At 29.3% G+C, this 115,343-nt stretch carries 97 protein-coding genes, 1 pseudogene and 1 other annotated feature (2 of these 99 cut by a window edge); of the genes and pseudogenes, 20 read left to right on the forward strand and 78 right to left on the reverse strand.

Annotated features, from left to right (window positions below):
- Window positions 1-1,137: the 5' portion of a serine hydrolase gene (locus ACQ3F0_RS10710; RefSeq protein WP_428865236.1), read on the reverse strand. The gene continues 108 nt to the left of window position 1, outside the view; only the first 1,137 of its 1,245 coding nucleotides appear in the window; it begins with the start codon at window positions 1,135-1,137; its stop codon lies off the left edge, out of view.
- Window positions 1,138-1,199: 62 nt separating this feature from the next.
- Window positions 1,200-1,802, reverse strand: coding sequence for an NUDIX hydrolase (locus ACQ3F0_RS10715; RefSeq protein ID WP_428865237.1), 603 nt, complete (start codon window positions 1,800-1,802; stop codon window positions 1,200-1,202).
- A 121-nt stretch (window positions 1,803-1,923) separates the two neighbouring features.
- On the opposite strand from ACQ3F0_RS10715, the gene ACQ3F0_RS10720 reads away from it, so the two are divergent.
- From ACQ3F0_RS10720 to ACQ3F0_RS10735, 4 genes are all read left to right on the forward strand, one after another.
- Entirely contained in the window at window positions 1,924-3,267 is a 1,344-nt protein-coding gene (locus tag ACQ3F0_RS10720) for a D-alanyl-D-alanine carboxypeptidase family protein (RefSeq protein WP_428865238.1), read from the forward strand.
- 438 nt (window positions 3,268-3,705) lie between these two features.
- Window positions 3,706-3,987, forward strand: coding sequence for an ArsR/SmtB family transcription factor (locus ACQ3F0_RS10725; protein ID WP_428865239.1), 282 nt, complete (start codon window positions 3,706-3,708; stop codon window positions 3,985-3,987).
- A 19-nt stretch (window positions 3,988-4,006) separates the two neighbouring features.
- Entirely contained in the window at window positions 4,007-6,454 is a 2,448-nt protein-coding gene (locus tag ACQ3F0_RS10730; protein WP_428865240.1) for a DsrE/DsrF/DrsH-like family protein, read from the forward strand.
- A gap of 229 nt (window positions 6,455-6,683) precedes the next feature.
- Window positions 6,684-8,327, forward strand: coding sequence for an FAD-dependent oxidoreductase (locus ACQ3F0_RS10735; RefSeq protein ID WP_428865241.1), 1,644 nt, complete (start codon window positions 6,684-6,686; stop codon window positions 8,325-8,327).
- A gap of 27 nt (window positions 8,328-8,354) precedes the next feature.
- Here ACQ3F0_RS10735 and ACQ3F0_RS10740 read toward each other — a convergent pair whose 3' ends face one another.
- From ACQ3F0_RS10740 to ACQ3F0_RS10755, 4 genes are read right to left on the reverse strand one after another with little or no spacing between them, the layout of a single operon-like run.
- Window positions 8,355-9,176 (reverse strand): CPBP family intramembrane glutamic endopeptidase, encoded by an 822-nt coding sequence (locus tag ACQ3F0_RS10740; protein WP_428865242.1) that lies wholly within the window; start codon window positions 9,174-9,176, stop codon window positions 8,355-8,357.
- A 25-nt stretch (window positions 9,177-9,201) separates the two neighbouring features.
- Window positions 9,202-10,317: an aminopeptidase gene (locus ACQ3F0_RS10745; RefSeq protein ID WP_428865243.1), complete on the reverse strand. Its 1,116-nt coding sequence runs from the start codon at window positions 10,315-10,317 to the stop codon at window positions 9,202-9,204.
- 46 nt (window positions 10,318-10,363) lie between these two features.
- A complete protein-coding gene (locus ACQ3F0_RS10750; RefSeq protein ID WP_428865244.1) occupies window positions 10,364-13,183 on the reverse strand; it encodes an ATP-binding protein in 2,820 nt (939 codons plus the stop codon).
- Window positions 13,170-14,480, reverse strand: coding sequence for a metallophosphoesterase family protein (locus ACQ3F0_RS10755; RefSeq protein WP_428865245.1), 1,311 nt, complete (start codon window positions 14,478-14,480; stop codon window positions 13,170-13,172). Before ACQ3F0_RS10755 ends, ACQ3F0_RS10750 begins: the two co-directional genes overlap by 14 nt.
- Window positions 14,481-14,807: 327 nt before the next feature.
- Between ACQ3F0_RS10755 and ACQ3F0_RS10760 the strand changes: the two genes are divergently transcribed.
- The gene (locus ACQ3F0_RS10760; protein ID WP_428865246.1) at window positions 14,808-15,440 is read left to right on the forward strand and encodes a DUF4397 domain-containing protein; all 633 of its coding nucleotides are present in this window, start codon (window positions 14,808-14,810) and stop codon (window positions 15,438-15,440) included.
- A 201-nt stretch (window positions 15,441-15,641) separates the two neighbouring features.
- Here the strand turns inward: ACQ3F0_RS10760 and ACQ3F0_RS10765 are convergent, their stop codons facing one another.
- Window positions 15,642-17,885, reverse strand: coding sequence for a hypothetical protein (locus tag ACQ3F0_RS10765; protein ID WP_428865247.1), 2,244 nt, complete (start codon window positions 17,883-17,885; stop codon window positions 15,642-15,644).
- 283 nt (window positions 17,886-18,168) lie between these two features.
- Here ACQ3F0_RS10765 and gltX point away from each other — a divergent pair, with 283 nt between their 5' ends.
- On the forward strand, window positions 18,169-19,641 hold the full coding sequence (gltX, locus tag ACQ3F0_RS10770) for a glutamate--tRNA ligase (protein ID WP_428865248.1): 1,473 nt from the start codon (window positions 18,169-18,171) through the stop codon (window positions 19,639-19,641).
- Between the two features lie 44 nt (window positions 19,642-19,685).
- Here gltX and larA read toward each other — a convergent pair whose 3' ends face one another.
- From larA to ACQ3F0_RS10860, 18 genes are all read right to left on the reverse strand, one after another.
- A complete protein-coding gene (larA, locus tag ACQ3F0_RS10775) occupies window positions 19,686-20,957 on the reverse strand; it encodes a nickel-dependent lactate racemase (protein WP_428865249.1) in 1,272 nt (423 codons plus the stop codon).
- A 65-nt stretch (window positions 20,958-21,022) separates the two neighbouring features.
- Window positions 21,023-22,423, reverse strand: coding sequence for an FAD-binding oxidoreductase (locus ACQ3F0_RS10780; protein WP_428865250.1), 1,401 nt, complete (start codon window positions 22,421-22,423; stop codon window positions 21,023-21,025).
- 18 nt (window positions 22,424-22,441) lie between these two features.
- The gene (locus ACQ3F0_RS10785) at window positions 22,442-23,653 is read right to left on the reverse strand and encodes an FAD-binding protein (protein WP_428865251.1); all 1,212 of its coding nucleotides are present in this window, start codon (window positions 23,651-23,653) and stop codon (window positions 22,442-22,444) included.
- Between the two features lie 34 nt (window positions 23,654-23,687).
- On the reverse strand, window positions 23,688-24,476 hold the full coding sequence (locus ACQ3F0_RS10790) for an electron transfer flavoprotein subunit beta/FixA family protein (protein ID WP_428865252.1): 789 nt from the start codon (window positions 24,474-24,476) through the stop codon (window positions 23,688-23,690).
- A gap of 192 nt (window positions 24,477-24,668) precedes the next feature.
- Window positions 24,669-26,324, reverse strand: a complete 1,656-nt coding sequence (locus tag ACQ3F0_RS10795) for an L-lactate permease (RefSeq protein ID WP_428865253.1) — start codon at window positions 26,322-26,324, stop codon at window positions 24,669-24,671.
- 501 nt (window positions 26,325-26,825) lie between these two features.
- Complete coding sequence (locus ACQ3F0_RS10800; protein ID WP_428865254.1) at window positions 26,826-27,527, reverse strand: FadR/GntR family transcriptional regulator; 702 nt, start codon at window positions 27,525-27,527, stop codon at window positions 26,826-26,828.
- A 47-nt stretch (window positions 27,528-27,574) separates the two neighbouring features.
- Entirely contained in the window at window positions 27,575-28,327 is a 753-nt protein-coding gene (locus ACQ3F0_RS10805; RefSeq protein ID WP_428865256.1) for a prepilin peptidase, read from the reverse strand.
- A 185-nt stretch (window positions 28,328-28,512) separates the two neighbouring features.
- A complete protein-coding gene (locus ACQ3F0_RS10810) occupies window positions 28,513-29,892 on the reverse strand; it encodes a polymer-forming cytoskeletal protein (RefSeq protein WP_428865257.1) in 1,380 nt (459 codons plus the stop codon).
- Window positions 29,893-29,904: 12 nt separating this feature from the next.
- Window positions 29,905-30,372, reverse strand: a complete 468-nt coding sequence (locus ACQ3F0_RS10815; RefSeq protein ID WP_428865258.1) for a hypothetical protein — start codon at window positions 30,370-30,372, stop codon at window positions 29,905-29,907.
- 11 nt (window positions 30,373-30,383) lie between these two features.
- Window positions 30,384-31,175 carry a type IV pilus modification PilV family protein gene (locus ACQ3F0_RS10820; RefSeq protein WP_428865259.1) on the reverse strand — a complete coding sequence of 264 codons (792 nt, stop codon included), beginning with the start codon at window positions 31,173-31,175 and terminating at the stop codon, window positions 30,384-30,386.
- A gap of 76 nt (window positions 31,176-31,251) precedes the next feature.
- Entirely contained in the window at window positions 31,252-32,064 is an 813-nt protein-coding gene (locus ACQ3F0_RS10825) for a hypothetical protein (protein WP_428865260.1), read from the reverse strand.
- Window positions 32,039-32,611 carry a PilN domain-containing protein gene (locus ACQ3F0_RS10830; protein ID WP_428865261.1) on the reverse strand — a complete coding sequence of 191 codons (573 nt, stop codon included), beginning with the start codon at window positions 32,609-32,611 and terminating at the stop codon, window positions 32,039-32,041. The genes ACQ3F0_RS10825 and ACQ3F0_RS10830 overlap by 26 nt, the downstream gene beginning before the upstream one ends.
- A gap of 13 nt (window positions 32,612-32,624) precedes the next feature.
- The gene (gene pilM, locus ACQ3F0_RS10835) at window positions 32,625-33,692 is read right to left on the reverse strand and encodes a type IV pilus assembly protein PilM (protein WP_428865262.1); all 1,068 of its coding nucleotides are present in this window, start codon (window positions 33,690-33,692) and stop codon (window positions 32,625-32,627) included.
- 73 nt (window positions 33,693-33,765) lie between these two features.
- The gene (locus ACQ3F0_RS10840) at window positions 33,766-34,179 is read right to left on the reverse strand and encodes a prepilin-type N-terminal cleavage/methylation domain-containing protein (RefSeq protein WP_428865263.1); all 414 of its coding nucleotides are present in this window, start codon (window positions 34,177-34,179) and stop codon (window positions 33,766-33,768) included.
- A 175-nt stretch (window positions 34,180-34,354) separates the two neighbouring features.
- Window positions 34,355-35,560: a type II secretion system F family protein gene (locus ACQ3F0_RS10845; protein WP_428865264.1), complete on the reverse strand. Its 1,206-nt coding sequence runs from the start codon at window positions 35,558-35,560 to the stop codon at window positions 34,355-34,357.
- A gap of 112 nt (window positions 35,561-35,672) precedes the next feature.
- Entirely contained in the window at window positions 35,673-37,352 is a 1,680-nt protein-coding gene (locus ACQ3F0_RS10850) for a GspE/PulE family protein (protein ID WP_428865265.1), read from the reverse strand.
- Window positions 37,353-37,809: 457 nt separating this feature from the next.
- Window positions 37,810-39,501 (reverse strand): arginine--tRNA ligase, encoded by a 1,692-nt coding sequence (gene argS, locus ACQ3F0_RS10855; protein WP_428865266.1) that lies wholly within the window; start codon window positions 39,499-39,501, stop codon window positions 37,810-37,812.
- A gap of 84 nt (window positions 39,502-39,585) precedes the next feature.
- Window positions 39,586-39,836 (reverse strand) — a binding site (T-box leader).
- Window positions 39,837-39,872: 36 nt separating this feature from the next.
- Window positions 39,873-41,918: a thioredoxin domain-containing protein gene (locus tag ACQ3F0_RS10860; protein ID WP_428865267.1), complete on the reverse strand. Its 2,046-nt coding sequence runs from the start codon at window positions 41,916-41,918 to the stop codon at window positions 39,873-39,875.
- Between the two features lie 244 nt (window positions 41,919-42,162).
- Here ACQ3F0_RS10860 and ACQ3F0_RS10865 point away from each other — a divergent pair, with 244 nt between their 5' ends.
- A complete protein-coding gene (locus ACQ3F0_RS10865; RefSeq protein WP_428865268.1) occupies window positions 42,163-42,573 on the forward strand; it encodes a 3-hydroxyacyl-ACP dehydratase FabZ family protein in 411 nt (136 codons plus the stop codon).
- Between the two features lie 296 nt (window positions 42,574-42,869).
- A complete protein-coding gene (gene hcp, locus ACQ3F0_RS10870; protein WP_428865269.1) occupies window positions 42,870-44,522 on the forward strand; it encodes a hydroxylamine reductase in 1,653 nt (550 codons plus the stop codon).
- An 85-nt stretch (window positions 44,523-44,607) separates the two neighbouring features.
- Here the strand turns inward: hcp and ACQ3F0_RS10875 are convergent, their stop codons facing one another.
- The 6 genes and pseudogenes from ACQ3F0_RS10875 to ACQ3F0_RS10900 form a co-directional block, all read right to left on the reverse strand.
- Window positions 44,608-44,973 carry an HsmA family protein gene (locus ACQ3F0_RS10875; RefSeq protein WP_428865419.1) on the reverse strand — a complete coding sequence of 122 codons (366 nt, stop codon included), beginning with the start codon at window positions 44,971-44,973 and terminating at the stop codon, window positions 44,608-44,610.
- A gap of 49 nt (window positions 44,974-45,022) precedes the next feature.
- A complete protein-coding gene (locus ACQ3F0_RS10880) occupies window positions 45,023-45,331 on the reverse strand; it encodes a nitrous oxide-stimulated promoter family protein (protein ID WP_428865270.1) in 309 nt (102 codons plus the stop codon).
- Window positions 45,332-45,340: 9 nt separating this feature from the next.
- Window positions 45,341-45,526 carry a hypothetical protein gene (locus ACQ3F0_RS10885; RefSeq protein ID WP_428865271.1) on the reverse strand — a complete coding sequence of 62 codons (186 nt, stop codon included), beginning with the start codon at window positions 45,524-45,526 and terminating at the stop codon, window positions 45,341-45,343.
- Between the two features lie 5 nt (window positions 45,527-45,531).
- The gene (locus ACQ3F0_RS10890) at window positions 45,532-45,837 is read right to left on the reverse strand and encodes an MFS transporter (protein ID WP_428865272.1); all 306 of its coding nucleotides are present in this window, start codon (window positions 45,835-45,837) and stop codon (window positions 45,532-45,534) included.
- Window positions 45,838-46,458 (reverse strand): annotated as a pseudogene (locus ACQ3F0_RS10895) (MFS transporter).
- 78 nt (window positions 46,459-46,536) lie between these two features.
- Window positions 46,537-46,971 carry a MarR family winged helix-turn-helix transcriptional regulator gene (locus ACQ3F0_RS10900; RefSeq protein ID WP_428865273.1) on the reverse strand — a complete coding sequence of 145 codons (435 nt, stop codon included), beginning with the start codon at window positions 46,969-46,971 and terminating at the stop codon, window positions 46,537-46,539.
- 186 nt (window positions 46,972-47,157) lie between these two features.
- Between ACQ3F0_RS10900 and ACQ3F0_RS10905 the strand changes: the two genes are divergently transcribed.
- Window positions 47,158-47,316, forward strand: coding sequence for a DUF1540 domain-containing protein (locus ACQ3F0_RS10905; RefSeq protein WP_428865274.1), 159 nt, complete (start codon window positions 47,158-47,160; stop codon window positions 47,314-47,316).
- 341 nt (window positions 47,317-47,657) lie between these two features.
- On the forward strand, window positions 47,658-47,945 hold the full coding sequence (locus ACQ3F0_RS10910) for a hypothetical protein (RefSeq protein ID WP_428865275.1): 288 nt from the start codon (window positions 47,658-47,660) through the stop codon (window positions 47,943-47,945).
- A gap of 90 nt (window positions 47,946-48,035) precedes the next feature.
- Here ACQ3F0_RS10910 and ACQ3F0_RS10915 read toward each other — a convergent pair whose 3' ends face one another.
- Together ACQ3F0_RS10915 and ACQ3F0_RS10920 are read right to left on the reverse strand one after the other, a co-directional pair.
- Window positions 48,036-48,557 carry a TolC family protein gene (locus tag ACQ3F0_RS10915; protein WP_428865276.1) on the reverse strand — a complete coding sequence of 174 codons (522 nt, stop codon included), beginning with the start codon at window positions 48,555-48,557 and terminating at the stop codon, window positions 48,036-48,038.
- A gap of 148 nt (window positions 48,558-48,705) precedes the next feature.
- Complete coding sequence (locus ACQ3F0_RS10920) at window positions 48,706-48,927, reverse strand: hypothetical protein (protein WP_428865277.1); 222 nt, start codon at window positions 48,925-48,927, stop codon at window positions 48,706-48,708.
- 1,169 nt (window positions 48,928-50,096) lie between these two features.
- On the opposite strand from ACQ3F0_RS10920, the gene ACQ3F0_RS10925 reads away from it, so the two are divergent.
- A complete protein-coding gene (locus ACQ3F0_RS10925; RefSeq protein WP_428865278.1) occupies window positions 50,097-51,398 on the forward strand; it encodes an ATP-binding protein in 1,302 nt (433 codons plus the stop codon).
- 84 nt (window positions 51,399-51,482) lie between these two features.
- On the opposite strand, the gene ACQ3F0_RS10930 is transcribed toward ACQ3F0_RS10925, so the two are convergent.
- The 11 genes from ACQ3F0_RS10930 to ACQ3F0_RS10980 form a co-directional block, all read right to left on the reverse strand.
- Entirely contained in the window at window positions 51,483-52,349 is an 867-nt protein-coding gene (locus ACQ3F0_RS10930; protein WP_428865279.1) for an RnfABCDGE type electron transport complex subunit B, read from the reverse strand.
- A gap of 12 nt (window positions 52,350-52,361) precedes the next feature.
- A complete protein-coding gene (rsxA, locus tag ACQ3F0_RS10935) occupies window positions 52,362-52,949 on the reverse strand; it encodes an electron transport complex subunit RsxA (protein WP_428865280.1) in 588 nt (195 codons plus the stop codon).
- Complete coding sequence (gene rsxE / locus ACQ3F0_RS10940; protein WP_428865281.1) at window positions 52,950-53,561, reverse strand: electron transport complex subunit RsxE; 612 nt, start codon at window positions 53,559-53,561, stop codon at window positions 52,950-52,952. It abuts the gene before it with no gap.
- Between the two features lie 2 nt (window positions 53,562-53,563).
- On the reverse strand, window positions 53,564-54,142 hold the full coding sequence (locus ACQ3F0_RS10945) for an RnfABCDGE type electron transport complex subunit G (protein WP_428865282.1): 579 nt from the start codon (window positions 54,140-54,142) through the stop codon (window positions 53,564-53,566).
- Window positions 54,143-55,075, reverse strand: coding sequence for an RnfABCDGE type electron transport complex subunit D (locus tag ACQ3F0_RS10950; RefSeq protein ID WP_428865283.1), 933 nt, complete (start codon window positions 55,073-55,075; stop codon window positions 54,143-54,145). It lies immediately after the preceding gene.
- A gap of 15 nt (window positions 55,076-55,090) precedes the next feature.
- Window positions 55,091-56,413: an electron transport complex subunit RsxC gene (gene rsxC, locus ACQ3F0_RS10955; RefSeq protein ID WP_428865284.1), complete on the reverse strand. Its 1,323-nt coding sequence runs from the start codon at window positions 56,411-56,413 to the stop codon at window positions 55,091-55,093.
- A 492-nt stretch (window positions 56,414-56,905) separates the two neighbouring features.
- Complete coding sequence (locus tag ACQ3F0_RS10960; protein ID WP_428865285.1) at window positions 56,906-58,813, reverse strand: hypothetical protein; 1,908 nt, start codon at window positions 58,811-58,813, stop codon at window positions 56,906-56,908.
- 44 nt (window positions 58,814-58,857) lie between these two features.
- Window positions 58,858-60,282 carry a sensor histidine kinase gene (locus ACQ3F0_RS10965; protein WP_428865286.1) on the reverse strand — a complete coding sequence of 475 codons (1,425 nt, stop codon included), beginning with the start codon at window positions 60,280-60,282 and terminating at the stop codon, window positions 58,858-58,860.
- 14 nt (window positions 60,283-60,296) lie between these two features.
- On the reverse strand, window positions 60,297-60,947 hold the full coding sequence (locus ACQ3F0_RS10970) for a response regulator transcription factor (protein ID WP_428865287.1): 651 nt from the start codon (window positions 60,945-60,947) through the stop codon (window positions 60,297-60,299).
- An 18-nt stretch (window positions 60,948-60,965) separates the two neighbouring features.
- On the reverse strand, window positions 60,966-61,724 hold the full coding sequence (locus tag ACQ3F0_RS10975; RefSeq protein ID WP_428865288.1) for a YdcF family protein: 759 nt from the start codon (window positions 61,722-61,724) through the stop codon (window positions 60,966-60,968).
- Between the two features lie 260 nt (window positions 61,725-61,984).
- The gene (locus ACQ3F0_RS10980; protein WP_428865289.1) at window positions 61,985-63,700 is read right to left on the reverse strand and encodes a tetratricopeptide repeat protein; all 1,716 of its coding nucleotides are present in this window, start codon (window positions 63,698-63,700) and stop codon (window positions 61,985-61,987) included.
- A gap of 363 nt (window positions 63,701-64,063) precedes the next feature.
- Here ACQ3F0_RS10980 and ACQ3F0_RS10985 point away from each other — a divergent pair, with 363 nt between their 5' ends.
- Entirely contained in the window at window positions 64,064-65,422 is a 1,359-nt protein-coding gene (locus ACQ3F0_RS10985) for a DUF1727 domain-containing protein (RefSeq protein ID WP_428865290.1), read from the forward strand.
- Between the two features lie 52 nt (window positions 65,423-65,474).
- Entirely contained in the window at window positions 65,475-66,200 is a 726-nt protein-coding gene (locus ACQ3F0_RS10990) for a type 1 glutamine amidotransferase (protein ID WP_428865291.1), read from the forward strand.
- 132 nt (window positions 66,201-66,332) lie between these two features.
- Here ACQ3F0_RS10990 and ACQ3F0_RS10995 read toward each other — a convergent pair whose 3' ends face one another.
- Complete coding sequence (locus ACQ3F0_RS10995; RefSeq protein ID WP_428865292.1) at window positions 66,333-67,160, reverse strand: polysaccharide deacetylase family protein; 828 nt, start codon at window positions 67,158-67,160, stop codon at window positions 66,333-66,335.
- 198 nt (window positions 67,161-67,358) lie between these two features.
- The gene (locus ACQ3F0_RS11000) at window positions 67,359-67,661 is read right to left on the reverse strand and encodes a hypothetical protein (protein ID WP_428865293.1); all 303 of its coding nucleotides are present in this window, start codon (window positions 67,659-67,661) and stop codon (window positions 67,359-67,361) included.
- Window positions 67,662-67,871: 210 nt separating this feature from the next.
- On the opposite strand from ACQ3F0_RS11000, the gene ACQ3F0_RS11005 reads away from it, so the two are divergent.
- On the forward strand, window positions 67,872-68,603 hold the full coding sequence (locus ACQ3F0_RS11005; protein ID WP_428865294.1) for an HAD-IB family hydrolase: 732 nt from the start codon (window positions 67,872-67,874) through the stop codon (window positions 68,601-68,603).
- A gap of 58 nt (window positions 68,604-68,661) precedes the next feature.
- Window positions 68,662-69,573, forward strand: coding sequence for a UTP--glucose-1-phosphate uridylyltransferase GalU (gene galU, locus ACQ3F0_RS11010; RefSeq protein ID WP_428865295.1), 912 nt, complete (start codon window positions 68,662-68,664; stop codon window positions 69,571-69,573).
- A gap of 28 nt (window positions 69,574-69,601) precedes the next feature.
- On the opposite strand, the gene ACQ3F0_RS11015 is transcribed toward galU, so the two are convergent.
- The 3 genes from ACQ3F0_RS11015 to ACQ3F0_RS11025 all read right to left on the reverse strand — a co-directional run bounded on the left by ACQ3F0_RS11015 (window position 69,602) and on the right by ACQ3F0_RS11025 (window position 72,365).
- Window positions 69,602-69,799 carry an ATP-binding protein gene (locus ACQ3F0_RS11015; RefSeq protein WP_428865296.1) on the reverse strand — a complete coding sequence of 66 codons (198 nt, stop codon included), beginning with the start codon at window positions 69,797-69,799 and terminating at the stop codon, window positions 69,602-69,604.
- Between the two features lie 178 nt (window positions 69,800-69,977).
- The gene (locus ACQ3F0_RS11020; RefSeq protein WP_428865297.1) at window positions 69,978-71,003 is read right to left on the reverse strand and encodes a L,D-transpeptidase; all 1,026 of its coding nucleotides are present in this window, start codon (window positions 71,001-71,003) and stop codon (window positions 69,978-69,980) included.
- Between the two features lie 348 nt (window positions 71,004-71,351).
- A complete protein-coding gene (locus ACQ3F0_RS11025) occupies window positions 71,352-72,365 on the reverse strand; it encodes an LCP family protein (RefSeq protein WP_428865298.1) in 1,014 nt (337 codons plus the stop codon).
- A 207-nt stretch (window positions 72,366-72,572) separates the two neighbouring features.
- On the opposite strand from ACQ3F0_RS11025, the gene ACQ3F0_RS11030 reads away from it, so the two are divergent.
- Genes ACQ3F0_RS11030 through ACQ3F0_RS11040 form a run of 3 tightly spaced genes read left to right on the forward strand, consistent with a single transcriptional unit; the run spans window position 72,573 to window position 76,758 of the window.
- The gene (locus tag ACQ3F0_RS11030) at window positions 72,573-74,429 is read left to right on the forward strand and encodes a winged helix-turn-helix transcriptional regulator (protein WP_428865299.1); all 1,857 of its coding nucleotides are present in this window, start codon (window positions 72,573-72,575) and stop codon (window positions 74,427-74,429) included.
- 24 nt (window positions 74,430-74,453) lie between these two features.
- The gene (locus tag ACQ3F0_RS11035; protein WP_428865300.1) at window positions 74,454-75,140 is read left to right on the forward strand and encodes a sugar phosphate nucleotidyltransferase; all 687 of its coding nucleotides are present in this window, start codon (window positions 74,454-74,456) and stop codon (window positions 75,138-75,140) included.
- Between the two features lie 4 nt (window positions 75,141-75,144).
- Window positions 75,145-76,758 carry a BCCT family transporter gene (locus tag ACQ3F0_RS11040; protein ID WP_428865301.1) on the forward strand — a complete coding sequence of 538 codons (1,614 nt, stop codon included), beginning with the start codon at window positions 75,145-75,147 and terminating at the stop codon, window positions 76,756-76,758.
- Window positions 76,759-76,866: 108 nt separating this feature from the next.
- On the opposite strand, the gene ACQ3F0_RS11045 is transcribed toward ACQ3F0_RS11040, so the two are convergent.
- The 23 genes from ACQ3F0_RS11045 to ACQ3F0_RS11155 all read right to left on the reverse strand — a co-directional run bounded on the left by ACQ3F0_RS11045 (window position 76,867) and on the right by ACQ3F0_RS11155 (window position 109,013).
- On the reverse strand, window positions 76,867-77,625 hold the full coding sequence (locus tag ACQ3F0_RS11045) for a PspC-like choline-binding domain-containing protein (protein WP_428865302.1): 759 nt from the start codon (window positions 77,623-77,625) through the stop codon (window positions 76,867-76,869).
- An 82-nt stretch (window positions 77,626-77,707) separates the two neighbouring features.
- Window positions 77,708-79,354 carry a C1 family peptidase gene (locus ACQ3F0_RS11050; RefSeq protein WP_428865303.1) on the reverse strand — a complete coding sequence of 549 codons (1,647 nt, stop codon included), beginning with the start codon at window positions 79,352-79,354 and terminating at the stop codon, window positions 77,708-77,710.
- A gap of 142 nt (window positions 79,355-79,496) precedes the next feature.
- Window positions 79,497-80,558 carry a leucine-rich repeat domain-containing protein gene (locus ACQ3F0_RS11055; RefSeq protein WP_428865304.1) on the reverse strand — a complete coding sequence of 354 codons (1,062 nt, stop codon included), beginning with the start codon at window positions 80,556-80,558 and terminating at the stop codon, window positions 79,497-79,499.
- A gap of 157 nt (window positions 80,559-80,715) precedes the next feature.
- A complete protein-coding gene (locus ACQ3F0_RS11060; RefSeq protein WP_428865305.1) occupies window positions 80,716-81,438 on the reverse strand; it encodes a CDP-alcohol phosphatidyltransferase family protein in 723 nt (240 codons plus the stop codon).
- A gap of 21 nt (window positions 81,439-81,459) precedes the next feature.
- On the reverse strand, window positions 81,460-82,950 hold the full coding sequence (locus tag ACQ3F0_RS11065) for a flippase (RefSeq protein WP_428865306.1): 1,491 nt from the start codon (window positions 82,948-82,950) through the stop codon (window positions 81,460-81,462).
- Window positions 82,951-82,976: 26 nt separating this feature from the next.
- Window positions 82,977-83,978: a glycosyltransferase family 2 protein gene (locus ACQ3F0_RS11070; protein ID WP_428865307.1), complete on the reverse strand. Its 1,002-nt coding sequence runs from the start codon at window positions 83,976-83,978 to the stop codon at window positions 82,977-82,979.
- 42 nt (window positions 83,979-84,020) lie between these two features.
- Window positions 84,021-84,563, reverse strand: a complete 543-nt coding sequence (rfbC, locus tag ACQ3F0_RS11075; protein ID WP_428865308.1) for a dTDP-4-dehydrorhamnose 3,5-epimerase — start codon at window positions 84,561-84,563, stop codon at window positions 84,021-84,023.
- 24 nt (window positions 84,564-84,587) lie between these two features.
- Window positions 84,588-85,643 carry a dTDP-glucose 4,6-dehydratase gene (gene rfbB / locus ACQ3F0_RS11080; protein WP_428865309.1) on the reverse strand — a complete coding sequence of 352 codons (1,056 nt, stop codon included), beginning with the start codon at window positions 85,641-85,643 and terminating at the stop codon, window positions 84,588-84,590.
- A gap of 10 nt (window positions 85,644-85,653) precedes the next feature.
- Window positions 85,654-86,535 carry a dTDP-4-dehydrorhamnose reductase gene (gene rfbD, locus ACQ3F0_RS11085; protein WP_428865310.1) on the reverse strand — a complete coding sequence of 294 codons (882 nt, stop codon included), beginning with the start codon at window positions 86,533-86,535 and terminating at the stop codon, window positions 85,654-85,656.
- Window positions 86,536-86,547: 12 nt separating this feature from the next.
- The gene (gene rfbA / locus ACQ3F0_RS11090; RefSeq protein WP_428865311.1) at window positions 86,548-87,444 is read right to left on the reverse strand and encodes a glucose-1-phosphate thymidylyltransferase RfbA; all 897 of its coding nucleotides are present in this window, start codon (window positions 87,442-87,444) and stop codon (window positions 86,548-86,550) included.
- Window positions 87,445-87,802: 358 nt separating this feature from the next.
- Window positions 87,803-89,473, reverse strand: coding sequence for a S41 family peptidase (locus ACQ3F0_RS11095; RefSeq protein ID WP_428865312.1), 1,671 nt, complete (start codon window positions 89,471-89,473; stop codon window positions 87,803-87,805).
- Between the two features lie 142 nt (window positions 89,474-89,615).
- Entirely contained in the window at window positions 89,616-92,036 is a 2,421-nt protein-coding gene (locus tag ACQ3F0_RS11100) for an Ig-like domain-containing protein (RefSeq protein WP_428865313.1), read from the reverse strand.
- Between the two features lie 365 nt (window positions 92,037-92,401).
- Window positions 92,402-94,558 carry an Ig-like domain-containing protein gene (locus ACQ3F0_RS11105; RefSeq protein WP_428865314.1) on the reverse strand — a complete coding sequence of 719 codons (2,157 nt, stop codon included), beginning with the start codon at window positions 94,556-94,558 and terminating at the stop codon, window positions 92,402-92,404.
- 218 nt (window positions 94,559-94,776) lie between these two features.
- Window positions 94,777-95,862, reverse strand: a complete 1,086-nt coding sequence (locus ACQ3F0_RS11110; protein ID WP_428865315.1) for a TolC family protein — start codon at window positions 95,860-95,862, stop codon at window positions 94,777-94,779.
- Window positions 95,855-97,318, reverse strand: a complete 1,464-nt coding sequence (locus ACQ3F0_RS11115) for a TolC family protein (RefSeq protein ID WP_428865316.1) — start codon at window positions 97,316-97,318, stop codon at window positions 95,855-95,857. Before ACQ3F0_RS11115 ends, ACQ3F0_RS11110 begins: the two co-directional genes overlap by 8 nt.
- Window positions 97,319-97,411: 93 nt before the next feature.
- Window positions 97,412-100,516, reverse strand: a complete 3,105-nt coding sequence (locus tag ACQ3F0_RS11120; RefSeq protein ID WP_428865317.1) for an efflux RND transporter permease subunit — start codon at window positions 100,514-100,516, stop codon at window positions 97,412-97,414.
- Window positions 100,516-101,787, reverse strand: coding sequence for an efflux RND transporter periplasmic adaptor subunit (locus ACQ3F0_RS11125; protein ID WP_428865318.1), 1,272 nt, complete (start codon window positions 101,785-101,787; stop codon window positions 100,516-100,518). Before ACQ3F0_RS11125 ends, ACQ3F0_RS11120 begins: the two co-directional genes overlap by 1 nt.
- A 399-nt stretch (window positions 101,788-102,186) precedes the next feature.
- Window positions 102,187-103,134: a response regulator transcription factor gene (locus ACQ3F0_RS11130; RefSeq protein WP_428865319.1), complete on the reverse strand. Its 948-nt coding sequence runs from the start codon at window positions 103,132-103,134 to the stop codon at window positions 102,187-102,189.
- Between the two features lie 101 nt (window positions 103,135-103,235).
- Window positions 103,236-103,604, reverse strand: a complete 369-nt coding sequence (locus tag ACQ3F0_RS11135; RefSeq protein ID WP_428865320.1) for a hypothetical protein — start codon at window positions 103,602-103,604, stop codon at window positions 103,236-103,238.
- 171 nt (window positions 103,605-103,775) lie between these two features.
- Window positions 103,776-104,921: an ABC transporter permease gene (locus ACQ3F0_RS11140; RefSeq protein WP_428865321.1), complete on the reverse strand. Its 1,146-nt coding sequence runs from the start codon at window positions 104,919-104,921 to the stop codon at window positions 103,776-103,778.
- On the reverse strand, window positions 104,875-106,065 hold the full coding sequence (locus ACQ3F0_RS11145; protein WP_428865322.1) for an ABC transporter permease: 1,191 nt from the start codon (window positions 106,063-106,065) through the stop codon (window positions 104,875-104,877). Before ACQ3F0_RS11145 ends, ACQ3F0_RS11140 begins: the two co-directional genes overlap by 47 nt.
- On the reverse strand, window positions 106,066-107,391 hold the full coding sequence (locus ACQ3F0_RS11150) for an HlyD family secretion protein (protein ID WP_428865323.1): 1,326 nt from the start codon (window positions 107,389-107,391) through the stop codon (window positions 106,066-106,068). It lies immediately after the preceding gene.
- A gap of 32 nt (window positions 107,392-107,423) precedes the next feature.
- The gene (locus tag ACQ3F0_RS11155; protein WP_428865324.1) at window positions 107,424-109,013 is read right to left on the reverse strand and encodes a TolC family protein; all 1,590 of its coding nucleotides are present in this window, start codon (window positions 109,011-109,013) and stop codon (window positions 107,424-107,426) included.
- Window positions 109,014-109,278: 265 nt separating this feature from the next.
- Here ACQ3F0_RS11155 and ACQ3F0_RS11160 point away from each other — a divergent pair, with 265 nt between their 5' ends.
- Window positions 109,279-109,968 (forward strand): response regulator transcription factor, encoded by a 690-nt coding sequence (locus tag ACQ3F0_RS11160; protein WP_428865325.1) that lies wholly within the window; start codon window positions 109,279-109,281, stop codon window positions 109,966-109,968.
- Window positions 109,969-109,972: 4 nt separating this feature from the next.
- Window positions 109,973-111,346: a HAMP domain-containing sensor histidine kinase gene (locus tag ACQ3F0_RS11165; protein ID WP_428865327.1), complete on the forward strand. Its 1,374-nt coding sequence runs from the start codon at window positions 109,973-109,975 to the stop codon at window positions 111,344-111,346.
- Between the two features lie 89 nt (window positions 111,347-111,435).
- On the opposite strand, the gene ACQ3F0_RS11170 is transcribed toward ACQ3F0_RS11165, so the two are convergent.
- The 6 genes from ACQ3F0_RS11170 to ACQ3F0_RS11195 form a co-directional block, all read right to left on the reverse strand.
- The gene (locus ACQ3F0_RS11170; protein ID WP_428865328.1) at window positions 111,436-111,546 is read right to left on the reverse strand and encodes an ATP-binding protein; all 111 of its coding nucleotides are present in this window, start codon (window positions 111,544-111,546) and stop codon (window positions 111,436-111,438) included.
- 83 nt (window positions 111,547-111,629) lie between these two features.
- Complete coding sequence (locus ACQ3F0_RS11175) at window positions 111,630-112,082, reverse strand: magnesium chelatase domain-containing protein (protein WP_428865329.1); 453 nt, start codon at window positions 112,080-112,082, stop codon at window positions 111,630-111,632.
- A 305-nt stretch (window positions 112,083-112,387) separates the two neighbouring features.
- The gene (locus ACQ3F0_RS11180; RefSeq protein WP_428865330.1) at window positions 112,388-112,543 is read right to left on the reverse strand and encodes a hypothetical protein; all 156 of its coding nucleotides are present in this window, start codon (window positions 112,541-112,543) and stop codon (window positions 112,388-112,390) included.
- Window positions 112,544-112,854: 311 nt separating this feature from the next.
- Window positions 112,855-113,190 carry a transposase gene (locus ACQ3F0_RS11185; protein ID WP_428865331.1) on the reverse strand — a complete coding sequence of 112 codons (336 nt, stop codon included), beginning with the start codon at window positions 113,188-113,190 and terminating at the stop codon, window positions 112,855-112,857.
- 260 nt (window positions 113,191-113,450) lie between these two features.
- On the reverse strand, window positions 113,451-113,732 hold the full coding sequence (locus tag ACQ3F0_RS11190) for a hypothetical protein (protein WP_428865332.1): 282 nt from the start codon (window positions 113,730-113,732) through the stop codon (window positions 113,451-113,453).
- Window positions 113,733-114,385: 653 nt separating this feature from the next.
- On the reverse strand, window positions 114,386-115,343 hold the 3' portion of the coding sequence (locus ACQ3F0_RS11195; RefSeq protein WP_428865333.1) for an Ig-like domain-containing protein. It continues 2,459 nt past the right edge of the window; only the last 958 of its 3,417 coding nucleotides appear in the window; the start codon falls outside the window, past its right edge; it ends in the stop codon at window positions 114,386-114,388.

Consider the following 115,343-nt stretch of genomic DNA (forward strand, 5'->3'; position numbering starts at 1 on the left):
AAAAATATTATTTTCATTACAGTATATTACACTAGTCAATAAAAACTCTACATCATGTTTTTCATCAACTATGTAAGCATTATCTATAAGATATCCATATGCACTTCCAATTTTATTATATATCTTTATATAGTCAGGAATTTCTTTATCTGAATCCCCATATATAAAGTATTTAACAAAACTATCTTTATAGTTATATCTAGGATTATCACACTGTGAGGGTACCATACACATATATTGTTTTAGAAAATCAAAATCATCTTTTGATAAATTAAACTTTTTATTTTCTTCAATATAATCCGGGAACATTATTGCTTTCATCACTTCTTGCAAACACTCTATTGAAATATAATTTGATTTAGAAAAATTCTTCGATGATTTAATATATTTATTATTTCTATAATATCCTATTCCTTTATTCAATCCTTCTAAGTTTTCATTAATATATGAGTTCTCATTAAAAACCATAGGTTTATCATAAATTACGTTGTTATTGTTATAGAACCTAAAAGAATTTGTATATTTGTTTTCATTGTAGGATGTAGGATTCCCTAATCTATGTAAAACCAAAAAATCTTTATACCCCTTTTTCCACATAGTTTCATTGTAATATTGTTGACCTAAAAATTCATATAACCTATCATAACTATTATTATCACTGACAACAAGAACTTTTTTTATAAAATTAGCTATAGTAGGAAGTCCATCTTTTGTCCCTATATCTTTACTCTGAGATTTTTGACTCCATCTATCTTTTCCTACTTTTAGCGGAGTATCCTTATTTAGCCCTTCTATATTTAAATTGTTTAATTTTTCTAAAGCTAGTGCACAAGCAGATAGCTTTATAGAGCTCGCTGGGTAAAAATATTGATTACTATCTACATTATAAGAATGTGTAGTAAAGCATGGGCGATTTAATCCATCTCTTTTTATTCTTGTATAAAGAACTTGAACTTCATATTTATCTTTATTGATCAAAATATTATAAAGATTATCATCTGCATTATCTAAAATCTTTTCGATAAGATTTTTATCATATACTTCTCTTCCATAAGCAGAGTTGAAAATAATATTACCAAAGATAATTATATAACACATTGTAATTAAAAAAACTCTGTAAATTTGCTTTTTTTTCATTTAAAACCTCCTAATAATTAGTATACCCATCTTATTTATTTTTACAGAGTAAATATGCACTTTTATTCCATTTTTATTATTTCTATAAATCTTTTTATAATCAAAGCAGTAAAACCCCAAATCACATAATCATTATACCTATAAAAATATTGTATTTGTTTTCTCTTACTAAAGTTATAGTTTTTGCCTCCATGAATTAAATCAAAAGGAAAATCATACCTAAACTCAGGAACTAATTCCATCCAATATTCTTTAGGTTCATTGTCCATAAAAAACTTAAGTGGAACATAAAAGATATGATCAACTTCATCTAAATTGGGTTGCCTTATTTTTTGTGTTAATTCGCCAACGAAAGAATAAATAATACTGTTATACGCACTAATAAAATAATCCATTGTACCAACTTGTTTAATAGATTTCTTATCTATATTTAATTCCTCCATAGCTTCCCTTATAGCTGCCGCTTTAGGAGATTCGCCTTCTTCGATGGCGCCACCAGGTAAACTAATATCGCCTGGTTGACTATTTAAAGTTAATGCTCTTTTTTCAAAAACTATGTTTAACTCGCCATCCAAATTTATTAATAAAATCATAACTGAGCTCTTTCTATACCTACCAATCATTTTAGGTTTTCTTTCATTAAATTTGTCAAAAATTTTTTTCATGTTTTCACCTACCAAAATTAGTTTTTAATTTTTCTTAAACAAAGGCATTATTTATTGTAAAGCGCCTTTATTTAGATTATACTAGAAAAGACAAAAAAATTATATTTGGGAGAGATTAATTTTGAGACAAAAAATATTATCTTTATTTATAACTTTAGCTATTTTATTATCTTTTAGTATGCCTGTATTCGCTGAAAATGCCACACTACCTCAAATTCAAGGAGAATCAGCAATAGTAATAGATGTACAATCTGGGGAAATAATTTACGCAAAGAATGCTGATAAAACTCCAATGTACCCTGCAAGTATCACAAAACTTTTAACCGCCATACTTCTTGCAGATAATTCTCAACCAACTGATATCATTGAATACACTAAAGAAGCTGCAAAGGAACCTGCATATTCACTTTATAACATAATACCTGTAAAAGTTGGAGACAAAATGAATGCTGATAATCTTATGAAAGCTTTAATGATATATTCAGCCAATGATTCTGCTGTTATGGTTGCTAATCACGTTTCAGGAACTAAATCAGATTTTATAACTTTAATGAATGAAAAAGCTTCTGAACTTGGTTTAAAGAATTCTAGTTTTGCAACAGCAAATGGACTTGATAAAAATACTAATAATCACTACACTACTGCATATGATATAAGTATTCTTCTTAGAGCTGCTTACGAGAACAATTGGATAAAAGAAACTATGAAAATGCCTTCTAGTAAAATTGCTATGACTAATGGAAATTCTGCAACTGAGCCTAATAGAAACAAGCTAATTGGAAAAACTTTAAGCAAAGACTATTTAAATGAACTTGGTATAAAGTTAGGAGAAGAAACAGCTTCAAATGCAATTTGTGTCGGAGGTAAAACCGGGTTAACTAATAAAGCTGGTAGATGTTTAACTGCAATGTTTGAAAAAGATGGCAGATTATTAGTTGGAGTTGTCTTAAATTCTGTTTATGACAGTGAAGACCTTACAGTTTTCAAAGATATGGCTAAAATAATCAATTGGAGTTATGGCGCTACAAAAGATACCTTTAAAGTCAATAATGTTGAATACAAAAATAATGCTACTATTAAAAATGTAGAACTAAACTATAAACCATTATTTTTTATTGGTCCACAAAAAAGTGTTACATTACCTCTTGTAATTAAAGAAAATATCACTTTCTATAATAATGAAATTAATACCGCAGAAATTACTGAAACATTTAATATTGGAGAAATAAATCCTTGGAGCTTAAATAAAGACTCTAGTGTAGGAACTTTAACAATAAACCAAAGAGAATTAACTAATTCCTATGAATTGTATCCTACTATATCAACTAATGACATTATTATGTCAAATAAATTTATATATGTAGGTGTTGCTATCGGATTATTGTTTATATTTATACTATTGATATTTTTAATAAGGTCTGCAATTTCAAAAAAAGATCGTAAAAGAAGAAAATATAGATACTAAAAAAGATTCCTGAGGGAATCTTTTTTAGTTTACAGTTATCAGTGTACAGTTGACAGTATAGGATGATTTTCTTTCAGAAAATCTTACATCTAAGGCTTTATTAGCTTCGCTAACAGGAATAAGAATCTTATTCTAACACAAAAGGAAAATTAATTTTGATCTTTATAAAGTAAAAACATCCTTGACTTATCACTTACAACTAATTTCGGGCTTTCGTTTCCGAAAGCTTCCTTTACGGTCAACTGAAAACTGTCAATTGTTAAGTATAAAAACTCCCCTTACGCTATTAGTTATTTTAATAACAAAATAGTAGTTAATTTATTGACAAACATATTAATATATCGTAATATTATAATATAACAATATTCAATTATTTGAATATAATAATATTGTAATTTAATGTTTCTTCTAAAAAAAATTCTTGATAGGGTGGTAAGCATGGACAATAATTTTGAAATCTATACTGAAAAAACTGATCTTTTAAAAGTGCTAGCTCATCCTGTTCGGATATGTATTATAAAAGGTTTACTTGAAAAAAAACATTGCAATGTTAATACAATGCAAGCTTGCCTTCAAATACCTCAACCTACTGTTTCAAGGCATTTACAATTACTAAAGCAAGCAGGTGTTGTAAAAGGGAATCGTAAGGGTACAGAAGTACAATATACCCTGTCAAATAATAAAATCGAAAAAATTATAAAAGTTTTGTTTGAAGATTAATTATCCAAGGAGGTTTATTATGAGTAAAAAAGTTTTAATTGTCGGTGGTGTTGCTGGTGGTGCATCTGCTGCTGCAAGACTCAGAAGGCTAGATGAATCAGCAGAAATCATTTTATTTGAAAGAGGTTCTTATATTTCTTTTGCAAATTGCGGTCTACCTTATTATATAGGTGACACAATAAAAGAAAGAGATAATTTGCTTGTATCTACACCAAAAGACATGAAAGATAAATTTAATATTGATGTAAGAATAAATAGTGAAGTAATTAAAGTCGATGTAGAGAAAAAAGAACTTACTATTACTTCAGGTAATAAAACCTACACAGAAAATTACGACGATTTAATACTTTCACCAGGTGCTAAACCTATAAAGCCACCAATTGAGGGTATCAATGGGGAAAGAATTTTCTCACTAAGAAATATGGCTGACACAGACAAAATAAAAGCTTTTGTTACAGAAAATAAATTAAGTTCTTCAGTTGTTATTGGTGGTGGATTTATCGGTATTGAAATGGCTGAAAATCTAACTGATTTAGGTATTGACGTAACATTAGTAGAAGCAGCACCACATATATTAGCTCCATTTGATTCAGATATGGTTGCTATAGCTGAAAAAGAAATGCAAGATAATGGTGTGAAAGTTGTCTTAAATAATAAAGTATGTAAATTTGAAGATATAGATGGGCAAACTGCATTAACTCTAGAAGATAATACAATTATAAAAACAGATTTAGTTATTTTAGCAATTGGTGTTACCCCTGATGTTAATTTCTTAAAAGAAACAGGTTTAAAATTTGGTCCTAAAGGCCATATTATTGTTAATGATAAAATGGAAACTAACTTTAAAAACGTTTATGCAGTTGGAGATGCTATTGAAGTAATAGATTTTGTTAATAAAAACAAAACTGCTATTCCTCTTGCTGGCCCTGCAAATAAACAAGGTAGAATTGCCGCTGATAATATATGTGGTTTAAATAGAAAATTTAAAGGTTCTCAAGGAACTTCAATTCTTAAAGTATTTGACCTTACTTGTGCAAGTACTGGCAATAATGAAAGAACTTTAAAAAATGCTAATATTCCTTATGAAGTTATATATGTTTTACCTCAAAGTCATGCTTCTTATTATCCTGGAGCTACACCAATTACCTTGAAATTAATTTTTAACATGGCAGGTAAAGTATTAGGTGCCCAAGCAATTGGTTATGATGGTGTCGATAAGAGAATTGACGATATTGCAACTGTTATAAGATTGAATGGTTCTATTTATGACTTAACTGAATTAGAATTAGCCTATGCACCTCCATACTCTTCAGCAAAAGATCCTGTTAATATGGCTGGTTTCTATGCTGAAAACATAATTGAAGGAAGATCAAAAGCTGTTTTGCCAAGAGATATTGATTCAGCAGACTTAGAAAAAGTATTACTATTAGATATTCGAACAGAATTAGAAGCTGAAGGCGGACAAATAGAAAATTCACTCCACATACCTTTAGAACAATTGAGAGATAGATTGAATGAATTAGAGCAATATAAAGATAAGGAAATTTGGGCATACTGCCAAGTTGGACTTCGTGGATACATCGCTGAAAGAGTTTTAAGAGCTAATGGATTTAATGTTAAAAACATTACAGGAGGTTATAAAGTATATATGGCTGGAAAATTCACACCAAGCAAAGAATTAGAAAAATCAAATGTTGAAACTAACATGAATAATATAAAAGATAATGTAATAATCAAAAACTTAGATGCATGTGGTTTAAGTTGTCCTGGCCCATTGATGAGAGTAAAAGGTGCTGTTGATGAAATCAATGAAGGTGACCAATTAGTTATAACTGCTTCTGATCCTGGTTTTTATGAAGATATCAAAGCATGGTGCAAGAGAACTAACAATACCTTATTAAATATCTATAAAGAAAAAGGTATAATCACAGCTACATTACAAAAAGGCTTAGGTGAAGCTGCTACGGCTTTAGCATCTGCAACTGCTGTAGAAGTTAAAGATAACAAAACTATGGTAGTATTCAGCGGTGATTTAGATAAAGCTATTGCTTCATTTATTATAGCTAATGGCGCTGCTGCTATGGGTAAGAAAGTAACTATGTTCTTTACTTTCTGGGGAATCAATGTTCTAAGAAAAACTGAAAATGTTACAGTTAAAAAGAACTTTATAGAAAAAATGTTTGGTATGATGATGCCTAAAGGAAGTAAAAAGCTAGGATTATCTAGAATGAACATGGCTGGTATTGGTCCACAAATGATTCGTGGAATAATGAAAAAACACAATGTCAGTTCATTAGAAGAATTAATGCAAGCTGCTATGGATAGTGGTATTGAAATAGTTGCATGTCAAATGTCTATGGAACTTCTAGGATTACAACAAAAAGAATTAATTGATGGTGTTAAAATTGGTGGAGTTGGCTACTACTTAGGTGAAGCTGAAGATTCAAACGTTAACTTGTTTATTTAATATAAAACTCCCGTAAAGGGAGTTTTTATTAAAAATATTTATTTTTTCACTTTTGAAATAGATTACGAACTAAAACAGTGACAAGTGATAAGTTACAAGTGACAAGTTAAGGTATCATGAACTTATCACTTGTAACTATTAATTGCGAACTTGTTCGAAATTTATAATAGTTCTGTATAATCTATTAATCACTAAAGCTAAAATATAATATATCAAAAGGGGTGTTTTAATGTCAAAAAAAGTACTTATTATAGGCGGTGTCGCAGGTGGTGCTTCTGCTGCTGCAAGATTGAGAAGATTAGATGAAAATGCAGAAATTACGATCTTTGAAAGAGGCAATTACATATCTTTTGCAAACTGTGGACTGCCTTATTATATTGGTAAAACAATCACTGAAAGAGAAAATCTTTTAGTTGCTACCCCAGAAGCAATGAAAGCTAAGTTTAATATTGATGTAAGAACAAATAGTAATGTATCAGAAGTAGATTTTGATAATAAGAAGGTAAAAGTAGAAAGTTTAAACGGGATTTATGAAGAATCCTATGATGTTCTAATTTTATCACCAGGCGCTAAACCAATTAAGCCAAATATTGCTGGAATTAATGGTGAAAATATTCACTCATTAAGAAATATGAAAGATACTGATATAATAAAAAAATACGTTACGGAAAATAAACTTCACTCTGCAATAGTTATAGGTGGCGGATTTATTGGAGTTGAAATGGCTGAAAATCTTATAGATTTAAATATGGAAGTCACTTTAGTAGAAGCAGCTCCTCATATCCTAGCTCCTTTTGATTCAGATATGGTTAAAATAGCTGAAAATGAAATGGAGAGAAATAAAGTTAAACTAATACTAAACAATGGAGTTGAATCTTTCAATAGTAAAGATGGTACCGTTACAGTTACTTTAAAAGATGGAACTACTTTATCATCTGATTTAGTGTTACTTTCTATAGGTGTTATGCCTGATGTAGCATTTCTTAAAGATTCTGGATTAGAGTTTGGACCAAAAGGCCATATTATTGTAAATGATAAATTAGAAACAAACATAAAAGATGTTTATGCAGTTGGAGATGCCATAGAAGTAGTAGACTTTATTAATGGCAATAAAACCGCTATTCCTCTAGCAGGTCCTGCAAATAAGCAAGGAAGAATTGTAGCTGACAATATAGCTGGCTTAGATAAGAAGTATAAAGGTACTCAAGGTACTTCTATACTTAAAGTTTTTAACTTAACATGTGCAAGTACAGGTAATAATGAAAGAATTTTAGATAGAAATAATATACCTTACAAATCTATATATGTTTTACCAAATAGTCACGCTTCATATTATCCTGGAGCTGATAGAATTTACTTAAAACTTATTTTTGGAGAAAATGGTAAGATACTAGGCGCTCAAGGAATAGGAACTGAAGGCGTTGATAAAAGAATTGATGATATAGCAACTGCGATAAGATTTAATGGAACAGTTGAGGATTTAACTGAATTGGAATTGGCATATGCTCCTCCATTCTCATCTGCAAAAGATCCAGTTAACATGGCTGGTTACTATGCTGAAAATGTATTGACTGGACGTTCTTCTATAGTAATGCCAAAAGATGTTGATTCAAGAGATAAAAACAACGTGGTTGTATTAGATGTTAGAATGCCTGAAGAATTACAAGAAGAAGGATATATTGAGGGCTCTATTAACATACCTCTTCAAGAACTACGAAATAAATTTACTGAATTAGAACAATATAAAGCTAAAGAACTTTGGATATACTGTAAAGTTGGTTTAAGAGGTTATATAGCTGAACAATTACTCAACTCTAAAGGATTTAATACGAAAAATATTACTGGTGGATACACTATGTACTCATTGCTTTAAAAAAAAGAAGAGATTTCTCTTCTTTTTTTAATATGTTTTTTCAATTTTCACCATAAAGTTAAAATACATAAAAGACCCAATTAATAAAACAATATTTATTATACCAAACAATATTAGAGGGATATTAAAATTATCTAATAGAGCTGGGTATATTGCTACACCAAATAGATTATATGTTATATGAACTAAAATACTCATCCATAAAGAATCCGTTTTTACGTAAACATAAGCCATTATAAGTGCTAAAGCAAATGTATAAAAGAATTGAAGCATATTTCCATGCATCATACCAAAAATTATTGCTTGTAAAATAGCTGCCAACACCACATTCATATCTTCTCTCATCCTATTGAAAATCATTCCTCTAAAAAGTATTTCCTCCAGAATAGGCGCAAAAACAATAATTCCTAATATTCCTATAATACTTTTAGCAGCCATGCTATAAGTGTTACTCACTTCAGCATAATCTGGAAATATCGTAATTCCATATTGAGTACAAACTAATGAAATTCCAGTTGTAAATATAGCTATTAATATTATTGGAACAACATATGAGATTCTGAATCTATTAAATCTACAAAATTTTATTAAATCCCTATTAATAATTTTAAATACCCCATAACAAATTATGAAAAACAATATCAAAAATAGAGGCATAATTTTAAAATTAATTGTTTCAATTAACTCAGCATTTTCTAGTATATTTAACTCACTGCCATTTATCATTAGAAACATTAGTGCGATAATCAATGCTAAAAAACTTGTTATAAAGTATAAGGATATATATGATATCACCGCACCTGCCATCTTCAAAAACCTTGTAAATATATTTAAAAATTTTATTATCATCACTTTCTTTCTCTTATAAAATAAATTATTTTAAGACCTCATCAATAAACTTTCCATTCTTATAAAACAATTCACCATCAGCATATATTTTCCCATTCTCCCTCATATCGCAAAGCATATCCCAGTGAATTGTAGATTTATTTTCACCACCAGCTTCAGGCATTGAATCACCAATAGCTAAATGAACTGTACCTCCAATTTTCTCATCAAAAAGCATATTTCTAGTAAATTTCTTAATTCCGTAATTTGTTCCTATGGCAACTTCTCCAAATCTCTTTGCTCCTTCATCGGTCTTTAATAATGATTTTAACAAATCTTCCCCTTTATCAGCTGAAGCAGAAATAACTTCACCATCTTTAATCTCCATTTTTATTCCTTCGATTTCTTTACCTTCATAAATTCCAGGAAAACTAAAAGTAATATTGCCATTTACACCATCTTCTACTGGTGATGTAAAAATTTCTCCGTCAGGGAAGTTCACTTTTCCATCACAGTTTATCCACTTTCTATTTTCAATATTTACTTTTAAATCAGTACCTTCAGAAACAATATGGAGTTCTTTTTTTGTATCTAAATATTTTACCCATATTTCTTGATATTTGCTGATTTTCTTCCATTCCTCAACCGGATCCTCTAACTCTAATAAACCTGCTCCATAAACAAATTCTTCGTATTCAGCCAAGCTCATTGAAGCTTCCTGAGCATCAGCACATGTTGGAAATTGAGTTCCACACCATCTTAATGAACCATCTCCTGTTTTTTCTGAGTATACTTTTCTCCAACTAGAAGCTCCTTTTGCTTTTAATCTAATTTTCTCAGAATCAATATTAGAATTTGCTCTTGTGTTCTTTGTACCCCAAGCAGTTAACCAAACATCAGCTTTTTCTAAAGCAATTTTTTGTATATAACTCTCTTGAAGTAATTGTTCATCTGAAGAATATCTCAATTTAGCCACTGTTGAATCTTGAGAATCTAACAATGTTTCAACATGCGCTCCAGCTTTAATAGCCTCTTCTACAACTGCTACCATCCAAGGTTCTGCAATTTCATTAGATTGAACCAAAACAAAATCGCCTTCCTTTACACCTGTTGAATAATTTACTAATAATTTTGCTAATTTCTTTAATAATGTGTTTGACACGAATATTTCCCCCTTGTTTCTTCCTATGATATTTAAATTATAATATTTAAACTTCTGCCAACTCTTTAATCAGGCTTTTATCATCAGTTTCTTTAAACTCTCCATTATTCAAGAATAAATATTTAACATTCTTATTTGTTTTTGAGATAAAATCTACAACTCTTGAGTGACAAGTAAGTATAAATATTTGATTTGTTCTCGATATTTTATTAAGTAAAACACCTGTATTGTATAAGCTTTTTTCGTCAAAGTTAACAAACGAATCATCAAAAACTATAGGTATATTAGGTTTATGCTCTCTTATTCTATTCATCCTCATGCTCAAAAATAATTGTTCTTTTGTAGCTCTACTAAGGATATCAGCACTATTATAAACATTACCACTTTTATCTTTTGAAATAAAATCATACTTTATTATATCTTTATGAGGCAATATTTCCTGCACTTCACCTGAAGTTATCTCATTTAATATTTTTGAAGCACCTAATAATAATTTACTTTGAGTTTTTTCAATAAAGTTATTTTGTAATTCTTGGAGTATACAAATACTAGCCTTATAAATAGCATATTTTCTAGCTATAGGAAAAAGTTCTTTTCTTGCGCTATCAATAGAATTCTGTGCCTTTTGAAATTTATCTAATGTTGATAATTCTTTTAGTTTTATAAGAAGTTTATCTTTTTCTCTAATATGTTTTCTAAGTGTTTTCTCTTCAGTATCTAGTTTTTCTTCTAAAATAGTTATTTCCTTAATAACTTCCTCCTTAGAAATATACCTATTTACTAATTTCCCCAAAGAATCTACTAACGTACTATTATCATCTTTAACAATTACTTCTTTAACCCTATCTTTGTTAAGAGACATATTTAAAGAATTTAATTTTAAATGATATTCTGCTTCCTTTTGCTTAATCTTTTCTGCACTTTCACAGTCAAAAATATAATTATTTATTTCCTCTAAATAGTCAATATTACTATCATCTATTGCTACTAATTCTCTAATTTCCCTTTCTAGCTCTCTCTTTTTACATAATTTTTTTTCTATTTTACCTGCTTCATTGGCTAATCCTTTTAATTTATCGGCATATATAAATATATTTTCATAGCTTTCTAAAATATTATCTTCTGGTAATTTCATAAAACTTCCATATTTTTCTAACTTTAAATCACAAATAGCCTTTTCCAATTTGAAGACAAGATTTTCTTTAACCCTATCACTTTTATAAATAGCAGTATAATAATCTTTTATCCTATTCTTTAACTCTCTAATTCTTAAAAAATATGTTCTAAGGTATTCATAATCAATATCATTTCCAAGATTAAATAATACTCTATAATTCTCTAATTTATTCATTAAGATTGAAATATCACTATGTAATCTATCTTTTTTATTCTCTAAATTTTTATAATCAATATTATTTTTATCTATTCCTTCTTTTATTAAATTAAGTCTATGTTTTGTATTATTATAAAGATTCGATTTAATAATCAAAAAGGTTATACCAAACAATATACTAAATAAAATAGTTCCAATTCCTGCCCATTTATTAATAAAACTCAAGACTATCCCAAGAACTAAAATTCCTATGGAAATATAGAAATAACCAATAACATTTTGCTTTCTAAATTCTTTTATTTCCGTTTTCTTATTATTTGACAATATTTTAATCTCGTCTAATATTTTCTGAATCTGATTTTGTAATACTTCTTTTTCTTTTGACTTTTCATTAAACTTATTAATAGCTGTAGATAATTCCTCAAAAGAAGAATCATCTGTTCTTATATTAATTACATTCTCAAAATCTTCATACCACTTAGAATTAATATTAGCTATTTCTCTTTTAAGGCTGTTTTCATCTGCTTTATTTTTTCTTTCAATATCGAAATAATCATTTATTTTTTCTTTAAAACTATCAGCACTTCTAAATACTTTATCTATATTGTCCTTATTTCCAATTAATATATTTCTATTTTCTTCCTTTAGTAAATTCTTATCTGTTAAATCCGATATATTATTTTCTATCTCTTCCACTATTTTTTTATATTGATTCTTTATAAATTTTGCTTTACTAACATTTCCATCCTTTAAAAATATATTCTTTGAATTACTTAAAATTACCTTCAATTCTTTTATATTTGTAAATAACTCATAATTAGTTCTAACTATGTCTAACTCAAAATACTTGTCTTTATAGGCTAAGATTCTTTTTTTCTCTTCCTGGACTTCAAATTCTATTTTATTCAATTCTTCTTGATAACTATGATATACCTCAATTTGATTAGAGGCATCTTTTTTCTCCTGGACACCCTTTTTTATTGCATTATTAAATAATTTGAATTGCCCTGTAGAAGGGTTCCCACTTTTTCCTCCAATCTTACCAGCTTCACTATTTAATTTTTTAATTATTTTAGGCATCACAGCCATTTCTTTATATCCAGCTCCTAAGAAAACTGTTTTCATTATTTCCAATTCATTGTTTGATGCATTTAAGTTTTGTAACTCATCTAATGTAACTGAAAAAAGCTGTTTATATGTAAAAAAGTCAATATTTCCAAAGATTTTTTCTATATCATAAGATATTTTGCTATTTAAGCTTGTTACTTTTGGAGTTTTAAAGCCGCTAGTTAAAACAGAATACCTTTCCTTATTTAATAATATTTCTGCCTCTACCTCATAGTTTACATTTGCATTAGGGATAACATTAGAGCCTTTAGGAAAACCAAAAGGTAAATATCTTAAAATATTCATAAAAGTAGTTTTTCCTGCTCTATTATTTCCTCCTACTACAACAATATTACTATCAAGATTTTGAAGTTTTTCATTTCTAAATATACCAAAATCTTTTATATATAAATTATTTATCTTCAATAAAATCACCTTCTTTTAGAAGCTGTTGATATATCAAATTCTTAGCCTCTCCTATTATATCTTGAATAAATTCATCTTGGAGTAAAAATTTCATCTCGTTAATATTCTCTGGATCAACATTCTTTTCGAAGATATTTCCTAAATTATTCAACAAATCTTCTTTAAAATTTTCTTCATTGTATAATCTTTGAAAAATTATTTCTAGTTCTTTTAATATTTCATTATTTTGAATATTTTTACTTAATTCATCTATTCGATCTATTGTTTTCAAAATAATAGAGTCAGATATTAAAAAAGGAGTTTTATCTAGGAAATAAGCATTTAGGGTTTCCATCAAATAGTTTAACGTATTTTCTTCATCTTCTCTAAGTACACTATTTAATTCTGTTTGACCTTCAATAATCCACCTTATAGCATACCCTTTTATTCCACTGTTAGTTATAATTTCCTCGCCTTTATTCATTAATAGCTCTTGAAGTTCATTTATATTTTTTAAATTGTATTTAGTTAAGTCTATATTTACCTTTTTCCATACAATAGAAGCAGTATCTAAAAATTCATATTCTATATTATTATCATAATCAACTTTAACAAGGCAACAGCCACATACCCCTTCCTCATTAATATCAGTACCTTGAGGTGTTCCTGGATATATAACAGTTGGTTTTTCTTCCATTATAACTTGTTTCTTATGTATATGCCCTAATGCCCAATAATGTATATTTTCGACTTCCTTTAATTCGCTTAGAGAACAAGGAACATAGTTACTTTTATTCGCTTCAAGTCCAGTATGTAATATTCCTATATTAAAAGCATCATGTTTAAAATTCGAATAATTTTGTTGAAGTTTCCTTCTTTCACTTTTACCTCTATAAGATTGTCCAATCACATTAGCTACACATATATCATTTTTTATAACACTAATTCCTTGAGCAGCATCACTTGTGAATTCATATACATTAGAAGGTAAATCAAATAAGTTTTTCTCCCCTCCAAAAGCATCATGATTTCCTCTAATCAAATAAATATCAATATTGTTTTCTTTTAAACGCAAGCTTCCTTCGTAAAATATTTTTCTACTTTGTACAGTTCTAAATCCACTATCATACAAATCTCCAGCTATAATAATAAAATCCACATTATTTTCAATTGCATATTGAACAATTTTCTCAAAAGCTGTAAACACCGCATTATTAATTAATTTATTTATATTATTTGAAATTTCTAATCCAACATGAGGAATTCTTCCAAGATGAATATCTGCAGTATGAATAAAACTCAATTTTTTTTCATTCATAATATAATCAACTCCATTTAAGTTTTTTTTGGGGTTTATTCACATTTTCAGCTCCTATTTCATAACTTATTTATGGTGAAGAGAATTCTAATATAGTGACAAGTGACAAGTGACAAGTGACAAGTGACAAGTGACAAGTTCATGATACCTTTCGATAAAACGAAAGCTTTTAATCTAAATTTTTTTCTTTGGCAAAGCAAATGATTATAAAAACTTAATTTAAAAATTTTCTGTAAGAAAATTATCATTAACTGTGTACTGTCAACTGTGCATTGTGCACTATAGTAACTATTGGTTTCTCTATAAATAATTTATAAAGGTGAGATTATGTTTTTTTATCCAATGTTTAGAACAAACCCAAAAGCATTTGTTCGAATTTTACACGCAAGTCCTGATGCTCCTGCAGTTGATATTTATGCTAATGACCAACCTTTAGTCAAGAATTTAAAATATAAAGAATTCACAGAATATCTTGATGTTCCTGCTGGGACATATAATATTAAAGTTTATCCTACTGGAACCAAATCAACACCTGTTATCAATACTAATTTAGATTTAAATTCAGAAACAATTTCTACCATTGCAGCTATAGGCAAGGTATCTGATATTGAACTTTTACCAATTAATGATCCGATTTTGCCAAGAGATCCTTCTAAAACTTATATTAGATTTGCCCATTTATCTCCCAATACACCTTCAGTAGATATAACATTACCAGATCGAACAGTTATATTCCAAGATGTATCTTTTAAAGAAGTTACAGAGTATGCTGCAGTTAATCCTGGTAGATATACATTACAAGCAAGGCCAACTGGTAGTAGTGATGTAGCACTTACAGTGCCTAATGTCCTCTTAAAACCAAATAGGTTCTATACTGTCTATGCAGTTGGTTTGAATGGTGAAAATCCACCACTACAAGTATTAATTCCTATGGATGGAAATACTTATATAGAATTCTAACTTAGTTTACGGGTGACAGTTATCAGTTGACAGTAAAGGATGATTTTAATACAGAAAATCTCCAAATTAAGTTTTGTTAGTTGCGCTAACGTAATGATGTACTTTGGCTACGAAAAAGAAAAAATTCAATTTTAAGCTTTCGTTTACGAAAGGTTCCCTTTACTGTAAACTGAACACTGTCAACTGTAAACTGATAAAGTTTTACTTCATTACTCCAATATCGTCAATTGCTATATATCCATAAGAAGTTTTGTCAAATAGAAATTCAATTTTACTTAGTTTTTCAAAATCAATTTTATCATTCTTTTCCTTAAATTTCGAAAAATTAATTATATATGTTTGAAGTATTGTTTCCATATCATCTCCATATTTTTTATTATCATAAGATTCTAATTTAGTTATTTTTGCTTTAAATATTGGATTCATAAAACAATCTTCTCTAAATGACATAGCTGCAACTTCACCATGAGAATCAGTGATAGATATTGTAAAATCAACTAATTCATACTCATCCTCATCTTTATCATAATCTCCCGCTGAAAAAACTAATTTATCATAATTACCTAATTTTAAATTCACTATTTCTTCTTGCGATAGCTCTATACTATAAGAAGCACTTTGACCTCTCCACTTGATTAGAGCCGCATTATTTTTTCTTAAATCTCCATCTTTAAATCTTAACGACCTCTCCATCCAATTACTTAGAAGATTTCCTTTTATTTTGACTTTTGGTATAGTAGCTGTTTCTAATCTTATATCTTCTTCAAAATTCGCTATTGGAATATATGTAGAATCTTCATATCTATTAAAATACATTGTTTTGGGTAAATAGTTTATTGCATATCTATAATCCTTAAACATCTCCACTAATTCTCTTTTACCTTTTATTGTTGCATCTAAGAATGCTGATATATAAACTTTTGCAATTTCCCGTTGCTCTTCTCCACTTATTAAAATTTCTTTATTAATTAAGTTATTTTTAGGAATACTCATATCTTCATTACCCCAAACAGTATTAAACTGCCCATGATTTGCACCCCAAATGTAAAGATATGATTTAAAAAAATCACTATCATCAGTAAATTCCGTTCTGTCATATACATTATTTCCCATAAAATTCGAAACATCACCATCATTTGAGCCATGAATTACCAAATAATTCACATCTTTAAGAGTTAAATCTTTATTAGCAGGCTTATATTGTCCATCTGTCGGTGCTAAGGCAATTATAGTCTTAACATTATAATTAAAGTTAAATTTGATATTTGCGCCCAAAGGATAATATTCAAGTGTATTGAATATCGAAGCTAAAGCTACTGCTTCTCCTCCTCTAGAGTGTCCAATTAGAGCAATATTATCTAAATCAACTTTATTATAGAAAGTATTTTTCTCATCATTATTAAACTTTTCAAATTGCTCTATATGCTTTAAAATCATCCAGGCTCGAGCATCATTTTCTCCCCCTAAATCACCATACCATGTTCCATTTAAAAAATTTTCATCTATAGATGCTACTATATATCCTCTACTAGCCAAAAGTTCACCAAGGTATGCATATCCCTCTTCTGAACTCTCTTCCATAGCATGATTTCCATGTGCTATAATCACAAGTGGAAATTCCCCATTTCCTTCCGGAAACCAAACCTTTGCATTTAAAGGCATGTTTTTATCATTAAACCCCCAATAAAAAGTTCGAATTTTAGCTTTTAACCCTTTATACCTTTCCAAGAAAGAATACGCATAAACTGTATCAGTAATTATATCTGCTCCTTCAGAATATTCTTGTCTTCTCTTATCATTTCCACTTCCATATGTAAGTGTTTGCACCTTATACTCTCCTGTAGAAACAGGATTCGTACTTAAAGTTTCTGATAGTTTCATACTATTTTCAAAATCTACAGAATTAATATATTTAATAACCTTAGGGTCTCTATTCCCATCAAAATTCAAATAATATATTATTGAAAAGTCAAATAACAAAAATACTATAAAAATAATTACACCAATAACCGAAATTTTCTTTTTAAATATTTTATGGATTAATATACCTAAAACCAATTGAACAAAAGAAATTAAAATAGCAATAATAACTAGTATATATTCATCAAATATTAAATAATTATTCAATATCAAATAGGAAATAATTACTGGTGTTAATATTAAAGAAAGCCTAGAAGTCTTTGTTTTTTTTATGATATAGACAGCTAATTTTATTACAAAATAAATAAGAATAGCCAGTAGTAATCCTATACTCATAATTGCTATTGTATCTAGTGCTTTTCCATAACCGCTATGAAAAGTATATCCCATATAAAATAAAAATATCGTTATAATACTAATTAAAAGAATTTGTATTGTCCTAGCACTTCCTTCAATTGACTTGTTTATAAATCCGGCTATTTTACAGAAAGAATTTTTTATTATATATAAAATTTTCTTTATCATTATTCTAAATCACCACCTCTCTTATTATAAACCAAGGCATTTCAATGCACAATTATGAATGCAAAATTCACAAGTAGAGACACCTTTTAGTTTGTAAATCTTTTAAACATAATTCAGTTGACATAAAATGCCCATTGTTATATCATAAAACTAGTATTTACGCAGGTTTACAGTTAGCACTGATTGTTAAGAAATTTCCCTATTTGCTTTTCGAAGAAAAGCTTCCCTTACTGTCAACTGTCAACTGAAAACTGTCAACTAAATAAATCGGGAGTGAACAAAAATGGAATTTAATGAAGTTAGAACTAGATTTGCCCCTAGTCCAACTGGATACATGCATGTAGGTAATTTAAGAACTGCACTTTATACGTATTTAATAGCTAAACATGCTGATGGTAAATTTATTTTAAGAATAGAAGACACTGACCAAGGAAGATATGTAGAAGGAGCTGTTGACGTAATATATGATACGTTAAAATTTACCGGCCTAAATCATGACGAAGGTCCAGATGTAGGAGGTCCTGTTGGTCCTTATATCCAAAGTGAAAGAAGAGGCATGTACATGGAATATGCTAAAATACTTATTGAAAAAGGTGAAGCATATTATTGTTTTTGTACAAAAGAAAGAATGGATGCACTAAGATCTGAAGCAGAAGCTAAAAAAGAGACTCCTAAATATGATGGATACTGCAAAAGCTTAAGCAAAGAAGAAATTGAGAAGAACCTTGCAGAAGGAATTCCTTTTGTTATAAGACAAAGCAATCCTACTGAAGGTGAAACTGTATTTGAAGATGAAATTTATGGAACAATCAAAGTAGATAACTCAGAATTAGATGATATGGTTCTTATTAAATCAGACGGTCTACCAACTTACAACTTCGCTAATGTTGTAGATGACCATTTAATGGGTATTACACACGTTGTACGTGGAAATGAATACTTATCATCATCTCCAAAGTATAATAGACTATACAATGCATTTGGATGGCCTGTACCTGTTTATGTACACTGTCCACCAATAATGAAAGATGCCCATCAAAAATTAAGTAAGAGAAATGGTGACGCTTCATTCGAAGATTTACTTAAAAAAGGTTATTTAAAAGATGCTGTAGTTAACTATATTGCTTTACTTGGCTGGAATCCTGGAACTGAACAAGAAATATTCAGTTTGGAAGATTTAATTGAAAAATTCGATTACCACAATATCAGTAAATCTCCAGCAGTTTTTGATACTGTAAAGCTTACTTGGATGAATGGCGAGTACATTAAAGCAATGGATTCAGATAAATTCCACGAAGTTGCTATGGCTTACTATAAAGAAATATTCTCAACTGAAAAATTAGAAATCCTTGACCTTAAATTCATTAGTGAATTAATCCAAACAAGACTTGGAGTTTTAACTGAAATTACTGAATTAGTTCAATTGTTTAATGAACTTCCAGAGCATAATATTGATATTTATATCCATAAGAGAATGAAAACCAACTATGAAAATTCATTACTTGTATTAGAAAAAGCTCTTCCTCTTTTAGAATCATTAGAAGACTGGACTGTTGAATCTATAGAAAAAACTTGTATGGATCTTGTAGGTGAAATGGGTGTAAAAAACGGAGTAGTTCTATGGCCTCTTAGAACTGCCTTATCTGGACAAAAAACATCTCCAGGTGGAGTTTATGAAATGGCTAAAATTGTAGGAAAAGAAGAATCAATGAATAGAATTAGAATCGGTATAAATAAATTAAAAACTGAAGCATAAAAAAAGGTCCAGAAGGACCTTTTTTTTAGTATTAGTGAGTTCTTTTACTTGACAATTACTGAAACACCATCTGGAATTACTGCTACCTTTGCATCTTTTCCCTTTATGGTAAATGCTTCAGCTAATGCTTCTTCAAAAGTAAATGCATGTTCCATATGCATTGCTTTTATCATCTCGGGATCACATAAATCGGTAACCATAATTACCGTATACTTTGATAATATTCTTGCTAGTATTTGAAATTCCCATTGATCTGGAATTGTTTCATCTGCTGGTATTTTTAATACTTTCTCGAGCACTTCTTCAGGACTTCTTGCTTCTGCCATATTATCATAGAAAGATTGACCACCATGACCATCATTACATGCAGCAATCATAATGATGACTCCACCCTCTTTACAGGTAGCTTCCGCTGCTGTCATTCCCTTTACAGCTTGATAAATATTCTGATCAAGAGGGTATCCTCCATTTGTACTTATTGCTATATCAGCTTCAGCTTTATTAACTCTTGCTAAACTTTCTACAAATTCACAACCCTTTTCATGAGCAAGCTTATAGTCTCCAGCAAATGCATTAATTATCTTTTTCTCACTATCTATTGCAACATTCAATATAAAAGCTAACTTTGCTTTTTCTGCTGCATATAACATATCTTGGTGTATAGGATTTCCTTCCAATATGCCAGTCCTTGCATAGTCACTTGCAATAAATTTTGAACAATGGTTAGCAAGAACTGTTTTGGCTCCAGCTACTCCTGGTAGTACACTTTTCCTACCGCCAGAGAATCCTGCGAAAAAATGAGGCTCAATAAATCCTTCTGCTATTAATAACTCTGTTTCCATAGCCAGCTTATTTAACCAAAGCTCTCCCCCTGAAGGAAGAATTCCTACTTTTGTTAATGTATCAATTTCCTTTGAAAAATGCATAACGAATTCTTCATTTTCAGCTACTTCTTTACCACATTTAAAAATCAACTCTTCTTTTGTAGTTGGTCTATGATATCCTGTTGCAATAAGAATTTTTATATCTATATTAGGATTTACTTTTCTAATTCTATGGAGCATAATTGGTAATATAATATGACTTGGAACAGGTCTTGTATGATCACTAGTTATAATAACCATATTTTTTTTGCCAATTACTAATTCTTCTAACTTTTTGCTTCCTATAGGATTATCCAACGCATCATTTACTAATTTTATTTGAGATTCTTCTACTTTAAATTTATTAGCGTCAGACTCTAACACACCAGCTAGATTCTTATCTGGAATTTCAATATTCCAATGAACTTTTGAATAAGGCACCTCTATTTTCATTGTCTTAATTCTCCTCCCAATATATATTTTCCCTTATAACCATTTTACAGAAGTATATATATAATCTATTGGCATACTTTACCAGGATTTAAAATATTTTTAGGATCAAATACCTTCTTTATACCACTCATTATTCTAACTTGCTCTTCTCCATATTGGTTAAACATATATCCTTTTTTAGCATAACCAATACCATGTTCACCTGAAACTAAACCATTTAATTCAACAGACTTATTATACATTTTTCCAAACACATCATTCAATTTCTTTTCCCAAGTTTCTTCATCTAAATCGTCTTTACACACATAAACATGAAGATTACCATCACCAGCATGACCGAAACTCGGAATTCTTACTCCAAATTCTTCTTGTAGCTCTTTTGTATATTTTATAAATTCAGCAACTCTATTTCTTGGCACAACTACATCACATTCATCCATTTCAGTTGTAGATGCTTTAATTGCTTCTAAAAAAGCTCCTCTAGCTGACCAAACTGATTCTTTTCTCTCATCTGTATCTACTATAAATACATCCAAAGCTCCTTCACCTAAACATAAATCTGCTACTGTTTCATAATCTTTCTCTACTTGTTCACTTGAATTCCCATCAAAAGTCAATAATAAATATGCATCAGATGTATTGTCTGGAAATCTCTTTCCTAAAAATTCTTCAGCTGCTAAAATAGTTTCTCTTTGCATAAATTCTATTGCAGTTGGCACAGCCTTAGATTTAATTATTTTAGGTACCATTTCAATAGCCTTATCCAAACCAGCGAATGGTATAAGCAAACTTATTGATTTCTTCGGCAATGGTAAAAGTCTTAAAATTGCTTTAGTAATTATTCCTAGTGTTCCTTCTGAACCAACAATTAAATCTTTTAAACTATATCCAGAACTATTTTTCACTACCTTACCACCAATATTTAAAATCTCTCCAGTAGGTAATACAACTTCTAACCCTCTAACATAGTCTCTTGTAACTCCATATTTTACAGCTCTCATCCCACCAGCATTTGTACTAATATTTCCTGCTATGGTTGCACTTTTTTCACCTGGATCTGGTGGATAAAACAAATCATGTTCTTCAACATATTTGCCTATTTCCATCAATAGAACTCCTGGTTCTACAGTTAATGTCAAGTTTTCCTCATCAAGTTCTGAAATATTATTCATTCCAGTCATTTCAATCATGATTCCACCATAAAGAGGTACTGATGCTCCTACAAGTCCAGTTCCTGATCCTCTTGCAACTACAGGCAAACTATTTTCATATGCATATTTCATAATTTTTGCAACTTCTTCTGTCTTATGAACTCTCACAAGTGCATCAGGATAATTACTTATTCCTCCTAATTCATCATGACTGTAATCCTCACTAATTTCTTCATCTATTAATACATTATCGTCACCTAGAATCGACTTTAAGTATTCTATATCTTTAGAATCTAATATTTTATAATTATTCATTTTATCCCTCCTTAATTTTTAAGCTGTTTCTTCAATTAAGCTTTCTCCAATTTTAATCTTTTCTATTAATTCCGGTATCACTTCGTATAAATCTCCTACAATACCATAATGAGCTACATTAAATATTGAAGCATTTTTATCATTATTGATAGCTATAATAGTTTCAGAATTATTCATTCCTGCAATGAACTGTACAGATCCTTGAATACCTACTGTAATTATCAATTTAGGTTTAACAGTTCGTCCACTTAATCCTATTTGTCTTCTAGCATCAATCCATCCAGATTCTATTAATGGTCTTGTGCAAGCAACTTGAGCATTTAATAAGTCAGCCAATTCATATATCATATTTAAATCTTTTTCGGTTTTTATCCCTCTTCCTGCAGCTATAATAACTTCTGCATCAGAAATGCTCACTTCTTTTTCTTTTTTTGTAATTTCTAATACTTTTATATTTGACACAAACTTTTCTTCCTCTAAAGAACAAATATTGACCTTTCCAGTTTGTTGTTCTTTTCTTTCTAATGCTGAAAAGATTTTATATCTAACAGTACAGAATTGTGGTCTATTATTTGTACATATTATTTGAGCCATTATATTTCCACCAAATGCAGGCCTTATCTGAACTAAATCAGTATTATCTTTCATATCAAGTACTGTACAATCTGCAGTTAACCCTGTTCTAAATCTAGCAGCAACTCTTGGCGCCAAAGATCTTCCTACAGATGTTGCACCAACTAACACAGAAGAAGGCTTAACTTTATTGATAAAATCTTCAAAAGCTGCTGTATAAGGCTCTATTCTAAACTCTTCAAGTTCTTCATAATCATAGACAAATACTTCATCTACACCATAATGTAGTAGTTCTTCAGCTTTATCTTTTATATTATATCCAATAAACAAAGCATAAACAGGATGATTAATTTTTGCTGCCAATTCTTTAGCTTTTCCTATTAATTCTAAAGTAACTGGATGAATAGTTCCTTCTATATGATCAACATAAACAACAATTCCATTCCATAATCTTTTATCAATACCTTTAACTTCATCTTCAACAAACTCAATTACTCCAAGAGGACCTTTTTTTACACAAATCTTACACATTTTACATCCTGCTGTTATATCCAGTTTATCCTCTGCTTCTACTATTGCATTAAAAGGACAAATTTCGATTAATTGCTTTTTATTTTCACTTGTTAATTTATCTGCATGTACCACTAATCTACCCATTATATTACCTCCTACACAAATTTAATTATTCTATTTATACAAATTTCATTGCTTTTAATTTATCTGCTAATTTAGAACTTAATTCTTCTGAGTTACCTTCCCACATTTCCTTATCATCATTTACTTCTGGAGGAAAAATTCTTTCAACCTGTGTTGGCGATGCATTTAACCCATAGTTCTTTTCATTTTTATCATCTAAGTCATTTAATCCATACACTTTTATTTCTTTATCTTTTGTATCAAGTTTAATTTTGTATGATGGAAGTCTTGGCGTATAAATATCTTTTTCTACTGTTATTAAACAAGGGAATTTGATTTCTTGAATTTCCACTGTTTCAGCCATGTCCATTTCAACTGTAATACTCTCTTCTGTTATCTCTAAAATATTTAGTACATTGGCCACATGTGGAATACCAAGATATTCGGCCATTTCAGGGCCAACTTGTGCAGTATCACCATCAGTAGTTTGCTTTCCACAAATAACCAAATCAGCATTACCTAATTTCTTAACTCCTTGTGACAAAGTATATGATGTTGCCAGTACATCAGCACCTGCAAATTTCCTATCTGATAAAATAGCTCCTGCATCTGCTCCCATCATAAATGCTTCACTAATTACTTCTTTTGCTTGAGGTGGTCCCATTGTTAGAACTTTTACTTCTCCACCCTTTTCACTTTTAATCCTTAGAGCCGTTTCTAAAGCATATAAATCATAGGGATTCATTTTAGAATCTACTCCATCTCTTATTAAAACTCCCGTTACTGGGTCCACATTAACATTTGATGTTCCCGGAACTTGTTTTATACATACTAATAATTCCATTTATACCCCTCCTATGTTATTTGAAATTTATTCAAATTTAGATAATTGTTCATGATATTTTCTTGCTAAAACTTTACATTTTAATTTAATTATACTATTTTTTAACTGGTATGACCAGTTATTTATATTGTATGGCAAAGCACTACTGTACTTTACCACACTTTAACTTTACTATTATTATTTTAATATATTTTAAAAAATATTTGGTATAAACATCTTAATTATAACGAATGAAACTATACCGGCTATTAAACCATACGATAAGGCAACTTTTAAATTGTTTTTAATAACTCTTCCTTCTTTACCAACTAATCCAACCGTTGTAAGTACTGCAACAACATTATGAACACAAATCATATTACCTGCTGCTGCACCTATTGCTTGTAATCCAAGTATCGGAATAACAGGTATACCTGCTTGTTGTGCTGCACTAAACTGTAATCCACCAAACATGATATCAGAAACGGTAGCACTACCTGCTATAAATGCTCCTAATATACCAACTAAAGGTGAAACTAAATACCAACCACTTCCAACTAATCCAGCAGCAGTTTTAGCCATTACAATTAACATAGAATCTGAACTTGCAGCAAGTCCTGAATTTTTCATTATATAAGTCATTCCTAATGCGAAGAATAACGCAATGGCGGCTGACTTAATTTGTTTTAACGTATCTCCCCATGCTTTAAATGCTTCTTTTTTATCAAGTCCATACATAAATGGTATTAACAAAGCTACCAACATAAAAGGTATTACCCCTGGATTATAGAGAGGTGTGATAGACCTTCCAATTGATGTTCCTAATATATTATTAAAAGAAATTTTCCATACTTTAAGAAGTGGAGTAATTCCTATCCATTTCAATCTTCCAAGTAAGAGTAATACACCTATTAAAATATATGGTGTCCATGCCTTTATAGCACTTAATGGTTTTATCTTGTCGTCTTCTTCACTCATTTTCATAGTTCCTACCCAGTCGGCATCCCATTGATTTTGAGGTTTGAAATCCCAGTTATCTTGTGGTACAAAAACTTTTTTCTTTACCAAGAAAACAAATAAAGGAATTGCTATTAATGCTCCTACTAAAGATGGAAGCTCTGGTCCAACAAAGTTTGCTAATAGCACTTCTGGTATAGTAAAAACCAAACCTCCTAATATTGCCAAAGGAAAAACTTTTAGTCCTTTTTTTATGCTTCCATCAACTATAAGAGTCATTGTACAAACCATTGCTAATGGAATAAATGTTCCTACAACAAAATGTAGTAAAGCTGCAAATCCACCTACTTGCATCAAGAATGTTGTAAATTCACCAGAATAGCTACTTGCCAACACAATATCTTTTAAATTAGCGAACCCTCCAATTATCGGTGTCCCTACTGCTCCAAAAGTTACTGGAGCACTATTTCCAATCAATGCAACTGTTGCTGCTACTAGAGGCGGAAAGCCTAATCCTACTAATAGAGGTGCAGCAACTGCTGCTGGAGTTCCAAAACCTGCAGCACCTTCAAAGAAAGCTCCCATAAGGAATCCAATAAGTATAACTTGCACCCTTCTATCTGTAGATACCACAGCTAGAGAATTAGCTATTCCTTTTACTCCTCCACTAATTTTCATCATTCGTAATATAAGTAATGCTCCATATACTATAAGTAAAATATCAATTGTATTTACTGCTCCTGCTATTATAGACGCTGTTACCCAATCTAATGGCATTTTCCAGAATATAATTGCTATTATTGCTGCAAGCACAAAACCTACCGGCATAGCTTTAGTTGATGGCATATCAAACTTTACCATCATAATTCCTACAACTAGTATTGGGATAATTGCTATTAATGCTAAACCCATTTTATACACTCCTTTTTTCTAAAAATTAATCGTTTCCATTTAGTAGATAAAATTTTTAGTCAAAAAAACATTTAGATAGATTGTCCAAATCGGAGTTATATAGTATAATTTTTTTAAGTACTTCTTTGATAGCATTTTGGCGGGTGCTCATCGGTTTATTTTGAAGTACTTTTTTTGTACCTCCCTTTTTACTTGATTTCTCCGTTCACCTTAACTGGTATGACAACTTACCACTGATTAGAGAATATCATATATTCTATGCATATAAAAGAGTAGTTAATTTATTAACATTTGCTTAATTAGCTGTATTAAACTTAAGTTCAGCTTATATTGCAATTTTACGATATAAAAAAAACAATAAAAATTAATAAAATATTATATTTTCTACTAATTTGCATATAGTTAGTTAATTATCAAACACCGACTCACTTATTCCAATAAAAGTATTTTTCTTGACCTATTATTTCAATTTACTCACTAGAATAAAAAAAATCAAAGCGTTTAAATAAGACGCCTTGATTTTAAATTAACCTTTATCAAATCCATATGTTCTTTCATAGCTTTTGAAGCCATATTTTCATCACCAGATTCTAATGCTGCTAAAATATTACTATGCTGTATATGAATAATTTCTTCTTTTTCATCTAATAATATTGTTCTTCTAGCTTCCTTTATAAATCTATCCATTATACAAGATATTGCAAATAAAATATTAATTATCAGATTATTGCCAGAAGCATTTGCAATCAAATAGTGAAATTGCTTATCTAGTATAACCTTTTCTTCTTCATCCTGTGTTTTCCTCATATCTTTTATCATTTTTGTTAAATCACTTATTTGTTGTTTTTTTATTTTAGTTGCTGCAAGTTTTGCTATTTCTATTTCCAGTAGCTGTCTAAGTTCAAATATCTGAAGTGGAGAACTTTCATTTAACATAAACATAATCGATAAAGGTTCAATTAATGCTTCATCAAAACTATTCCTTATAAAATTCCCTTCACCTTGTCTAGATTCTAACAATCCTATAATTTCTAATGCTCTCAATGCTTCTCTAATGGAAGATCTACTAACCCCTAATTCCACAGTTAATTCTCTCTCTGAAGGCAGCTTATCCCCTTTTTTCAAAGTTCCATTACGAATCATTTCTTTTATCTGTTCAATAACCTGCTCATAAATCTTTGCATTTTTAATTGGTGTAAACATGTTAAACTCCTTTAAACTCTTATTGTCTTATATTAATATGCCTAATATCAAATATTCAAAAATTGAAAATACCACTCAATCATACCATTTCCGTATAATACAGAAATCAATGCTGCTATTGCTATATATGGTCCAAACGGAATATAATCTTTTCTGCTCTTTATTTTTGTAGCAATTAGAACAATTCCAATAATTCCACCTAAAACTGTTGACAAAAAGAATGTTAGTAAAGAAAGCTTAAATCCTAAAAACAATCCGCATATTCCAAGTATTTCAGCATCTCCCCAACCCATTCCGTGTGTTGTTATAATTATTAAAGCAATAACACCTACTCCAAAAGCTGATCCATAAATATATGTTAAAAATGCATTCCTTAAAATTATATTTATAATCAAGAAAGCAGATCCTGAAACAATTCCGAATATTGTAGTACTAAAGTACACATCAGTAGTATTTAAATCTATAATCCCTACAACTATTAAATAACTAGCAAAAACAATATATTTTATAGTATCCATTGAATATCCATACTGCTTATATATTAACATAAATATGGTTGCTGTTAAAACCTCAAATAAGGGATATTTTATAGAAATCTTTTCACCACAATATCTACACTTTCCACCTAGGATTATATAACTTAAAACTGGAAATAAATCCACAGTCTTTAACCTATTTCCACAAGAAGTACAATGTGATGGTGGATAAGCTATGGATTCTTCTCTTGGTATCCTATATATACAAACATTAAAAAAACTTCCGAATACTAAACCTAGTATAAAAACGAATATAAAATCCATGTCAAACTCCTATATAAAAAGTATTTTAATTTATTTTCATTAATTTATATTACGGTAATTCCATAAAAAGTAATTTAGTTGAACTTCAATCACAATATATAGCGTCAGAACGCGTTAATCTGCGGTAGATATTGTGGTTGATTTTAGTTCAACTTACTTTTTGTGGTTTAACCATATTACAACTCTTAATTCTTTTTAATTGGAAAATCTGCATTAGAAGCGAAATAATCACTAATGTCATTCAACTTGACTAAAGTACTACCACTTGTAACATAAAATCCATCCTCTGATATAACTACCCCTTCTAAAGAAGGCCCATTATATTGCACCTTACCATTAGGTGCAATAAAAACTCCAGTAATCTTCTTCCAATAGTTATTAGTTAAATCAATATCTCCTTCGCTTACAATAATAATTCCCTTAGATCCATTGATAAAAGTCGAATCATTCCACGTAGGTGATCTATAGTTTCCTTTAGCAAATATTTTTGTACCATTGACAAAATTATTAACTGTAACTTCATTAGGTTCTAAGTATCCTTTCTGCTCATACCAACTATCAGATTTCAATGCAATTTCAATCTCTGGCTCTTCATATTCTACTTTTATGCCACTATTTTTGCTTATGGTCCCTTCAATTATAGAAGTACCTCTTTTTTTTATATTTCCATCATGTTCTACATTTCCATCGATACAAGAACTATTATTTAATTCGATATTTCCTTTAGTTTGTGTATTTCCTTTAACTTTAGCAGTACCACTTAATTTAAGATTTCCATCTATATATGTTTCTCCATTTATTTGTGAGCTCCCAGATAATTCAACATTCCCTTTCACATGTGCATTTCCATTTAAAATAGTTGAACCACTCAATTTAAGGTTTCCATCAATAAAAACCTCTCCATTTGATTTTGAACTACCAGATATATTAAAATTTCCATTTATATATAAATTACCAAAAAATTGCTGATTACCATATAGTTTATAATTATCATCAATTAAAAAAGTATTATTTGATGCATCAAACTTACTACCTTTAAAATCTAACTTTTTATAAAAATAAATTATATTTGATAAACCACCTTCATTTGTATCTCCGCTATCACCACCACTGTTATTACCACTATTACTTCCAGAATACACCAACTCTTTTCTAAAATATAATTGGGTTTCTATAGTTTCAGTTTTACTACCTAGACCTGCTGTAACTTTTACGAAGATGCCAGTATTATTTTCTATAGGATTTATAACTATCGACTTTATATTAGAAATTATTACCCCTTCATCATTTTTAAATTCATTGTTTTCTAATTTAAAAGTATCATTAGAAAATACAAATTTATTTGTTATAGGATTATTATACGATGTACTATTTAATGTAGCTTGTGAAAGTTCGTTTATGACACTTTGAGCCGAATTTTGTAAATCAGCCGTATCTTCAGCATTATTCAAATTCCTATAATTTGATATAAAAAAAGTAGAGGTTGCCCCCATAATTACTACTAGAATTCCCATAACTAATATTAATTCTATTAATGTCATAGCCTTTTTCTTACTTTTAATCATTTTATCCACCTTCTATTTAAAAGACTTCTCCATCAATTCTATAGAAAACAAATCATTGTTATAATTAATCTTAAATTTTCCAATAACATTTTGGCTCTTATAATTTGAAACCAATTCTATTAACATTAAATCACCGCTAAAAGTAGGAGTTACATCATCTTTAAATATTACTCTTAATTCTCCATTTTTCAAATCTGCATAATAACCATTACTATCATCCGATATAGAATTCCCAGCAATTTTATTTAAATTGTTTATTATATCACTCTTCTTATCAGAATTATTTAAGAGCAAAATAATTGCCCCATATGCTTGGTCAATGCCGCCCTCTGCAATATATCGATTTTCATAATTATCACTATTTTTATTTCTAAGTTTATAATTTGATGTTGAATAACTAATTATTGCAGTTCCAATTAAACTTAACACAACTAGGGCTATCAGTACCATTAATAGAGCTGATCCTTTTTTCTTTATCATACAATCACTTCCTACTTAAAAATAGGCTTATATCCTTCAAACATTTGATATGTTTTTCCATCCTTACTTACATTAACACTAACTTTATACATTATGAAACTATTAGATACTCCTCCATCACCGCTAGAATCATTATGTTCTATTATACTATCAGTTATACCCTCACTATTTTTTTTAAATTTAATATCACTACTACCTGTATAATAAATATAAATTTCATTCGAGTTTTTTATATAGTTTTGATTCTGGAAACTAACTTCAAAATTATTTCCTGTGTCATTTACGATATTGATTTTGACATCAGAATCCACATCTACCCCGATAGATGGTCCATTGCCATTATTCTCAAAAACAACTCCATTTTTCGTATAAAATATTTTTACTTTCTTATTCTTTTTTACGTTATAACTTATAGAATCATCATTATTTGATGCATATAGTTTATTTCCTTTTCCAACTTTTTCAAATCTAATATTTATAAAATTTTGTTCTGGAATAACCTTTTTTGAGCCTTCATTATTTGAACTTTCATATTTTTGTAATTTAATTACCTTTTCTGTAACTGAAAAACCATCTTCTATATAGGTTTGAGTTGATTCAGAAGAAATGTTTTTAGCATTTTTTAAATACTCAAATTTTTTCTGCGCCAAAGCCAAGGATTGAATCTCCTCCTCTGACTTACTATTTATCTTTGTACTAGAAAGTGCCAAAGAGAATATAGGAGTAATAACTATACTAAGAATAGCCAAACTTATAATTAACTCTAATAACGTAACTCCTTCAGTTTTTCTCCTTATTTTCATAATATCTAATCACCCCAAGCACAGTTTACAATGGACAATTTACAATGGACAGTAATTGATGATTATTAATTCTTAACTATTTAAACGGATTTTCCTTCCCATATACATTTGAAAGAGTCCAGTTATTATAATCAAAATCAGTTTTATCCTCTTTTAACTTAGGTATAGCATAAAAATCTAGGTTTATACTAACTGAATTCCCGCGTTCTCCCGTTGTCTCATCACTTTCCAACTTTTCAATAGTTATATCTCTAATAATTATTTTTTTATTATATGTATTTATACCATTAATAAAATTAGCAATGTTTTCATAACTACCCTCAATTTCAAGAGATACTTTCATATTTTCTACCAAAAATTTATTTTCTTCGTTTTCATTAGATTTCTTAGTAGAATCATCAGTTAGATTGTTTGAATCAGCTTCATTTTTTTCATTACTAGAATCCTTATTTTTTAAATTTCCATATTCTTTAACTAAGTTCTTTAATAAAAATTCTTCTTCAGCTTCAGAATTTAAAATTTCTTCTACTCCCTCAATTGTTGTGGCTGAAAAACTCATATTGCTGCAAATTAAATCGTTATTAGATATAAAAGAATCTATAATCAATATTAGTTTTTCCTGCTTAGTAGATGGAAAGTACGCCCCAACAGAATTTTCTACCACTTTTTCAACGTCTAAAATATTTTTTTCTAGTTCTTTATCATATTTCTCATTTTGTTCAACATTCTTTAATTGTTGAACATAACTATTATTTATTTCGGATAATTCTTTTATTTTTTCTGTTTGAGATTGTAAAACCAATTTGTAAAACACTAATAACACTACTACACTAGCCAGTATTATTAACAATAGTTTGATTTTATTAATTTGAGATGGTAGCTTCATCATAAGCTCCTCCCTTCAATTCAGCCTCAATATCAAAGACAAAACTAGAGCCTTCAGATGAAATATTATTAATATGAATATCACTGAATAGACCTGTATTCTTAAGGTTATATTCAAACTCAGCAATTCCTTGTCTGCTAGTTGAAATTCCTTCTAAAAAAATATATGTACTATTTAAACTTATATAATTTAGAATAATGTTTTGAGGTATTGTTTTATTAATGCTTAATAGGAGATCTTTATTAATTCTATCTGAATTAATAATCAAACTGTTAATACCACCAACTATCTCACTATATTCATTAATAACTTTCAACATCTTTTCTTTTTCTGAAATTGCATTTTGAGTTTCTCCGTAATTTTTAGATTTAATAGCTACTTCGTTTTTAGCTATTTCAGAATTTAATTTTTTGATTATACCAAAATTAATTAAATATGCTACTAACATAACAGTACAAATAACTGATACCAGTATCACAATGTTTATTACTTTTATATTTCTTTTCTTCTTTTCCTTTAACAAATAGTCGAAAAAATTGAAATCTTTCATATATAACACCTACTTATCTAATTGTAGCTCCTATAATATTTATATATCTTTCATAGTTTTTATTAAATTTTAAATCAGATGATTTTATATTACGTAATTCTATAATTGAAACAGAAACATTTAAATACTGTTCCATATAATGTGTCAATCCCTTTACGTTTGCTGTTCCACCGTGGATATAAATATGTTCTAATTTTTTTTCTTTATTTTGATTCATATAGTAATCTATAACTCTATCAATATCTTTTATCCATCTATCTACCTCTGCTTTTATTGAATCATTTATCTCAGCAACTGAAGGATCTGTTTTATTGATATCATACATTAAATCCGCATATTTCTTTTTAAATTCCTGTTTTTTTTCTTCATCATCTAACATTTCATTGTAGATAATATTATCTAAATATTTCCCTCCGCCTGAGAGAATTCTTGAAAACTGGGTGCTTCCTTCTGAAATAATATTTAATTCTATATTTTTAAATCCAATATCTATAATTACAAAGATTCCTTCTGAATCTGAATATTCTCTTTTTAATTTTATATTTCTTGTACTGAATAATTTTTCAATTGCATTGGAATTTAAATTTAATACCTTTGGCTTGAGTTTTAAATAGTTAATTAGCTCCCAATACTCTTTAGCAATCTTTTTAGGAAACAAAATGACATTGACTTCATTTAATACTTCATCATTTAGAGTCTTTTGTCCTAACATTTTATATTTTATTTCATAATCCATAGCATTGACAGGAAGTTGATCCTCTACCTCATATTTTACCATAGTATCCATATCTTTTTCATTAGCTTTTGGTGTTAAGATATTTCTAGATATAACCGAACTACTTTTTATAGTTATATTAACTTTCTTCGCAGTGAATTTTCCTGTTTCAAATACATTTTTTAAAACTTCTCTTATTTCTTCAATATTTTCAATTTTCCCATCTTTAATAACGTCTTGAGAAAGTTCAATAATAGATGATTTATTTACAAATATTTTCTTACCTTTCATTTTTGACTCCAATATTTTTACACTATTCGACCCAAATTCCATTGTTAAAAAACAATTATTGAATAAATTTGTCATATTTTCACCTCTATAAGGTAATGATAATATAAATTAACACAATGCGCAATGCGCATTGTGTTAAAAAGATTTATTAGTCTGCATATGCTCCTGCTGGTGTAGGATAAATCTGATCAGTTCCATTTGTAACAGTAACATTTCCAGTTCCTTTAGAAACTCCTACAACAAAATTATTACCACTTAATTGCGGAGTAGGTACTTCATTAAGAGCTCCTAAAATATCTGCCACATCTCCAGTACCTCCAGAAACTAGCGTTAAGCTTAATGAAGTTCCATCTGCAGCAGGTACTTCAATAGTTTCATCTGCGATTAAAATAGCAGTTGCATTAGCTATAGTTTTAGCAGTTGCAATATCCGCCTTCTTTTTAGCTAATTCTCTGTACCCAGAAAACCTTGGAATAGCTACAGTAGCAAGAATTCCTAAAATAGCAATAACAATAATAAGTTCAATTAATGTAAATCCTTTCTTAGCTAAATTCTTTTTCATAGTATACATCCTCCCTTTAATATATCTTTTTTATCTAAACTTGTGTTTCCACAACTTTATTCCAGTAGTTTGAATCAATACACAATTCACAATTGAAGGATACATTTTGCTTTTTAGATTTTCTGTGAGAAAATCAACCTTTACTGTCCACTGTAAATTGTGAACTGTAAACTAATTAAATAGTGCTATACATATCAAACATAGGTAAAGCTATGGCAAGAACAACAAATGCTACTATTAAACCCATAACTAAAATCATTACTGGTTCTATAAATGTTACCATTTTGCTTAACCCTTCTTCTACTTCCCTATCATAAAACTCAGCGGTTTTATCCAAAATTTCATCCAATGATCCCGATTCTTCACCTATTTTCACCATAGATACTAACATAGGCGGAAAAAAATCCAATTTTTCTATTGCTTCTGAAAGAGTTACTCCTTTAATTACATCTTCTCTTGCATTCAATAATTTTTTTTCAATAAATTTATTCCCTACTAACTTTGAAACTATTTCTATTGAATCTATTAATGTAATACCACTATACATTGCTATAGACATATTTTGAGAAAATCTTGAAGTTATAATCTTCTTGCTTAATTTCTTATATCCAGGTAAATTAAGTTTTACAGATTCAATAATTGTTTCTCCTTTTTCAGTTTTTGAATAATAAGATATTCCAATTATTATGAATAAAACTATCAAAAATATGATATACCAATACTTCCTGAATCCATCACTTATAGTTAATAACACTTTAGTTATCATTGGTAATTCAACAGGACTATTCTCAAACATAGTAACAAATGTAGGTAACACAAAGGTCATTAAAAAAATAACGACACCTATGCATGCAATTGTTAAAAATATTGGATAAATCATTGCACTTTTAATTTTTGAAGCTAATTTATATTCTTTTTCATAGTGATCAGTCATTTTATGAAGTATTCTTGATAAGTTACCTGTCTCTTCTCCCGATTCAACCATATTAGTTAAGAGAAAAGGAAATACTTTTGGATACTTTCTCATTGAATCAGACATAGTAGACCCCTTCTGAATATCTTCATATACTCCATCTAAACTTTTCTTCAATGCCTTATTTTCAGCTTGAACTTTTAAAATATTCACTGTATTCAATATGTTAGACCCTGCATTTAATAGTGTATAAAATTGCCTACACATAATTGAAAGATCTTTAGAATTTACCTTGTTGAAAAAGGAAGGTAATTCTATTTCTTTTTGAAGAACAATTTCTTTAACCCATATAGGATAATATTTATTTTGCCTTATCATTTGGATAACTTCTTCTTTTGATTCAGCTTCAATTTTACCATCAATTTTTTCGCCATTTCTCATTGAAGCTCTATATTTATATAATGCCATCTACGCACCTCTTTTGTTTAAAGAGTAAGCAAAACAACTTTTGATTCTTAATCAATAACAAAAGTTGTTCTCTGCTTTCATAAAGCTTGTCTATCTTTTTATCTTAATATTTTTATAAAAATGCTACTTTAGCGAGTTCTTCAACCGTAGTTACTCCTTTTAATACTAGCTTTGCACAAGATTCTTTCAGAGTTTTAATTCCATTTTGTCTGTTTAATTTATTAATAACAGACATATCAGCTCCATTTTGAATCGCTTGTCTTATCTTTTCATCTATTTCCATTATTTCATAAATACCAGTTCTTCCAGAATAGCCTGTATTTCCACAATGGCTACAACCTACTCCTCGATATAATTTTGTCAGCTTATCTCTTTCTATACCTATAATATTTTTTTCATATTCACTAGCTATATACTCTTCTTTACATTTAGGACATATAACCTTTACCAATCTTTGTGCTACGACTCCAGAAATTGCAGCTGCTATTAAGTAAGCATCAACTCCCATATCCATAAGTCTTACAATTGCTGCTGATGCGTCATTAGTATGAATTGTACTAAGCACCAAATGCCCTGTAATAGCTGATCTAACTGCTATTTCTGCGGTTTCTCTATCTCTAATCTCACCTATCATTACTATATCAGGATCTTGCCTTAAAATAGCTCTAAGACCTGATGCAAAAGTAAGCCCCGCTTTATTATTAACATTTACTTGATTGATACCTTCCATCATGTACTCAACAGGATCTTCAACTGTAATAATGTTAATATCAGGTTTATTTAGTTCACTTAAAACAGTATATAAAGTAGTGGATTTACCACTTCCTGTTGGGCCAGTCACTAAAATAATCCCATATGGGCTTTTTATCATATTACCTAATTTCATCATATCATATTCAGACATGCCTAATTTTTCTTTATTCAAAAGATTATTGTTTTTTAGGAGTATTCTAATAACAATTTTTTCTCCATGAACTGTAGGTAACACAGAAACTCTCAAATCTATTTTAATCCTTTTAAATACAGTTATAATTCTACCATCTTGAGGTATTCTTTTTTCAGCAATATCCAAACCTGCTAATATCTTAATTCTCGTAACAAGTGCTGCGAGATTTTCCTTTGGTGTTCTAAGAACTTCTCTTAAAGTTCCATCCACTCTATATCTTATCTTTATATATCTTTCATTTGGTTCTATATGGATATCACTTGCTCTTGCTTTAATAGCATTATCAATAATAGAATCTACTAGTTTTACAACTGGAGCATTTTTTACTTCCTCATTTTCAATTATCAAAGTTTCTTCTATTTTTGAAGCATTTGTCTTAGATAGTTCTTCAGCAGCTTTTTCAACATATTCTGAAGAATATTGTTTTCCAATTGCATTTTCAATATCTCCTTCAGATGCAATAACAGCTTTCACACCTAAACCTGTAACCAAACTAACATCATCATAAGCAAATATATTTAATGGATCTGACATTGCTATAATTATAGAAGATTCTACAAATCCAATAGGAATCATATTATACTTCTTAGCTAGACCTTCAGGAATCATTCTAATAGCTTTTTTGTCTAGTTTCATTTCTTCTAGATAAACTCTTTCCATGCCTAATTGTACTTTTAAAACTTCAATTATATCATCTTCTGTTAATATATTATCATGTATTAACTGCTTCCCTAATTTTAATTTAGAGGTCATCTGCTTATTAAGTTCTTCATGTAATTGCTCTTCAGTTAATTTTCCACTTTGAACCAACAAATCGCCCAATCTTTTTTTTCTTAATGATTTCATCAGACATTCCCCATATGCATTTCATTTTTATTTTTCATATAATATAGTATTAAATAATATTAAATTTTTTGTTGTTTTTTGCTTTTTTATAAGCAATAGTTTTAATTCAATGATATATTCTAATTATAAATTATTAAAACAGATATTTCAATTAAATTCCTGTAATTAATTTCTATTTAATTATACTATAAATAAAAACTTTTTTCAACACAGTTCTCTGTATTTTGAGTTGTTTTTTTAATTTAAATAAAATTTAAAATCAATTTATGCTATTTTTATACATATTAATTGAAATCCATTATAATTTCAATTAATATTTACTTATAATTTGGTAATATTCAAATTATTAATGTATACAAAATTATCTACCACTTTATATACATTCGCAAAATATGTCTACTAAATAAGCGGTTAAATTTCTAAATCGAAATTCAACCGCTTATTTATATTTATCCTATTACATTTTTTCTACAACTTCTATCCCTAACAAGTCAAGAGCATTTTTGATAACTTGGCAACTTGCTTCTACCATTTTTAATCTTGCAACTTTTAATTCTTCATCTTCAGTATTTATTATGTTATGAGCATTATAGAATTTATTAAATCCTTTTGCAATATCCACTACATATCTTGTAACTATTGATGGTTCCAACTTATCAATTGCATCTAATATAGCATCTTTGAAATTATTTAATGTTTTTACTAGTTCAAAAGCTTCTTTAGAATTTAGTTTACTAAAATCAGGAGTAGTATTTAATTCCCCTGCTTTTCTTAAGATACTCTTACCTCTAGCATAAGTATATTGAACATATGGTCCTGTTTCTCCATCGAAGTTTAGCATTTCACTCCACTTAAATACTATATCTTTTCCTCTTCTATTCTTTAAATAAGTAAATTTAACTGCACCAATACCTACTTTTTTTGCAACTTCATCTTTGTTTTCTAATTCTGGATTCTTTTCTTGAATCAACTCAGCTATCTTTGAAATAGATTCATTCAACAAGTCTTCTAGGAAAACAACTTCACCTTTTCTCGTGGAAAGTTTTCTATCTGAAAACTTAACCATTCCAAAGCCTACATGTTTACATTTTTCTGCCCAATCATAACCCATTAAGTCAATTACTTTGAATACTTGATTAAAGTGTAGCGATTGATCCTGTCCAACTACATATATATTTCTATAAAAATCATAAGTGTCTTTTCTATAAAGTGCAGCTGCTAAATCTCGTGTAGCATAAATCGTAGCTCCATCTGCTTTCTTTATTATACACGGAGGCATATTATAATCTTCGAGCATTACTACTTGAGCACCTTGACTTTCTTCCAATAAATTTTTATCTGAAAGTTCTTTAACAACTCTATCCATTTTATCATTGTAAAAACTCTCCCCTGCATAAGAATCGAATTTTACTCCAAGCATTTCATAAACATTCTGGAATTCTTTAAGACTTAGAGTTTTAAATCTTTCCCATAATTTCACTTCAAACTCTGAACCATCTTCTAGATTTTTAAAATGCATTCTACCTTCGTCTACTAAAGTAGGATCTTTTTCCGCTTCATCATGGAATTTCACATAAATTCTTAACAACTCTTTAATTGGTTCTTTCTCTAAAGCCTCTTCATCTACCCATCTTTTATAAGCAGAAATCAACTTCCCGAATTGAGTACCCCAATCCCCTAAATGATTTACACCTATACAGTTATATCCTGCAAATTGCATTATTCTATACAAAGAATTGCCAATAGAAGTACTGCATAAATGTCCAACATGGAAAGGCTTTGCAATATTTGGTGATGAATAATCTATAGTAACATTTTTTCCTTCTCCTGCTTTTGAAGATCCGTAATTTTCTTTTTCATTAAGTATTTTAGTTACAGTTACTTCTGCAAATGCGCCTTTGTCCATAAAGAAGTTTAAGTAAGGACCCGCTGTTTCAACACTTTCAAAACCTTCTTTATTCATTTTTTCTTTTATTTCCCCGGCAATCATTTGCGGAGCTTTTCTCATAGCTTTAGCCAATTGAAAACATGGAAAAGCAAAATCACCCATTTCAGGTTTTGGTGGTATTTCTATTAAGCCTTCAATAAATTCTAAATCCAAGTCTACAAATCCTTTTATTCTCTCTGCAATAATTTTTTTATAATCCATTTTTTATCTTCCTCCTATAATGAATACACAATTTACAATTAAGTTATATGCATAAAAAAGTCTCTAATTATATATAAATCTATAATTAGAGACGAAATATCCGCGGTACCACTCTTATTGATTAAACAAATATAGATAAATCCACAAAGTAGTTAATCTATAAATAATCCTCTTAACGCTTTAACGCAGCTAACGTCATACTTTGTCTTACCTAAACGGTAAAATTTCAGTAGCTTCTCCAAGGTTCTCTTCACTCTTATCTATCTACAGAGCTTACACCCTCCTCTGCTCGCTAAAAGAATCAATAAGTTTACTCTCCTCTTCACCGAATTTTCACATAATGTTTACCTATAATTATAGTCTTAATAATTTTATTTTGTCAACAGTTTTTTTAATTTTTCTTTGTCTTTTACAGGCTCTAAACACTGAAAATCCTTGCATACATAAACAGTTACTTCATTACCTAATTTCTTCTTTCCTTGGAGGGATTCATTAAGCTTCCACATATCTTTATCATTTAGTAACACATCAGTAAAAGGGTTAAAACCAACTCTTACTAAATCAATAAATTCTTTTGTATTTTTTTCATTTTTCTCTCCAGCAATAACCACCGCTGTTCTTCCATATAATTTACTCATTAGTGCCATGACTAAATATGTATAAGCATTAGGTGTCTCATCTATGTTGCTGCTAAATGCTTTAATTAATTCATCAGCCTTTTGCGCTAATTTATAATCGTCAAAAATATTACTCAAACGAATTATATTTAAGAGTGCAACAGAATTTCCTGAAGGTATAGCTCCATCATAAATTTCTTTAGGTCTCCAAATTAATTTTTCTGCATCTTTACCATTTAAAAATAGCCCACCTTTTTCTTTGTCCCAAAATAATTCTATCATCTGTTCATTAAGTTCTTTTGCTTTCTTCAAATATTCTGCATCAAAGGTAGTTTCGTAAAGTTCTATTAGCCCCCATATTAGAAAAGCATAGTCACTTAAATATCCCTCATAATCTGAACTCTGTTCTCTATATCTTGCAAGTAACCTTCTATCTTCTCTAATCAAATTATTAAACAAAAATCTAACTGCATTTTTTGCTGCTTCAATATAGGTACTATTACTTAAGATTCTTCCACCAAAAGATAATGCAGCAATCATTAATCCATTCCAAGAAGTTAGAATTTTATCGTCTTTATGGGGGTGAATCCTTTTTTCTCTATTCTCAAACAATTTTAGAAGACTTCTTTCAATTATTGATTCTTCTATATGTCCTAACTCTAATTCTTTATCTGTTCTATTAATCAAATTAGGTATGTTCTTTTCTTCAAAATTACCTAGTTCAGTTATATCATAAAGTTTTGAGAATAATTCACTATCAACTTCTAATAATCTATCAATCTCTTCTTTAGTCCATACATAAAACTTTCCTTCTACTCCTTCAGAATCAGCATCTTCTGCACTATAAAAGCCACCTTCAGGATCTGTCATTTCTCTAAGTATATAAGTAAATATTTTTTCTGCAATTTCCTTATATATTTCCTTTTTAGTTAATGCATATGCCTCAGTATAAGCAATTGATAACAAAGCATTATCATACAACATCTTCTCAAAATGAGGTATCAGCCATTTATTATCTGTAGAGTATCTAGAAAACCCATATCCAACATGGTCAAATATACCACCCTTATACATAGCTAGTAAAGTCTTCTCAACTAAATGCAATGCCGTTTCCTCACCTGTATTTTTATAATACCTCATTAAAAACATCAAATTATGTGGCATAGGGAATTTAGGAGCAGTGCTAAAACCTCCATAATGAGGTTCAAAAGATTTTTTTAACAATTTATAAGTATTTTCAATTACTTTGTTATCTAGTTCTTTTTCTGTACCTGTAGCTTCATAAATCTTCATTTTTTCTACAATATAGTCACCTTTATTTATAACTTCATCTCTTTTTTCATTCCATAGACCTGATATTTCATTTAATATATTAATAAAACCTATTCTGCCATACTTATTCTCTTTAGGAAAATATGTACCTGCATAAAAGGGCTTTTTATCAGGAGTTAAAAATACAGATAGTGGCCAACCACCACTCCCAGTTAAAGCTTGACATACTGACATATAAATGTTATCTATATCCGGTCTTTCTTCCCTATCAACTTTTATTGAAATAAAATTCTTATTTAGAATCTTAGCCACGTCTTCATTTTCAAATGATTCTCTCTCCATAACATGGCACCAATGACAACAACTATACCCAACACTTAGAAATATGGGTTTATCTTCTTTTTTTGCTTTTTCAAAAGCTTCCTCGCACCAGGGATACCATTCTACAGGATTATATGCATGCTGCAAAAGATACGGTGACTTTTCTTTTACCAATCTGTTTGATTTTTTACGCATATTTTCTGACATGCTATCACCTTCCTTATTTCTATTTTTTTATAGTCTACCACTGTGAAAGTTGGACTATTCACAAAATTAAAGAAGCTTTTCACCAAGAATAAAGACTTGTAAGTTGATTTTTAAAGGAATTTTATGTATAATTCACTGTATATAACCAGTATAAAAGTAAAAAAAGCAAAGAATGGTACACTTTATATTTACGAAAAATAACAAAATTAAAAATTCCAATTTATTGAATAAGGAGGACTTACTTATGAACGATATTGAAACTCTACTTCCTCATAGACATCCCTTTTTGTTTGTTGATGAAATTCTTTCCGCAGAAAAAGATGAAATTATAGGAATTAAAACTTTTGATGATTCTTTTATTTATTTTCAAGAGTACAATTCCAAACAGAAAATAGTACCAAATGTGATACTTGTTGAATCAATGGGGCAATGTGGAGGTGCAGGAATAAAAAAATTAGGTATAGGTGGAAATGCATTATATGGCTTTGCAGTTATACAAGATGTGAGATTCTTTAACACTGTTGAATTTGGACAAACGGTTAAAATGGTAGTCAAGAATCTTAGAGTATCCAGTAGGGGTATAAAACAGTCAGGAACTGCCTTTTGTAATGGAAAACTTGTTGCAGAAGCAACCTGGATGTGTGCAAAACTTTAAAAGTCTAGAACACCTCTCTACTCACTTTATATTTGGTTAGCTTTCCATAACATTTCTATTATATTGTGCATTAGATTTTTACTTATATAAAGTCCAATTTATTTAAGTAATAATGTATAAAGTTATATGAACAATTTTAAACTTACATATAATTAAATAGTCATAAAAAAAGAACTGTAATTTAAGTGAGCAGTTCTTTTTTTATACCTTATTGAACTTTTGAACTTTACATATAATATCCAAATTTACATATACTATCGAGTGAAAATAACAATACATAATACGGAGGTTATATAATGGATAATGCTATGTTTTGTTTCCAATGCGAACAAACTGCTGGAAGTAAAGGATGTACTAAAGTAGGTGTATGTAGTAAAAACCCAGATGTTGCAAAAATGCAGGATGTACTTATTTATCTCATGAAAGGAATTGGCTTTTACGGCACTAAAAACATAGAAAATGGCAATAAAATCACCAGAGAAATAGGTGAATTTTGCACAGAATGTGTTTTTGCTACTTTAACTAATGTAAATTTCGATCCTGAAAGATTTATAGAATATATAAAAAAAGCTAATGCTGTAAAAAAAGAGTTAATGCAAAGTGCAGGCGATGTTCCTAATGTACCTGATGGAGCAGATTTTATAGCACCTGAAACTAAAGCTGAAATACTGGCCTTACCAAAAGTTCCTAATTTAGGAGTAATGGACGATGAAAACTTTGATATGGATTTACGTTCTTTAAGAGAATTGTTGATATATGGAATAAAAGGTATGGGAGCATATCACCATCATGCATATTGCCTTGGTAAATATAGTGATGAAGTTATTGAATTTACTTTCAAAGCAATGGGCGCAACTCTTGATAGATCACTAAAAGTTGAAGATTATTTCAACTTAAATATGGAATGTGGTAAAGTTAATCTCGATTGCATGGGCTTATTAGATGCAGCAAACACTGAATCCTATGGACACCCAGAACCTACTGAAGTTTCAATCACAAAGAAAAAAGGACCATTTATAATTGTTTCTGGTCATGATTTAAGAGATTTAAGTGACTTGTTAGAACAATCTTCCGGTAAAGGTATTAATATATATACACACGGAGAAATGCTTCCATGTAACGCCTATCCAGGACTAAAAAAACATAAACATTTGGTAGGAAATTTCGGTGGTGCATGGCAAGATCAACAAAAGGAATTCGATTCAATTCCTGGTGCTATATTAATGACAAGTAACTGTATCATGAAACCTAGAGATAGTTATAAAGATAGAATATACACTTCTAGTGTTGTTGGTTATGAAGGTATTCAACATATACCAACTATTAATGAAAAAAAAGACTTTACTCCTATTATAAATAAAGCACTAGAATTAGGCGGATTTACAGAAGATGAACCTGATAAGAAAATTACAATTGGTTTTGCAAGAAATGCAGTATTAAGTCATGCTGGTGAGATAGTAGATGCTGTTAAGAGCGGTCAAATTAAACACTTCTTCTTAATAGGAGGTTGTGATGGTGCTCGTCCAGGCAGAAATTATTTTACAGAATTTGCAGAAAAAACTCCAAAAGATACTGTTATCCTAACTCTTGCTTGTGGAAAATACCGTTTTAATAAACTCGATTTAGGAACTGTGGCTGGTTTCCCTAGAGTATTGGATTGTGGTCAGTGTAATGATGCCTACTCCGCTATTCAAATAGCTGTTGCTTTAGCAGGAGCTTTTGAATGTGACGTAAATGATTTACCACTTTCATATATAATTTCATGGTATGAACAAAAAGCAGTAGCTGTTTTATTAACTATGTTACATTTAGGACTAAGAGACATTCACTTAGGTCCATCTTTGCCAGCATTTGTTACACCTAACGTATTACAAGTTTTAGTTGACAAATTTAACATCAAAGCAACTTCTACTGCAGATAAAGACTTAGAAGCTATATTAGGAAAATAAGAAATTTTGCTAACAATATACTTAAAATAAAAATGAGCATTCCATTTTTTAGCTTGGACTGCTCATTTTTGTATTAAGTAATATATTATTTCATCATATTTGATAATGCACCTGTTATGAATGGTATTAACCAAATTATCCATACAAATAGGCTGAATTTATGAAATTTAACTAACAAATTATCATTATTGTCTACAAGTACAATAGTAGCCCAAATTGCATGAAAAAGCATTAATAATATAGCTAACAATCCAGTTACTCCATGAATATCAAATTGAAACTTATTACTCATAATTGACATCACAGTTGTCCCTGTTGTATCAAATACAAAACCTATCCAAAAGAATATTAGATTCGATTTTGTCAATCTTCCAGAAAATCTTTCTCCCCAAACTCCTATTGAATAACAAATTAAAGCTAATATCATTGCTATTATTGATATAATTAACATCATAAAACATCTCCTTCATAATTAATTATATTTAATTAGTATATCAAAATTATTTTGTAAAACTATCAATAAAGTGTTGTATTGAAGATATTGGATGAACAAACAACATCTTTGGACCCACACTCTTCATAATACTTTTTATCTTATCTTGCATATCCTTTCTATAACAATGTATAGTGCATTTTCCACATACGGGTTTATTTATACCGAATTTACAATGTTCAAGACGTGCTTTTGAATAATTCAATAATTCTGTACATTCTTCACATAAACCTTTTTCAAATTTATGATTTTGCTTACAATAAAGCTTAATCATCTTCTCTACTGTATTCTTTTCACGCTCTATACGATTTCTCATACTCACCCCTTAACAAGCTCCTTTTTGTGTAATATTTGAGTTTTTACATTCTAGTATTTCATCGCCTTTCATTTCATTACCTTCTTTAGAATAATTCTCAACGGTAATTACTACAAACATTGTTAGTATACAAAGAAATAATAATGCACCAACAGCTGTATTTTTACTTATTCCCCAAAGAACACCTGTTAACACTCCCCCTATAAAAGAACCATAAATTGTACTGTATTAAAAATACCTGTTACAGCACCCATAGCATTTTTAGGTGCAAGCTTTGTTACTTTAGCATGAAATAATGATACTAAACTCATATAACCTATAAAATATAATATCAATCCAGCTGCAATAAAGTAAATATTTTCTGCAAGAAGACAAGTAATTGATGCAATCAGAACTACAAACGCTGCTTTTACTGTATTTTTTTCATATCCTTTATAAGCAAATTTCACAGAAATTCTCATTTCAATTATTTCCAAAAATGTCCCAGGTATAAATAATTTCCACATTTATCCTACTACAATGGATTTATCTATTATTTGAGGAACTATAATAAAAACACTTACCATTGAATAATATACAAAAAAACCTCCCATCATTAATTTCATTATATCTTTTGTTATCATTTCTAATTTTAGTTTCTTCTTTTTTACAATACATTTTTGCATTTTATTTTCTTTTACAAAGAAAGCAATATAAAACCATGTAACCACTGTAAGTGTAGCACACACACAAAAAATTTGAGGAAATGAAAGCACTTTATTTAATAAAGTAGCTCCAATAAATCCAGCCGTTCCAGCTAAGCCAAATGCAATTCCCACAATACTCATTGCTTCATTTCGTTTTGTATCAGAAATAACATCTCCTATCCAAGAATATGCTGCAGCCATAATAGCTTCACTTCCTTGAAGTGCTCTAGCAACAATGAGAATATAAATGTTATTTGCAATACCTGCTAGAAATTAACCTAAAGCAAGTTGAAATATACCAATTAAAACTATTGGTTTTCTTCCTATTTTGTCACTTAACGCACCAAATGGTACCTGATGTATTGCTTGCAATAACCCATAAATTCCAATTGCAAGTCCAACCAAAAATTTTATTTCAGATTTTTTAAATTTTTTACTCATTTACTATTGCATCTCATTTTACTCTGAAAGCACTCTTTCTGCTGATTCTTTTATTGGATTTGAACCTTTAAATATTGTTTAATCATCTAATACATTTTTTAATGTTTTAAGTCCTAAAAGAATAGTATCCATTTCCTCTTTACTAGCATTGCTAAAAATATCCCCAAAATAATTGTTTATAGTATGTCGAAGCCCTTTCACAAGTTCATTACCTTTACTAGAAAGTTCAATATAAACTATTCTTTTATCTTCTTTACTTCGAACTCTTTCCACTATATTTTGTTTTTCAAGTCTGTCAATAATTCCAGAAACTGTACTATTAACAAGATTCATTTTTTTACTTATTTCACTTACTTTTAATCTTTTATGTTTTACAAGTATTTTAACTACTGAAATTTGTGGTACAGTTAGCCCGCTATCTTTAAATTCATTTTTAATACTGTGATTTAATTTAGAATTTATTTCCTTAAGCAAAGAAGCTATTTGGAAACCATCTGTTAAATTTGACATCATAACTCTTCCCTTCTTGAATATATTTCGCACAAGAATGATTCGCATACGAAACATTCTTATAATAGCATTTAATAACAAAAAATACAACACTCAAAAATCAAATATGCAAAAAAAACAAGTGAATAGTTTCTCTAAAATTGCTAATACTATTGTAGTAATATTAATTTATAAATGGAGGGATATATTGTGGCTAAAAACGAAAACATCGGATGCAATGTTAATGAATGTAAACATCATAGCGGTGAAGAAAACTACTGTTCTTTAAACAAAGTTCAAATCATAAAACATGGCGGAACAGCTAATACTGTTGAAAGCACAGATTGTGGAAGCTTTGAAACAAAATAATATCATTATATATACTGCCTAAACATTTAGGCAGTATTTTTTATTGCATAGAAAAGTATAAATTTTATACTTTTCTATGTAATAAAAAATGAAGGGGTGCAGGGGAAGTATTCCCCACTTCTTTTAGGAGGGTGCTCAGATGCGATAGCATTGTCGAAGGGAATCCCGCTGGCATGGCAGGTGTTTGCTTGCAAACACTGAGAATGCTAAGGCTCCGCCGCCTTTTTTATAAATATTCTTATTTCAAAATGTTATTTTAATGATTAATTAAAATAACATAGTAACTAAATCCTTTTATATTCATATACTAGAATTGGTTAATACTACTTGGAGGTAAAAAATTGTATAATGGATTTTATGGACCTATGCCATTTCGACAATTACCTATGCCGAAAGTACCAATGGATACAAATACTTATCTAAAGAAATTATTTACAAAACTAATTGGTTATAAGGTGGACATTCTATTAAATGGTCGTGAAGGTATTTTCAATAATTTGAAAATCTTAAAAGTTGAAAATGGTGTAGTTTACACTGAAGCTGAAAATGAGATCTGTGTTATTCCTATTAGATTTGTGGCAACTGTTTTTATGTCAAAATCTCTTGCAAAAAAATTATACAAACTCTAATTGAATTGTAAATTCTAACAAAGATAAAGACTTGCGATTACGCAAGTCTTTATAAATAACCTAAGTCGGTCTAAACAGACCTTCTCAATGTTAATCTACAAAATTTTTATAAGTCTCTACGGCCACATAATAATCTAACTTGGCTTTGTCCAATTCTAACTGAGCAAATGCAAGATTCTCTTTGGCCAGAGCCAAATTGTTTTTTGATTCTAAGCCAACTTCATATCTTTTTTCTGTAGTATTTAAAGTAATGGCTAAATTGGAAATCTCAAGTTCTTTAATGCTGAGTGCATCATATGAATTTAACAAATTATTATATTGACTTCGCACTTCATATTCTAGACTTCCCCTTTTGTCTAGAATATCATAAACCAAATTAGTTATATTTTGATTAGCTTTTGAAATATTGCTATCATACTTTCCAGAAGAATTATAATCTTCATATATATCTAATTCAATACTAGCAAGATTACTCTGATTTTGAAGCTTCACTAATTCTCCATTGTTTGCTAAAACATAGTCAACTTGATCATCTAAACTTTTTGTTGTGTACTTTTCAAAGGGTACTTTTATTGCTTGAACCTCTAATGGAGTATCCAAATCATAATTCATTAATATATTAAGCTCCAGAGAAAATCGCTTCCGTTAATTTGTAAACTTATATAAATTATAAGTTTACTTTTGAATACTTCGTTCAGCAGTTGTACAATTATTAACTGTACTCTTACCAATGGAAATTTTAGTATTAATACTTGCTAATTCATCTTGAATTTGCATTTAATTTATTCTCATTTGCTCTTTGCCTCTGAATATTATATTCTAAAATACGATTTTTCAATGTGTCTAAAGTTATGCTAATTTTACTCCATGTAGCAGCTCCTATTATTGATACTACTACCCCAATTGTAATTATTATAAATACTTCTAAAATTATTATATTTCTAATTCTTTTATTCAAATTAAACACTGTCTTCTGAACCACTAAATGCAGTTCCTATTCTACTAGTACTTTCAAGGGCAGTAACTGTTTTTTTCCAAAGTTAGTTGATTTACCTATTTTTTTCAAAATATAAAACTATATTTCTTATCATTTCAAAATATTACGATTACATTATTCTTTTAATAACTTTTAGTTTATCTACACTACCTTCATCAGCTAAACCATTATTATAATCATAAATTATAGCATTTTTAACAGCTTATATATCTATTGATAAACCATTCATAAACGAGTTTATATATAAATTATTTAGAGTTTCAGCTACTATTAATTATTTATCTAATCTTTCAATTTCCTTTTGTTTAAGTATTTCTTTAAACTCTATTAGTAAGTTAAGTTTTTTTTGAAGAAATGATATCTTTCATTTACTAGTTTAATTACTTCATCAGATAATCCTTTAATATTTTCTACTATTATATGTATTACCTTTTTGGTATAATTTGAAAATATCATCTTTGTATGGGTCCAATATACTTTATTTTAGTAGAACGACGAGTAACTGTTTGTGTAAAATTAGGGTCAATATATTTTTTAACAGTCCGTCTATCTAAAGCTAAGATTTCAGCTATTTTTGTCATAGAATATTTCTTAGTATATAAATCTCTTACCTTATTAACCAATTTCGTTTTTTCGCTTCGTTTTGTTTTTTTACCTTTGGAAGATAAAAAAATTATAAGTTTCTGCAAATGTTTTATGATTGCAATTAGGATTATTTCAAAACATCTTTCTATTATTAATGAAGATTATAACCTTCTTATTTTGTATTGGTAAATCTTAAAACTTCACTCATAACGGGAATATACTTTTGTAGATGCTGTATTACTATAAGGACATACAACTTCATTACCAGTAGATTTCATCCATACCTTAACGGTATCTTTATTTATTTCATGTCGTATATATTCTAAATTCTTATCTAACAATTCTATAAAATCATTTATCTTAAATGTTCTCTTTTCTTTAGTTCATACCAATAAGTATACTGCATATCTATAAAGTATTTTAACTAACTTTGGAAAGAACCTACTTAAATCTATCCTAATGCTGTTGTCCCCCTTAGAAACGCTTATTTTTATACAAAAAAAATGATAAATATGATATTATTAAATTGCGTAGTAATCTTCGCAATTTAAAATAAGAGGGGCATTATAATGAAAACTATTGATAATTATTATAATATAAAAACAGATTTAAGAAATCTACTGATTTATAGAAATATTAGAAAAAATAATACTATGAAAAAATTAGAATTACTAATAACTGAATCAGCAAAAGAAAATCTAAACTATGAATTAATTTCTGAAACTTATATCTCTTTTATAGGTGATTTAATTAAAATAACTGAAGAAAGGGCCTATACTGGTAATTTACTTGGTAATTTTATTTTAAATTTAATTTTAAATGATTCTAATGTATTTGCTTTATCATGCGAAAAATATGGAAGTAATCTAGAACCATCTTTAATCAAGTTAGCAATGGAAGACTTAGAAGTTCTATATAACCTTATGAATTTAAAATTAAGTTTTTTAGACTTAATAACTAAAGTCGATAGTAGCTTTCTATTAGATTATCAACCTACTTTAAATAAAGAAAAGTATCAACCATACAAATACGAAAAATCTCAATTGATAAAATCAGAGAATTTCCACTCCTTTGCTGAACATTTAATCCAATACTACTATAAAATAGGTTCAGGTATTCTATCAAACTTCCTTGCTTTTAAATGGGATGAATTGTCAGGTATAGCCGGTATAGATAACCCTCATAAAATTGAATTAGAAAACATAATAGGATATTCTTATCAAAAAGAAACTTTAATAAAAAACACAAAAAGTTTTATAGATGGAAAAGTTGCAAATAACATTCTATTAGAAGGAGCAAGAGGTACTGGAAAGTCTTCTCTTGTAAAGGCCCTTTTGCATCATTTCCATAAAGATGGGTTAAGATTAATTGAAGTTAACAAACTACAATTCTTATACCTTAATAAAATTATGAGCCAATTAAGTAAAATGAATAAACCCTTTATTCTATTCTTAGATGATATATCTTTTGAAGACACGGAACTTGAATATAAACAAATGAAATCTATTTTAGATGGAGGTATAGAAGCAAGACCTCAAAATGTTGTTATCTATGCAACATCAAACAGAAGACACTTGGTTAAAGAAAAATGGGACGATGCTCCTGATCTCAGTCATAAAGATGAGATTCACAGTAACGATTCTATAAATGAAAAACTTTCGCTTTCAGATAGATTTGGTATTACTTTAACTTTTGTAAAGCCAAGCCAAAAAGAATACTTAGAAATTGTTTATTCTCTTGCAAAACAAAACGGAATAACATTACCACAAGAACAACTAAAGGCAGAAGCAATCAAATGGGAACTAAATCAAAATGGACGATCCGGAAGAACGGCAGAACAGTTCATAAATTATTTAATATCTACCTATTAGCTTTAAAACTTATAGGTAGATATTAAATAATAGTTGTCAACTGTAAATTGTAAACTAAAAAAGCACCCCTACGGGTGCTTTTTACTATGCTTCTTCTTTTGCTTCAGCTTTAACTGCAGCTACTTCTTTCTTAGCTTCAACCTTTTTAGGTTTTGGTTTTCTAAAATTATCAATTGCAGCAGTAGGACATTTTTTAGCACATAATCCACAATTTTTACATTTATCATAGTTAATAACTGGTAGATTATTAACCATTTCAATTGCATCAAATGGACATGCTTTAACACATAGTGTACAACCAATACATCCCACTTCACAAATTTTCTTAACTGATGCGCCCTTAGCTTTTGAGTTACAAGTAACTTTTACAAACATTCCTTTTGGCATCATCTCAATTATATTCTTAGGACATTTAGCTACACAAGCTCCACATCCAACACATTTATCTTCATCAACTACAGCAACTCCGTCAACAATATTAATTGCATCAAAGTTACAAGCTTTAACACATGAACCAAATCCCATACATCCAAATTCACAGGATTTAGGGCCGCCACCTGGTACTATTACAGCTTGAGAACAATCTCTAACTCCATAATATTCGCCTTTATCTTTTGCTTTTGATGAAGTTCCCTTACATTTAACATAAGCAACCTTCGGTGCTGAAGTATCAACTTCTACTCCTAAAATATCCCCTATTTGAGCTGCAACTTCTGAACTAGCTATTGGGCAACAATTTGGAGCTGCGCCTTCATTAACTATTGCTTCAGCATATGCATCACAGCCAGCAAATCCACATCCACCACAGTTTGCTCCAGGTAAACATTCCTTAATTTTAGGAACTAAAGGGTTAACTTCAACTGCGAATTTTTTTGATGAATAGCCTAATAATATAGCAAAAACAAAACCAAGTCCACCTAAGCTAATTATCGGTAATAGTAATTCCTTCATTTGAACCCCTCCTTATACCAAACCAGAGAATCCAAGGAATGCAATTGCCATTAATCCAGATGTGATTAATGCTATTGGTAATCCTTTTACTGCTTCTGGCATATCTGTATTTTCTTCCATTCTTTCTCTTAATCCTGCAAGTAAAACTATAGCTAACATAAAACCTAACCCAGTAGCAACTGAATAAACCAATGCTTGAAGTAGGTTAAATCCTTTATTCATATTAATAATAACCGCTCCTAAAATAGCACAGTTAGTTGTTATCAACGGTAAGAATATACCCAAAGATTTATACAAATCTGGACTAGTTTTCTTAAGTACCATTTCAACAAATTGTACCAATGATGCAATTACTAATATGAATGCAATAGTATATAAATATTCAAGTTCCAAAGGTACTAATATAAATTCAAAAATTACATATGAGAATATTGATGCAAGTCCCATAACAAATGTTACTGCCATTCCCATACCTTTTGCTGTTTCTATTTTTTTAGAAACTCCAAGGAATCCGCAGATACCAAGGAATTTTGCTAAAACAACATTGTTAACTAGTACAGCGCCTAGTATTAAAACAAAATATTCTTGTAGGATTCCCATCTATTTGCCACCTTCCTTGCTTTTTTTCATATTGTAAAGATTAAATAAAGCCATTAATATTCCAAGTGTAATAAATGCGCCAGGCGCTAATACAAATATTAATGCTGGTTGGAATGCTGCTGGTGTAACTTTAAAACCGAAAGCCATACCTGAACCTAATATTTCTCTTATAACACCTATAATAGTTAATGCTAATGTAAAACCTAATCCCATACCTAATCCATCAAAGAATGATGCTAAAGGACCATTTTTAGATGCGTAAGATTCTGCTCTACCAAGTATCATACAGTTAACAACTATAAGTGGAATGAATATTCCTAATGAATCATTCAATGCAGGAACAAATCCTTCTAATAAGAATCCAAGCAAAGTAACAAAAGTAGCTATAACTACGATAAACGCTGGAATACGAATTTTATCAGGAACTAGTTTTCTAATAAGTGAAATAACCACGTTAGCACCGATTAAAACAACCATTGAAGCAATACCCATACCAAAACCATTTTTTGCACTTGAAGTAACTGCAAGGGTAGGACACATTGCAAGAACTTGAACGAAAATTACATTTTCAGTAAATAAACCTGTTTTTAATCTTTCCATTGCAACTTTCATTATTAGTTTCCTCCCTTCAATTCATTATTATATAAATCCACAGCAGAGTTAACTGCCCCTGTAACAAAATTAGAAGTAATTGTTGCACCTGTTAATGCTTGTATTTGATTATCAGCAGATGCTTCTGTTTTTACAACCTCTAAAGCTTTTTCAGTAGATATACCTTTATACTGATCTTTGAACTCATCTTTAGTCGCATTAGCCCCAAGTCCTGGAGTTTCAGTATGAGATAAAATAGTCATTCCTGTAATAACTCCATCTTTTGAAATGCCCACCATAAGATCTATTGTTCCACCGTAACCTTCATTTTGTAATTTAATTGCATAACCTTGAACTTCATCACCTTTTTTACCTTCATTAACTTCAGTAACTAAAGTACCTTCTGGAAGTTCAATTTCCTTAACTGCAAAATTATCAGCATCAGGTAAAACAGCTATCATAGCCTCATTATTTTTCTTTATTTTCTGTTTAGCGATAGGTTCTTTTGTTATCTGGTAAACTCCACCTAAGAAAAGACCCGCAAGTGCAGTGATAATAAATAATATCACACCTAACTTTAAATTACTTTCTGACTTTTGCAATTATTTCACCTCCCCAAATACTCTAGGAGTAACATATTTATCTATTAATGGTACACATAAGTTCATAATTAAGATTGAGTAAGAAACTCCTTCTGGATATCCTCCGAAAAATCTAATAATAGTTGTAAGTAAACCGCAACCGATAGCGAATATGATTTTACCATTAGTAGTCATTGGAGAAGTTGTGTAATCAGTAGCCATAAATATAGCACCAATCATAAGTCCACCAGCCATAATTTCATATATTCCATTACCAGTCATGAATCCATCTCTACCGATAATTGTAGATAATATTAAAACTGTTCCTATATAGTAAACTGGAATATGCCATGTAATTACTTTTCTGTAAAGTAGATAAGCTAGTCCAATTAATAAAGCTAAAGCAGAAGTCTCACCAATACATCCACCGATATTACCCATAAATACAGCAGTTATATCTGGTAATGCTTCTCCACCCTCTTTTAATATTCCAAGAGGAGTAGCTGTTGTAACTCCATCAATAGTCCAAGTTGTCATTGCAACTGGATAAGAAGATACCAAAAATGCACGAGCAGCTAATGCTGGGTTTACTATGTTTTGTCCAATACCACCAAATAGTGCCTTAACTACTACCATAGCAAATATTCCGCCAATTGCAACCATCCATAATGGTAAAGTAGGAGGTACATTCATCGCTAATAAAATACCCGTAATAACTGCACTTAAATCAAGAATTTTTACAGGTCTTTTAGTGAATTTTTGCCATGCCCACTCTGAAACGACACATGAAAGTACTGCAACTATATAAAGTAGTATTGCTTGTGTTTTAAAAAATATTATTCCTGCTACCATAGCTGGAACTAATGCAATGATTACATCTCTCATAACTGACTGTATAGTTTCTTTAGAACGTATATGAGGAGATGATGAAACTGTATACAAATTTTCAGCCATTATCGTCACTCCTTATTATTTTTTCTTTCTTTTTTCTGCTAAAACAGCACGTTTAGTTGTTCTTATTGATTGAAGCAAATGTCTCTTAGCCGGACATCCATATGAACAACAACCACACTCAATACATGCAAGTCCATTCCATTTTTCAAATTCTTCATTTTCATCTCTTCTAGATAAAGAATCTAATTTTGAAGGAATTAAATTCATCGGACAAGCATCTACACATTTACCACATCTAATACAATTATCTTCTTGTGGAAGCGCAGCTTGAGCTTTTGTTAAAGCTAGAACACCAGAGCATCCTTTAATAGCTGGAACCTCTAAAGTGGAAATAGTCATACCCATCATAGGCCCACCTGAAATAACTTTTTCAGGATCTTCTTTGAATCCACCACATTCTTCAACCAATTCTTTAAAAGACATACCCATTCTAATTCTCATATTTTTAGGATCAGCAACCGCTTCACCTGTAACTGTAACAACATTATAAATTGAAGGAATACCTTTAACTACAGCATTGTAAATATCTAATACTGTTGATACATTTTGTACTATACAACCAACATCAGCTGGTAATCTTCCTACAGGAACTTCTCTTTTATTAACTGCATAAATTAATTGTTTTTCAGCTCCCTGTGGATATTTTGTTTGAAGTGGCATTACAAAGATACTATCAATATCTTTTACTGCATCTTCCATAGCTTTAATAGCATCAGGTTTATTATTCTCTATTCCGATATATCCTTTAGCTTCTGGATACATGTGAAGAATAATCTTTAACCCTTCAACAATTTTGTCTGTTTCTTCTAGCATAACTCTGTGGTCACAAGTTAAGTATGGTTCACATTCTGCACCATTTAAAACAATTGAATCAATTTTTTTGTCTGGAGGTGGTGCGAGCTTTACGTTTGCTGGGAAACAAGCTCCCCCCATTCCTACTATTCCTGCCTCTTTAACAATTTCAATAATTTCTTCTTTAGACATTTCCTTATAATCTTTGTTTTTAGGAAATTCTATTTCTTCATATTGGTAATCGTTTTCCACAATTACTGCTGCTGCCTTATTTCCAGATGGTAATAAAACCTCATCAATTTTTTTAACAGTACCAGAAATACTACTGTGGATGTTTGCAGAAATAAAACCTTTTGCTTGTCCTATCTTTTGTCCTACTAAAACGCGATCTCCTTTTTTCACTAAACACTCAGCTGGTGCTCCTATATGCTGAGCCATAGGAAATACTAATGTATCTTTTGGTTCAATATCTACTATTTCTTTTTTCTCAGAAAGATATTTCCCATGAGGTGGATGAACGCCTTTTTTAAATGTAAATAATTTCATATGAATCCTCCTATTCTATAGAATTGTTTTTGCAGAGTTTCTCATGTAAAACTTAATATATATCAAAATCTAAATATTAATAAATTTAGTCTTAAATAGATTACTGTTAAACCAGAAACTCTTTAAGAATCTAGCAGGAAATAAAAGTCTATTATATATAATAGCTATTAAGCTTTTACACACACAACTATATAATACCTCTATATTTTGAAAATTTCAAAAGGTATTTTTTCCAAAACACTAAATCATTAATTTGTACTAAAAAGTAACTCAAACAATATTATAACATAATTATAATAACACATTTTTTTTATTTTTATACATTTTACATAATAATAAAAGTTTTCTGACATTTAAACAGAACTTAGTTAAAATTTTCACATTCATTAGGTTATGTGTGCTATACTATTGAAATCATTACTACATATACTAAATAAATGTAAAAAAATTTCTATTTTTATTTCACACTTAAAATAAAAATAGAAATCGTATTTAAAATAGATTGCTCATTCTTTCTTTTTCCAATTCAACAGGAATCCACTTGCTTTCATCTTTCTTTAAAATCATTTTATATATTTCTTCTTTATTATTCTCCCTTGCTATCAAATATACTTTACAGTAATTAGAATATTCTTGATTATAACTCAAATGTGGTTCACTCATTTTCCAAAATTGAATTTGTCCTATTTCAACCTCTTTCTCCTTTAGCTCCTGACTAAACTCCAATCCTACCATTGAAGAGTCTAACAGCATCCCCTTAGTAGTATATTCTTTAGCTGTACTAAAAACTTTTTCTCTTTCTTTAGAATTTGGGAAAGTAGAAATTCCTGTAAGATACCACTTTTTATTATTTTCTACCATAGAAAAACTATGTTCATTATATGATAATGTACCAAATGAATCTTTTACTTCTATTTCAGCATAAATATTTGCCATATTTTTTTCATTTAATCTATATTTATTAATATTATTTAACTTTATGGTTATTTCGTATTCTTTTTTTACAGGTTCAACATAATTTTCTTCAATATATTTAATAGCATCATATTTAGCCCACTGCTCAGGATCTTTTGAATCAATAATATATTTTTCTAAATTTTCTTTATCTTTCTCTCCTGTTAAAATGTACTTATATCCAACGTCTATTGCACCTCTCAAAGCGCACATAATATCTTTATGTTCATTATTTTCTTCAGAAGTGTGACTTTCTTTTTTATTACCACTTTCAACAACTGTCAATTCCTCAATATTAAATACCTCTCTATTTGGCAAATCAAAATAGAGTTTTTTACCATCCGGTGTTACCGTAAAAGAGCTGCTGCCAACAACCTCTTCCTTAATTTTTTTCCCTGTACTGTCGACAATACATAATAAATAACTATTATCTTCTTTTTCTTTATTAGAAATTGTATATGCAAATCCTCCGTTACTAATAAATTTCGCTTCATAAACAAATTTATCAGTAATCTTTTCTATATTTTTTAACTCAAAAATATTCTCAATATAATAAAGTCCAAATCCAATATTACCCACTTGAAGAAGAGATTTTTTATAATTGTCTCTAAATCTAAATTCAAAAATATTATTTTCACCAATGTACTTATCGTCAATTATTTCATGAACTATTTTCCCTTCATCATTAACTAATACTGTTCTTACTTCTGGCATAACATTATCAGCATTCGTATTGTAGGGAGCAACTACATTTGCATAAAAATAATTGTTATCTAATTTACCTTTATAATATATAAGTTCATCATTATAATATGATTCTCTCTTTTTCCCTGAATTCACATAATAAATCGAACCATTAGCTAATGTAGGATTTTCAGTATATATTTTCATATCATCTTGTGACCATTCAAAATAATTAATATAAGCGTCCTCTTTTAATTCTTTTTCTGACATAACTAATTTGTTATTCTCATTATCATATATAATTAATTTTCCACTTCCGTTAAATGCAACCTTGTCACCTTTGTTATTCCACTTTACAGTAGTAAAGAAAGGAACAAAATCCTTAATTTGTGTAGTCTTTTTATTCTCAATATCGATTTTTTTTAGACTATAAATTCCACCATTTTCTCCTTTTATATAAACCTTTAATTTTTCTCTCCCAACTGAATTTAATTCAAGATAGAAAATTTCTTTTTTATCTTTTGAAATAGTCAAAGGAATCTGTCCTTCTTCTAATCTTATAGAAGTATCCACAAAAATTTCATTACCCTCAATTTCATCTGAAATTTCTGATTTACCAAAAGAAATCAAAGAATTCTCTTCAGCTTCATATCCTACATCATAAGCTATATCATCTTTTATACTTCTGAGAGCGCATGAAGAAGAAAATAGCATCAACAAACCACTTACTAATATTGTGTTTATCACATTTTTTCTAGTCATATCTCATTTCCTCCTAGCTAACCTTTGCCACCTAAAATGATATTTTATTTTTGAGTTTTCTTATTATTATTGAAATAAACTCTAATTTCCGTTCCCTTATTGGATTCGCTTTCAATTTTCATTTCGGCACTGTGTCTCATCACGATTTCTTTACATATTGTTAACCCTAATCCAACTCCACCTTCTTTTCTAGATCGTGATTTATTAACTCTATAGAATGGTTCTGTTATTTTTTCTAATTCTTCTTTATCCATTCCAACTCCAAAATCTTTTATATAAATAATCTTATCTCCATTAATATCTTCATTCCCAATAATTATCTTACCATCTAGGTTCGATGCTTTTATTGCATTTTCTAATATATTTATGAATAATTGCTTCAGTAATGCCCTGTCACCGTTAATAAATACTTCTTTATCTTCTATAAAAACATTAATTCCTTTATTTTTGGCCTTTATATCTAAAACCGATTTTACATCTTTTAATAAATCAGAAGAATCAATTTCTTCGAACACTACATCTTCTTCTCTAACCAAAATAAGATTCATCAAAGTCTTTGAAAGCTTTAGCATTCTATTTCCTTCAGAATAAATATACCCTAACCCTTTATCAAATTTCCCTTTATCATAATTCATATCTCTTAAAATATCAGCATATCCTATAATCGATGTCAACGGAGTTCTGATTTCATGAGTTAAATCATCAATAAATATCTGTTTATTTTCAGATTCCAATTCTAATTCTTTTATTTGCGATTGTATTTTGTCTGCCATTTTATTAAATTCAATAGCTAATTCACATATTTCATCTGAAGATGTTATTTCCACTCTTTTTTCATAATTACCTGCTGAAATCTGTCTAACTGTTTGAGACAAATTAGTTATTGGTTTGATTACATAATTAGTAAGAACTCCTGTAACCATTGCTATTATTACAAACCCTATTAGGCCAACTAAAATAAAAAAAGAATATTGTTTATCCTTTTCCAGATCTACATAATTTATGTCTTTAATATATGAAACCACCACTCTATTGTTATTAATTTCTATATAAGAATTAATAAACAAATAATGTTTATCCTCAATGGTTTTAAGTATATAATTATCTTTTTTAGTACCTAAAGCCCTTTTTATATCAATTCTATTAAACAATATCAACTCTTTTGTATTTGATGCAAGTATTTGAAGCTCATCTCCAAAAATCTGAAAATAGCTTTTATCATTATAAAATACTTCAATTATCCTTTGGCTATATTCTCTAGTGGATAATGTCGTAGCATTCTGCTTATCTAAAACGTTTAGATACAACCCTATATTATCCTTAATATTTTGAGCTTCTAAAATACTTCTATTAACTTCTCTATTTAATAGATTATTGTAAGAATTCTCGGTAATTGTGATACCGGTAATAAATAAAGTAGTAATATATATCCCGATACATAAGAGTGATATTTTCCATCTAAACCTCATGATATTCCTCCAAGTTATTCTTCAAACCTGTATCCAATTTTATAAATAGTTTTTATTTTCTCTGTATCTAATTTTTTTCTGATTCTCTGTACATGCATATCAATAGTTCTAGTACAACCTAGATAATCATAATTCCATACTTTCCTTAATAGTTTTTCTCTAGTTAACACAGTTCCTTTATTTAAGACCAATATACTTAATAATTCAAATTCTTTAGGTGTTAGCTCAATCTCAACACCATCTTTAATTACCTTTCTCTCCTCAAGATAAACTTGTATCCCATCAAAATTAATTATCTTTTTACCATTCGTCGTTCTTCTAATAAGTGCTTTTATTCTTGCAACAAGTTCAGGATTTTCAAATGGTTTCGTTAAATAATCATCTGCTCCTGAATTTAACCCCTTAATTTTGTCTTTTAATCCGTCCTTTGCAGTAAGCATTATCACCGGTTTATTATTTTTCTTTATATGAGGCAGTAGTTCGTATCCATTTATTTTAGGAAGCATAATATCCAAAACAACAAGATTATAATCTCCTCTTATTATTTTTTCAAGCCCTACTTTACCGTCTAAAGCATAATCTGTATCGTATCCAGCCATTTCCAAATTTAATTTAATCAAATCTAATATTGGCTCTTCATCTTCTATTATTAAAATCTTATACATTACTTTTCCTCCTAAAACTTAAACTTTATCAAAAATTACGGATTTGATAAAAGCAAAATATTCTCTTACATAAAAATTAGGTGCTGCATAAATATATGATTTTGCTGCAATTCCTTTTACATCTAGTCCAACTCTTTTAGCAAGAAACTCTGCTCTATAAACATGAAATCCATTTGTTATCAATGCAACTTCATCTATTTTTATATTCTCAATTTTATCTAAAATATCTTTGGAATAAATTAAATTCTCCATTGTACTTGTTGACTTATCTTCCATTATTATCTTCTCTTCTTTTATTCCTTTTTCAATAAGATAAGCTTTCATAGCTTTTGCCTCAGATATATCTTCATCAGGACCTTTTCCTCCAGATACTATAACTTTTGTATCTGGATAAAGACTTAAATATTCTAATGCTTTTTCCATCCTATCGCTAAGCATCTTCGACATAGTACTTCCTCTTAACCCAGCTCCTAATACAATTAAATAATCCGCTTTCTCCATTTTATTATAAACACTTTTGCTAATTATAATAGTTTCAAAAATTAAAAATGTAGAAAACAGAAATAAAATACTCATTGATAATGAAATTTTAAAAGTTTTATTAATATGTATATTTACCAAGCCTTTACTTCTCATAAAAATATATATTGACACGCAAAAAAATGCTACACCCATAATAATCCAAAATTTAGAAAAACTCATCCACCAAACTACACCATAATAAGAAAAGCTTAAAATACCTAATATTATAAAAAGAATTGAAAACCCCTTTTCCATTAATATCCTCCTATGAGTCGGCTTATGAATTAGTTCTACTTTTTATTCAAAAATATCGAATGTTTAACGATTTTTTTAATAAATTTAGTAGAAATTATTCTTAAACGATCTCTTTCTTTAACTTTAGATTTATCCCTAATGTAGATAGACTTTCTTTATACTATCATTTTAACACTATACTATAAAAATTCGCTTATTTAAATTGTAAATAAGTTGTATAAAATAAAAGAGCTTGAAGAATTTACTTCAAGCTCTTTTATTTAAAACAATAATACAAACTCTGGAACCGTAACTTTATCATTTGGTCTACCATTTTCAATAGATTCTATAATTAATTTTGCTTTCTCAAAATTTTCAGTAACAATCTTTTTATAATAATCATCTGTAAACTCATCTAGCCCAGCAAATGCCTTCTGCAAGTTATAATAGCCTCTATGAATATCATCTGTAAAAGAAATGTAATAACTGCCCGCATTATTCAATGTAAGTATATCATTTTCATCTAACTTATATGCATCTCGAAGTTCAGAAATACCTTCTTCTCCATTACCCTGTGTTAATAATAAAGATCCTAAAGTCCTATGATATTTGCCTTCATTAGGATTCAACTCTATACATTTCCTTAAAATTTCAATTCCTTTATCAATTTCACCTTTATTCACGTCTATAATAGCTAAATTATATTGAATTTCAGGTTCATTAGAATTCAAAGTTTTAGCTTCTAAATATAATTCTTGAGCCTTGTCCAATCCATCTGCTCTTTGCAAATATATATTAGCTAAATTATCAATTATATAATAATTATAAGGTTCTGCAAACCTTCCTACCCAAATATATGAATTGATTTTCTCCCCTTCGCCTGATCTAATTAAAATTTCCGGCATCAAAAAAGAATAATTATCAGTATAGCTTTGATTTTTTTCAATTGACTTTTGAGCATAACTTTTAGCATTTTCTATATCACCTTGATTAATACTCAGCCATGCTGCAGTATGATATACTCTATAATCATCATTGCTTGAAGCAAGAGCTTCGTTTATTGTCTCAGTAGCTTTAGCTGACTCTCCTAAATTATTTAAAGCCATAGCTTTTATTAGCTTAGTTTCTAAACTTATAATATCTTTTTCTTCTAATTGCTTAAGTAAATTGATAGAACCTCTTGCTGTTTTTGCATCATCTGAGTAAATTTTAGCCAACCACATTTTATATGCAACTTCATCAGGGCTTTCATTCAGTAAATTATTTATATACTCAATATTTGCTTTTTTATTGTACACTGATGTATGAGCTAAAACATCGTATATTTTAAATTCATCATGATTCAAGTCCCACGCTTTTTTTAATAATTCAAATCCCTTTTCCCTATTGCCAACTATCATATACATCATTGCGTATTCAGACAAATCGTACGCAGAAAGTGTATCCACTGGATATGTTGAGATCATTAATTGAGCTTTTTCATTCTCTCCTTTTGTCAAGTAAACTGCTAATAGAGTTTTTATAAGATCTTTGTTTTCTTTGTTAATTTCAAAATATTTTTCTCCATCACTTAATGCAGAATCAATTTCTCCTATAAGATACTCATTTGTCACAATAGAATACAAAACCTTATCATCGGTATTTTTTGTATCTTTGGTCTTTTTTATGTACTCTTTTGCACCATCTATATCACCATTGAAATTATATGCTTCTGACAAATATATATTTTTTAAAGCTTCTATTCTATTTTCATCATATAACTTAGTTGTATCAATTTCATTATATTTTTCTATAGCTTTCTCAAAATCCCCATTGTGAAAAAAGGTTTTTCCTTCAGAAAGTTTAACTTCACTTTGCTGAATCAATAATTTGTTGTTTTCTTCTGCCTTTTTAGTAATTACTCTTTTTACGTAAAATCCCAAAAGAATTACTACAACAATACTCAAAGATGCAATAATTGCAATCTTTTTATTCACTTCTTTATTTAATATCTTCATTATTTCTCTCCTTTTCACACATTATACTCTTATCTTAACAAATTTTATAATAAAAAGCTATAAAGATTCTATTTCAACTATCACTTAAGTATCTTTAACCAATTTCTTATTTATTTCTAAAATTTTTTTTACGTCAATTTATCTATTTAACAATCAAATTTCTAGCTATTTTATAAACATATAAAGTAGCTACATATAACTCTAATACGAAATTTTGATGAAAAATAAGGTAATAAACAAAATAGACTCAAATTGTTAATTATTCCCATTTTGTGGATAACATGATACAATTTTCATATGCATTATTTGGAATGTTGTAATATTTCTTTATTGAATTGGAAATAATTAATAATAACTTTAGATTTGGAGGTACTTACATTGAAATTTCACCTTACTGTTTTTATATCTAAAATTGCAATGATACTCGCGAAATTACTATTTAATGGAGGAACAAACTTTCCTGGCAAAATTGCATTAAAACTTCATAATAATATTTTAAAGAAATTAGCACAAAATTATAATGTGTTAGTTATCACTGGAACTAATGGTAAAACTACTACTACTAGTATGGTGTACAACATTATAAAAAACTACGATACAGATGTTATAACCAATAGCACAGGTGCAAATATGTTATCAGGTATAGTTTCTTGTTTTATTCAAAATTACTCAATATTTAACAATAAAAAAAACAGGTATGCTGTTATTGAAGTAGATGAAGCAAATTTAAAGTTTGTAACTGAATATATATCCCCCAGTATAATAGCAATTACAAATCTTTTTCGAGACCAAATGGATAGATATGGTGAAGTATATACTACACTCGAAAAATTACTAGAGGGTATACGAAAAAGTCCTGAATCAACTTTGATTTTAAATGGTGATGAATCTTTACTTGGTAATTTAGATGTAATAAATAAAAAAATCTATTTCGGCTTTAAGTGCCCCATTGACAACAACAAAGAAATCACTTTGAATTCAGATGCAAAGTTTTGCAAAATTTGCAATCATCCTTATAAATACAAGTATGTAACTTACAATCATTTAGGTAACTTTTATTGTTCAAAATGTGGATATAAAAGACCGACATTAAATTATTCTGTTAGCAAAATTAACGGTTTTACATCACATGGTTCTTCAATAGAAATTGATAATTATCCTTTTACTATAAACCAAAGTGGTACTTATAATGTTTATAATTCTCTTTGTGCTTATAGTATTACAAAATATTTAAATTTTCCAATTGAAACTATAACCTATACTCTTGAAAATTTATCAAGTACATTTGGAAGACAAGAAATAGTGGATATTAATGGGAAAAACTTAAAAATTATATTGGTTAAAAACCCAGCCGGTTTCGATGAAGCATTAAAATCAGTAAATCTAGATTCCACAAATAAAAGTCTTGCTTTACTTTTAAATGATAATTATGCAGACGGCACTGATGTGTCATGGATTTGGGATGTATGTTTCGAAGATTTAAATCATAAAAGAATTGATGACGTTCTTGTATCGGGGATTAGATTATACGATATGGGCATTAGATTAAAAGTTGCAGGATTAAATGAAGACTCATTTAATATCTGTGATAACTATGATAAATTATTAAAATCAATCCAAACAAATAAAAACAATAATATTTATATGTTAGCAACATATACTGCAATGATAAGCTTCAGAAAATTTTTGAACAGCAAAGGATATATAAAAAAGCTATGGTAAAAGACCAATGAAAGAAGCAGTGCACTGTGCACTAAAAAAAGGGGTGTTTTTTATGGAGTTAAATATTTGTCATATGTACCCAGACTTACTTAATGTATATGGGGATATAGGAAATATACTTATATTAAAATATAGAGCTCAAAAAAGGGGGATTAAAGTAAATATTCTAAATGTTTCTATTAACAATAAGTTTGAGTTAAATAAGTATGATATCGTTTTTTTTGGTGGGGGTCAAGATTACGAACAATCAATTGTTTCTAAGGATTTAAACAATAAAAAGAAAAAGGCTATTATTGATTATATTGAAAATAATAGAGTTTTCTTATCTATTTGCGGAGGGTATCAACTACTTGGTAAATATTACGAAACTGGTGTAGGAAATCAAATTGAAGGCTTAGACGCTTTAGATATTTACACCAAAGCAGGTAAAAAAAGATTCATTGGAAATACTATTATATTTAATAATGAATATAAAGAAACTTATGTAGGCTTTGAAAATCATTCTGGTAGAACATATATTGGTTCACTAAAACCTTTAGGTAAAGTATTAGCTGGTTATGGGAATAACGGAGAAGATGGTTTAGAAGGATGTATCTATAAAAATACATTTTGTACTTACTTCCACGGATCCCTTTTATCCAAAAATCCTGAATTGGCTGATAGGCTATTATCCTTAGCACTAAAAAATAAATATGGAAGTTTTATCTTACCTCCTTTAGATGATAATTTTGAGTTGAAGGCAAAAAATTTCATTATTTCTAGGGAAAAAGTACAATAGAAAAGAAAAATACATATATATCTAAAAATCACTAAATTTCACTAAGAATTTTTTATTACATCGATTTTAAAGCTATATATGTTTTTTCTAGACACTTAAGGATGAATTTATAAATCACTTTACTGCAAAAACTTATTTATTTATTTTTTTAATTATCTCTTTATTTATCAATTTTTCGTTAATCATTTTATCATAATCTTCTCTTGAAATATTATTAAATGTTTTAAACTCATATCCTTTATTTGTGTAGTATTCAATAATCTTAGGAAGTACTTCAACTGTTGTTTTTTTGTAATAAGAGTCATGCATTAACAGTACAATTATATCACTTTTGAGCTCAATTTTTTCTGTTTGTGTTTTTACATTGTTAAATAATTTATAGCTAGGAATATTCCTTCCTAATGCATCATTTGAACATACATTCCACCCCACGTAATTTATATTATTTTCTTTGAGATACTCAATAATACCATTCATATTATTTTTGTTTGATGCATTATTATGTGTTCCTCCTGGAATTCTGATATATGAAACAGGGCTTTCTCCAACTATTTTTTTTATACTTTCATTACACTTTTCCAAGTCAACTTTATAATTTTCAACATTTGTAAATATTTTATCGTATTCATGAGTATAGGTATGTGAGGCAATACACATTCCGCTATCATATAATTTTTTTACTACATCCTCATATTCTTCAGCTTTATTACCAATCACAAAAAAGGTTGCCTTTATATTATATTTATTTAGTATTTTCAATATTTTTTCAGTATTATTAATAGAAGGTCCATCATCAAAAGTAATATATATAGTTTTGTGATTAGATTTTAACTCTCTCTCTTCTTCAAATGTACTCTCAATTAATGGAATAGCATATACACTTTTTACAAAAGGTAATATATCAAATAAATTAATTAACAAAACCAAAATAATAACTTTTATAACATATTTGTTTTCCATAATAGCTCCTTCTCTAATGTTAATCCATTTAGTTATAGCATATGTAAAAGTTATTAAATAAAACAGTGTAATTAATTGTAATAAATTTATTATTTACCAAGATCTAAATCATATATCCTTTTTGGAACCACTGAAGGATGAATTTATAAATTTATAATCATAAAAAAAACTCAGTAGTGTTAACTGAGTTTGATTAGTCTAAATATGTGGATATAATTGAATAAATTTGAATCCTACTAATAAAATACCCATGTAAATTATTGAAAAAAACCAGAAAATTATATTTTGTCCAATTTTATTTTTAATTCCTTTTGATTTATTATATATAATTTTTATAATTGATATTATCAAAGCAATACCTATTAGTATCATTGATGCTAGACTACCTGCCATCATTCTACTGGAATTTCCGCCACCAACTGATTCATATATTAAATACACAGTCACAAATTGAACAATAAGTGCAGCAAATACAAAATACATAGGTCTTATTCTCTTCATATAAATCCCCCAATTCTAGTGCTTCGTTGTGTTTAACTAAATCTCAATAATATTATAACATATAATATAGAAACTTAAATATGAATATATGACAAAAAATGATTCTATTCAAATACTTTAACAAATGCTTTAACAAAATCTTCATTTTATTTCACAAAAAACATTTAATGATTTATTATAATATTACATAGAATAATAAGGAGGTTTTTTATGAGTAAAATTGCAGCTGCATTTTTCGACATCGATGGTACTTTATATAGAGAAGGATTAATTACAGAAATTTTTAAAAAGCTGATAAAATCTGAAATCATTGATAGTGAAAGGTGGTATAACGAAGTTAGAGATCATTATATAAAATGGGATAAAAGAATAGGTAACTATGATAATTATTTATTAAAAATGGCTGAAATCTATGTAGAAGCTATAAAAGGACTTCATAAAACTCAGGTTGATTTTATAGCTAAAAAAGTCATAGACCAAAAAGGTGATAGAGTTTATACCTATACAAGAGATAAAATAAATTGGCATAAATCTCAAGGTCATAAAGTAATAACAATTTCAGGAAGTCCTAATGAATTAGTAAAAGAAATGTCAATTAAATTTGGATTTGATGATTTTATTGGTACCAAATATCTCATGGACGATAACAAAATTTACACTGGTAATGTATTACCAATGTGGGATAGCGAAAGCAAAAAAAATGCTATTAACTTTTTTGTGCAAAAATATAATATAGATTTAACAAAAAGTTATGCTTATGGTGACACTGCTGGGGACTTTGGAATGTTAAGTATGGTAAATAACCCAACAGCAATTAATCCTACAAGAGAATTACTAACTAAAATATCTAACCATGTTGAACTAGCTAAAAATATCAAAATTGTTGTGGAAAGAAAAGATGTTATTTACAATTTAAATATTACTAGTGTTCATTTGGTCTAGATAGATTAACAATAAAAAGTTAGAGTTTTAAAAATTACTAAAAAAGGTGGTCTTACAAATGAGTGTCAAAAAAGCTATTATACCTGCTGCAGGTTTAGGAACAAGATTCCTACCTGCTACAAAAGCACAACCAAAAGAAATGCTACCTATAGTAGACAAACCAACAATTCAGTATATCATTGAAGAAGCTGTATCTTCAGGTATTGAAGAAATTCTCATAATAACTGGAAGAAATAAAAGAGCCATAGAAGATCATTTTGATAAATCCGTCGAACTTGAACTACAGCTACAAGAAAAAGACAAAACTGAAATGTTAGAAATGGTTAGAAAAATTTCTAATATGGTTGATATACATTACATAAGACAAAAGGAGCCTAAAGGTTTAGGGCATGCAATTTTATGTGCTAAGACGTTTGTTGGAAATGAACCTTTTGCTGTAATGCTTGGTGATGATGTAGTAGATAATGACCCGCCTTGCTTAAGACAACTTATAGATTGCTTTGATGAATATAAAACAACGATATTAGGTATTCAACCCGTACCTGAAGAAAATGTATCAAAATACGGTATAGTGGATGGAATAAATATTGAGGATGGAGTTTATAAAGTAAAAGATTTAGTAGAAAAACCAAGTACTGAAGAATCACCATCAAACATTGCAATCTTGGGTAGATATATAATAACCCCCGCCATATTTGATATACTACAACATACTAAACCAGGCAAAGGTGGGGAAATTCAACTCACAGATGCCTTAAAAGAATTAATTACTCACGAAGCTATGTATGCATATAACTTCAAAGGTAGAAGATATGATGTAGGAAATAAATTAGATTTTTTAAAAGCTTCGATTGAATTTGCTCTTAAAAAAGAAGAATTACGCGACCCATTTATTGAATATTTAACAAGTTTAAATACAAATCCTGTTTTTGAAAAATATTATAAAATATATGAGGAAAATAAACTATAAAATGCGAAGCTTGCTTCGCATTTTGTTTTTATTTCATACTAATAGCTTTATGTGGACAAAAGTCAATACATTTTTTACATCCAATGCATTTATCCTTTTCTACAGAATACACTTCACTTGAAAACATACCACCTTTTCTACTAATAGCTTTAACTGGACAAACTCTTTTAGCTGCACAAAATGGTGATTTATCACATTTATTCGGATTAATATATGCTTTTTTCATTCTGATTACCTCCTATGATTAAATCATAATAAAATCGTACTATTCGATATACCCCTATATGGTATATTAAGATTATAATATATTTTCATAAATTAATCAAGGTAGATTTTTATTTTACAAAAACAAAAACAAAAACAAAAACTGATAACATATGTTATCAGTTAATTTTTAAATTTGATTAATAAGACCAAACCTTTGTACCAATGGGAATGTTATCATAAATGAATTTTGCATCTTCAATTGCAAGTCTAACACAACCATGGGACACAGCTACCCCCAACGTGGGAACTTGAATGTTCCCTTTATTGTCTAGTAATACTGTATGGAATAAATAATCACCATGAAATCCAGAATAATATTTACATATAGTATTTTTAGATACTCTAAACATAGAACCTTTACATTGAATTTTATAGAAACCTTTTACCGTAGGAGTTGATGCCTTTCCTGTGGCACATCGCATTGAACGAATCAATTTCCAATGTTCAGCATATCCACTAAAAATATTAACCATTTGTCTTTTTGAATCTATTGTAATTGTATAGCTAGTACTGCTTGACAATCCATTTCCATTTACTATTGATTCCAATGATTCATCCGATAACCAAATTCCATTACTACTTAAATAATACCATTTTTCTCCATAGTTAATCCATCCTGTAGATATTCTTCCATTAGAATTTAAATAATACCATCTATTTAATGAATCCTGAGCCCATCCATTTGTTATCATAACTCCATTATCATCTAAGTAGTACCACCGTTCTGATGAATCTTGAATCCATGTGTTTATCTCCTTAACTCCATTTTCATCTAAATGATACCATTGATTTTCCTTATCTTGAATCCAAGAATTAGTTTTAATAGTTCCTGTTGACCCTAGATAGTACCATCTATTTGAAGTATCTTGAACCCATTGATTTGTTTTCATTGCACCATACTCATCTAAGTAGTACCACCGTTTTGATGAATCTTGTGCCCAATCATTTGTTTTCATAACTCCATTTTCATCTAAATAATACCATCTATTTGCTGTGTCTTGTGCCCAAATATTTCTTTGTAATATTCCATCCTTATAATATTCCCATGTTTGTCCACTTTGATTCCATCCATTTACCATATCAGCGTTTACTCTAGAAACCATTAAACTACTTGTAATAATTATAACTCCTAATAAAATAGATATAAATTTTTTATGTAACAACAATATTCGCCCCTTTACCTTATTGATAAATGTAATTTTCTTACATAAAATATTATATCATACTTTTCTATATATGGCATATATTGTAAATGTTTTTTTATGAAAAACTCTCTTTTAAAATAGTGTTGATATTAATTTAAAAATTCACAATTGAAATAAAATGCGAACTAAAATAGTGACAAGTTAAGGTATCCACAACTTGTCACTTATCACTTGTAACTTATCACTATAAATTTCCAAGCGTTTTTCTTCGAAATTTATAATTATTGTTCACGAAATCAAAAACTACTTAAAATAAAGCATAAAATAAAAAAAACTGATAGCTATGCCATCAGTTTTATATAATCTTTATTTAGTTTCTTCCTTTGGTGGTTTTACATCCTCATAAATATATTTAAAAATTTGTTCAGTTGTTTTTTCTATATCAGTTTGTAGATAGTATATTCCATTAATTTTTTTGCTTACAGCATTACTATCAATAGGGAATCTTTCTGTATCTATATTAGATATATCTGATTGTAAAGCATCTACTCCTACAGAAATCATATCAGTTACATCCATATTAGTTGTAACATACTTAGCAAGTTCAGGAACTACTGATATAAACTTAGCCTTGCTCATAGTTGAAATTTTATTTAATAACCCTGACAACACTTCTCTTTGTCTTTCTGTTCTTTTGAAATCTCCACCATTGGTATACCTAATTCTAGTATATGCAACTGCTTGTTGTCCATTTAAAGTTTGAGTACCTGTTTTCTTAATATATTTTGCTTTACTCTTAGAATCTTGTGCCAAACACTTGATATAATTGTTAATATATTTTAATTCCGCGCTTGATATATCTAATGTAACTCCACCTAATGCATCAATTATCTTTTGTAAATTATAAAAATTAACTGAAGCAAAATTCTTTATATCTAAATTAAAGTTTTTATTTATCGTTGAAACTGCAAGTTGTGGCCCTCCATATGCATATGCATGATTTATTTTATCTTTCCCATGCCCCTTTATATCTACATATGTATCTCTCATTATTGATGATAATTTAATTTTATCATGATCTTTATCAATTGAAACAATCATTATGGCATCAGAACGACCTTTTACACCACTTACGCTCCTAGTATCTATTCCAAAAAAAGCAAAATTTGTAACATTATATTCTTTCACTTTTTCTTCTACATCTTCATGTATTTCAAGATCTTCTTTCTTTTCAGATATTTCAACCTTGTCCATGCCACTTACAACACTATTTAATTTAGCTACTATTACCCCTGCTGCACCTGCACCTAAGAGAACTAATATAATTAAAATAGAAAGTAGTACTTTTTTCGCGCTATTCTCCTTTTTTTTTCTTGCCATTTTATTTACTCCCTTGTATAATATTGTGATATTTTATCATTTACATCTTGTTTATTATACCCTTATATTTTACAAAAATAAAGGTCGTTTACAAAAAATTAAGTTTTAGATTATTAAAATTATGGGTGATTTTACTTTATCTTTTTATAAATATATGATAAAATGTTTCAGTGTTCAAATTTTGAACATTAAGAGGGAGGATTAAAAATGGACGATAAAGAAATAAAAATACTTGAGTTATTAAATGCTAATAATAATTTAAGTCAAAGAGATATATCAAGTTCAACAGGGCTATCACTAGGAACAGTAAATTCAAAATTAAAAAATTTAATCGAAAAAGAGTATTTATCTTATGATAAAACTAATAATAAAACTTTATATACATTAACTAAATTAGGTTTTAAACTGATTGAAGAAAAATTAAAGATTTCAAAAAATAGAAAATTAGAACTTCACCAAAAGTCTTTTAAAACAGTTTCTCAAGCTGTAATTCTTGCTGCAGGTAAAGTATCTGACTTTGATAAGCCTATAGGCTTTCTAGAATTTGAAGATATTTCTTTAATAGAAAGAACTATAGACCAACTATTCTTACATAATATTGATAATGTTGTTATTATCACTGGTTATCAAAATAAATATTTTGATAAATTCGTCAAAGATAAGAGAATCAAACTTGTTTATAACGATAGATTTAAATGGACAGGAACAATGCACTCTCTTTCATTAGCATCACTCCATATAGACGATGATTTTTTATTAATTGAAAATGATATACTTTTCGAAGAAAGGACCTTAAAGCACTTACTCCAAAATGAAAATAGAGATTGTATTTTAATTACTAACGAAAGTGGTTCTGGTGACGAAGCTTTTGTAGAAATCAGAAATGGCTTTCTATATAAAATGAGTAAAGATATTCATCAATTCAATAAAATTGATGGGGAAATGATTGGAATTTCTAAAATTTCTTTTGCTGTATATAACTTAATGCTTGAGGAATTCCAAAACAATAGGAATCCATATTTGAACTATGAGTATCTATTAATGGATATTGGTAGAAATTACAATATCGGTTTTACAAAAATCGACGATTTAGTATGGGCTGAAATAGATAATTTAGAACAATACATAAATGTTAAAAATCATATTTTCCCAAAAATGAAAAGGAAAGAATTAAAAATAAGAGTTGATAACATCAAAACTATAGTTAGCGAATCATTAAACTTAGATAAAGCTAAAATTAAAAATATACAACCTATTGGTGGTATGACGAACAAGAATTTTAAAATTTCCATAAACGATGAAAGCTTTGTTTTAAGACTCCCAGGGTATGGAACAGATGAAATGATTTCTAGAAAAAATGAATTTAAAAACTCTGCATATGCTCATACTTACGGTTTTGATACTGAAGTAATGTATTTTAATGAAACAAGTGGAATAAAAATATCTAGATTTGTTGAAAATGCAGAAACATTAAACGGTAGTACAGCAAAAAAAGAAGACAATATGAAGTTAGTAGCTAACATACTGAAACAACTCCATACATCAGAAATAGTTTTTGAAAATAAATTTGATGTTTTTCATTTGATAAATATCTATGAAAGTTTACTAAAGAAGTATAACGGTAAAAACTTTGAAGATTATGAAATTATAAAAGAAAAAGTATTTAAGCTAAAAGATTATATTTTTGATTTAAATGTACCTGAAGTACCTTGTCACAATGATACAGTTCCTGAAAACTTTATTAAAAATGGTGATGATAAAATATTTTTAATAGACTGGGAATATAGCGGTATGAATGATCCTATGTGGGATTTAGCAGCGCATTCACTTGAATGTGATTTTTCTCAAGATGAAGAAGAACTATTCCTAAAAATATATTTTGATGGGGAATATGATACAAGTACTAATATAAGACTACTTATCAATAAAATACTTCAAGACTTCTTGTGGGCATTGTGGACAAATATTAAAGAAGCAAAGGGAGATGACTTTGGTACATATGGATATGATCGATATGTAAGAGTTAAAGAAAATTTAAAAATATTATTCAAAAAATATATATAAATAAATATTGGAAAGAGTGATTTTATGAGAGCAATATTATTAGCTGCAGGTATGGGGACTAGGCTAAGACCTATAACAAATGAAACCCCAAAATCATTAATTAAAGTTAACGGAAAACCATTATTAGAACGTCAGGTTGAATTTTTAAATGAAATCGGTATTGAAGAAATAATTGTATTAACTGGATATTTAGCAGAAAAATTTGACTATTTAAAAGAAAAATACAATGTAAAATTAGTCTACAATGATAAATATAATGTCTATAATAATATTTACTCAATGTACCTTGTTCGCGAGTATTTAGAAGATTGTTATGTTATCGATGCTGATACCTATTTAAGTAGAAATTTCTTAAAGAAAGAATTAAAAGTTTCAACTTATTTTTCTGGTAAAAAGAAAGACTTTCAAAATGAATGGTCTTTACATTTTGATGTGAAAGAAAGAGTAAATGATATTGTAACTTCAAGTGGCGATGGCTATATTATGTCCGGTGTGTCTTACTGGAATAATGAGGACGGTAAATTTATAAAAACTAAATTAGAAGAAGCTTTAGAAAGTGATAATTGGCAAAACTTATATTGGGATAATATTGTTAAAGATAATCTTTCAAAAGTGTATGTTGAAATGCAAAAAATAAAATCCAATGATTGGTTTGAAATTGATTCATTAGAAGATTTAAAAAAACTCGAAGAAATATTAAAAGGAGAATAATAAAATGATACCTCAAAACAAAAACAAAAAGTTACAGGGGATTGACTGGACGCTTACACTAATACCACTGGGAATAATATCGCTTCTTTTCTTAATGTTATTGATTTTCCCTGAATCTAGTGGAAACTCAATAAACTTTTTAAGAAGCATTTTTGTAGGAAAATTTGGAGCTTTTTATATGATTTTTGGACTTGGAATTTTTATGTTATCTATTTGGCTGGCATTTTCACGTTTTGGTCACTTCAAACTAGGGAACCTTGAAAAACCACGTTTTAGTAACTTTGCTTGGGGTTCTATGATATTCACCTCAACTATGGCAGCAGATATACTTTATTGGGCTTTAATAGAATGGGCATATTATTTTGGTTCTACTCCGTTTGGGTTAGAGAATATGACCTTAGCTCAGAAACAAGATTTTGCATCATCGTACCCCCTATTTCATTGGGGGCCAATTCCTTGGAGCTTTTTTATACTACCAGCTGTTGCTTATGGATATATGTTTTTTGTAAAAAAACGAAATAGACAAACACTTTCAGAAGCTTGTCGTTCTACTATTGGCTCAAAAGCTGATGGATTTTTAGGAAAAGCTATAGATATATTTTCAATCGTCGGCTTACTTGCAGGAACAGCTACAACTTTTGCACTTGCAACTCCATTGCTTTCATTAGTTGTATCAACTACTTTAGGAATACCTCAAAGCACAGCATTGACAATAGGAATACTAGTATTCATAGCTTTAGTTTATACTATTGCTGTTACTGTAGGACTTAAAGGAATTTCCCATTTAGCTAATTTTTGTGTCATAGTATTTATAATTCTCGTTTCAATGTTCTTATTCTTAGGACCTACAACCTATATTGTTGAAAGTGGTGTAACTGGAATAGGAAAAGTGATACAAGAGTTTTTTGCAATGGCTACGTGGATGGATCCACTCAGAGTATCTGGAACTGGTGGCTCAGGTTTTCCACAAGATTGGACTATATTTTATTGGGCTTATTGGATTGCTTGGTTTGTTGCTACACCATTTTTCATTGCTAAAATCTCTGAAGGACGTACAATAAAACAAGTAATACTTGGTGGTTTATCATGTGGTTTACTTGGAACATATACTTCATTTATAGTTTTTGGTAACTTCGGCCTTTATCAACAAGTTACAGGAAAAATTGATGCTGCGACTCAGCTTATAGATGGCATTGTTCCCTCAGAAGTAATTCTTCAAATATTTAATCAACTACCTTTTAGTAAAGTTGCTATGTTTCTATTAGCATTAGCTATGATTGGTTTTTATGCAAGTACATTTGATGCTATCACTCTTGTTATATCTGAGTACTCCGTAAAAAACATTCAAAAAGATGAAGAGCCTCCAAAATTTCTAAGAGTCTTCTGGGCATTGATTTTTATAGTATTACCAATTGCTCTTATTTTTAATGAAAGTACTTTGAATATGTTACAGACTTTTTCCATAGTTGCTGCTTTCCCATTAGCAATTATTATGAGTCTAATAATCTACAGTTTCTTTAAGGATATTTCAAAAGATAGCATGTTAGAAAAAGAAACCATTGAAATAGAAAAAAATGATATACTCCTCAAGAAGATTTCTGTCACAGAAGATGAATAATAATTAAAAATAAAGACATATATAAAGCATGAATTATAGGGATAATAATTCATGCTTTTATTATAAGAATATAGTTATAGCACCAAATAAAATGTTATCTTTTTCTTATTATTCCTCATAGTAGTTCCCATAAATGTCAATATAACAACCATCTATCACTGTATCAATTGCCATTGACCCGTCACTATAAAAATAATTCCATACACAATAGTTATAATCATATACCCATCCTGTCTCAACATCATATTCTTGATATGCACCATATTCATCTACATAACAACCATCAATAGTAGTATTTGTCGCTAAAGTACCATCATTATAGAAATAATACCAATCGCCATAATCATTTAACCATCCTATATGCATTATTCCATCATCAAAGTAGTAATAGTCACCATAGTCATATAGCCATCCATAATAAGGCATCCCAACCTCATCCATGTAAAGCCATTGGCCATTTTCAAATATCCATCCTGTTTGTACAGCCACTTCTTGATATACTCCATATTGATCCACATAACATGCATCGATAGTTGTATTAGTAGCTAAAGTACCATTATTGTAAAAATAGTACCAATCACCGTAATCATTTATCCATCCTGTTTGCATTATTCCATAATTATAATCGAAAAAATACCAGTTATCATAACAATATACCCACCCTGTTTGAATATCACCATATCTATCTACACAATACCAATTACCATGATCATTGTAAAACTCATATTCCTCATACATATAACTAGAAACTGCTTCAATATTACGCGCTTCTTTTACAGATGCATCTTTTTCTTGTCCAAATACTGGAATACAAACAAAAACTAAAATTAAAACAGTTGTAAAAATAACACGAATTTTTTTATTCATTTTATTCCCCCTAAAACGTTTTTTATTACTATTTTTATGCGTTTTAAGGATGAGTTATTCCTTTCAAATTATCATTAATTACTTAATTCTCTTCCCATGCTCCATCTATTCCTACTCTATATCCATCAACTGTAACAGTATTCACTGCCATATCCCCATTGTGATTTAAATAATACCATTTCCCATTTGATTCTATCCACTGATTTGACACCATTACTCCATTTGCATCTAAATAGTACCATTGATTTGTTATATCATTTACCCATGAACTTGTTAACATATATCCATCTGTGCCTACATAATACCATTGTTTTAATGTGTCCTGAATCCACAATTCCTTTTGTGCTATACCTTCTTTATAGTATCGCCATAGTTGTCCACTTTGACTCCATCCATTAACCTTTTTAATATCAGTTATAGCAAATAAGTCAACATCTACAGTAAATGCTTTTAAATTAACATTTGAATTTGGATTGGTATTCTCTAAATCTTCCCACTCTAATCCATTATAGCTTATATAACTCTCACCAGAATTACTCTTTGCTTTATCCGTATAACCTTCTATTATAGTTTCCATTGGTATAGGTCTTTCTTCTCCAGGTATAGTTGTTTTTACAACAATTGTAAACTGTTCTTTTGGCGTTAATAATTGTTCTTCTCCTAATTCTATAGTATGATACCCTGGCATTTCAATAGTTCCACTGGAAATTTTCTTATTTGTATCACCATATTGAACAGGCTTTGAAGTATTAGAAAAATAAACTTCATAACTTGCATTCTTTTTCGTAGTATAAAAACTAATGGCTTTTAATTTTTCGCCAAGTTCACCTTTTGCGGTAAAAACATTAGCAAACCATGCAGTTTCAATTCCATATCCTATCCGAGATGTCATACCAAATGGATCATATTGATAGATATTGTCATAATTATTATTCTCTTCTGCTATAAAAACTGCATTCTCATTTCCAATAACGTTGTCATAATAAGATATATAATTAAACCCATTATTACCCCAACTTGTCCCATAACTATTTTTAATAATAAAAGCTCCATCACCTTCTGGCTGAGTATTAAAATTTTCTGCTGGATATGTATCATCCCACCCTACTATAGATATTTGATGATTGGGATATTCACTATTATTACTGTAATAAGAATTAGTATGAGAATTATAGTACTTTGAATCTTCATGCATAATTGAAGTTACCGATCCATACTCCATTACAGCTTTCTTGATACCATCATTATCTAAGAAATCATTCCTTTTAGGTATAAATAATACTTCCTGAATATGCTTAACCACATCCTTAACTTCCCTTGATACAATATTTTTAGGTATTGATCTATCTGGATACGGATCATCCTTTTCAAGTACGGGACCTGCCCAACTAGTATAATAAGCAGTTGCCATTGATATATTTCCACCACCATTAGCACCTAATGAGAAGTCATGATTATTTATCATATTATTTTCTGATAGATTAATTTCTCTTTCATTATTCTTTAATAAAAAAGCTTCCAAGGATGCATTAGAAGCAAATGACCAACAAGCTCCAATCATACCTTGATCCTTAACAGATGAAGTATATCCATAATCTCTAGAATCATATTTTTTTGGTAAGTTATTAACCGCTTTTATATTTACTGTAAATAATAGATTTATTGATATCATAAAAATAAACGTCAATTTTATTACACTATATCTGTTAAAAGTTCGTTTCTTTATCATATGCATTCTTCCCCCTTATTTATATATAATTTTACATTATTTTTTATTTTAACTCAATATTTTATTAAATTTTCCCCAAAATTACTTTTTAAAGATTGCAAACAAAAAACTGTAGCAGTTTCAGCTACAGTTTTTTCAACTATTATCTTATATTACAATTAGGTAAATCACCTTTAAGTACTTCAATACTATAATTACTAACTAAATTGTGAAATAAAACAACATTTTTTAAATTATTTAATTTTTTCAAAGCAGTTATGTCAAAAACTTTATTATCCGAAAAATAAAAATCTGTTAAATTATTCAATTTCTCTAATGGAGTTATATCAGTAATTTGGTTGTTCGATATATCAATATATGATAAATTAATTAATTCTTTTAATGGTGACATATCATCTATCTCATTATTAAATAAGTATATACTCTTTAACTTAGATAATTTCTTTAATGGTTCAATATCACTAATGTTATTATTGAATAAATAAATATGGGTCAAATTTGTTAATTCTCCTAGTGGAGTTATATCACTAATTTCATTGTTGTATAATTCAAGTTTTAAAAGTCCCTTTAAATTCTCAATTCCAGACAAATCTTTAATGTTTGAATCTGCTCCATTTAATTCAGATATTTCTTCAACTTCACTTCTATATAATGCTCCTGTTGATTTATTTATCTGATTTCTTACTAATTGTTCTAAATTCGTATCCTTAAATATCACTACAACATCATCATTTATTGATATTTTTCCATCCCATGTTCCGTCAGCACCTACTCTGTATCCATCAGATGTCCTTGTACTGACTGCCATGTCACCGCTAATATTTAAATAATATGATTTTCCTTTTAATTTAATCCATTTATTAGCTTGCATTACTCCCTTTGAATCTGTATAGTACCATTTACCATCAAATTCTATCCAACCTTTTTGCATAGTTCCATTACTTCCTAAGTAGTACCATCTATTTAATGCATCTTTAGTCCATTTATTCATCATCATTTTCCCATTTTCATCTAGACAGTACCACTCATTTTCAAACCCTTCTATCCATATATCTTTTTGAATTACACCCTCTTCATAATAACTCCAGCTATCCACATTAAAATTCCATCCATCTATCTCATCAGCTTTAACTATAGAAAAAATGGTAAAACTATATATAAAAAAAACACCTATTAAAATTTTTATAAATTTCTTATTAAGCAATCTATTTTCCCCTTTCCTTTATCATTTTACTTTCATATGGTATTGTATCATATCATTACCATTATTTAAATGTAAATATTATTATGGTATTAAATACAAAAATCCAATAGAACTTAATTCTATCGGACTCCATTTATACTTTTTCATTTATATTTACCTATAAATGAACAACATTTATTAACCTTTTAACAAAATTACGTAAAACAATTATACCCGCTACAGACACCTGAGCTATTAAGTAATATATAGTGATATTAGTATTGAAGTTAGCATCTATTAAATAGACTATGGGAAAAATCAAAGCAAAATTAGGGTATAACACAAATATATTAATAATATACAAAATGATTCTTTTCCCCATACTATTTTCTTTAACAGTTCCGCCACCACTTTCCATACGCAAATCATATATTATATAAAAACTCTCAAGATACCTGTTAATCATATCGATAGCTAAAACCATCATAAAAAGAAATAAAATTATTGTAGGATTAAACCTTTTTAAACATATCATAGAATATGCAAACGATAAATTATATAGAGGATGGTTTATAATATGAGCCATATGGTCTATTTCTTTTCCAAATTTCGAAAACTTTTTAGTAATTCTAGCTACTTCACCATCAGAACAATCAAATATGTACCATAAATGAATAAATACCACACCTAGTATCTTAAGTATAAGATTAGGAAATGAGAATAGTATAGCCCCTAAAACGCCTGATATTATCATTAAAACAGTAACTTGATTAGGTATAATATTAAATTTAATAAATAACTTAGTAAAAATTGGCGATATTGCCGCCACATACGGATCAACCAATGCCGTATCAATAAAACTATAATTTTGATAATTCTTTCTTATATCATTGTATTTCATAATTCTTTCTCCCTTAACAACCTATATATTCTTCTTCACCAATTTTTCGTACATCTCTTTGATGTTAGGTCTTATAATAAGAATATAAAGAGATATTAAAATAATATAATTCATTAATATAAACAATATCATTTTTAGAAAAATATTTATATTTACTATATTATACAAATTCTTATCTACAAAGAAAACAGCTACACTGAATATAAGTAAATATATATTTTCTTTGCTATATGGAAATACATTTAACAAGATTTTATTTTGAACTATATTCACACTATTTATAACTACAAGAGAAATAGTAGTAGCCATCGCAGCACCATTTATTCCATATCTTGGTATAAGAGCAAAATTTAAAATGACATTTAAAATTAATAACCCAATCATATTCACTAAGTTGTATTTTGCATACTCTGTCATATTCAATAAAGCTCCTACCGGACCTGCCAATGCGTCAAATACATTACCTATCAATAATATATATAATACTGAGTAACCAACGATATATTCTTCTCCAAAAAATAAGAGTAAATCCTTTGAAAAAACAATCATAAATATAATTACAGGTAATGAAAATAATGAAACGATTTTAACAATATTGCTGAACATTTCATCTATAAGCTTTATCTGCTTTTTCTTGTACATCTCAGAAATCATAGGCCAAAACACAACAAAGGGAGTGATAAACACAGCAACTAACGCCAAATAGTTTTCAGTTGCTTTATAAATACCCACTTGTCCATACCCTACATAGGATTGAATCATTAATTTATCAATGTTACGCATCAATATATCTATCCCTACAATAATAAATAAAGATAGTGAATATCTTATAAAATATCTATAATCTTTTAGTTCATATTCAGTTTGCAATTCTAAATCTTCTTTTGAATATTCTTTAAATATGTATATTAATCTTAATGCTAACAGAACTATTTCAGTTAATAAATAACCTGCAAGTGCAACAAGAATTTTTTTACTACAAACAAAATAAAGAACAAAAAAGAAAATTATTCTAAATAAATTATTTAAAGCTGTATTAAATAATATAGAAATAGTTGTTTTTTTTATACCTTGTAAAAACCCATCAATTACCTTTGACATAGAAAATACTATTAATATCAAAAATGTAAGTACGAGATATTTTTTATCCGCAATATCAAAAATAACATATAATCTATGTCTGAATATAAACATTAGCAAAGTAATAAACACAGAGTTTATTGTTACAAATGTAAGTACCCTTTTTAATAATACATACTTGAATTTATCATCATCATTGAAATGTGGAATAGTTCGTATCAAACAATTATCTGTACCTAAAAGTGTAACCAAACTAAAAATATTTACAATAGATATAAAAACAGTATATTCTCCATATAAACTCTTTCCCAATAATCTACCAAGAATTATTTGAAAAATAAAAGCAAAACCCATACCAATTATTTTCATAACAAATACCAATGAAGTATTTTTTAATAAAAACTTCATTGGACTTTTCATATCATTTCCCATATTTACTCCTAATATATTGGTTAAATTTATGCAAAAAGTTCAGAAATATTTTCTTTTGTAGTCTCTATGTTTGAAATAATTACTTCTCTTTTTTTAACCATTTTGTTTTTCATTTTTAAAATCTGTAATAGGTATTTAAAATTAAATCTTTCAAATATAATTGAATACATAATAAAAGAAATAAATCTCTTAAAAATTAAGAACCTGTTACCTTTTAAACTTTCTTTAGTTTCATTCTTTATAAGCATCAAGTAATGATTTCTAAAGGAAATCCCTCTTAGAAACTCTGATTGAGCCTTCCTATTATTTATAAAGTTCTTTATACCGCCTCTAGAACCACCTAGAGCTCTACCATGATAGGCAATAGCTTTAGGGTAGTACATATTTTTATATCCATACAGATTCAATCTCCATGAAAGATCTATATCTTCTTTGTAAGCAAAGAAATCTTCATCAAAATATTCTTTGCCTATTTTTATATCTTCTAGTGCGCTTCTTTTATAAAAAGGAGATGCTCCACAAACTCCAAAAATTACTTCTGTATTTTCATATTGACCAGTATCTTCTTGGTTTTGACCTCTATCATATGCTCTTCTGCTTCTTTCTACACAAATACCAGCAGAATCAAATATATCTAATTTTAGATCTCTTTCAAAATCATATTTCAATAACTTACCATTAATAGCAGCTATTTCAGAATCACCTTGCATAAATTCATAACAATTTTTCACAAAATCTTTATCCAGAATAACATCCGGATTCATTATCATTACGTATTCACCTGATGATAATTCAATTCCAAAATTCGCTCCACCAGCATATCCCAAGTTATTATCAGGTTTAACTATTTTTATGTTTCCCTTATTGAATAAATTGGATACATGTTCAAATGAACCATCTGATGAACAATTATCTATAAATATAATCTCAATATTTTTATAACTTTGACTCAATATTGAATTGATACATCTTTCAAGGTAACTCTTATTATTAAAATTAACAATTGCTACCGAAACCAATTTTTCCATATTAGCAAAACCTCTCACAATCCAACTTTTTCATTTGTACTTTTACTTGCCTAATAGATTCCATTTTTTGTCTTTCTCAGATAGTTTTATTTCATCTATACCTTCAAGAGGCCATTCAATTCCGATGCTAGGATCATTCCATATAAGTCCACCCTCATCCCCTGGATGATAGAAATCTGTACACTTATAACAGAACTCAGCTTCATCTGATAAAACCAAAAATCCGTGTGCAAATCCTTCTGGTATATAGAATTGTTTTTTATTCTCATCACTTAAAATGACACCATACCATTTTCCATAAGTTTCAGAACCTTCTCTAAGGTCAACAGCAACATCAAAAACTTCACCTTTAATAACTCTAACTAATTTTCCTTGTGGATAATCCTTTTGAAAATGTAATCCCCTAAGAACACCTTTAGTAGACATAGATTGATTATCTTGAACGAAAACCATGTCTAATCCTGCTTCCTTAAAGTCATTGTAATTATATGTTTCCATAAAATAGCCTCTATCATCACCAAATACAGTAGGCTCTATAACATAAACATCTTTTATAGGAGTTTCCGTAAATTTAAACTTACCCAATTTTATCTTCCCTTCTGTTTCTTACTATTTATTATCGTACATTTTTGCATAATAATTTTTATAATCACCACTAGTTACATTTTGTAACCATTGTTGATTTTCTAAATACCATTTGATAGTTAGTTTTATTCCCTCTTCATATGGAGTTTCTGGCTCCCAACCTAAGTCTTCTTTTATCTTTGTAGGGTCTATTCCATATCTCTTATCATGGCCTTTTCTATCTTCTACAAATTTCATTAAACTTTCTGAAACTTCATTATCAACATTTTCTTTTATGTATTCAATTATAGTTTTTACAATATGGATATTTGTTCTCTCGTTATGTCCTCCAACATTGTATACTTCACCTAGTCTTCCTTTACTAACAACCATATCAATTGCTTTACAATGGTCTTCTACGTATAACCAATCTCTAATATTTAGTCCATCGCCATAGATTGGTAAGTCATTATGTTTCAAACAATTGTTTATGATTAATGGTATCAATTTTTCTGGGAACTGATATGGGCCATAATTATTTGAACATCTAGTTATATTTACTGGCATTCCGTATGTATCCGCATAAGCTTTTACCATTAAGTCAGAACTTGCTTTACTTGCAGAATATGGACTATGAGGATCTATTGGTGTAGTTTCCATAAAGAATCCTGTTTCTCCTAAAGAACCATATACTTCGTCAGTAGATACATGTAAGAATTTTTTACCTTCAATGAAACCATCTTCAGTTTCCCATACATCTTTCGCTGCATTTAACAAAGTCAATGTTCCAAGTACATTTGTCTTAACAAAAACTTCGGGTTCCTTTATACTTCTATCTACATGTGATTCTGCTGCAAAATGTACAACGTAATCAATTTCATTTTCTTTAAAAATGTTTTGTATATTTTCTCTATCACATATATCTACTTGCATAAATTTATATCTTGGATTATTTTCTACTTCTTTTAAGTTTTCCAGATTTCCTGCATAAGTTAATTTATCAACGTTGATTATGTTTATATCATCATATTTTTTTAACATATACAAAACAAAATTTGATCCTATAAAGCCTGCTCCACCTGTTACTAAATAAGTTTTCATTATTATCCTCCTAAAATTTAACCTTTTCTACGAACTCTTCAAGCGCTGCTTCCCAACTTCTCATTTCATTACCAACTGTACATCTCAACATCATATTATCTAGAGATGAGTACTCTGGTCTTTTAGCAGCTCTTTTATACTGTTCAGAAGTACAAGGATCTACTGTGCATTCTATATTCGACATTTCTACTATTTTACACGCAAAGTCATACCAACTACATTCACCTTCACCTGTACAGTGGTATATTCCGTATTCGTCACTCAAAGCAATTTTCAATAAATGATGAGCAAGATCTTCAGCATTAGTAGGATTTCCTCTTTGATCATCAACCACTTGAAGTTTACCTCTTTCTTTTGCCGCTTTCATTATTGTTTTAACAAAATTACCACCATTATATCCATATAACCAAGCTGTTCTTACAATAAAATGCTTAGAGCTAAACTCTCTAACGAATTGTTCACCCAGATACTTAGTTTTTCCATAAACCCCCACTGGATTTGGAATGTCATATTCTTTATAAGGTTTTGTCCCGTTTCCTTCAAAAACATAATCTGTAGAAACATGTATTAATTTTGCCCCTACTTTTTCAGCGGCAATTGCTAAATTTCTTGCACCTAAAGAATTCACTTTATATGCCAAGTCCTCATTGCTTTCACATGCATCTACATTGGTGTAAGCTGCTGGATTTATTATTATATCAGGTTTCTCTTTACATATAAAATCAATAACTTCATCTAGGTTCGAAATATCCAAATCTTCGATATCTATTCCGATAATCTCTGAATTTAAATATTTTTCATCTATACTTCCAATCTCTGATTTTCCGCTTTTTATAATATTTATCAGCTGAGTACCTAATTGACCTTTAGCACCCGTTATAACAATTTTCATCTTATAACCCCTTTATTTTTCTGCTATTTTCTTTGCAAGTTTTTTATCATCTGCAATTCCCATTAGATATTTACCATACTCAGTCTTCAATAACGGTTGAGCAAGTTCAATCAAACTTTCTCTATCAATATATCCTTTTCTATAAGCAATTTCTTCTAGACACGCAATATAAAGCCCTTGTCTTGTTTGAATAGCTTCAACAAAGTTTGCAGCATCTAATAATCCTCTGTGAGTTCCAGTATCAAGCCAAGCCATTCCTCTTCCAAAAAGTTCAACTTTTAATTTTCCTCTTTTTAAATATTCATTGTTTACCGCAGTTATTTCCAATTCTCCTCTTGCAGAAGGTTTTATATTTTTAGCTATTTCAACTACATTATTGTCATAGAAATACAAGCCTGGTACAGCATAATTAGACTTTGGCTCCTGTGGTTTTTCTTCAATAGAAAGAACATTGTATTCATCATCAAACTCTACTACACCAAATGAAGTTGGATCACTTACATGATATCCGAAAATTGTAGCACAATCTTCCCTAGAAACAGCTCTTTCAAGTCTCTCAGTAAATCCATAGCCATGGAATATATTATCTCCAAGAACCAAAGCAACTTTATCATCACCTATGAATTTTTCACCTACTATAAAAGCATCTGCTAGTCCTCTAGGCTCTTCTTGAATAGCATATTCAATATTTAATCCTAATTGACTTCCATCATCAAATAATTCTTCAAAAAACTTTATATCCCTTGGTGTTGAAATAATTAGTATATCTTTAATTCCTGCTAACATAAGTACTGACATAGGATAATAAACCATAGGTTTATCGTATATAGGTAATATTTGTTTTGATACCGCTTTCGTTATAGGATAAAGTCTTGTTCCTGACCCTCCTGCTAAAATTATACCTTTCATAAATACAACTCCAATCATTATTTTATATCTGCTTCATTTATTCTAAACTTTCCAAATAATATTCTAGTTTAACACTAAAATTATATCATGTTTTCTATTAATTTCAAATTGCTTTACTTTAACACCTATGAAAAAGAACCTAAAATAATAAGGTAAAATTAGAAATTATTATATTTAGTGTCGCATTTTAGTATTTATATTTACCAAAGAATTCTTGTAAACTCAAATAACTCCTATATACAATATTTTTTTTCAATTTATATAGCTTTTTCACGTCAAATAAACAAGTTTTTTTCTTATTTTTTGATATTTTCTTTAATAAAATCAAATTATTAAAGTTTTGTAAAAGAATTTTAAACTATATAACATTCACTGTTGTAACTGTAGTATTATTCAAGTTTTCTCCATCAATACTATCTATTTCATCACCTATAATCATATAATATGACACTCCTTTTTCCAGAGATTCTTCAATATATATCTTTATACTATTTTCATTTTGACTATTGATAAATCTATAAGGGATTACTTCACCAGTTTCTGAATTTACCAATTTTATGTTTTGTTTATTAGCAGAGTTCTTCAACACTTTCTTATTAAAATTGATAGTAAACTCTCTGTCCTCACTTTTTTTTTCAATTTTATTTAAAACAGTACTTCCAGGATAAAAGGAATTTGCTTCTCTTTTGAAATTTATATCACTTCTTAACCATTGTTCTTTTTTTCCTACATTAATATTTATTAACGGAATATTATCAATAATATATTTATACATTTCCCAATTCTCATCTTTTCTAGCCTCTTCTAAATCTATATAGAAATCATATCCTTCTATAGTAATTCTAATATAGTCACTTTTATCATTTGTATTATTCTTTAAACTTCCACTAAAAAGCAACGCCACTGCTAAGGTATCTATATCACTATTTACTGTAAAATTTGCTCTCACTCCAACATTTTGAATTATATTATTCATAGGAGAGTAAAATTTCAAAGTTGTTAGTTTTAAATAATCTCCATTCGATAAGTTAAAAAGACTTTGTGCTACCCCTTTGCCATAGGTTGTTTTCCCTATAAAGAATGCTTTTCCATAGTCTTTAACTGCAGCAGAAAGTATTTCTGATGAACTTGCAGAATACTCATTTACCAAAAAAATTACAGGCTTATCAAATACTTTTCCATAATCCTTTCCATACACTGGTAAAACATTTCCATATTTATCTTCAATATTCAGAGCCTTTTTATTACCAATGAAATACCCGGCAATATTAGTTGCTGACTCCATCCACCCACCTGGATTATATCTTAAGTCTAAGATAAGTTTTTCAATATTACTATTTTCTAAGTTGGTCATTGCTGATAAAAAGTCTTTTTCTGTTTCATCACCAAAGCTTGATATACGCAAATATCCAATATTTTCACTAAATATTTTTGATACGACAGTTGAGTTGCTTATTTCTTTTCTAACAACATCAAACTCAAGAGTTTGCCCATCTCTTTTTACAAATATATGTATACTGGTACCTTCTTCTCCTCTAAGTTTTGATACAGCTTCTTCAAGGGTTTTATTCCCAAGTTCAAAATCATCTACCCTTGTTATGATATCTCCCGACTTTAAACCGACTTTTTCTGCTGAAGAATTTGCAATTATTGAAACTACCAATACTCCATCATCTACCATATCCACATTTATTCCAACACCAGAAAATTTATTATCCAAACTATTTAAGAATTCATTGTATTCTTCTTTGGAAAGATAAGAGGTATATGGATCATTTAAATTTTTTATTAATCCATCTACAGTAGAAACATCTAAATCACTTTCCGAAAAATCATTAACGTAATAATTTCGTACATAATTCTTTATTTCACCTATAACTGCATCATTTGACACTTCCGTTGCTACAACATTATTTGCCGAAGATAGAATGTTATTCCCATCAGCAATTACAACAGAAGAATTTATTGAAAATGCTAACAATAATGCAAAAATAAATGTTTTAAACGTATTTTTCAATTTGTATTTCATCTCATACCATCCCTTATTTTTTTAATGTCTTTCTATGAAAATTTTATTTCAAGAAAAACACCACGATTACCAGCGGTGTTTTTCTTATTTTATTGGAAACAAATCTTTAATACCGACTATGTTTTAAAACAAAGCCTAATATTTATTTGTATGTTGGTATTTCAAAGTAATTTGTACTGCTTTCACACATATCTATTAATCTTTTTATATTAGCTATTTGCTTATATGCCCAGCCAACATCTGTGGCATATTGGTGCCACATTTGTTCATCATTCCATCTCATTTTATAAAGAGTATCTTGATAGTTACTATTGTATTTACTACTCTTAATATAATTCTTTGATATAAATTCTGCTCCTCCAATAATAGCTGCATCTAAGGTAAACCATCCATGTTCATATGCATATTTTGAACCATACAAATTAGGATTAGCATCTGTCGCTCCAACTCCGTAAGCATTATAAATAGTAGCACCATTATACGATAATGATCCATTAGCTAATTTTGAAGTACCATTACCGGTTTCTAGAAGCGCATGGGATATTAGATAAATTGGGTTTATACCGCTATTTTTGCCTGCTTTTAAGAATACATCTCCTTTGCCTTGTAATACACCTTTTCCACCTAACATGCTATTCAAATCATTTACATCTATACCATCCATATAACTTAATTTCATAAACATGTATCTTCCATATTCACTATGAACAAAATTATCAGGATTTACGTAATATGCCACTTCTTCGATAGTTGCTTCTCTTCCAGTACCATACTTAGGATTTCTTGCATATTCAGCTTGAATCATTTCATCCAAAGTTTTTTGAGAATAGACAAATCGTTTTGTATTATCTTTTACGTCTATATTAGTATACGTGTTAATTAACTCGCCGTCTACTCCAACAGCTTGAATATTTACAACATGTTTTCCAAGCGAAATATCATATACACTCAAATCATATGAATATCCACCTCTATCTCCATTTCTATATCCTGGATATACGCTGTTTACATCAGGTCTTGGTATTCCTATATCAGCTTGTCCCATATATTTGTCATCAACATAAATATTGACTTCTTTTATCCCTGATGCATTTATAACCCATCCATTAACATAGAAATTGGATTTTATCTCTGTATCCATTCTAGGAGTATCTACTGCAATTTTTGATGGTATCTTTACTATATCTATATTCGTAGAACTCTCTATCGTAGATCCATCATATCCTATAGCTCTTACCTTTATACTACGAGTTCCTGCTTTTATTGTATCTATATCAATATTGAAATTATATCCACCTATATCGCCTTCTTTATACCCTGGAAAAGCTTCATTTACATCTGGTCTTTCTATTCCAATTGTTGCATTTCCTTTAAAGACATCATCCACATATACTTCTACTGTTTTTACTGCAGATGGATTCAAAGCCCAGCCACCAACAGAAAAACTATTTTCAATTTCACTATTTTCTCTTGGAAAATCCATTGCAATTCTAGGTTCTAACTTCACAATATTAATTTGTCTTGTAATTTCAGTGCTTGTCCCATCATTTCCAATAGACTGAATTTCAAAATTATGTATTCCCTTACTAATAGAACCTATATCTACAACATAACTAAAACCACTTTTATCTCCATCTTTATATCCTGGGAAAGCTGCATTTACATCCTGTCTTGATATGCCTGTTGTTGCGTTTCCTATGTACTGATTATCCATAAAAATTTTAACTTCTCTTATACCTGATGAATTCAAAGACCATCCACCAATATAAAAGTTTGCTTCTATATCTTTATGCACATTGGGATAGTCCAAATAAATTTTAGGTGATGCTTTTACCACATCAATTTGTTTAGTTGTTTCAATGCTTGTCCCATCATTACCTATAGATCGAATTTTCAAACTATGCTTTCCAGAACTTATTGTATCTATATCTACATCATACCTGTAACCACTTTTATCTCCATCTTTATATCCTGGAAACACCTCATTTACATCTGGTCTTACTATACCTGTTGTTGCATTTCCTATCAGCTCATTATCTATAAAGATTTTTACTTCATTGATTCCTGATTGATTTAATGACCAACCTGAAATATAGAAATCACTGTCTATTTCTTCGTTATTCCTTGGAAAATCTAAACAGATTTTTGGTGCTGCTTTTACCACATTAACTTCTCTAACTGTTTCAACACTTGTCCCATCATTACCTATAGATTGGATCTTTATATTATGTATACCTGCACTTAATACATCTACATCCACTTCATAACTGTATCCACTTTCATTTCCATCTTTATATCCCGGGTAGACACCATCAACATCTGGTCTTGCTAAACCTGATGTTGCATTTCCAGTATACTCACCATCTACATAAATTTTCACTTCTTTTACACCTGAATCATTTAAAGCCCATCCGCTAACTAAAAAATCAGAATTCATTTCAGTGTTTAACCTAGGAAAATCTAAGCAAATCTTAGGTTCCTTTAGTTCATCAGCATATGCAGTATAACTACCAATAAGAAATATACCTCCTATAATAATGGCCTTTAACTTTCTTTTCTTCATCCTTATACACTCCTTTTGTCTTTCGATATTCCAAAAATATATATCCTATGTAAAATATTTCATATACGGATAAACTTTTTACAGATTTATCCACAGTAGTGACAAGTGATAAGTTCCAAGTGACAAGTTCAGAATGATTTTCCTTTGAAAATCTTTGAACTATTCATTGGTTTTACTACAAAATTATAACATCTTAGTTTTTTATTTAATAGTAAGCCGATGTAAACTTTTTTTAAACTTATACTTACAAAAAAAACATCAAGTTTCCCTGATGTTTTTAATTAATTTTACCATATTTAAGGTGAAAGATTCAATTAGTAAAGTATGGAAGTATACTGTTGTCTCCATATCTCGTATGGTTCAATTTAATCTTGTCCATTTGTTGCTATAGTTGTAGTTTCTATTGCTGCTGTAGCATTACCCTCAGCATCTTTCACTCTGCCAACAGTAATTATTGTATATCCAGTCTCAGTAAAGAAATTAACAACTGGAGTTACATTTGCATAATCTAGCACAACCGATTTTGCATCTGCAGATGCTGTAAATTTAACTTTAGAATCAACATCATAGTTATTAGGATTTGTAATTGAATCAATATTCATAGGTTCACTAAATCTGATTCTAATTCGTTTAGCACCAATAATATCTGCTTTAGAATTAACCGTTGGAAGCACTTTGTCAGTAGCTAAAAAAGTTTTAGTAGTAGTATTTATAGTATTTTTCGCCACTGCCAAGTCTTGTACTCTTTCTATTTGTAAAGTATATTTTCCCCCTAGTATTGCATTTGAAGTAGTATTTAACTGAAAACTTTGATCATCTTCTGAATATAATACGTCAGATATAGAAGTAATCGTTATAGTTTTATTATCTTTATTCCTCAAATCATAGTTAGCAGGATTTTTAGCTCCATTATATCCAGTAGTTGCATCTACTTTTTCTGAAAAAATAACTTTAATTGTTTGTGCATCTACAAATTCAACCGTTGATACTTCTGGTTTTATAATGTCAGCAATAACATCAACACTATAATAATCATTTACAAACTTATTTCCATAATTATCTTCTATAGCTGTTGCAAGTGGATTGACAGTACCAACATATATTGTTGTAGTTTTTGGTGGAAGTGGATTTTTAAAATCAACTACAAAAGTTTGATTATCTCCACTTGGATTCATAACACCTTCATTTCCTAAAGTTTGGTATGCACTTGCATTATAAGTATGTCTAACATATGCATTCACATTACCAATAAAAGTACCAGATTTTATTGGTCTGTTAAATTTAATAGTTACTTGTTTATCTTTAACTTCAAGTATCTTTGCTGTTGGAGCACTCTCTACAGATACTACAACAAAATTCTTAATAACCTTTTCTATACCAAATCCTGCATAATCCTTTCCTCCTGATATTTCAACTAGTGATGTACCATATGGAAGTTTAGCTGGTATAGTGATAGTAGCTTTTGTGTTATTACTGTTTAGAACTGGAATTTCTGAATATGTAGCACCTTGAGATTTAACTTTAATAGTTGGATATTCTTTTACCGGTTCCGAGAAAGTTACCTCAATTGTTTTATTACCTATTGCCTCAACATCAACTACTGATGGTAAATCTGTATCAATTGCTTTTATTGATTTTGTGGTTTTATCAATAATTTTGCCATCTTTGTCTTTAACATTTTGTATTGTCAAATCAAATGTTTGTTGTTGTCCAGCTATCTTACCTAAATAAATTTTTGCAGTTTTACCATCTTCCGACAAAGTAACTTTTCCACCATTAATCTCTACAGCTTGTGAGTTTATAGATAGATTAGTTATAGTATAATTTCCCAGAGTTTGTGCTGTTGTCGTATCTACTGGCTTATTAAACTTAATTTCAATTTCCTTAAGATTAAGAGCTTTTGCTGAAACAACTCTTAACTTCATCACTAAAGCTTTCTGTGCATTTTTTATAGCATTTACCGCTACTTCCACTTGCATTTGAGTGTTATTTTCTGTCATTTTATTAGCTTCTAATATACTTTGATAATTATTCCAACTAGTTTCAGTATAGTCATCCTTTATCAAATTTTCACTTAATACCGCCTTATACTCAGTTAAATCTGCTACTTTAGCTTTTCCATCCCAAGCCCCATCCATAAGAACTCTGTATCCATCAGGAGTTACAGTATTTGCAAACATTACTCCATCTGTACCTAAATAATATTGCGAAGAACCAACTTTAATCCATTGTTTAGTTATCATAGCACCATTATTGCCTAAATAGTACCATTTCGTCCCATCTTTCTTCCAAGTATTTAAAACCATTGCTCCATTATTATCTAAGTAATACCATTTCTTTAAAGGTGTTTTAATCCACTTGTTTCTTTGCATATTTCCATTTAAATAATAATTCCATGTTTTTCCATTTAGTGCCCAACCATTTGTTGTATCTGCTAATGCTGTAGTAACAGGAGTAACAACAGCTGCAACTGTAGTCAAAGCTGTTACTGCACTTACTAATGATTTTTTTGTTTTTTTCATTAATATTCATCCTCCTAATTAGTTAAGATAATAAGAAAGTTAAGAATATCCTTATTTATCATAATATATTTATATATATATAATATATTAAAACATATAAATATTAAATAAATGTAAACATAAATGTAATTTTAGATAATATTAGTAATAAAATATTTTACACTTATTAAACGTAAAGAAACATACAGTTACTAGCATATTCTTCAAATCACTTAAATTTATTGTATAAAACTCTTGTAAGACTCTACAGTTAAATAATAAGCTAACTTAGCTTTTTCTAATTCTAATTTAGCAAATTCAAAATCTTCTTTAGCAAGAATCATATTACTCTCTGACTCCAATCCTAAGTCATATCTTTTTTCTACAGTTTTTAAAGTAATCTCTAAATTTGCTATTTCTAGCTCTTTAATAATTAAATTATCATATGAAGTTAATAAATCATTATATTTACTTCTTACTTCATATTCTAAACTTAGTTTTTTATCTTTAAAATCATAAGTCAAATTAGACTTATCTTCTTTTATTTTAGTGATTTTATTATCATACTGTCCTGAATTATTATCCTCATAAATTTTTAATTCAATATCTGCAAGACGATTCTCATATTCAATTTTCTCTAAATCTTCATTGTTTTCTATTACATATTCAATTTGTTTTGTTAAACTATCAGTTGTATATTTTTCAAATGGAACATCTGGTGTTTCAAACACTAAAGTAGTTTCCAAATCATAATTCATTAATACATTAAGATCAAATAATACTCGTTCCCTATTATTCTTTAGTTTTTGCAAATTGCAAACTTCTTTTTGAATGCTTAATTCTAGCTTAGTTTGATCATTTAATGTACTATTCCCCATGTCAATTTTAACATTTACTTTAGCCAAATCATCTTTCAAACGTTCAATCTTCTGATTTTGAAGTTCAATCTCTTTAGATAAGAATTGATAAGTAAAAAACTTTTCAGTACCATCTAGAACCTTTTCTTTCTCAATTTTTTCTTTCGTACAAATTGAATAATAAAGATTCATTTCAGCTTCCAATTCATAATACTCCGAATTCTTTTCTGATTCAATTGGATCTGAACTATCATTATATTCATTATCAGTTGCTTGTTCTTCTTTGTATCTTGCAATTTTTTCATTTTCTGTTGCTCTTTGAATCTCAAGATTATACTTTAAAATACGCGATTCCAATCCCTTTAAAGATATAGTTTTATTTTCAGCTCCTAATGTAGGGAATGTAAGAATTATTCCTGATATCATAATCGCAACTAAGATTATTAAGTTTTTAAATTTTTTACTCAAATGTAATCCCTCCTTTTGAACCGCTAAATGCTGGTCCAATACTACTAGCACTCTCTAATGCTAGTACTGCTGCTAAATACTCACTATATGCTGTGCAATATGCTTCATTTGCATTTGTCACCATAATATCTAATTTAAATAGTGTAGCCTCTGTAACAAACCCTAATTCTACCCTAAGTTTCATATCATCATATTGTCTTTTACTGTCTTCTATATCTAATTTACTAATTTCTAAATCTCCTTCTTTTTCTAATACATTTAAATAGGCTGCTTTTATTTCTCGCTTAATTTGTTTTTCTAATTGTTCTTCTTGTAACTCTAAATCACTCAGCTCTGCATCAACAATTTTGTAAAATTCTGATGAACTACTAAGAGCATCATCAATATGTTCATACTCTTTTAACTTTGCAGAATAATTATTTTTTAAGGTAACAATCTCATTTCTTTCTTTTAATGCTTTTTCAGTATAATAATCAATAGATTTTAATGCTACTTTATCATCTAATTCAGAGGTAAAAGTAACTTTTGTAGATGGATTAATACCAATAAAAATATTCAAATTCATTTTTAAATTTTCAACTTTTCTTTTCATTGAATCCACATTAAGTTTAGCAATTTTTTCTTTATTCAATGCTATATCATAGTCACACTTTGCTATTTGGCCATTTTCATATCTTCTTTTTGCATTATTTAAATCGGATTGTGCACTCTTATAATTCATATTTTGTATTTGCAGATAACCTTCAAGTATTAATATATTGTCATATATACTAACCGCACCATTATAGATACTAGCTTTAGCTGTATCTATCGTGATATCTAAATTCAAAATAGATGTTCTCATATTTCTAGTTACCACATAAATAGGATATATAAACTTTTCATACTCTTCTTCAGGACTTAAATCTGGATTTGTTATACCTTGAGCTGAAAAATAAGATTGCATCTGAGCATATTCAATATATTCATCTACTTGCATATTATTGGAATTATTTAATGCCTCATCTAATACCTTGGCAGCAGCTTCTTTTGCTTTTTCCTCTTCTGTTGGATCTGTTTCTGGTGCTTCATACTTACGCATTTCTTCAGCTCGTGCTTTTGCTGCTATATCTCCTTTAATCCCTTTGGCTGCTTCCTCAAGATAAAGTTGGTAATTAGAAATACTTTCTACTTCTAAATAAGCATTATATAAAGTCTTATATCTAGGTAATGAGTTATATAACCCTTCCAGCATTTCCATAGCATCTTCTAAGTCTTCATAGTCAAGATCCAACTTATTTCGAGTGTTCTCAAGATTCTTAACTATAATACTATAATCCACTGCCATTTTTCCTACTTCATTTCTAGAAATATTTAAAATTGCTTCATTAGCTGAAGCTGCATTAACACTAAAAAACACCATGACTAAAGTTATAATAAAGAAACTAAGCTTGTTTTTTTTTATAAGCCTGTACAATTATATCACCTCTTGTATATTACCAAAATTGCATCCTGATTAATAAAGTAATAATTATCAATCAGGACATTTTGACATATTTATTCTAAAGCACTAAACTTGAATTGAATTTGTTGCTTTATTTTTACGATTAACAAATTTAATGTGTAAATCATCAAAAATTGAGTATACTACTGGAATCACTATCAATGTTAATAAAGATGATATTATTAATCCACCTATTACTACTGTCCCCATTGCACTCATCATCTCAGCACCTTCACCAATTCCCATTGACATTGGTATTAGACCAAGTATAGTTGTTAATGATGTCATAAGAATAGGTCTTAATCTTAATGGTCCAGCAGTTATAATTGCCGTATATCGATCTTCACCCATTTTTCTTCGCGTTCCAATATAATCTAATAGTACAATAGCATTATTTACAACTATTCCCGAAAGCATAATAAAACCAATAATAGATGTAACGTTAATTGTTCTATAAGTTGCGAATAATCCAAACAAACCTCCTGCAAAAGCCAATGGTACTGAGAACATAATAATAAATGGTATTAGTAATGATTCAAACTGAGCTGCAATAATCATGTATACCAACACCATAGCAAGTAAAAGTGCTACAGCAAGGTCCGCAAATGATTCCATCATTTCTTTATTTGAGCCTCCATATATTATACTATAATCGCTTGGTAGCTCTAATTCTTTTACTTTTCCTTCTATTTCTCTACTAATAGTTGCTAAATCTCTGCCATAAATATCTGAACTAATTGTAACTGTTCGAACCAAATCTTCACGATAAATTTCAACAGCACCATTGTCCATTTTAACATCAGCTATAACATCAAGCGGTACTGAAGTTCCTATTGGTGTGGCAATCTCTAATTGTTCTAAGTTCTCAATACTTTCTTTATATCTTGCGTCACCTTCTATCACTACATCCAATTCATCACCGTCAAGCTTATACTTTGTTGCAACTTTACCATCTAACATTGACTTAACTTGACTAGATACTCCAAATGTTGTTAATCCAAACCTAGACGCATTATTACGGTTTAGATGAATCTCAACTTGCGGACTACTAGCTTCTAAACTAGATGATACATTACGCGTACCCTCTACAGATTTAGTTATCATTACTATTTCATCTGCAATATCTTTCAGCACATCAAAATCGTTACCTTTGACTTTAATTCCAATTGCGCTACCCCCTGTCATCGTACCCATCTGACTAACAGCAGCTACATCAGATTTAACAGCCGGTACATCTTTTATAAGTTCTTCAATCTCAGAAACAACATCAGATACACTAACTTTTCTTTGATCAAGTGGTACAAGTGTAACAGAGATGGTTCCTTTATTCTGTCCAGATGCTAAAAATTCACTTCCTGCTGTACTGCTAAATATATATTCAATACCTTCAATATCACTAATTTTATTAACAATTTCATCCATTGCTTCGCTAGTTTCAGAAATCTTAGCACCATCTTCTAAAGTAACACCAATTTGAATAGATCCTTCATCCGTTTCTGGCATAAATTCCTTTCCTATAAATGATATAGAAATAATACTCACAATAAAAGTTGATATAGCTATAATCACAACATATTTTCTATGTTTAAGACTCCATTCCAAAACTTTTTTATAAACATTATCAAGATTACTATAAACTTTGTCAGATTTATCAAGCACCCAACCTATAAGCTTAAATTTATTTTTATGATGTTTTCCTTGGAATTGATCAACAACAAGTAACTTTGAAGCCATCATGGGAATTAATGTTAATGACACAACCAATGAAGATAATAATGAAAAAGTAACAGTTAACGCAAACTCTTTAAACATAATAGATGTTATTCCTTCAACAAATACTAAGGGTAAAAATACTGCGACTGTTGTAAGGGTGGAAGCTGTAACAGCCAATGCAACTTCTTTGGCACCCAATATAGCAGCTTCCCTTTTTTCATAACCATCTTGTACAAAGCGATATATATTTTCAAGAACAACAACCGAGTTATCCACTAACATACCTATACCAAGAGTTATTCCACCAAGCGTCATCATATTTAATGTGATTCCATCAAAATAGATAAGTATCCCTGTAGCTATAATAGATATTGGTATTGATAAACCAATAATAATAGTACTTCTAAAATTCCTCAAGAAAATGAATAGTACTAATATTGCAAGCAAACCACCAGTCATAGCACTAGAACTTACTCGATTAATAGCTTTATTTATAAACTTGGATTGATCAACCACAACTTCAATATCATAACTAGTATTAGCACCAATTTCTTCAAGCACTTTGTTAATCTTCGATGCAACTGCAACTGTATTCGTTCCTGATTGTTTCTGTACAGAAATACTTACAGCAGATTCGCCATTTACTTTAGATATAGAAGTTAATTCTTCATTAGTTATTACAATTTCAGCTACATCTTGAAGTCTAATAACTCCCCCTGTTGATAGAAGAATAGGGGTTTCTTTTATATCATTAAGAGATTGGAATTCACCAGCAGTTCTAATAAGCAATTCTTTATCACCTTTATTTACAGAACCTGCTGGCAAATTTATGTTTTCAGCTGCCAAAGTACTAGCTAGCTGATCAATTGACAAACCGTAATTACTTAATTTACCTGTATCTACTTTAACAGAAATATAATTTTGATACCCTCCATCAATACTAACTGAAGCAACACCTTCAATTCTCTCAAGTGCAGGTCCTATAGTCGAATCCGCATATTCATATAGTGTGGCAGCATCACTACCTGATAAAGCAAGTTGAACTATAGCTGAAGCATTAACATCAATCTGCAACACCATAGGATCATTTGCACCCTCAGGTAAGAACCCTTTAACCATATCTACTTTTTCACGCATATCTAGTGTTGCAAAATTCATATCCGTACCAAAATTAAACTGCACGATAATAACTGAAGATCCTTCTGATGTTATTGACTGAATAGTATCAATATTAGATACTGTTCCAACAGCCTCTTCAATAGGTTTTGTAACAAGATTCTCAATTTCCTCCGGAGAGACATTTGGATAATTCGTTTGAATAATTGCTACTGGAATCTCAATATCAGGATATAAGTCTATTGGAATTTTTGTTAATGATACAAAACCTATAAGTACAACAATCAATATAAACATGACCGTTGTAACAGGTCTTTTAACCGATAACGTTGAAATGTTCATTATTGATCACTCCTTATTACTTTAATAACACTGTCTTCATCTATAAGACCTAACCCTTTTGTAATAACCACATCATCTGCTGTGACCCCTTCAAGAATCTCTATAAAATAACCCGTATCAATTCCTATTGTTACTTCTCTACGTTCTACTTTATTATCTTCACTTTGAATATACACATAATGTACACCATCACGTAATAATACTGCATCTGAAGGTACATATAAAGTGTCTAAGCTTTCCTCAGCAACGAAATCCACTGTAGCAAACATACCTGGTTTAATAGTATGCTCTTCATTTTTTATTTTCACAGTTAACGGAAATAATAATGTTCTTGCATCAGCTGATGTACTTAATGTATCTATTGTACCCGTCAATTCCAGATTATCAAGAGATTCAATAATAACACTGACTTCATCCCCAATTGACAGTTTATTTACATAACTCTCAGTTACATTAGCATTTATGATAATCTCATCAATATTTTCAATAGTTATAGCTGGTTGCGCATTAGAAGCAAAGTTATTCTCTGTTACATTAATAGCAGATACATAACCACTAGTTGGTGCCTCTAGACTCATATCTCCTAACATGTCATTTGCAGTCCTCAATCCTTCTTGTGCTTTTTTTAAGCTGGCTTCAGCGCTTTCCTTACCAATTTTTGCTTGATTTACAGAAGCTTCAGCTTGTTCTAATTGCTTTTCGAGTAAATTTATATTTTCGGGTGAAGCTTGTAATCTCATTTGTTCAACTTCTGCCTCAGTTACAATGCCTTCTTTAAGTAGTATTTCATATTTAGCTAAATTTTCTATTTGCAATTCATATTTATCCAATTGCATTTCATAATTACTTTTGGCAAGTTCATATCCTATCTCTGCTTGTCCGATAGCTTCGTTAGCATTCTTTACACCTACTTCAGCCATAGTTATACCGATATTTGCCTGAGTTACTTGATCTTGTGCTGAGGATGCATCAAGACCAAAAAGAAGTTTCCCCTTTTTTACATAATCCCCCACTTCAACATTAACCTTTTTTACCTTTGCTGGTATTTCTGGTATTATATCCACTGAATCCGATGCCTTTGTTGACCCAATAAGCATAACATGATTGCTTATCTCACCTTGTAACACTTGTTGACCGCTTACTGCTACTACAGCAATTTCATCATTATTTTCACTTGAACTCTTATCTGAATTAAGTAAATTAATTACTCTAGGAACTGCTATTATACCTACTAATAATATTACAACTAAAACTCTTATGAACTTCTTCATCGCTAATCCTCCTAAAATTAATCTAATTATATTTTATTTCTAATAATTTTCTAAATATTACTTTTAGAATCAACTCAATATGTTCTAACTAACTATATTTATACTATTCTTAAACAACTTCCTCATTAATAACCTCCATTCACTATTAATTAATTTTATAATTTGTTCATAAAAAAATCAATTAAGTTTTTATTAAATTTTCTATATAATTTATAAAATTCATTATTTAGTTTATTTTAGATTAAAAACCATATTATTCTCAAGATATTGAAATTCATTCTATCCCATAAACCTCCTAATTAATTATGATATACAATTTAGTTAAACATTCCAATTATCTTTATGAATGAAAAAAGAGAAAAAAGAGGTGAAAAAGCATCACCCATTTGGGTGATGCTACTATAAACTATTAGTTTCTCTTATTTTATGAATAAGTTGTACTCTATTCGAAACATCAATTTTTTTATAAATATTTTTTACATGGGTTTTAACTGTATTCACAGAAATATGTAAATTTTCACTAATTTTCAAATTCGTTTCACCTATCATAATAAGTTTTAGAACATCCATCTCCCTATCCGTAAAAGCAAAGGAATCTAAAACATCCTTCTCTGAAATTTTGCTATTTTCATTAGGTTCATATCCTTTAAAATAATAGCTACTAATATGATAAAAAGATAATATACTAAATATTGTATATGAAAAACAAGTAAATTGAGATTGAAAATTTCTTTTTATAATAAGATCTAGTATTGTATAAATAAGCTGTGGTAAAAAAGCAATCAAAAAATTTCTGGCTAACTGCACTTTTTTTGTATCCTCTATTTTTTTTATATAAAGCAACACAGCTATTGCTTGTCCAAATAACAGAAGAGAACTTAAAGGGAAAAACACACAGATAACAGTGGTTAAGGTAGTTACTAACTTATTAATGTTAATAATTGTTACTGAAAAAAAGCTAACTAATAAAAATAGGATGGCTTGTGACACATAAAAAATTAACCCTTGCGTTCTTCTCTTATTGGATATTGGAAATAAAGTCAATATGTATATACTTGAAGCAATTACTGCAATCACCATAATAAAAATATTAATAATAGCATTAAAATAAGCTAATAGCTCTAATAAATTTGTAGTTTTATATTTAATACCATACATTTGAACATATTTAAAAGCATAAGAATATATATTTTTATTTAAAAAAAGTATTGCAATTGGGAGTAACACACCTAGTGTCCTACCTATGAACTTATCTCTGCTTCTTACATAAAAAAAAGCACAAAACAATGTAATAGAAAATAACATAGCTGATTCTATAAAATTTAAAAGGTCAGATAGTACATTCATTGATATCACTCCTAATAATAAAATAATCTTTGGTAATTTCCTAAAAATAATAACATCCCAGCCATGAACATACCATAGCTGGGATAATTGCAACAAGTTCACTATTCTAAAGTTATATTAGCTAAATTTTCCCCATTTTGAACAGCTTGAACATTTACTTTCATATCTTTGTAAGTTTCTTTTATTTCTTTTGCATATTTTTCTGCTAAAGCCTTTGCGTCTTCTTGACTAACTCCTTCTTTTATTATCATAGTCCCTATAGCCGTATCGTCTTTTAAATACACTTTGCTTCCTTCTATTGCTTCTTCTTCATTTAAATCCTTCGTTATATCTTTATCTTCTACTATTTTAGTAGGATCTTTATCTGGCTTTACAGGAGTATGTTTTTGGCTACATCCTGCTAAATTTGACACCACCAATAGTAAAGCTACTGTTGAAATCACTTTTCTTATTTTTTTATTCATTAACATAGATATTTCCTCCATCAATTATAATTATTTATTTATCACAATGTCTACTTTAACATATTTAAAGCTGATTGTAAATATTCCCAATGAATATCGTGACTTGGCCATATTCTGGTTAATTATGTATAAAACACAAGCCACAACAATCAACTCAACTTGATTGCTATGGCTTTATTAAGCGACCAGTTCGCTTCCATCCTTTGAAAATGCCCTTATATATAACAAAACTCCTATCGTTAACCATACTAAACCATAAATAATCATGCCCATAATGCTCGGAATAACCGTATGAAACTCTCTTCCCTTGATCAATACTTCTTGTCCAATTTTAGCATAATTAATCATTGGCCACAATGCTCTTACAATCCATTCTACTAGTTTAGGCATCTGTTCAACAGGCCATGCAATACCACTAGAAATAAATACCGGTACAGATAGCATAAATGAAATTTGTGAGTATTTCACTCTAGCTTGAGTCAGTGAAGCAATAACTAGAGCTGGTCCTGTGATAGCAAATAAAAAAGTAATTGTTAATAACACGAAAATCCACACTCTTCCAATCATCGGTATATGAAACAAATATTTTAAAATAAGCATACTTACTATAGATGCTGGTACTAATCCTACCATGCAAACATTGGATGTGGCCAATATTCTAGATAATACATTGCCACTAGCAAGATATTCATTATTTCGAATCAACATGGAACCAATTGATGATAAAAACATTTGTTGTAAGAATATTGCAAAAAAACATATCATCAGATAATTCATATAAGTCATCTTAGAGTCAAACAACACCCTGTCTCTCAAGTTATAGATTAATGTCATATTTTCAGCAATTTGTGGCGTTACCCCTTTCCCTTGAATCAATTTCATCTCAATCCCTGCAGAAATCGTTTGACCAATTTCAAAAGCTTTAGCGTAAGCATTACCTGCTACAACATTATTTGAACCGTCCATAATAAGCAATACTTGTGATGACTGATAGGTAGTTACATCACTTTCAAACCCTGTTGGTATATAGATACCTAATTGTGCTTTTCCACTGTCAATCAACTCTTGTAGCTCTTCCCTAGAATTAGGATAATTCTTAATATCAAAATATTGACTTTTTAGAAAATAATCAGTAGCCATACGACTTAAACTTGACCCATCTTCATCTAAAATCGCTGTAGGTATATCTTCTAGATAATCATTTACATAAACTCCACCAAATAATAAGGTTAGGAAAATAGGTCCAATAAATAGAAGGATCATCAACCCTCTATTTTTAAATATCGAGCTGAACTGTGTTTTGAACGTCTCTAGATATGTCATGTCTTTTTCCCTCCCTATTTACATCCTTTTTTTCTAATATGACAATCACAAACTCTACAACCATCAAGCTCACTACTCCAAACAGAAACATATAAACAATATCTGGGGTCACTTGTCTCAATGTTAATCCCTTCAAATAAATATTTCTTAGATTATTAACATAATGTGGAAATGGAACAAATTTGGCATATCCTTGATATCCAAGAGGCATCATAAAGTTTGGCCATGTTGTTCCTGCCATTATTGAATTAGGAATAAATATAATGCTACATCCAACAAGTGTTAACATTTGGTTTTTAATTAGCGCTGAAACCAATACACAAAATGCTGAAACTGCAAAACTCAATGCAATTGAGATAATAAACGCAACTAAAAATAGTCCTCTAAAAGGCATACCAAAAATACTAGCTTGTATTATGATGCAAATTATAAAGCTTAAACTTCCGCACAAAGTATAAAACAACACTTTTCCAGATGCATATCCAATTCTTTCTTTTCTTTCCTTATCAAAAATACCATGATTAATAGATACTGAAGCCATAAGTACAATAGCAGTTTGGATTAATGCAGCCATTAAGATTATTGCTAAAAAATCTTCAAAACTTTTGGATGGATTATACAACATTCTATCATTAATTTGAACAGGTTGTGCAACATTATAAGCTTCTTCATAAGATAAGCCAAGTCTTGTCCTCAATTGATTTATGGTTGCCCCTGCTTTATAAGTCAATAAAATCTCTGTTGCTTTTGATTTGGTCACACTAGTCATGGACATATGCGATCCATCATAAAGCATCAAAACAGTTGGAGACTTTAAAGCCACGATATCATTATAAAAATTTTCAGGTATAATTAAACCCACCCGTACTTTACTATTTTTCATCAAGTTTTCTAACTCTTGTTCACTACTTGGATATTGAGAAACATTAAAAGTTTCATTTTGATTAAAAGCATCAAACAACTGTCTACTAAATGTGGATTGGTCATGGTCAATTACTGCCATAGGAATATTGTCTATAACTTCTCTAGACATTTCAAATCCCATTAAGATTACTAGCAAAATAGGTATTATAAAAAGAACCAATACCATCATCTTTTCTTTTAAAAATCTATTACATTCTTCTATAAAACTTTTTTTGAACATTTAATCTACTTCCTCTGTTTTAGCCTCTACTACTCCTGTTTCCGTTTCTACTACTTCTGTTTCAGATTTCACTGATTCTGCTTTTGCTTCACCATCAACTTCCTCTGTTTCAAAATTAACGACAGCTGTCATTCCAGGTCTAATAGTCTCATCTACATTATTCATTTCAACTTTCACTCCAAATGAAACAATATCAAAATTTCCATTTTCATTTGTAGATTTCTTAACTGCAAAGTCTGGTTGTTTATTAATTGTAACAACTTTTCCTTCATACGGCTTTTGTGGATAAGCAAGTAACTCTACGCTAACGCTTTGCCCTTCTTCAATAGCTTGTAATTTATCTTCATCTAAATTTACATTTATATAACAATGTTCTAAATTACTAATTGTACCAATAGAACTCCCTGTAGATACAAGTTCACCTTCATCAGAGTTAATAGTTGTAACTGTTCCATCAATTGATGCTTTAATCACTGTATCCTTTAAATATACTTCCACTTCTTGTAATCCAGCCTGTGCTTGCTCTAGTCTTCCTTGTGATGCAACCAACCCTGCTTGTGCTTGACTAACTTGCGCTGCTGCTATATTAGAAGCTTCAATAGCTTGCTGTAATACTGCTTGACTTGCAGCAACACCTGATTGAGCCATAGCCAATTGAGCACTTGCTGCTGCTTTATCTTCTGCACGAGCCCCTTCTTTAGCCATATTCAATGTTTCTTCATAAATATCTCTTTGTGTTTTTATTTCTTCAAGTTTTTGTAATGAAATAGCACCACCTTCATAAAGTACAAGTGCTCTTTCATAAGTAGCTGCCATTAGATTATAAGCACTTTCTGCTTGAGCAATTTGTTGAGTTCTGGCACCATTTTCTGCTTTCTCATTAATTGCTAGTGCAATATTCTTTTGCTCTTCACTAGCATTAGCACCTGCTTTTGCTTGTGCAATTCTATCCTTAGATAAACTATAATTAGCCTGTGCTACATCAACTACTGCTTGAGATGCTTCAACACCTGCTTTTGCCTGATCTATCTGTGCTAGAAGTTGTGCTTTCTTTGCTTCAATTTCTTCACTAGAAATCTTTACTATAGGATCTCCTACTTTTACAGCTTGTCCCTCTTTAACGTAAATCTCAAGAATTCTTCCTGGTATTTTTGTGTTCAAACTTACATCTTTTGCAGAAACAATTCCTTGAATAATATTATTGTCTTCCTTACTATTACCTATAGTCATTCCATTCACAATAATAGCCATACTTATAATTAAAATAATACATGCTATAACTACTTTGTTGATATTTTCTTTAAACCATATTTTTGTTTTTTCCATTACTAGCTTCAATCCTTTCCTATTTATTTTAATTAATCCGCATCATAATCGGTCAATATTGCAGAATCATTATAAAATTTAACCTTTGCCATTGTATAACTATATTGAATATTCGCTACTTTTGATTCCACATCTGCTAATTTTTCTTCAGCAGCAATTACTTCTACAATGGTACCTGAATTATCCTCAAGATTTAAATCTTTTAATAATGCATTCTCAGATCCAAATCCTTGTTCATATTTTAAACGAGCAATATCAACTACTTCTTCAGCATTTTTAATTAACTCTGATGAAGCATTTAACATATTACCTGCTGCATTCATTAACTCATATGATTTACGGATTTCTGCTTCAATCATATTTTTCTTTTCTTCTAATTCAATTTCTGATCCTTCATACAACAATGATGCTTCAGTGTTAGCATTTTCATTGTCATACATATCATTTATTATTTTTTCATTTATGTTATAAATAGCACGTTCTCCAAGAGCTTGTCTAATCTCAAGTCTATTTGTCAAGCCAGATTCTAAACCTTTATTCAAAGATTCTTCTGTAACTTCATACTCCATAGTATCTACTAAAGTAATTTCATTATTGGTACTTAAATTCATATTCTTTTTAAGTTCTAAAATGGCATTTTTATAAGTTGATTTTGAAAGATAGTGTTCAATAATCGTACTATCGTAGTACATCTTACTTAATAATAAATCATCCTTAGCCTTCATACCATTTTCATAAGAAAGTTTAACAAGTTCATACTGTTTCTTTCCTCTTTCTTCTGCAACCTTTTTAAGATTCATTACTTTCTTTGCATATAGTGCATCATAGTAATTTTTTTTAATTAACATAACTATTTTATTTTTATAGATACCTTTTGCATATCTAGTAACATCTAGATTTACATCTGCCATTTTTGTCATTATTTCGTCTATATCCTCAACATCCATTGTAATTACAGTATTATAACCAATTTTATCCTCAATTTTTGAAGTGGTATCTTCTAGTTTCATCTCAAATCTAGCTTTATTTATTTCAAAAGTTTTATTTACTTCCTCATACGCGATTTTATTATTATCAATCTCATCTTGCTTTATATTTATCATATTGGCAAGCTTTGCTTTTACCTCTTCTATTGTAAACGCCCTTTGTTCAGCATTTGCAATCTGTCCAGCAACAATAACACTAGCGATAGGCTGTCCTGGTGTAATATTTACTTTAGCCCCAGCATCATTCATAAAAGATACTGTAAATGGTGCAACACCTAATTTTAAGTAACCTTTAGCCGTATCCAATTGTGTTTGTGCAGCTTTTAGTGCCTCCTGGTTAATTTTCAACAAACTGCTTGCATCGTCCAATGCCTTTTCTGCATCTTCTAAATCATCAATATTATCTTCTGTATTAGCTACTGCAATTGCTGCTAATGAAATTTTATTATCCAGCGTTTTAATTGCATTACTATGTTCCAATCCATAACTAACTGCCGCTTCCACATCAAATTCTAATATTCCATCTGAATTAACATTCAATTCTAATGTTTCACTAGCATATGTAGGATATACAGAACAAAGAGCCATGATTGCTGTGACAGTACCTGTTATAATCTTTCTCATTTTCTTATTCATCTTCTATAACTCCTTCTCGTTTTCAATTCACATTTCTTAATTATATAATGAAACTATGACATCAATATGGTATGATTTTGAACAATTGTGAACACTTTCTTTGATTGTCCACATCAGAGGTGTTATAATAATGATTGATACTAGCAATCTACCACTTCAACTATAAATTTATTCAAGTCCATAACTCATTAGTGCCTGAGATTTTGGACATGAACAAATTAAGTTTACGTATGGTATATCTATTATATAAATAGGAAGTGACATTATGAAAGAACTTAAAATTTTAATATGCGATGATGATCCTGTTGTACATGAATCTCTTAAATTGTATCTAAATAATGAAGGATTTGAATGTTTCTCCGCCTATAATGGCACAGAAGCACTTGAGCAAATTGAAACAATACAGCCATCTTTAATAGTCTTGGATATCATGATGCCCAAACTAAACGGAATCGAAGTATGTAAAGAGGTGCGAAAAAAAAGCAACATTCCTATTATCATGTTGACAGCAAAAGGTGAAGAAATAGATCGTATTATTGGATTTGAACTGGGTGCTGACGATTATATAGTCAAACCTTTTAGCCCAAGAGAAGTCGTTGCTCGCATAAAAGCTGTTTGCCGACGTGCCTCAGAAAATACAATAGATGGCAAATCATCGAAATTGTCTTTTTGCCAACTAGAAATAAGTTTAAAAAAATATCAAGTGAAATACCGGGATAAAGTTATTATCTCCACACCTAAAGAAGTAGAAATTCTGTACTTACTATCTTCTAATCTAGGACAAGTGTTTTCAAGAGAACAAATTCTCAATAGAATATGGGGATATGACTTTTTTGGAGATACAAGAACAGTGGATACACATATAAAAAGAATAAGAGCCAAACTATCACAAGACAATCTAACTTGTGGTATACAAACCGTTTACGGTGTCGGCTATAAATTTGAGGTAGAATAAAACTATGAAAACTTTAATTGTAAGACGCATTATCATGTTATTGTCTATTACCATTGTTATTTCATCCATCCTTATTGCCTTTTTAGAAATGATTTTATCACAAGGATTAAATGGTATAAGATTAGAAAACTTTCAAGCTTTAATTCTCGCCATTATCATCGTTATTCCATTCGTTATTGGACTATCGTATTTGATTTTAAAGCGTATTATTAAACCAATTAAAAACATCGCATCCGTTGCTATTTCCATGACAAATGGCGACTTTTCCATTCGTGCTGATGAATCTCTCAAAGGTGAAATTGGTTTGCTAGGAAAAACAATGAATAAACTGTCCCTAGATTTGTATGAAAACATATCCCAACTTTTCATCGAAAAAAACAGACTTCATCAAGTACTAAATAGTTTGAATGAAGGCATGATTGCTGTAGATGAAAATAACCGGATAACACATTTTAACAACGTGTTCTTAGAAATGTTTTCACTCACTGAGGATATGATAATCGGTAAAAAAGTCAATGCTATCGAGTCTATCAATGATGAATTATCGGGATTCAACCAAGCCATTAACTTAAAAGACTCTGTCACAATCACTAAGTCTCATAACGAGGTCATTCTAAGAATCATTATCGAACCTATCGAAAATGAAAAAATGGAAAGTGTGGGTGCTGTTGTTCTATTTAGAGACATTACAGAATTAGAAAAGCTAGAGATGATACGAAGAGACTATGTTGCTAATATCTCTCATGAATTGAGATCTCCTTTAACTTCTATCCGCGGCTTAATTGAACCTCTCATGGATTCTATTGTCACTAATAAAGATGATATACAAAGATACTATGAAATCATCTATAAGGAGAGTCTCCGCCTTTCCAGATTAGTAGATGATATAATGGAGCTCTCAAGGTTACAGTCAAACGAAGCTACCATTCATAAGCGATCCGTAAACTTACCTTCTATATTAGAAATGGTTTATGAACGCTACAGCATTATAGATGAAAATATCCAACTTATTTATCATCCAGAGGATTTACCCCTTGTTTTTTCAAACTATGACCGTATTGAGCAGATTTTGGTCATACTTATCGATAATGCTTATAAATTTACACCAAATGGCGGTACCATTGAAATTGCTACAGAAGTACGTTCTAAAGATATTTTAGTAAAAGTCCAAGATACTGGTTTTGGTATAGATAAAGAGGATATTCCTTTTATCTTTGATCGTTTTTATAAAAGTGATAAATCAAGAACGGGAAAAGGAACAGGTCTAGGCTTATCCATCGCAAAAGAAATTTTAACTATAATGGGTGAGACAATAACCGTAAAAAGTGAAACTGGCGTAGGTAGCGTCTTTGAATTTACCCTTCATAGAAAACTATAAGATTGCGTCACTAAACCCTCTGCATATACTACAGAGGGTTTATAATATACTACCCTTTCCTTCCAATTCCATAATGGAAGTTTTCTCAATTACATCAATATTATAATCCTTAAACAATATAGATAAAAAACTTCAATCATTGATTTCCCACATCCTGGAGATCCAGACATTAAAATATTGTGTCCTCCTGCTGCAGCCACTGTGATAAATTCCCCACTAAAGTAAGTTGAACTAAAATCAGCTGTGAAAATAATTGCAGATTAATGATTTCTGACAATTATTTTCACAGCTGAAGTTCAACATAATACTTTCGTGGTGCATCCTGCCCTTGAACCTCTTTGAAATCTAATAGATTTTTAGTTTGGATTATATGTTCTTTTTTGTAGTCTTCAGTTTCAGTATATTCATTTGTACCTTCTATAAATTCAATAACTTCAGATAATGTATCAAAACCAAATAAATTAACTCCACTAACTAAAGATGCTTCTCTCATATTTGCTTTAGCTAAAATTAAATTATTTATTCCTTTTCTTTTAGCTTCTATGACCATAGGCAAAACCCCTGTACAAGGTCTTAAACAAGCATCCAATGATAGTTCTCCTATAAATCCGAATCTTTCAATTTCATCAACAAATACTTGTTTAGATTGCAGTAATAAACCTACAGCCATACCCAAGTCAAAATGTGAACCACTTTTCTTTATATCACAAGGAGCTAAGTTAATTACTATTTTCATTTTTGACGATTCATATTTTGAATTTAATTCAAACAACTTCAGCTAAAATTTATGCATGTCCAAAACTCATAAATACCTGAGATTTTGGACTTACATAAATTGAGTTTACGTAATGTTTGTCTTTACTATAGCCGCTTCTAACCTCTCTCTAGATTCTTTTATTGCAGTATCTCCAAGTCCAACTATTGAAACAGATGGTTTCCCATAAATTGAAGCGGTTAAACAATAAAAATAAAGTTGAACTATACCTATGTAATCTCTACCGCAGATTGAAGCTTTCTGACGCTATATATTTCATAGGAAGTTCAACTAAATATTTTTATGGCATAACCTATTGTGTCGCTTTCAATTTCAACTAGATATGCATCTATACCACTTATAGCAAAACTATTTATAACTGATGCCATTAAATCACCTCCTGTTTCTTTTGTTTTTTTATTTTTAATTTCTCTATAATACATTAATTGACTTTCCACAAAATTTTTATATGCTTTTCTTTTATCAGGTAGATGAAAATAATTTAAAACTTTATATTACTTAACTATCTCTTCTTTTGTATCTCCAATAAACATATAGAGTTTCTAGTTCATTAATTAATTTATACATGTCCATAAAGTGTTGAAAATTCACTATTTTGGACATGTATAAATTAAATTTCACAAAGGAAACTCTTCGCATAGCTACTCCATTTATATTCTTCTGGTTTTTCCACCATATTTGCTTTCACTGGATTTAAATGAATATATCTACTAACCTCAAGCATTTGTTCATCTTAATCTATAAATTCAGGATGATACCTATCTTGAAATAGATGCTCTATGTAATTATATTTTTTATTAAAATACTTTGCGTAAATGGCATTTACTCTACCTATAAATTGTCCTGGTGGTTTATCTTTAGTTTTAAGTAATATATGTACATGATTATCCCTTAGACAATAGCAAATTATTTCGTATCCATAATACTCAAAGTAATGAAGAGCTTCTTCTAACAATGTTAAATAGTATTGAAAATCTTCATCATCTTTAAATATATCATTTTTATGATTTCCTCTTGCGGTTATATGACAACTAGATTCAGGAAACCATGGGACTTTCGATGTCGGCAAGTTCAATACCTCCTTTTTTATTACATACATATTAAAAACTATTACCAACTATAAACATTTTACACAAACAAATTGATCTAATTGGAATTAAATTTTTAATTAGTATACTTTTATTATGTAACCTGAAAAAGCATGTAAAAAAGTAAGAATTACTTACCTTCGTACATGCTCTTTTATATTTTTATTTTTATTTATCATGGCTTGTCTCTTGAAAAATTTGCACCCCTGGAGTCCTTGTATGACCTGAAAGGTTGAGTTTGCTATTTTACTGCTTTTAATCTTGCTATTTCATTCCAATTTTTAGATGTAACAATTTCAACTGTATTTAAATCTTCTCTGATTCCTTTAACCTCTATTTCAATTTTATCTAATTTATCTCTAGTTTCTGTTCTGAATTCTGTCAAATCTGCTGTTTGCTCAATAACACAATCAATTTTCTTTTCTATTCTATCAAGTTTATTACTTGTTTCTTCTGCTTTATTATTAGCTATTTTTTGACCTTCAATAAGTTGATTGCGCAATTCTAACATATTATTTTCCAAGTTTTCATCTCCTATCTAATATATTAAAATATATGTACTTGAATTCTAACACTATTATTTTTTATTTTCTATAATAATTTTTTAATGATATTTCGTCAAATAAACCGTTAACGCAAAAAAAAACTAGAAAATAGACTCTTTGAAAAGATGTGTATTTAAGTTTAAAAAGGATAACCAAAAGATTATCCCTCTCAAATATTTTATTTCATTCTCATTTCACAGCCTGCCACTGGAAAATTTTCATCCCTAGAGTGGTATGAGATTACTACTAGCTAGCTCATTATAAATTAACAATTTATTCATATATGTGTTTATAATACCTAGATTCCCTCCAATACCATAATGAATTATTTTTATTATTCATTTATAATATTATAGAAAGTTACTGATTTACTTATATTTTTAATCATTTTTTTATTAAAAATATTATGGTTATTTCAAAAATTTAAAGTTCAACTACTTAATTATAATTAATGTATGAAATTATAAGCATTTTAGTTTTTAGTAATGATTGATGATAGAGTATACTTTTGGGGGACAAAAAAAAGAACCGCCATTTCTGACGATTCTTTATTGTTTCATTTTTTACTTAATAGCTTGGTCCTAGAAGATTTTACACCCCTGGGGTCCTTGCGAAACCTGAAAGGTTGAGCTTATAGTGCATCTACTATAGCTTGAATCTTAACTGCTGTATCTGCATCTCCAGCATTTACAGCATCTATTGCTGCGTTTACTTCTGCTAAGTTTCCAGCAGTTACTCCTGTTACTCCTGCTGCTGTATAATCTGCAACTGTTGGAGCTGATTTTGTATTATCTCCTGCATAAGCATCTATTTTAGCTAATGCTTCTGTTTCTGCTACTGGATCTACTATAGCTTGAATCTTAACTGTTGTATCTGCCTCTCCAAGAGCTTTAGCATCTATTGCTGCGTTTACTGCTGCTAAGTTTTCGGCATTTACTTTTGTTACTCCTGCTACTGTATAATCTGCAACTGTTGGCTCTGGTTTTGCATTATCTCCTGCATATGCATCTATTTTAGCTAATGCTACTGCAGCATCATTTACAGCTTCTATTTCTGTACTAACTACAGCACTGTTACGATCATTATCAAGTGGAGCATAATCAGCATCATCGTATATTTCATTGCTACCAGTTGAGATTCCTAATCCTAAGAAATCATCTACTACTTTATAATCATCACCATCACCTTTAATTGTTAATGTGATTGTTTTACCACTTATAGCTACAGTTTCTACATCTGCTTTGCTATCATCAGTTTCAAATAAATATTTAGTCGGATTAGTATTAAATATTTTTTCTTCAAAGTTTAATACTACTGTAGCAGTATAAGTATCAGCATCAAAAGCAGTTACTATTACTGCATCATCATAGTCACTTCTATCGTCTAGAGCTACGTCTACGATTGAAGTCTTATTAGTTGCATCTAAATCAATCAAAGCTAATTCTGGAGCTATTTCATCCATTACTACCCAGTCAGCATCTGCAACTAATTTATCTCCAAAACTATTTTCTGATTTAATATCAGCTGGATCTGCAAGAGTTCTAACATGAACTTCATATGCTCCATCAATTTTTCCATTATATGCTAAT

The organism is Clostridium sediminicola, from assembly GCF_050402865.1.
Lineage (GTDB): Bacteria > Bacillota > Clostridia > Clostridiales > Clostridiaceae > Clostridium_AF > Clostridium_AF sediminicola.

Excerpts from the sequence above, each read along its gene's own strand:
- ACQ3F0_RS10715 (WP_428865237.1), bottom strand. The coding sequence starts at position 1,802 with ATGAAAAAAATTTTTGACAAATTTAATGAAAGAAAACCTAAAATGATT.
- ACQ3F0_RS10725 (WP_428865239.1), top strand. The coding sequence starts at position 3,706 with ATGGACAATAATTTTGAAATCTATACTGAAAAAACTGATCTTTTAAAA.
- ACQ3F0_RS10730 (WP_428865240.1), top strand. The coding sequence starts at position 4,007 with ATGAGTAAAAAAGTTTTAATTGTCGGTGGTGTTGCTGGTGGTGCATCT.
- ACQ3F0_RS10735 (WP_428865241.1), top strand. The coding sequence starts at position 6,684 with ATGTCAAAAAAAGTACTTATTATAGGCGGTGTCGCAGGTGGTGCTTCT.
- ACQ3F0_RS10740 (WP_428865242.1), bottom strand. The coding sequence starts at position 9,176 with ATGATAATAAAATTTTTAAATATATTTACAAGGTTTTTGAAGATGGCA.
- ACQ3F0_RS10755 (WP_428865245.1), bottom strand. The coding sequence starts at position 14,480 with ATGAATGAAAAAAAATTGAGTTTTATTCATACTGCAGATATTCATCTT.
- ACQ3F0_RS10760 (WP_428865246.1), top strand. The coding sequence starts at position 14,808 with ATGTTTTTTTATCCAATGTTTAGAACAAACCCAAAAGCATTTGTTCGA.
- ACQ3F0_RS10765 (WP_428865247.1), bottom strand. The coding sequence starts at position 17,885 with ATGATAAAGAAAATTTTATATATAATAAAAAATTCTTTCTGTAAAATA.
- gltX (WP_428865248.1), top strand. The coding sequence starts at position 18,169 with ATGGAATTTAATGAAGTTAGAACTAGATTTGCCCCTAGTCCAACTGGA.
- larA (WP_428865249.1), bottom strand. The coding sequence starts at position 20,957 with ATGAAAATAGAGGTGCCTTATTCAAAAGTTCATTGGAATATTGAAATT.
- ACQ3F0_RS10780 (WP_428865250.1), bottom strand. The coding sequence starts at position 22,423 with ATGAATAATTATAAAATATTAGATTCTAAAGATATAGAATACTTAAAG.
- ACQ3F0_RS10785 (WP_428865251.1), bottom strand. The coding sequence starts at position 23,653 with ATGGGTAGATTAGTGGTACATGCAGATAAATTAACAAGTGAAAATAAA.
- ACQ3F0_RS10790 (WP_428865252.1), bottom strand. The coding sequence starts at position 24,476 with ATGGAATTATTAGTATGTATAAAACAAGTTCCGGGAACATCAAATGTT.
- ACQ3F0_RS10795 (WP_428865253.1), bottom strand. The coding sequence starts at position 26,324 with ATGGGTTTAGCATTAATAGCAATTATCCCAATACTAGTTGTAGGAATT.
- ACQ3F0_RS10800 (WP_428865254.1), bottom strand. The coding sequence starts at position 27,527 with ATGTTTACACCAATTAAAAATGCAAAGATTTATGAGCAGGTTATTGAA.
- ACQ3F0_RS10805 (WP_428865256.1), bottom strand. The coding sequence starts at position 28,327 with ATGGATTTTATATTCGTTTTTATACTAGGTTTAGTATTCGGAAGTTTT.
- ACQ3F0_RS10810 (WP_428865257.1), bottom strand. The coding sequence starts at position 29,892 with ATGATTAAAAGTAAGAAAAAGGCTATGACATTAATAGAATTAATATTA.
- ACQ3F0_RS10815 (WP_428865258.1), bottom strand. The coding sequence starts at position 30,372 with ATGATAAAGAAAAAAGGATCAGCTCTATTAATGGTACTGATAGCCCTA.
- ACQ3F0_RS10820 (WP_428865259.1), bottom strand. The coding sequence starts at position 31,175 with ATGAAAATAAGGAGAAAAACTGAAGGAGTTACGTTATTAGAGTTAATT.
- ACQ3F0_RS10825 (WP_428865260.1), bottom strand. The coding sequence starts at position 32,064 with ATGATGAAGCTACCATCTCAAATTAATAAAATCAAACTATTGTTAATA.
- ACQ3F0_RS10830 (WP_428865261.1), bottom strand. The coding sequence starts at position 32,611 with ATGAAAGATTTCAATTTTTTCGACTATTTGTTAAAGGAAAAGAAGAAA.
- pilM (WP_428865262.1), bottom strand. The coding sequence starts at position 33,692 with ATGACAAATTTATTCAATAATTGTTTTTTAACAATGGAATTTGGGTCG.
- ACQ3F0_RS10840 (WP_428865263.1), bottom strand. The coding sequence starts at position 34,179 with ATGAAAAAGAATTTAGCTAAGAAAGGATTTACATTAATTGAACTTATT.
- ACQ3F0_RS10845 (WP_428865264.1), bottom strand. The coding sequence starts at position 35,560 with ATGGCATTATATAAATATAGAGCTTCAATGAGAAATGGCGAAAAAATT.
- ACQ3F0_RS10850 (WP_428865265.1), bottom strand. The coding sequence starts at position 37,352 with ATGAAATCATTAAGAAAAAAAAGATTGGGCGATTTGTTGGTTCAAAGT.
- argS (WP_428865266.1), bottom strand. The coding sequence starts at position 39,501 with ATGGATTATAAAAAAATTATTGCAGAGAGAATAAAAGGATTTGTAGAC.
- ACQ3F0_RS10860 (WP_428865267.1), bottom strand. The coding sequence starts at position 41,918 with ATGTCAGAAAATATGCGTAAAAAATCAAACAGATTGGTAAAAGAAAAG.
- ACQ3F0_RS10865 (WP_428865268.1), top strand. The coding sequence starts at position 42,163 with ATGAACGATATTGAAACTCTACTTCCTCATAGACATCCCTTTTTGTTT.
- hcp (WP_428865269.1), top strand. The coding sequence starts at position 42,870 with ATGGATAATGCTATGTTTTGTTTCCAATGCGAACAAACTGCTGGAAGT.
- ACQ3F0_RS10875 (WP_428865419.1), bottom strand. The coding sequence starts at position 44,973 with ATGTTAATTATATCAATAATAGCAATGATATTAGCTTTAATTTGTTAT.
- ACQ3F0_RS10880 (WP_428865270.1), bottom strand. The coding sequence starts at position 45,331 with ATGAGAAATCGTATAGAGCGTGAAAAGAATACAGTAGAGAAGATGATT.
- ACQ3F0_RS10890 (WP_428865272.1), bottom strand. The coding sequence starts at position 45,837 with ATGTGGAAATTATTTATACCTGGGACATTTTTGGAAATAATTGAAATG.
- ACQ3F0_RS10900 (WP_428865273.1), bottom strand. The coding sequence starts at position 46,971 with ATGATGTCAAATTTAACAGATGGTTTCCAAATAGCTTCTTTGCTTAAG.
- ACQ3F0_RS10915 (WP_428865276.1), bottom strand. The coding sequence starts at position 48,557 with ATGAATTATGATTTGGATACTCCATTAGAGGTTCAAGCAATAAAAGTA.
- ACQ3F0_RS10925 (WP_428865278.1), top strand. The coding sequence starts at position 50,097 with ATGAAAACTATTGATAATTATTATAATATAAAAACAGATTTAAGAAAT.
- ACQ3F0_RS10930 (WP_428865279.1), bottom strand. The coding sequence starts at position 52,349 with ATGAAGGAATTACTATTACCGATAATTAGCTTAGGTGGACTTGGTTTT.
- rsxA (WP_428865280.1), bottom strand. The coding sequence starts at position 52,949 with ATGGGAATCCTACAAGAATATTTTGTTTTAATACTAGGCGCTGTACTA.
- rsxE (WP_428865281.1), bottom strand. The coding sequence starts at position 53,561 with ATGAAAGTTGCAATGGAAAGATTAAAAACAGGTTTATTTACTGAAAAT.
- ACQ3F0_RS10950 (WP_428865283.1), bottom strand. The coding sequence starts at position 55,075 with ATGGCTGAAAATTTGTATACAGTTTCATCATCTCCTCATATACGTTCT.
- rsxC (WP_428865284.1), bottom strand. The coding sequence starts at position 56,413 with ATGAAATTATTTACATTTAAAAAAGGCGTTCATCCACCTCATGGGAAA.
- ACQ3F0_RS10960 (WP_428865285.1), bottom strand. The coding sequence starts at position 58,813 with ATGACTAGAAAAAATGTGATAAACACAATATTAGTAAGTGGTTTGTTG.
- ACQ3F0_RS10965 (WP_428865286.1), bottom strand. The coding sequence starts at position 60,282 with ATGAGGTTTAGATGGAAAATATCACTCTTATGTATCGGGATATATATT.
- ACQ3F0_RS10970 (WP_428865287.1), bottom strand. The coding sequence starts at position 60,947 with ATGTATAAGATTTTAATAATAGAAGATGAAGAGCCAATATTAGATTTG.
- ACQ3F0_RS10975 (WP_428865288.1), bottom strand. The coding sequence starts at position 61,724 with ATGGAAAAGGGGTTTTCAATTCTTTTTATAATATTAGGTATTTTAAGC.
- ACQ3F0_RS10980 (WP_428865289.1), bottom strand. The coding sequence starts at position 63,700 with ATGAAGATATTAAATAAAGAAGTGAATAAAAAGATTGCAATTATTGCA.
- ACQ3F0_RS10990 (WP_428865291.1), top strand. The coding sequence starts at position 65,475 with ATGGAGTTAAATATTTGTCATATGTACCCAGACTTACTTAATGTATAT.
- ACQ3F0_RS10995 (WP_428865292.1), bottom strand. The coding sequence starts at position 67,160 with ATGGAAAACAAATATGTTATAAAAGTTATTATTTTGGTTTTGTTAATT.
- ACQ3F0_RS11000 (WP_428865293.1), bottom strand. The coding sequence starts at position 67,661 with ATGAAGAGAATAAGACCTATGTATTTTGTATTTGCTGCACTTATTGTT.
- ACQ3F0_RS11005 (WP_428865294.1), top strand. The coding sequence starts at position 67,872 with ATGAGTAAAATTGCAGCTGCATTTTTCGACATCGATGGTACTTTATAT.
- galU (WP_428865295.1), top strand. The coding sequence starts at position 68,662 with ATGAGTGTCAAAAAAGCTATTATACCTGCTGCAGGTTTAGGAACAAGA.
- ACQ3F0_RS11015 (WP_428865296.1), bottom strand. The coding sequence starts at position 69,799 with ATGAAAAAAGCATATATTAATCCGAATAAATGTGATAAATCACCATTT.
- ACQ3F0_RS11025 (WP_428865298.1), bottom strand. The coding sequence starts at position 72,365 with ATGGCAAGAAAAAAAAAGGAGAATAGCGCGAAAAAAGTACTACTTTCT.
- ACQ3F0_RS11030 (WP_428865299.1), top strand. The coding sequence starts at position 72,573 with ATGGACGATAAAGAAATAAAAATACTTGAGTTATTAAATGCTAATAAT.
- ACQ3F0_RS11035 (WP_428865300.1), top strand. The coding sequence starts at position 74,454 with ATGAGAGCAATATTATTAGCTGCAGGTATGGGGACTAGGCTAAGACCT.
- ACQ3F0_RS11040 (WP_428865301.1), top strand. The coding sequence starts at position 75,145 with ATGATACCTCAAAACAAAAACAAAAAGTTACAGGGGATTGACTGGACG.
- ACQ3F0_RS11045 (WP_428865302.1), bottom strand. The coding sequence starts at position 77,625 with ATGAATAAAAAAATTCGTGTTATTTTTACAACTGTTTTAATTTTAGTT.
- ACQ3F0_RS11050 (WP_428865303.1), bottom strand. The coding sequence starts at position 79,354 with ATGATAAAGAAACGAACTTTTAACAGATATAGTGTAATAAAATTGACG.
- ACQ3F0_RS11060 (WP_428865305.1), bottom strand. The coding sequence starts at position 81,438 with ATGAAATACAATGATATAAGAAAGAATTATCAAAATTATAGTTTTATT.
- ACQ3F0_RS11065 (WP_428865306.1), bottom strand. The coding sequence starts at position 82,950 with ATGGGAAATGATATGAAAAGTCCAATGAAGTTTTTATTAAAAAATACT.
- ACQ3F0_RS11070 (WP_428865307.1), bottom strand. The coding sequence starts at position 83,978 with ATGGAAAAATTGGTTTCGGTAGCAATTGTTAATTTTAATAATAAGAGT.
- rfbB (WP_428865309.1), bottom strand. The coding sequence starts at position 85,643 with ATGAAAACTTATTTAGTAACAGGTGGAGCAGGCTTTATAGGATCAAAT.
- rfbD (WP_428865310.1), bottom strand. The coding sequence starts at position 86,535 with ATGAAAATTGTTATAACGGGTGCTAAAGGTCAATTAGGTACTCAGCTG.
- rfbA (WP_428865311.1), bottom strand. The coding sequence starts at position 87,444 with ATGAAAGGTATAATTTTAGCAGGAGGGTCAGGAACAAGACTTTATCCT.
- ACQ3F0_RS11095 (WP_428865312.1), bottom strand. The coding sequence starts at position 89,473 with ATGAAATACAAATTGAAAAATACGTTTAAAACATTTATTTTTGCATTA.
- ACQ3F0_RS11100 (WP_428865313.1), bottom strand. The coding sequence starts at position 92,036 with ATGAAGAAAAGAAAGTTAAAGGCCATTATTATAGGAGGTATATTTCTT.
- ACQ3F0_RS11105 (WP_428865314.1), bottom strand. The coding sequence starts at position 94,558 with ATGAAAAAAACAAAAAAATCATTAGTAAGTGCAGTAACAGCTTTGACT.
- ACQ3F0_RS11120 (WP_428865317.1), bottom strand. The coding sequence starts at position 100,516 with ATGAACATTTCAACGTTATCGGTTAAAAGACCTGTTACAACGGTCATG.
- ACQ3F0_RS11125 (WP_428865318.1), bottom strand. The coding sequence starts at position 101,787 with ATGAAGAAGTTCATAAGAGTTTTAGTTGTAATATTATTAGTAGGTATA.
- ACQ3F0_RS11130 (WP_428865319.1), bottom strand. The coding sequence starts at position 103,134 with ATGAATGTACTATCTGACCTTTTAAATTTTATAGAATCAGCTATGTTA.
- ACQ3F0_RS11135 (WP_428865320.1), bottom strand. The coding sequence starts at position 103,604 with ATGTTAATGAATAAAAAAATAAGAAAAGTGATTTCAACAGTAGCTTTA.
- ACQ3F0_RS11140 (WP_428865321.1), bottom strand. The coding sequence starts at position 104,921 with ATGACATATCTAGAGACGTTCAAAACACAGTTCAGCTCGATATTTAAA.
- ACQ3F0_RS11145 (WP_428865322.1), bottom strand. The coding sequence starts at position 106,065 with ATGTTCAAAAAAAGTTTTATAGAAGAATGTAATAGATTTTTAAAAGAA.
- ACQ3F0_RS11150 (WP_428865323.1), bottom strand. The coding sequence starts at position 107,391 with ATGGAAAAAACAAAAATATGGTTTAAAGAAAATATCAACAAAGTAGTT.
- ACQ3F0_RS11155 (WP_428865324.1), bottom strand. The coding sequence starts at position 109,013 with ATGAATAAGAAAATGAGAAAGATTATAACAGGTACTGTCACAGCAATC.
- ACQ3F0_RS11160 (WP_428865325.1), top strand. The coding sequence starts at position 109,279 with ATGAAAGAACTTAAAATTTTAATATGCGATGATGATCCTGTTGTACAT.
- ACQ3F0_RS11165 (WP_428865327.1), top strand. The coding sequence starts at position 109,973 with ATGAAAACTTTAATTGTAAGACGCATTATCATGTTATTGTCTATTACC.
- ACQ3F0_RS11175 (WP_428865329.1), bottom strand. The coding sequence starts at position 112,082 with ATGAAAATAGTAATTAACTTAGCTCCTTGTGATATAAAGAAAAGTGGT.
- ACQ3F0_RS11180 (WP_428865330.1), bottom strand. The coding sequence starts at position 112,543 with ATGTATTATAGAGAAATTAAAAATAAAAAAACAAAAGAAACAGGAGGT.